This window comes from Kosakonia sp. H02, assembly GCA_030704225.1.
In the GTDB taxonomy this organism is placed as follows: Bacteria; Pseudomonadota; Gammaproteobacteria; order Enterobacterales; family Enterobacteriaceae; genus Kosakonia.
The window spans coordinates 2647842-2763184 of sequence record CP131915.1; the positions used below are offsets into that span (position 1 = coordinate 2647842).

At 55.3% G+C, this 115343-nt stretch carries 97 protein-coding genes and 1 riboswitch (1 of these 98 only partly in view); of the genes, 43 read left to right on the forward strand and 54 right to left on the reverse strand.

Going from position 1 to position 115343, the window contains the following annotated elements; all coding sequences use genetic code 11:
* Positions 1 to 792: the 5' portion of a dGTPase gene (gene dgt / locus Q5705_12455; protein ID WLI75411.1), read on the reverse strand. Its footprint begins 723 nt before the window's first position; only the first 792 of its 1515 coding nucleotides appear in the window; the start codon lies at positions 790 to 792; its stop codon lies beyond the left edge, outside the window.
* Between the two features lie 106 nt (positions 793 to 898).
* Here dgt and mtnN point away from each other — a divergent pair, with 106 nt between their 5' ends.
* From mtnN to Q5705_12470, 3 genes are read left to right on the forward strand one after another with little or no spacing between them, the layout of a single operon-like run.
* Positions 899 to 1597, forward strand: a complete 699-nt coding sequence (gene mtnN, locus Q5705_12460) for a 5'-methylthioadenosine/S-adenosylhomocysteine nucleosidase (protein WLI75412.1) — start codon at positions 899 to 901, stop codon at positions 1595 to 1597.
* On the forward strand, positions 1590 to 2390 hold the full coding sequence (gene btuF, locus Q5705_12465; GenBank protein ID WLI75413.1) for a vitamin B12 ABC transporter substrate-binding protein BtuF: 801 nt from the start codon (positions 1590 to 1592) through the stop codon (positions 2388 to 2390). The genes mtnN and btuF overlap by 8 nt, the downstream gene beginning before the upstream one ends.
* 14 nt (positions 2391 to 2404) lie before the next feature.
* Entirely contained in the window at positions 2405 to 3028 is a 624-nt protein-coding gene (locus tag Q5705_12470) for a TRIC cation channel family protein (GenBank protein ID WLI75414.1), read from the forward strand.
* 51 nt (positions 3029 to 3079) lie between these two features.
* On the opposite strand, the gene erpA is transcribed toward Q5705_12470, so the two are convergent.
* Positions 3080 to 3424, reverse strand: coding sequence for an iron-sulfur cluster insertion protein ErpA (gene erpA, locus Q5705_12475; GenBank protein WLI75415.1), 345 nt, complete (start codon positions 3422 to 3424; stop codon positions 3080 to 3082).
* Positions 3425 to 3505: 81 nt separating this feature from the next.
* Positions 3506 to 4912 carry a H(+)/Cl(-) exchange transporter ClcA gene (clcA, locus tag Q5705_12480; protein WLI75416.1) on the reverse strand — a complete coding sequence of 469 codons (1407 nt, stop codon included), beginning with the start codon at positions 4910 to 4912 and terminating at the stop codon, positions 3506 to 3508.
* Between the two features lie 146 nt (positions 4913 to 5058).
* Here clcA and hemL point away from each other — a divergent pair, with 146 nt between their 5' ends.
* The gene (gene hemL / locus Q5705_12485; GenBank protein ID WLI75417.1) at positions 5059 to 6339 is read left to right on the forward strand and encodes a glutamate-1-semialdehyde 2,1-aminomutase; all 1281 of its coding nucleotides are present in this window, start codon (positions 5059 to 5061) and stop codon (positions 6337 to 6339) included.
* A 105-nt stretch (positions 6340 to 6444) separates the two neighbouring features.
* Here the strand turns inward: hemL and fhuB are convergent, their stop codons facing one another.
* From fhuB to hrpB, 6 genes are all read right to left on the reverse strand, one after another.
* Positions 6445 to 8427 (reverse strand): Fe(3+)-hydroxamate ABC transporter permease FhuB, encoded by a 1983-nt coding sequence (fhuB, locus tag Q5705_12490; protein ID WLI75418.1) that lies wholly within the window; start codon positions 8425 to 8427, stop codon positions 6445 to 6447.
* Positions 8424 to 9314: a Fe(3+)-hydroxamate ABC transporter substrate-binding protein FhuD gene (fhuD, locus tag Q5705_12495; protein ID WLI75419.1), complete on the reverse strand. Its 891-nt coding sequence runs from the start codon at positions 9312 to 9314 to the stop codon at positions 8424 to 8426. The genes fhuB and fhuD overlap by 4 nt, the downstream gene beginning before the upstream one ends.
* Positions 9314 to 10111 carry a Fe3+-hydroxamate ABC transporter ATP-binding protein FhuC gene (gene fhuC, locus Q5705_12500; GenBank protein WLI75420.1) on the reverse strand — a complete coding sequence of 266 codons (798 nt, stop codon included), beginning with the start codon at positions 10109 to 10111 and terminating at the stop codon, positions 9314 to 9316. Before fhuC ends, fhuD begins: the two co-directional genes overlap by 1 nt.
* A gap of 47 nt (positions 10112 to 10158) precedes the next feature.
* Positions 10159 to 12375 (reverse strand): ferrichrome porin FhuA, encoded by a 2217-nt coding sequence (fhuA, locus tag Q5705_12505; protein ID WLI75421.1) that lies wholly within the window; start codon positions 12373 to 12375, stop codon positions 10159 to 10161.
* A 253-nt stretch (positions 12376 to 12628) separates the two neighbouring features.
* Positions 12629 to 15154 carry a bifunctional glycosyl transferase/transpeptidase gene (gene mrcB, locus Q5705_12510; protein WLI75422.1) on the reverse strand — a complete coding sequence of 842 codons (2526 nt, stop codon included), beginning with the start codon at positions 15152 to 15154 and terminating at the stop codon, positions 12629 to 12631.
* A gap of 117 nt (positions 15155 to 15271) precedes the next feature.
* A complete protein-coding gene (gene hrpB, locus Q5705_12515; protein ID WLI75423.1) occupies positions 15272 to 17701 on the reverse strand; it encodes an ATP-dependent helicase HrpB in 2430 nt (809 codons plus the stop codon).
* A 71-nt stretch (positions 17702 to 17772) separates the two neighbouring features.
* Between hrpB and thpR the strand changes: the two genes are divergently transcribed.
* The 9 genes from thpR (at position 17773) to panD (ending at position 24828) form a co-directional block, all read left to right on the forward strand.
* Complete coding sequence (gene thpR, locus Q5705_12520; protein ID WLI75424.1) at positions 17773 to 18303, forward strand: RNA 2',3'-cyclic phosphodiesterase; 531 nt, start codon at positions 17773 to 17775, stop codon at positions 18301 to 18303.
* 9 nt (positions 18304 to 18312) lie between these two features.
* Entirely contained in the window at positions 18313 to 19017 is a 705-nt protein-coding gene (gene sfsA / locus Q5705_12525; GenBank protein ID WLI75425.1) for a DNA/RNA nuclease SfsA, read from the forward strand.
* Between the two features lie 173 nt (positions 19018 to 19190).
* Positions 19191 to 19646, forward strand: coding sequence for an RNA polymerase-binding protein DksA (gene dksA, locus Q5705_12530; protein ID WLI75426.1), 456 nt, complete (start codon positions 19191 to 19193; stop codon positions 19644 to 19646).
* A gap of 91 nt (positions 19647 to 19737) precedes the next feature.
* A complete protein-coding gene (gluQRS, locus tag Q5705_12535; GenBank protein ID WLI75427.1) occupies positions 19738 to 20634 on the forward strand; it encodes a tRNA glutamyl-Q(34) synthetase GluQRS in 897 nt (298 codons plus the stop codon).
* Positions 20635 to 20690: 56 nt separating this feature from the next.
* Positions 20691 to 22088, forward strand: a complete 1398-nt coding sequence (gene pcnB, locus Q5705_12540; protein WLI79023.1) for a polynucleotide adenylyltransferase PcnB — start codon at positions 20691 to 20693, stop codon at positions 22086 to 22088.
* Complete coding sequence (folK, locus tag Q5705_12545; protein ID WLI75428.1) at positions 22085 to 22564, forward strand: 2-amino-4-hydroxy-6-hydroxymethyldihydropteridine diphosphokinase; 480 nt, start codon at positions 22085 to 22087, stop codon at positions 22562 to 22564. Before pcnB ends, folK begins: the two co-directional genes overlap by 4 nt.
* A 106-nt stretch (positions 22565 to 22670) precedes the next feature.
* Positions 22671 to 23462, forward strand: coding sequence for a 3-methyl-2-oxobutanoate hydroxymethyltransferase (panB, locus tag Q5705_12550; protein WLI75429.1), 792 nt, complete (start codon positions 22671 to 22673; stop codon positions 23460 to 23462).
* Positions 23463 to 23473: 11 nt separating this feature from the next.
* Positions 23474 to 24343 (forward strand): pantoate--beta-alanine ligase, encoded by an 870-nt coding sequence (panC, locus tag Q5705_12555; protein WLI75430.1) that lies wholly within the window; start codon positions 23474 to 23476, stop codon positions 24341 to 24343.
* 104 nt (positions 24344 to 24447) lie between these two features.
* Complete coding sequence (gene panD / locus Q5705_12560; GenBank protein ID WLI75431.1) at positions 24448 to 24828, forward strand: aspartate 1-decarboxylase; 381 nt, start codon at positions 24448 to 24450, stop codon at positions 24826 to 24828.
* A 4-nt stretch (positions 24829 to 24832) separates the two neighbouring features.
* Here the strand turns inward: panD and Q5705_12565 are convergent, their stop codons facing one another.
* From Q5705_12565 to Q5705_12575, 3 genes are all read right to left on the reverse strand, one after another.
* Entirely contained in the window at positions 24833 to 26077 is a 1245-nt protein-coding gene (locus Q5705_12565; protein WLI75432.1) for a polysaccharide deacetylase family protein, read from the reverse strand.
* A 224-nt stretch (positions 26078 to 26301) separates the two neighbouring features.
* The gene (locus Q5705_12570) at positions 26302 to 27072 is read right to left on the reverse strand and encodes an ABC transporter permease (protein ID WLI75433.1); all 771 of its coding nucleotides are present in this window, start codon (positions 27070 to 27072) and stop codon (positions 26302 to 26304) included.
* Positions 27069 to 27995 carry an ABC transporter ATP-binding protein gene (locus tag Q5705_12575; GenBank protein ID WLI75434.1) on the reverse strand — a complete coding sequence of 309 codons (927 nt, stop codon included), beginning with the start codon at positions 27993 to 27995 and terminating at the stop codon, positions 27069 to 27071. Before Q5705_12575 ends, Q5705_12570 begins: the two co-directional genes overlap by 4 nt.
* A 107-nt stretch (positions 27996 to 28102) precedes the next feature.
* Here Q5705_12575 and can point away from each other — a divergent pair, with 107 nt between their 5' ends.
* Complete coding sequence (gene can, locus Q5705_12580; protein ID WLI75435.1) at positions 28103 to 28765, forward strand: carbonate dehydratase; 663 nt, start codon at positions 28103 to 28105, stop codon at positions 28763 to 28765.
* A gap of 27 nt (positions 28766 to 28792) precedes the next feature.
* Here the strand turns inward: can and hpt are convergent, their stop codons facing one another.
* On the reverse strand, positions 28793 to 29329 hold the full coding sequence (hpt, locus tag Q5705_12585; GenBank protein ID WLI75436.1) for a hypoxanthine phosphoribosyltransferase: 537 nt from the start codon (positions 29327 to 29329) through the stop codon (positions 28793 to 28795).
* A gap of 206 nt (positions 29330 to 29535) precedes the next feature.
* Between hpt and Q5705_12590 the strand changes: the two genes are divergently transcribed.
* Positions 29536 to 31926 (forward strand): glucose/quinate/shikimate family membrane-bound PQQ-dependent dehydrogenase, encoded by a 2391-nt coding sequence (locus Q5705_12590; protein ID WLI75437.1) that lies wholly within the window; start codon positions 29536 to 29538, stop codon positions 31924 to 31926.
* A gap of 118 nt (positions 31927 to 32044) precedes the next feature.
* Here the strand turns inward: Q5705_12590 and cueO are convergent, their stop codons facing one another.
* A complete protein-coding gene (gene cueO / locus Q5705_12595) occupies positions 32045 to 33598 on the reverse strand; it encodes a multicopper oxidase CueO (protein ID WLI75438.1) in 1554 nt (517 codons plus the stop codon).
* 144 nt (positions 33599 to 33742) lie between these two features.
* Here cueO and Q5705_12600 point away from each other — a divergent pair, with 144 nt between their 5' ends.
* The 3 genes from Q5705_12600 (at position 33743) to speD (ending at position 35852) form a co-directional block, all read left to right on the forward strand.
* The gene (locus tag Q5705_12600) at positions 33743 to 34090 is read left to right on the forward strand and encodes a YacC family pilotin-like protein (GenBank protein WLI75439.1); all 348 of its coding nucleotides are present in this window, start codon (positions 33743 to 33745) and stop codon (positions 34088 to 34090) included.
* Positions 34091 to 34176: 86 nt separating this feature from the next.
* Positions 34177 to 35037, forward strand: a complete 861-nt coding sequence (gene speE / locus Q5705_12605) for a polyamine aminopropyltransferase (GenBank protein ID WLI75440.1) — start codon at positions 34177 to 34179, stop codon at positions 35035 to 35037.
* 20 nt (positions 35038 to 35057) lie between these two features.
* A complete protein-coding gene (speD, locus tag Q5705_12610; protein WLI75441.1) occupies positions 35058 to 35852 on the forward strand; it encodes an adenosylmethionine decarboxylase in 795 nt (264 codons plus the stop codon).
* Between the two features lie 29 nt (positions 35853 to 35881).
* Here speD and yacL read toward each other — a convergent pair whose 3' ends face one another.
* From yacL to traT, 6 genes are all read right to left on the reverse strand, one after another.
* Positions 35882 to 36244, reverse strand: a complete 363-nt coding sequence (gene yacL / locus Q5705_12615) for a protein YacL (GenBank protein WLI75442.1) — start codon at positions 36242 to 36244, stop codon at positions 35882 to 35884.
* Between the two features lie 209 nt (positions 36245 to 36453).
* Complete coding sequence (locus Q5705_12620) at positions 36454 to 36918, reverse strand: DUF943 family protein (GenBank protein ID WLI75443.1); 465 nt, start codon at positions 36916 to 36918, stop codon at positions 36454 to 36456.
* Positions 36908 to 37753: a DUF3289 family protein gene (locus Q5705_12625; protein WLI75444.1), complete on the reverse strand. Its 846-nt coding sequence runs from the start codon at positions 37751 to 37753 to the stop codon at positions 36908 to 36910. The genes Q5705_12620 and Q5705_12625 overlap by 11 nt, the downstream gene beginning before the upstream one ends.
* Before the next feature lie 167 nt (positions 37754 to 37920).
* Positions 37921 to 40518 carry a bifunctional aconitate hydratase 2/2-methylisocitrate dehydratase gene (acnB, locus tag Q5705_12630; protein ID WLI75445.1) on the reverse strand — a complete coding sequence of 866 codons (2598 nt, stop codon included), beginning with the start codon at positions 40516 to 40518 and terminating at the stop codon, positions 37921 to 37923.
* A gap of 273 nt (positions 40519 to 40791) precedes the next feature.
* Complete coding sequence (locus tag Q5705_12635) at positions 40792 to 42213, reverse strand: hypothetical protein (protein ID WLI75446.1); 1422 nt, start codon at positions 42211 to 42213, stop codon at positions 40792 to 40794.
* A 163-nt stretch (positions 42214 to 42376) separates the two neighbouring features.
* Positions 42377 to 43108 carry a complement resistance protein TraT gene (traT, locus tag Q5705_12640; protein WLI75447.1) on the reverse strand — a complete coding sequence of 244 codons (732 nt, stop codon included), beginning with the start codon at positions 43106 to 43108 and terminating at the stop codon, positions 42377 to 42379.
* A gap of 336 nt (positions 43109 to 43444) precedes the next feature.
* On the opposite strand from traT, the gene Q5705_12645 reads away from it, so the two are divergent.
* A complete protein-coding gene (locus Q5705_12645; GenBank protein ID WLI75448.1) occupies positions 43445 to 43657 on the forward strand; it encodes a hypothetical protein in 213 nt (70 codons plus the stop codon).
* Between the two features lie 48 nt (positions 43658 to 43705).
* Here Q5705_12645 and lpdA read toward each other — a convergent pair whose 3' ends face one another.
* The 4 genes from lpdA to pdhR form a co-directional block, all read right to left on the reverse strand.
* The gene (lpdA, locus tag Q5705_12650; protein ID WLI79024.1) at positions 43706 to 45130 is read right to left on the reverse strand and encodes a dihydrolipoyl dehydrogenase; all 1425 of its coding nucleotides are present in this window, start codon (positions 45128 to 45130) and stop codon (positions 43706 to 43708) included.
* A 202-nt stretch (positions 45131 to 45332) separates the two neighbouring features.
* Positions 45333 to 47222, reverse strand: coding sequence for a pyruvate dehydrogenase complex dihydrolipoyllysine-residue acetyltransferase (gene aceF, locus Q5705_12655; GenBank protein ID WLI75449.1), 1890 nt, complete (start codon positions 47220 to 47222; stop codon positions 45333 to 45335).
* A 14-nt stretch (positions 47223 to 47236) separates the two neighbouring features.
* Positions 47237 to 49900 carry a pyruvate dehydrogenase (acetyl-transferring), homodimeric type gene (gene aceE / locus Q5705_12660; GenBank protein WLI75450.1) on the reverse strand — a complete coding sequence of 888 codons (2664 nt, stop codon included), beginning with the start codon at positions 49898 to 49900 and terminating at the stop codon, positions 47237 to 47239.
* Between the two features lie 160 nt (positions 49901 to 50060).
* Positions 50061 to 50825, reverse strand: coding sequence for a pyruvate dehydrogenase complex transcriptional repressor PdhR (gene pdhR, locus Q5705_12665; protein ID WLI75451.1), 765 nt, complete (start codon positions 50823 to 50825; stop codon positions 50061 to 50063).
* Positions 50826 to 51360: 535 nt separating this feature from the next.
* Here pdhR and aroP point away from each other — a divergent pair.
* The 3 genes from aroP (at position 51361) to Q5705_12680 (ending at position 55263) form a co-directional block, all read left to right on the forward strand.
* Positions 51361 to 52734, forward strand: a complete 1374-nt coding sequence (aroP, locus tag Q5705_12670) for an aromatic amino acid transporter AroP (GenBank protein ID WLI75452.1) — start codon at positions 51361 to 51363, stop codon at positions 52732 to 52734.
* 172 nt (positions 52735 to 52906) lie between these two features.
* The gene (locus Q5705_12675; protein ID WLI75453.1) at positions 52907 to 54313 is read left to right on the forward strand and encodes an MFS transporter; all 1407 of its coding nucleotides are present in this window, start codon (positions 52907 to 52909) and stop codon (positions 54311 to 54313) included.
* On the forward strand, positions 54313 to 55263 hold the full coding sequence (locus tag Q5705_12680; GenBank protein WLI75454.1) for a family 43 glycosylhydrolase: 951 nt from the start codon (positions 54313 to 54315) through the stop codon (positions 55261 to 55263). Before Q5705_12675 ends, Q5705_12680 begins: the two co-directional genes overlap by 1 nt.
* Positions 55264 to 55278: 15 nt before the next feature.
* Here Q5705_12680 and ampE read toward each other — a convergent pair whose 3' ends face one another.
* Both ampE and ampD read right to left on the reverse strand, forming a co-directional pair.
* Positions 55279 to 56133 (reverse strand): beta-lactamase regulator AmpE, encoded by an 855-nt coding sequence (gene ampE, locus Q5705_12685; GenBank protein WLI75455.1) that lies wholly within the window; start codon positions 56131 to 56133, stop codon positions 55279 to 55281.
* Complete coding sequence (gene ampD / locus Q5705_12690) at positions 56130 to 56693, reverse strand: 1,6-anhydro-N-acetylmuramyl-L-alanine amidase AmpD (GenBank protein ID WLI75456.1); 564 nt, start codon at positions 56691 to 56693, stop codon at positions 56130 to 56132. The genes ampE and ampD overlap by 4 nt, the downstream gene beginning before the upstream one ends.
* Positions 56694 to 56822: 129 nt before the next feature.
* Here ampD and nadC point away from each other — a divergent pair, with 129 nt between their 5' ends.
* The 4 genes from nadC (at position 56823) to hofC (ending at position 60911) form a co-directional block, all read left to right on the forward strand.
* Complete coding sequence (nadC, locus tag Q5705_12695) at positions 56823 to 57716, forward strand: carboxylating nicotinate-nucleotide diphosphorylase (protein WLI75457.1); 894 nt, start codon at positions 56823 to 56825, stop codon at positions 57714 to 57716.
* 167 nt (positions 57717 to 57883) lie between these two features.
* Entirely contained in the window at positions 57884 to 58318 is a 435-nt protein-coding gene (gene ppdD / locus Q5705_12700) for a prepilin peptidase-dependent pilin (protein ID WLI75458.1), read from the forward strand.
* Positions 58319 to 58327: 9 nt separating this feature from the next.
* Entirely contained in the window at positions 58328 to 59719 is a 1392-nt protein-coding gene (gene gspE, locus Q5705_12705; protein WLI75459.1) for a type II secretion system protein GspE, read from the forward strand.
* A complete protein-coding gene (gene hofC / locus Q5705_12710) occupies positions 59709 to 60911 on the forward strand; it encodes a protein transport protein HofC (GenBank protein ID WLI75460.1) in 1203 nt (400 codons plus the stop codon). The genes gspE and hofC overlap by 11 nt, the downstream gene beginning before the upstream one ends.
* A 31-nt stretch (positions 60912 to 60942) precedes the next feature.
* On the opposite strand, the gene Q5705_12715 is transcribed toward hofC, so the two are convergent.
* On the reverse strand, positions 60943 to 61986 hold the full coding sequence (locus Q5705_12715) for a GMP reductase (GenBank protein ID WLI75461.1): 1044 nt from the start codon (positions 61984 to 61986) through the stop codon (positions 60943 to 60945).
* Positions 61987 to 62305: 319 nt separating this feature from the next.
* Here Q5705_12715 and coaE point away from each other — a divergent pair, with 319 nt between their 5' ends.
* Genes coaE through yacG form a run of 3 tightly spaced genes read left to right on the forward strand, consistent with a single transcriptional unit; the run spans position 62306 to position 63873 of the window.
* Positions 62306 to 62926, forward strand: a complete 621-nt coding sequence (coaE, locus tag Q5705_12720; GenBank protein ID WLI75462.1) for a dephospho-CoA kinase — start codon at positions 62306 to 62308, stop codon at positions 62924 to 62926.
* Positions 62926 to 63669, forward strand: coding sequence for a cell division protein ZapD (gene zapD, locus Q5705_12725; protein ID WLI75463.1), 744 nt, complete (start codon positions 62926 to 62928; stop codon positions 63667 to 63669). The genes coaE and zapD overlap by 1 nt, the downstream gene beginning before the upstream one ends.
* Positions 63670 to 63678: 9 nt before the next feature.
* Positions 63679 to 63873 carry a DNA gyrase inhibitor YacG gene (yacG, locus tag Q5705_12730; GenBank protein WLI75464.1) on the forward strand — a complete coding sequence of 65 codons (195 nt, stop codon included), beginning with the start codon at positions 63679 to 63681 and terminating at the stop codon, positions 63871 to 63873.
* A gap of 28 nt (positions 63874 to 63901) precedes the next feature.
* On the opposite strand, the gene mutT is transcribed toward yacG, so the two are convergent.
* The 24 genes from mutT to Q5705_12850 all read right to left on the reverse strand — a co-directional run bounded on the left by mutT (position 63902) and on the right by Q5705_12850 (position 91631).
* Positions 63902 to 64303: an 8-oxo-dGTP diphosphatase MutT gene (gene mutT, locus Q5705_12735; GenBank protein ID WLI75465.1), complete on the reverse strand. Its 402-nt coding sequence runs from the start codon at positions 64301 to 64303 to the stop codon at positions 63902 to 63904.
* 58 nt (positions 64304 to 64361) lie between these two features.
* Positions 64362 to 67067 (reverse strand): preprotein translocase subunit SecA, encoded by a 2706-nt coding sequence (gene secA / locus Q5705_12740; protein WLI75466.1) that lies wholly within the window; start codon positions 67065 to 67067, stop codon positions 64362 to 64364.
* Between the two features lie 61 nt (positions 67068 to 67128).
* Entirely contained in the window at positions 67129 to 67635 is a 507-nt protein-coding gene (secM, locus tag Q5705_12745; GenBank protein WLI75467.1) for a secA translation cis-regulator SecM, read from the reverse strand.
* Positions 67636 to 67914: 279 nt separating this feature from the next.
* Positions 67915 to 68832, reverse strand: coding sequence for a UDP-3-O-acyl-N-acetylglucosamine deacetylase (lpxC, locus tag Q5705_12750; GenBank protein ID WLI75468.1), 918 nt, complete (start codon positions 68830 to 68832; stop codon positions 67915 to 67917).
* Positions 68833 to 68932: 100 nt separating this feature from the next.
* Positions 68933 to 70081, reverse strand: coding sequence for a cell division protein FtsZ (gene ftsZ, locus Q5705_12755; GenBank protein WLI75469.1), 1149 nt, complete (start codon positions 70079 to 70081; stop codon positions 68933 to 68935).
* A gap of 61 nt (positions 70082 to 70142) precedes the next feature.
* A complete protein-coding gene (gene ftsA, locus Q5705_12760) occupies positions 70143 to 71399 on the reverse strand; it encodes a cell division protein FtsA (GenBank protein WLI75470.1) in 1257 nt (418 codons plus the stop codon).
* On the reverse strand, positions 71396 to 72244 hold the full coding sequence (gene ftsQ / locus Q5705_12765) for a cell division protein FtsQ (protein WLI75471.1): 849 nt from the start codon (positions 72242 to 72244) through the stop codon (positions 71396 to 71398). The genes ftsA and ftsQ overlap by 4 nt, the downstream gene beginning before the upstream one ends.
* A 1-nt stretch (position 72245) precedes the next feature.
* On the reverse strand, positions 72246 to 73166 hold the full coding sequence (locus Q5705_12770; GenBank protein WLI75472.1) for a D-alanine--D-alanine ligase: 921 nt from the start codon (positions 73164 to 73166) through the stop codon (positions 72246 to 72248).
* Positions 73159 to 74634, reverse strand: a complete 1476-nt coding sequence (gene murC, locus Q5705_12775; GenBank protein WLI75473.1) for a UDP-N-acetylmuramate--L-alanine ligase — start codon at positions 74632 to 74634, stop codon at positions 73159 to 73161. The genes Q5705_12770 and murC overlap by 8 nt, the downstream gene beginning before the upstream one ends.
* A 57-nt stretch (positions 74635 to 74691) precedes the next feature.
* Positions 74692 to 75759: an undecaprenyldiphospho-muramoylpentapeptide beta-N-acetylglucosaminyltransferase gene (gene murG, locus Q5705_12780; protein WLI75474.1), complete on the reverse strand. Its 1068-nt coding sequence runs from the start codon at positions 75757 to 75759 to the stop codon at positions 74692 to 74694.
* Positions 75759 to 77000 (reverse strand): cell division protein FtsW, encoded by a 1242-nt coding sequence (gene ftsW, locus Q5705_12785; GenBank protein WLI75475.1) that lies wholly within the window; start codon positions 76998 to 77000, stop codon positions 75759 to 75761. Before ftsW ends, murG begins: the two co-directional genes overlap by 1 nt.
* Entirely contained in the window at positions 77000 to 78316 is a 1317-nt protein-coding gene (gene murD, locus Q5705_12790; protein WLI75476.1) for a UDP-N-acetylmuramoyl-L-alanine--D-glutamate ligase, read from the reverse strand. The genes ftsW and murD overlap by 1 nt, the downstream gene beginning before the upstream one ends.
* 2 nt (positions 78317 to 78318) lie before the next feature.
* Positions 78319 to 79401, reverse strand: coding sequence for a phospho-N-acetylmuramoyl-pentapeptide-transferase (gene mraY, locus Q5705_12795; GenBank protein WLI75477.1), 1083 nt, complete (start codon positions 79399 to 79401; stop codon positions 78319 to 78321).
* Positions 79395 to 80753, reverse strand: a complete 1359-nt coding sequence (murF, locus tag Q5705_12800) for a UDP-N-acetylmuramoyl-tripeptide--D-alanyl-D-alanine ligase (protein ID WLI75478.1) — start codon at positions 80751 to 80753, stop codon at positions 79395 to 79397. Before murF ends, mraY begins: the two co-directional genes overlap by 7 nt.
* Entirely contained in the window at positions 80750 to 82237 is a 1488-nt protein-coding gene (gene murE / locus Q5705_12805; GenBank protein WLI75479.1) for a UDP-N-acetylmuramoyl-L-alanyl-D-glutamate--2,6-diaminopimelate ligase, read from the reverse strand. Before murE ends, murF begins: the two co-directional genes overlap by 4 nt.
* Positions 82224 to 83990: a peptidoglycan glycosyltransferase FtsI gene (locus tag Q5705_12810; protein WLI75480.1), complete on the reverse strand. Its 1767-nt coding sequence runs from the start codon at positions 83988 to 83990 to the stop codon at positions 82224 to 82226. Before Q5705_12810 ends, murE begins: the two co-directional genes overlap by 14 nt.
* A 25-nt stretch (positions 83991 to 84015) precedes the next feature.
* Entirely contained in the window at positions 84016 to 84381 is a 366-nt protein-coding gene (gene ftsL / locus Q5705_12815; protein WLI75481.1) for a cell division protein FtsL, read from the reverse strand.
* A complete protein-coding gene (rsmH, locus tag Q5705_12820; protein WLI79025.1) occupies positions 84378 to 85319 on the reverse strand; it encodes a 16S rRNA (cytosine(1402)-N(4))-methyltransferase RsmH in 942 nt (313 codons plus the stop codon). The genes ftsL and rsmH overlap by 4 nt, the downstream gene beginning before the upstream one ends.
* A gap of 2 nt (positions 85320 to 85321) precedes the next feature.
* Positions 85322 to 85780, reverse strand: coding sequence for a division/cell wall cluster transcriptional repressor MraZ (mraZ, locus tag Q5705_12825; protein ID WLI75482.1), 459 nt, complete (start codon positions 85778 to 85780; stop codon positions 85322 to 85324).
* Between the two features lie 620 nt (positions 85781 to 86400).
* Positions 86401 to 87405 (reverse strand): catabolite repressor/activator, encoded by a 1005-nt coding sequence (cra, locus tag Q5705_12830; protein WLI75483.1) that lies wholly within the window; start codon positions 87403 to 87405, stop codon positions 86401 to 86403.
* A 177-nt stretch (positions 87406 to 87582) separates the two neighbouring features.
* Positions 87583 to 88074, reverse strand: coding sequence for an acetolactate synthase small subunit (gene ilvN / locus Q5705_12835; GenBank protein ID WLI75484.1), 492 nt, complete (start codon positions 88072 to 88074; stop codon positions 87583 to 87585).
* A gap of 2 nt (positions 88075 to 88076) precedes the next feature.
* Positions 88077 to 89801, reverse strand: a complete 1725-nt coding sequence (ilvI, locus tag Q5705_12840; protein ID WLI75485.1) for an acetolactate synthase 3 large subunit — start codon at positions 89799 to 89801, stop codon at positions 88077 to 88079.
* Positions 89802 to 90188: 387 nt separating this feature from the next.
* Positions 90189 to 91151 carry a transcriptional regulator LeuO gene (leuO, locus tag Q5705_12845; GenBank protein ID WLI75486.1) on the reverse strand — a complete coding sequence of 321 codons (963 nt, stop codon included), beginning with the start codon at positions 91149 to 91151 and terminating at the stop codon, positions 90189 to 90191.
* 258 nt (positions 91152 to 91409) lie between these two features.
* Positions 91410 to 91631: a hypothetical protein gene (locus Q5705_12850; GenBank protein WLI75487.1), complete on the reverse strand. Its 222-nt coding sequence runs from the start codon at positions 91629 to 91631 to the stop codon at positions 91410 to 91412.
* Between the two features lie 176 nt (positions 91632 to 91807).
* Here Q5705_12850 and leuA point away from each other — a divergent pair, with 176 nt between their 5' ends.
* The 4 genes from leuA to leuD are packed head-to-tail and all read left to right on the forward strand — an operon-like array spanning position 91808 to position 96495.
* Positions 91808 to 93382 (forward strand): 2-isopropylmalate synthase, encoded by a 1575-nt coding sequence (leuA, locus tag Q5705_12855; protein WLI75488.1) that lies wholly within the window; start codon positions 91808 to 91810, stop codon positions 93380 to 93382.
* Positions 93382 to 94473 (forward strand): 3-isopropylmalate dehydrogenase, encoded by a 1092-nt coding sequence (gene leuB / locus Q5705_12860; protein ID WLI75489.1) that lies wholly within the window; start codon positions 93382 to 93384, stop codon positions 94471 to 94473. The genes leuA and leuB overlap by 1 nt, the downstream gene beginning before the upstream one ends.
* A gap of 2 nt (positions 94474 to 94475) precedes the next feature.
* A complete protein-coding gene (gene leuC, locus Q5705_12865; GenBank protein WLI75490.1) occupies positions 94476 to 95879 on the forward strand; it encodes a 3-isopropylmalate dehydratase large subunit in 1404 nt (467 codons plus the stop codon).
* Positions 95880 to 95889: 10 nt separating this feature from the next.
* Positions 95890 to 96495: a 3-isopropylmalate dehydratase small subunit gene (gene leuD / locus Q5705_12870; protein ID WLI75491.1), complete on the forward strand. Its 606-nt coding sequence runs from the start codon at positions 95890 to 95892 to the stop codon at positions 96493 to 96495.
* Positions 96496 to 96628: 133 nt separating this feature from the next.
* On the opposite strand, the gene Q5705_12875 is transcribed toward leuD, so the two are convergent.
* Complete coding sequence (locus Q5705_12875) at positions 96629 to 97807, reverse strand: sugar efflux transporter (protein ID WLI75492.1); 1179 nt, start codon at positions 97805 to 97807, stop codon at positions 96629 to 96631.
* A gap of 248 nt (positions 97808 to 98055) precedes the next feature.
* Here Q5705_12875 and sgrR point away from each other — a divergent pair, with 248 nt between their 5' ends.
* The 4 genes from sgrR to thiQ all read left to right on the forward strand — a co-directional run bounded on the left by sgrR (position 98056) and on the right by thiQ (position 103133).
* Positions 98056 to 99711 (forward strand): HTH-type transcriptional regulator SgrR, encoded by a 1656-nt coding sequence (gene sgrR / locus Q5705_12880; GenBank protein WLI75493.1) that lies wholly within the window; start codon positions 98056 to 98058, stop codon positions 99709 to 99711.
* Between the two features lie 35 nt (positions 99712 to 99746).
* Positions 99747 to 99847, forward strand: a riboswitch (TPP riboswitch).
* Between the two features lie 31 nt (positions 99848 to 99878).
* Positions 99879 to 100862, forward strand: coding sequence for a thiamine ABC transporter substrate binding subunit (gene thiB, locus Q5705_12885; GenBank protein ID WLI75494.1), 984 nt, complete (start codon positions 99879 to 99881; stop codon positions 100860 to 100862).
* Positions 100838 to 102448, forward strand: a complete 1611-nt coding sequence (gene thiP / locus Q5705_12890; GenBank protein WLI75495.1) for a thiamine/thiamine pyrophosphate ABC transporter permease ThiP — start codon at positions 100838 to 100840, stop codon at positions 102446 to 102448. Before thiB ends, thiP begins: the two co-directional genes overlap by 25 nt.
* A complete protein-coding gene (gene thiQ / locus Q5705_12895) occupies positions 102432 to 103133 on the forward strand; it encodes a thiamine ABC transporter ATP-binding protein ThiQ (GenBank protein ID WLI75496.1) in 702 nt (233 codons plus the stop codon). The genes thiP and thiQ overlap by 17 nt, the downstream gene beginning before the upstream one ends.
* Here thiQ and Q5705_12900 read toward each other — a convergent pair.
* Positions 103127 to 103897, reverse strand: coding sequence for a DedA family protein (locus Q5705_12900; protein WLI75497.1), 771 nt, complete (start codon positions 103895 to 103897; stop codon positions 103127 to 103129). The genes thiQ and Q5705_12900 overlap by 7 nt on opposite strands.
* Positions 103898 to 104023: 126 nt before the next feature.
* A complete protein-coding gene (araC, locus tag Q5705_12905) occupies positions 104024 to 104869 on the reverse strand; it encodes an arabinose operon transcriptional regulator AraC (protein WLI75498.1) in 846 nt (281 codons plus the stop codon).
* Positions 104870 to 105205: 336 nt separating this feature from the next.
* Between araC and araB the strand changes: the two genes are divergently transcribed.
* The 6 genes from araB (at position 105206) to rluA (ending at position 115343) form a co-directional block, all read left to right on the forward strand.
* Positions 105206 to 106897, forward strand: coding sequence for a ribulokinase (araB, locus tag Q5705_12910; protein ID WLI75499.1), 1692 nt, complete (start codon positions 105206 to 105208; stop codon positions 106895 to 106897).
* 10 nt (positions 106898 to 106907) lie between these two features.
* Complete coding sequence (araA, locus tag Q5705_12915; protein ID WLI75500.1) at positions 106908 to 108410, forward strand: L-arabinose isomerase; 1503 nt, start codon at positions 106908 to 106910, stop codon at positions 108408 to 108410.
* Between the two features lie 69 nt (positions 108411 to 108479).
* The gene (gene araD, locus Q5705_12920; protein WLI75501.1) at positions 108480 to 109175 is read left to right on the forward strand and encodes an L-ribulose-5-phosphate 4-epimerase; all 696 of its coding nucleotides are present in this window, start codon (positions 108480 to 108482) and stop codon (positions 109173 to 109175) included.
* 73 nt (positions 109176 to 109248) lie between these two features.
* The gene (polB, locus tag Q5705_12925; protein ID WLI75502.1) at positions 109249 to 111606 is read left to right on the forward strand and encodes a DNA polymerase II; all 2358 of its coding nucleotides are present in this window, start codon (positions 109249 to 109251) and stop codon (positions 111604 to 111606) included.
* Between the two features lie 155 nt (positions 111607 to 111761).
* Positions 111762 to 114668: an RNA polymerase-associated protein RapA gene (rapA, locus tag Q5705_12930; protein WLI75503.1), complete on the forward strand. Its 2907-nt coding sequence runs from the start codon at positions 111762 to 111764 to the stop codon at positions 114666 to 114668.
* Between the two features lie 15 nt (positions 114669 to 114683).
* Positions 114684 to 115343 carry a bifunctional tRNA pseudouridine(32) synthase/23S rRNA pseudouridine(746) synthase RluA gene (gene rluA / locus Q5705_12935; GenBank protein WLI75504.1) on the forward strand — a complete coding sequence of 220 codons (660 nt, stop codon included), beginning with the start codon at positions 114684 to 114686 and terminating at the stop codon, positions 115341 to 115343.

Consider the following 115343-nt stretch of genomic DNA (forward strand, 5'->3'; position numbering starts at 1 on the left):
CATTATCCACGTCAATGGAAAGCGGCTATATGTACCGAGATTTAATTCTTTACGTAACCGTTCAACGTAGGCTTCTTCAGAAAAATAATAGCCCGGCTTTTTCATTAAATAATTGTGTGAAGCCGGCGGTTCGCCCACCCACCATGCCGGGCGCGTATATTTTAAAATACAGCCGACCTGCGCCCAGGTGAGATTCATGCGCATTAAGGTGTGTACCATACGAATGCCCTGGGCATTGCCTTCAAAATGGCTTAAATCATGACGCACCTTGCGGCGCAGCGCATTGAGGCTCTCTTCCCCTTCGCTCAGGCGTAAAGCAATCACCTCACACCGATCGTCAGAGAGCGGCTGGCTAACCGCATCATCCGGTGCCAGGCGCTGGCGAAACCAGTCGTTAATCGCCGCTTCGCCAAAGTGACCGAACGGCGGGTTACCAATGTCGTGCATCAGGCAGGCCATTTCGACAATGCTTTCAAACGGCCCGGTCAGTTCGTCCAGACCGTACGTTTCCAGCAGGCGCTGCTCTTTCAGGCGGCTTAAAATCTCTTTCGCGATATAACGCCCAACTTGCTGAACCTCCAGAGAGTGCGTCAGGCGCGTGCGCACCGCAGCATTGCGCTCCAGTGGAAAGACCTGCGTTTTTTGCTGCAAACGTCGAATGGCGGGGGAATTGATAATGCGTCCGCGATCGCTTTCGAAGATACGCAGGATTTCATGTTCGGTTTTCACGCCCTGCGGCGAGCGATAACGGCGATGCCAGTTTATCTTGTTGCGAAAGTCGATCTCGGCCATTTCCTCTCCTGTGCACAGCCTCGCGGGATATCATGCAATTGTGTATGCCATGATAGACTATGCCCTGTAAACGTAATCCTGTCTTATCACATTAGCGAGTATCTCCATGAAAATTGGCATTATTGGTGCAATGGAAGAAGAAGTTACGCTGCTGCGTGACAAAATCGAGAACCGTCAGACCTTCAATATTGGCGGGAGCGAAATCTACACCGGTACGCTGAATGGTACAGAGGTTGCGCTGCTGAAATCAGGCATTGGTAAAGTTGCCGCCGCCATGGGCGCGACCTTGCTGCTGGAACATTGCAAACCGGATGCGATTATCAACACCGGCTCTGCGGGCGGCCTGGCGCCGACGCTGAAAGTGGGTGATATTGTGGTTTCCGACGAAGCGCGTTATCACGATGCCGACGTCACGGCGTTTGGTTATGAATATGGTCAGTTGCCGGGCTGCCCGGCCGGTTTTAAAGCTGACGGGAAGTTAGTGGCGGCGGCAGAAGCCTGTATCGGTGAACTGAAATTAAATGCCGTGCGCGGATTGATCGTCAGCGGTGATGCGTTTATTAACGGTTCTGTGAGCCTGGCGAAAATTCGTCACAACTTCCCGCAGGCGATTGCCGTTGAAATGGAAGCCACTGCGATTGCTCACGTCTGCCATAACTTTGGCGTACCATTTGTTGTCGTTCGCGCTATTTCCGATGTGGCGGATCAGCAATCTCACCTGAGCTTTGATGAGTTCCTGGTGGTGGCGGCAAAACAGTCCAGCCTGATGGTTGAAACCCTGGTGCAGAAACTGGCGCGTGGCTAATCGTCTCTTCAGGGCGTTTATCGCCCTGCTTATTTTTCTGCCGGCGTGGATCTTCGCCGCGCCGCGCGTGATTTCACTCTCTCCGGCCAATACCGAACTGGCGTTCGCCGCCGGGATCACCCCCGTTGGCGTCAGCAGCTATTCTGATTATCCGCCTGAAGCGGCGCGTATTGAGCAAGTTGCCAGTTGGCAAGGCATGAATCTCGAACGCATTGTCGCGCTCAAGCCCGATCTGGTGCTGGCCTGGCGCGGTGGCAATACCGAACGCCAGGTGAATCAACTAAAGCAGTTTGGTATCACCGTAATGTGGATTGATTCGATTACCATCGAACAAGTGGCGGATACGCTGCGTAAGCTGGCGGCTTTCAGCCCGCATCCACAGCAGGCTGAACGGGCGGCGCAGCAGTTGCTGGCTCAGTACCACGAACTGAAATCCCGTTACGCCAGCCAACCGAAAAAACGCGTGTTTATGCAATTTGGCGCACAACCCCTGTTTACCAGCGGGAAAGGTTCGATTCAGAACCAGGTGCTGGAGCTGTGCGGGGGCGAAAATATCTTTGCCGCCAGCCGCGTGCCGTGGCCGCAGGTCAGCCGTGAACAAGTGCTGGCGCGTCAACCGCAGGCGATTGTTTTCGCGGGCGAGACAAACGCGATCCCGAAAATCCAGCAATACTGGCGTAATCAGCTTGATGTACCGATTATTTCTCTGCACGGCGACTGGTTTGAACGGGCAAGCCCGCGTATTATCCTCGCCGCTCAACAACTCTGCTCTGCCCTTGCGCAGGTGAAATAACCGGGGAATTAACCATGCTGGTCTACTGGCTGGATATTATCGGCACCGCTGTTTTCGCTATCTCAGGCGTTCTGCTTGCCGGAAAATTGCGGATGGATCCGTTCGGCGTGCTGGTGCTGGGTGTGGTGACGGCGGTCGGTGGCGGCACAATCCGCGATATGGCGCTGGCGCACGGGCCGGTTTTCTGGGTGAAAGATCCCACCGACCTGGTGGTCGCCATGGTGACCTGCATGTTGACTATCATGCTGGTGCGCCAGCCGCGTCGTCTGCCGAAATGGGTGCTGCCGGTGCTGGATGCCGTCGGCCTGGCGGTGTTTGTCGGTATTGGCGTGAATAAAGCGTTTATTGCTGAAACCGGCCCGCTGGTCGCCATTTGCATGGGGGTGGTAACTGGCGTGGGCGGCGGGATCATACGCGATGTGCTGGCGCGTGAAATCCCGATGATCCTGCGCACCGAAATTTACGCCACGGCCTGTATTGCGGGTGGGATCGTACATGCAACGGCATTCTACTTCTTTGCCGTACCGCTGGAGACAGCCAGTATGTTGGGAATGGGGGTTACGCTGGTGATTCGCCTGGCGGCGATCCGCTGGCATTTAAAGCTGCCGACGTTTGCACTGGATGACTCGGGGCGTTGAAGATGTTTTGTCAGCCCGGTAAGCAGAGCGCCACCGGGCGTAAAACCGTGATCAGATGCTGAACGAGGAACCGCAGCCGCAGGTACTGGTTGCATTCGGGTTAGTCACCACAAAGCGGGAACCTTCCAGACCTTCGGTATAATCCACCGAACCGCCCACCAGATATTGCAGGCTCATCGGGTCAACCACCAGGCCAACGCCCTGTTTCTCAATGGTCATATCACCATCGTTGATCTGGTCATCAAAGGTAAAACCATACTGGAAGCCGCTGCAACCACCACCGGTGATGTAAACACGCAGTTTCAGATTCGGGTTCTCTTCGTCCGCGATCAGGCTTTTTACTTTATTGGCTGCTGCGTCGGTAAATTGCAGCGGCAGCGCTACGTCATCACTCATGTCTTGCTCCCATTGATACTTCGATCTGGGCAAATATTAACCCGATCATTGCGGCTATTATCCAATACGGTATTAAATCGTTCAAGTATTCTCCCGCCGCTGCTCACTGTCACTGGCCGCTTCCTGCCTGGCAAGCGTTCGTGCCAGGATGGCGGAATAGAGCGGTTTGCCGCCCAAAAACTGCGCTAACAGTGTCGCACCAAGACAGGTAATGATCATTGGCAAAATAAGCTGATAATTGTCAGTCATTTCCAAAACTAGCACAATTCCGGTCAAAGGTGCGCGCAGCGAAGCCGCCAGCAAGGCACCCATTCCGGCGATGGCAAAGGTCGCGGCATCAAGCGGGTAATGGGGAAAAATCGCCACGCTCGCGGAACCAAACGCCATGCCCAGCACCGTACCTAACGACAGCATCGGCGCGAAAATCCCGCCCGGCGCGCCGGAACTGAAGCAAAGTAATGTCATCGCCACGCGGATAAGAAAAATAAACAGCAGTACACCAACGGTGTAATTCCCGCCAGATGCGATGGGGATCAGCGCAAAACCGCCGCCGGAGAGCGCCGGAGCCATCAAACCCAGTACGCCGCAGGTCCCGCCAATCAACCCGCCGATCAGCACCCATTTTCCGGTATGCCCGCCGTGCAGACGCTGAAACAGATCCTGCGTACGCAATACCAGCGCATTAAATAACGGCCCGATACAGCCAAACACCATGCCCAACAGCAGATAGAGCCACAGCGTGTTGACGGGCGCATTACTCAGTTTGCCCACATCGATAACCGCCGCTTCACCATTAAACAGGCGAAAGACAATGCTCGACATAATCACGCCGGTGAAGACCGCTTTAATGGAAATAAGATTGTAGTGAAATTGCGAGCGCATCTCTTCAATGATGAACAGAATGCCTGCCAGCGGCGCGTTAAAGGCCGCAGAAAGTCCCGCAGCCGCGCCGGTTGCCAGCAACGTATGGCGCGCTTCGCCGCTGCGCAGGCGGAAAAGATCGCCGACCATCCGCCCGACATTGCCGCCAATCTGCACCGTTGGCCCTTCCCGCCCGAGCACCATGCCAGCACCCAGCGTGCCCATACCGCCGAAAAATTTAACCGGTAATACGCGCCACCAGCGCACCGGGCGCAACTCTTCCAGCGCGCCTTCAATTTCCGGGATGCCAGAACCCCCCGCTTCCGGCGCGAATCGCCGCACCAGAAAATAGCCAATCATCGCCAGCAAAGCTGAACCCAAAAAGGCCAGCGGCCAGACAATCGCGCTATTCGCCACCTGCGCCAGCGCACCGATGCGCATGTTTAAAACGGTATTGACCGCCTTTTCAAAGGCGACACCCACAAGGCCCGTGAGCGTGCCAACCACGGCAGCCACCACAAGGATTACCAGCGGTGTTTTATCGCGTTGCAGCATCTGGCGCAGAATATTTCTGCGTCGTCGCCGCTCAACCTGTTGCTGTTCAAATGAAGGAGTTTTATCGGACATGGTTTTCGATACGTCATACAAAGGGAGTATTGTAGCCAGCCATCGCCGCTGCGTCGCGGGGAAATTCCCGGGCAAAACTTTCATAACATTCCCCTAATCACATAGAATGACCGGCAACGTTTTTTCCACGAACCAGGAATGAAAGCATGAGTAAGTCTGAAAACCTCTATAACGCAGCGCGCCAGCTTATCCCGGGCGGTGTCAATTCACCGGTACGCGCCTTCACCGGCGTTGGCGGTACGCCGCTGTTTATCGAGCGTGCTGACGGTGCTTATTTATACGATGCCGACGGCAAAGCCTATATCGATTATGTCGGCTCCTGGGGGCCAATGGTGCTGGGCCACAACCACCCGGCCATTCGTAATGCGGTGATTGAAGCCGCCAGCCGCGGCCTGAGCTTTGGCGCACCGACCGAAATGGAAGTCAAAATGGCGCAACTGGTGACCGAGCTGGTGCCGACCATGGATATGGTTCGCATGGTGAACTCCGGTACCGAAGCAACCATGAGCGCCATCCGCCTGGCGCGCGGTTTCACCGGCCGCGACAAAATCATTAAATTTGAAGGCTGCTACCACGGCCACGCCGACTGCCTGCTGGTGAAAGCCGGTTCCGGCGCGTTGACCTTAGGCCAGCCGAACTCACCCGGCGTACCGGCAGATTTCGCTAAACACACCCTGACCTGCACCTATAACGATCTCGACTCCGTGCGCACGGCGTTTGAGCAGTTCCCGCAGGATATCGCCTGTATCATCGTTGAACCGGTCGCGGGCAACATGAACTGTGTGCCGCCGCTGCCAGAGTTCCTGCCGGGCCTGCGTGCCCTGTGCGATGAGTTTGGCGCGCTGCTGATTATTGATGAAGTGATGACCGGTTTTCGCGTCGCGCTCGCGGGGGCGCAGGCTTATTACGATGTGGTGCCGGATCTCACCTGTCTGGGCAAAATCATCGGCGGCGGGATGCCGGTGGGTGCATTCGGCGGTCGTCGCGATGTGATGGAGGCGCTGGCGCCGACCGGGCCGGTTTACCAGGCGGGAACACTCTCCGGTAATCCGATTGCGATGGCGGCGGGCTACGCCTGTTTAACGGAAGTCGCGCAGCCGGGCATCCATTCGACGCTGAACGAGCTGACCACGCAGCTGGCGAATGGCCTGCTGGACGCTGCGCAACAAAACGGTATTGGGCTGGTGGTCAACCACGTTGGCGGCATGTTTGGCCTGTTCTTTACGGATGCACAGAGCGTGACCTGCTATCAGGACGTGGTGAAGTGTGATGTGGAACGCTTTAAGCGTTTCTTCCACCTGATGCTGGAAGAAGGCGTTTACCTTGCGCCGTCAGCGTTTGAAGCGGGCTTTATGTCCGTGGCGCACAGCACCGATGATATCGACAAGACCATCGATGCCGCTAAGCGCGTGTTCGCGAAGTTGTAAGGGTTTTGCCGAAATACTGTAGGCCCGGTAAGCGCTAGCGCCACCGGGCAACTCGCCGGATGGCACTGCGTTTATCCGGCCTACAATTCGCCACCCGGCATTTTCTTATCGGCTCTGCTTACGCAACAGATAGATAAAATACGGCGCGCCGATAAAGGTCGACAGCAACCCCGCCGGGATCTGGAACGGAAACAGCAGCATCCGACCGCACCAGTCGGCGAACACCAGCAGCACTCCTCCCACCAGCGCCGACATCACCATATGCGGCATCGTTCGACGAAACCCCATCATACGGGCGATATGCGGTGCCATCAGGCCGACAAAACTCAGCGGGCCGATAGTCATGGTCGCCGTCGCCGTTAGCGCGGCTGCTAACAGCAGCAGGACGATGCGCGACGGCGTTAAGGCCATCCCCACCGAACGGGAGGTTTCCCCCCCGAGCGGCAGGATCATCAGCCAGCGGCGACACAGCGGCGTCAGCGCCAGCAGGATAACCATCATCACACTGCCGAGCAGCACTTGCTCGCCAGAGACGTTATAGGTACTGCCGGAGATCCACGTCAGGATCTCTGCCATTCTGGGATCGCCGCTCGCCTGCAACATCATCAACAGCATGGTAAACGCCGTGCTTAGCGCCATCCCCGCCAGCAGCATCCGGTGCGGCGAAAACCCGCCGCGCCCGGCGGCGAGCATGATTATCAGCAACGTTGCCGCTGCGCCGAGACTCCCGGCGGGCATCAGCCAGCCGAAGGCATTGCCCGGCACGAAGAACAGCATCAGAACCACACCAAACGCGGCACCAGAGCTAATCCCCAACACTTCCGGGCTGGCCATCGGGTTGCCGGTGAGGCGCTGAATAATACAGCCCGCCACCGCCAGCATCACCCCGGCGGTCAGGGCGGCAATAATGCGCGGCCAGCGCCACGGCATTAACTCCTCAAGCAGCGTACCGCTGGCCCAGTGCCAGCCTTGCGCATCGCGCCCAAAGCTCAGCGCCACCCACATCGCCAGCAGCAGTAACACCAAACCGCCCAGCGCAAACCCCTGCACGTGATGGCGCTCCGGGGAAACCTTGTCCCCGGCGTCCATCGCTGGCGCGCTCATACTGCGCAGACGCGGCAACAGCCACAGCAGCAGCGGCGCACCAATCAGCGCGGTGATCGACCCGGTGGACACTTCCATCCACACGCGCGTCAGCCACCAGATAACCTGATCGGAAAGCCAGAGGATCAACGCGCCAATCAGCGGAGCGAGGATCAGACGCGCCAGCAGGCGACGCGCACCGAGCATTTTCGCCAGCAGCGGCGCGAACAGGCCGATAAAACCAATAATGCCCACGGCGTTAACCAGTAACGCGCTCAGGGCGATCGCCAACGCCAGCGCCGCCAGCCGCGCCATCGACAACGCCAGCCCAAGATTGCGGGCAACGCCATCATCCAGCCCCATTAATGTCAGCGGGCGCAACAGCAAAAGCGTTAATACCGCGCCGCCGAGCAGTTGCGGCCACAAACGCTGAGCGATGCTCCAGTCGGTCTGCGTCAGCGTCCCGGTGCTCCACAAAAACATGCTTTGCAGCTGATCGTGGTGGAACAGCACCAGTAATTGATTGACCGCGCCGCAATAGAGGCTGACCACCAGCCCCGCGAGGATCAGCGTCACTGGCGATAAACGCTTACCCCAGGCGACGCCAAACACCAGCGCGCCGACGGCGCAGGCTCCGATCAACGCCGCAAACTGCGAAGCCATCACGCCAGGAATAGCCCACAGCGTGGTGATGGTGACGCCCAGTTGCGCCCCGGTCGACACACCCAAAGTCGTGGGTTCCGCCAGCGGGTTACGCAGCACCTGCTGGAACAGCACACCGACCAGGCCAAGCCCGGCGCCGACCAGCAGCGATACCGACAACCGTGGCAGCAGGCTGTAGTGAAACAGCATCTGATTGATGAGATCGATGTCCGGCGCACGCAGCGCCTGTCCCCACTGCCCGCGCGGCAAGGCGACATTCAGATTGAACCAGGTTAACCAGGTCGCGGCGATAAACAGCACCGCCAGCAGCAGCGCCGGGAAAAGGGAAATACGTCGGCTCATGCCCGGCCTCCCAGCGCATTGTCCAGCACGCGGGTAAAGTGCATCGCCGAAAGCGTCGCGCCATAGAACCAGACGGCAGGCACGCGCTGGAAGCGACCGGCACGCACAAACGGCATCGCCTGCCACAACGGTGTCGCCATCAGCTTACGCATATCCTGCTCGTTGTTATGATCAAAGCAGATAACATCGACATCTTTGTATGCAGCAAGCCGGTCGATACCTACCGCCACGCTGCCCCAGAAGGTCTGCTCGCCCTGCCAGGCATTGCGCACACCTAAACTGTCGAGCACTTCCTGGAACAGGCAGTTCGGACCAAACACCAGCGCATGGCGCGGATCGAGCAATGTGATCATTAACAATGGGCGATCGCCCCGCTGGGCGAAACGCGGTTTGGTTGCCTCCACCAGCGCATCAAACGCTGCAAGATGTTTTTTCGCCGCCGCGTCCATATTGAGCAGTTGCGCCATCTCATTCAAAGAGCGCCTCGCCATAGTGAGCGGTTTTTTGCCGTCGCTAAAGGTGAAGCCGCGCCCCGGTGCGATGGTTGCCAGTTTAGCTTCCGCAGGGCCATAGCCTGCCGACCATACCAGCAAAGAGGGTTTCATTTGCGTCAGCAATTCAAGGTTCGGTTCGGTACGTAACCCAACATCAATGACCGATTCCGGCAGCGAAGGCTCGTTGACCCAGATGTTGTAATCATGCACATCGGCAACGCCATACGGCATCACACCGAGCGCCAGCAGCAACTCCACCGGCAGCCATTCGAGCGCCACAATACGCTGCGGATCGACCGTGGCGGCTTGCGCACCGCGCATCTGCCACAGCAAGGGAGAGAGGGCCATCGCCGTCAGTAAACGACGACGGCTAATTCCATGTAAACCGGCCATCAGTAGACAAAACTCACCGGTGCGGCGCCCGCCGGGTGCGGCAGGATCCCCATCGGGATACCGTAAATGAGTTCCAGCGTTTCGGCACACATTAACGCATCCGGCGTGCCTTCAGCGATCATCTCACCGCCGCGCAGCGCCACCAGATAGTCGCAATAACGCGCTGCCATATTGATATCGTGCAATACCGCAATTACCGTCAACCCGCGTTGCTGGCTAAGGCGGTGCACCAGCGCCAGCACATCGACCTGATGGGCGATATCGAGCGCAGAGGTGGGTTCATCTAACAGCAAGCAGCGGCTGTCTTGTGCCACCAGCATGGCAATCCATGCGCGCTGGCGTTCACCGCCGGAAAGGCTATCCACCAGGCGATGCGCCAGCGGTTTCAGCCCAACCAGCGCAATCGCTTCATCCACTTTTTCTCTGTCAGCAACGCCAAAACGCCCCAGCGCCCCGTGCCACGGATAACGCCCAATCGCCACCAGTTCACGCACCGTCATCCCTTCCGCCTGCGGCAACTGCTGCGGCAGATAGGCCACTTTGCGGGCAAAGGCTTTGCTGTTCCAGCTCTCCAGCGGTTGTCCGTCGAGGAGAATATCCCCGTCAGAAGGCGCCTGATGGCGGCCAAGCATTTTCAGCAGTGTGGATTTTCCTGAGCCGTTATGGCCAATCAGGCCCGTCACTTTCCCCACCGGAAAGGTCAACGACAGCGGGTGGAGCAGCGTGCGTCCCGGCACGCGAAAGGTGACATCGGTCAACTGGAAAGTGGTATCGGGAAGCGTGTTGTTTTCCTGCATGGTTGCCAACTTATCAGAGGGCACGGCGAACCGTGCCCGAAGAGAGATTAGAAGCGGAAGGTTGCGGTCGCCACCACCTGACGTTCTGCGCCCCAGAAGCAGCCGTACGTGTTAAAGCAGCTGGCGACGTATTCGCGATCAAGCAGGTTGTTGACGTTCAGCGCAATGCTGGAGCCAGCCATACCAAGACGCGCCAGGTCATACTTAACCACAGCATCCATTACCGTCGCGCTTGCCACTTTGAAGGAGTTCGCCGGATCGCCATAGCTTGAGCCAATGAAACGACCACCAGTGCCTAATGTCAGGCCAGAGAGCGGACCGTTATTAAAGGTGTAATCCCCCCACAGCGAGCCCATATTACGTGGAACCTGCTCAACGTGGTTGCCTTTAAGGTTGGTGTCTTTGGTGTATTCAGCATCAATATAGGTATACGACGCCGTCAGGTTGATGTTTGCATTAACAGCCGCTTTCGCTTCCAGTTCAACACCACGAGAACGCACTTCCCCTGACGGAACTTGCAAGTTGGCGTTGTTCGGATCGGTGGTAAGCGTATTGGTCTTCGTCAACTGATAAACCGCAGCGCTAAGAACGATTGGCTTATCTTTCGGTACGTAGCGAACACCCGCTTCATACTGTTCACCTTTAGACGGTGCGAAAGCCATACGCGGTGTACTGTAGAGATCGAATGCGTTTGGTTCGAAAGACTGGCTATAACTGACGTATGGCGCAATACCATTATCGAACACATAGTTCACACCACCACGCCAGGTAAATTTATGGTCATCACGCTCAATGGAACCACCGTCGTCTCGCACAGTCGTTTGCTGATTTGACCAGTCATAACGACCGCCCAGTGTGAAGACCCATTTATCCCATTCGGCCTGGTTTTGCGCGTAAATACCGGTCTGTTTCGTTTCGTTCAGTTGATACGGTGCCGCGCTGTCAAAATCAAAATCATCCAGCGGCTGTGGGTTGTAAAGATCAACCACCGGAGCGGTACCAAAAGTAGCGTTGATATCGTTGCGCATGCGCATGTAATCGATACCGGTCAGCAGGGTGTGTTCAACGTCGCCCGTTGCAAATTTGCTCTGCAATTGGGTATCGACACTGAAGTTCTGCAAACGCTCATTATCAACAACCGTTCCGCGGCCTAAATAGTGGCTACGATCGCCTACGGGAAGTGCCTGGCAAGGGGCATTAAAAGTATTCGCTGAGCAGATACCGGTACCGTAAACACTTTGCTGTGCGGTTTTCATCTCCGCGAAGCGCAGATTCTGACGCACGGTAAAGGTGTCATCGAAACCATGCTCAACGCTATAGCCGACCATTTTCTGGTTGCGGGAATAAGAATTGTTCTTTGCACCTTCATTGAAATCTGTACCGATACGGGAACCGTTCGGTAAAGGCTGAACAGTGCCTTCCTTAGGCAACCAGCCGTAATAGCCTGTTTGCGGTTCATTTTGGAAGTAAGACAGAAATGTGAAATTGGTTTTATCGTCAGGGCGCCAGGTGAAAGAAGGCGCGATGGCATAACGTTTTTGCTTCGCATTAACCTGCTGCTGGTCGTTAGAGCGTGCAACTCCCGTCAAGCGGTAAGAGAACTCACCGTCGTCATCCAGCGCATCGCTGAAATCAAAACCGGTTTGGTACAAATTGTCTGTACCCATTTTGAACTGAACTTCATGCAGCGGCACAGTGGTCGGACGCTTGCTGACCATAGAGATAATACCGCCAGGATTACTCTTTCCGTACAGCACCGACGTCGGACCGCGCATCAACTCAACGCGCTCCAGCATATAAGGATCAATAACTGCGTCGTTGTAGAAGTTGCCCTGTAATTTCAGCCCGTCCAGGTAGTTGTTTTGGCTCAAGCCGACGGAAGTGAAGCCACGGATACTGACAAAGTCATAAGTGTTTGATGCACCACGGTTGCTGACAACCACGCCCGGTGTATAGCCCAACGCTTCTTTTACAGACGCTGGCTGACGAATTTGCATCTCTTCGCTGGTCACCACAGAGATAGACTGCGGGGTCTTTTCAATTGGGGTATCGGTTTTGGTAGCCGTTGCGGAATGTTTTGCCGCAATAGTAGCCGCCGGGCCCCACGCACTCTCTTGCGGAGCCGCGCTGGTAACAGTGATGGTTTCTTCGTTTTGGGTGGTTGCAGCCTGTGCGTGAACAGACATGCTGCTAATCGCTGTGGCTACTACGACTGCAATTTTACGCAGCGAAATGACTGGCTGGGCAGTTTTTGGACGCGCCATGGGTTTATCTCTGAATCAATGAGTGAACAATAACGTAAACGAGAATTATTATTATGACCGCAGAATAATATGCGAAGCGCCGTATGCATAGCAAGCGCATTGCCTTCTGGCGCGGCTAAGGGACGAAGAAATAACCAGCCTAAAAGAAGGGCGTTAATCAGGTATTAAGGGGGATTTAATACGGCGTTATTTGAATGTATCGGGAAGGCCAACATAAAAAACCCCCGGCTTTGCGGACCGGGGGTTTTTGCTATCAGTTACTGCCGAACATATCCTTTATCCAACCGGCCACGCCATCGCTTTTCTGCTCCTGCTGCGGTGGCTGTTGCTGAGGTTGCTGCTGTTGCGGCGGCGCTGATTGATCAAACGGGTTGCCGGTTTGCGGCTGCATCATCTGGTTTTGCTGACACAGCGCGTCCGGGTTGGTGGTCCACACCGGCAGCTGGCGCATACCGCCCCCGCCACAGATGAAGTTACCCATATCGTCAACGCCCATCGTGGCAATGTCTTCCGGCGGCGTCAGATCGAGTGGGATCGGCGACTGGTTTTGCAGATAGCGCTGGTAAATCGCCATCGCACCGCTGGCTCCGTACAGCTTGGTTGGCTGGTTATTATCGCGGCCTACCCAGGTAATGGTCACTTCACGCCCGTCAATCCCGGCGAACCAGGTATCAACGTTATTGTTGGTGGTCCCGGTTTTACCCGCCAGATGCAGACCCGGATATTTCGCACCAAGCTGGCGGCCAGTACCGCGCTGGATAACCTGCTGCATCGTCCACAGCGTCATATACGCCGCCTGCGCCGGTACGGCACGCTCAGCCTGCGGGAAGCTCTGATAAAGCACCGAACCGTCTTCAGCAATCACCGAACGCAGCGCGGAAAGCGGCGCGCGGTTACCGCCGCTGGCAATGGTCTGGAACGCCTGCGCCACTTCAATCGGCGTCAGGTTCAGCGCGCCGAGCAGCATAGACGGCATACCGGTGAGCTGGTTTTTCGGCGCACCCAGTTTCTGCCAGGTATCCGTAACCGCCGGTAAACCGACCGCCATACCGAGGTTAACGGTCGGCACGTTCATGGAGCGCGTCAGCGCATCCACCAGCATCACCTGGCCGCTGAAACGGTGGTCATCGTTCTGCGGTGACCACATCTGGCCGTTGGGTTGACGCAGCGAAATTGGCGCATCAGCAATCCAGGTATTCAGACGATAGGTGTTAGGCTGGCTCAACGCCGTCAGGTAGGTTGCCGGTTTCGCCAGCGAACCAATCGAACGACGCGCCTGCATCGCGCGGTTATAACCCGCGAACTGCGGCGTTGCGCCGCCGACCATCGCCCGCACTTCGCCGGTGTAGCGGTCAACAACGACCATCGCCGTTTCCAGATCCGTCAGTTTGCGCTGTTTGATCAGCGCCGGAATACCTTCCACAGCGGCTTTTTCAGCGGCGTCCTGCGCCACAGAATCAAAGGTGGTGAAGATCTTCACGCCGGAGAGATCTTTGACTTTATCGCCGAGCTTGGCCTGCAACTCCTGGCGCACCATCTGCATAAACGCCGGCTGTGGTGAAATCACTCCACCGCGCGGCTGCACACCCAGCGGGCGGGCGCTCAGCATGTCATACAGTTCCTGATCGATAACGCTCTGCTGTTGCAGCAAACGCAGCACCAGGTTGCGGCGCTCAAGAGCCAGTTTCGGGTTACGCCACGGGTTGTAAATCGACGCCCCTTTGACCATCCCCACCAGCAAAGCCTGCTGATCCAGGCTCAGCTCTTCAACCGGGCGACCAAAATAGTAGAGGCTCGCCAGCGGGAAACCACGAATTTCGTTATCACCGCTCTGACCGAGGTAAACCTCGTTCATATACAGCTCAAGAATGCGATCCTTGCTGTAGCGGGCATCGACAATCAGCGCCATATAGGCTTCGTTGGCTTTACGCCAGTAAGAGCGCTCGCTGCTGAGGAACAGGTTTTTTACCAATTGCTGCGTCAGCGTACTTGCGCCCTGCACCGTGCGTCCTGCGGTCAGGTTCGCCAGCACCGCGCGGCCAATGGAGTAGAAACTGATGCCGTCATGCTCATAGAAATGGCGGTCTTCGGTCGCCAGCAGCGTATCGACCAGAAGATCCGGAAAGCCATTACGCGCCACAAACAGGCGCTGCTCGCCGTTGGGCGAAGAGAGCATGGTGATCAGGCGCGGATCGAGACGGAAGAAACCGAACTGGCGGTTACTGTCCATATTCTCGATGGTTTCCAGCCGATCGCCATCAAAGGTCAGACGCGCGCGCACCTGCCCCTCTTTGCTGTCCGGGAAATCAAACGGACGGCGGATCATCTCAATGCTTTGCGCCTGCACGGTAAATTCGCCAGGACGCGTCATCTTCGTCACCTGGCGGTACTGTGTGGCTTCCAGCAGTTTCACCATCTCGTTTTTGCCGATAGCCATATCCGGTTCGAGGTTGACCATACGGCCATACACTGCGGCAGGCAGTTGCCAGACTTTACCGTCGATACGGGCGCGGATTTTTTGATCCAGATAGACGCCATAAATGGCGATCAGCACCGCGAAAACGATGAAAATTTTCAACAGCAGCCAGAACCAGCCGCGTTTACCGCGTGGCGTCTTGCCTTTGCCTCTGCCCTTTTTCGGCACGCTTCTTCCCTCTTCATCGTCATCTTCGTAATCGTCATACTCCTCTTCCCGGAGTCGACGACGACTGATTTTCTCTTTTGCCGGACGCGCTGGTCTACCTTTGCGTCCAATTGGCTCGCGGTCATTCCCCGCCATGCTTTACTCTCCGCAACGTTCAGGCGCAAGGGCCTGATTCTCAGTTCTTCTGCTTACTTGCAGAAGAAGAAATCTCTCAATTTATAGCATTGATGAATGACGCTACATGCGTCAGCGCTATGAATACTTTTTAGTACGCCGCGTAGGCGCGGTATTTGCCGGGTCGTCCGGCCAGACGTGTTTTGGATAACGCCCTTTCATCTCTTTTTGCACTTCGCGATAGGTTCCGGCCCAAAAGGCGCTTAAATCCCGCGTGATTTGTAATGGCCGCAGCGCAGGTGAAAGCAGTTCCAGCACCAGCGCCACGCGGCCTTGCGCGATGGTCGGCGTTGAGGCTTCGCCGAACATCTCCTGCATCCGCACCGCCAGCGCAGGCGGGTTATCTTCATGATAGCGAATGGCTATCCGGCTGCCGGTCGGCACAGTGTAATGCCCAGGCAGCTCACTATCCAGCCGTTGACGTAATGACCACGGCATCATGTTTTGTAACGCCTGCGTAACATCAAGCGCCTTTAAATCGCGCAGTGAGCGGATGCCGCCCATTTGCGGCAGCAGCCACTGCTCAAGATTTTCCAGCAGCGACGCATCATCCACCGCAGGCCAGCCGTGCTCCGGCAACCATTTCGCTGCACAGTGTAGCCGTAAACGAAACTGTTCAGCCTCTGGCGTCCAGTTCAGCACGTGCAGGCCTTTATCGCGAATGCCATTCAGCATCGCCTGATGCAGCTCCTCTTCCGACGGTTTCGCCAGCGGCTGCGTGTTAAGGATCAGTTGCCCTATCTGGCGGCGGCGAAACGCTTTCAGCGTACCTTGCGCGTCGTCCCATTCCACACTGTCCGACTGCTGAATCAACTGCGGGCAGCGGGCTGCCAGCGCGTCAATATCAACGGGCAGCGCCAGTAAAATGCGCGCATCCGGCGACTGGCTGCCCTGCAATAATAGCGGCGTTATCAGCCATTCGTGGCGGTTGAGGGCATCATCGGCATCCAGCGTCGCGCCCATCCCGTTCGCCAGTTGATAACGCCCCTGCTGGCCGCGCCGACGCGCAATGCGATCGGCAAAGGCGCGGGCCAGAAGTGGTGCCAGCATCGCGCTGTCCGCCTCACCGCCGCTGCTTTTCAACCGCCGGGCAAGCAGGCGCGCACGCTGCTGCCAGTTCGCCTGGTTGCGGGAAAAAGCCGCACTTAAATCGCTGTTTGCGCCGCGCGGTGGCTCTTCAAGAATGGCGGCAAGCTTCGCGGCGCTGGCAATTTCGTCATCATTTTGCGCACTCGCCAGCATCGCCGCGAGGCGCGGATCGTTACCGAGTGCGGCCATTTTCATGCCGAACGGCGTTAATCTCTCTTCTTCCAGCGCTCCTAGCTGGACCAGCAATTTACGCGCCGCCGCCAGATTCGCCGCCGGAGGGAGATCCAGCCAGCGCAACTGTGCGGGGTCGTGGCAGCCCCACTGCAATAATTCCATCAACAGGCCGGATAAATCGCTGTTCAGTATTTCCGGGCTGCTTTGCGCCGCCGCACGTTCCGCCTGCTCTTTGCCAATCAAATGTAAGCAAATCCCCGGCTCCAGACGACCGGCACGCCCGGCGCGCTGGGTCATCGACGCCACGCTGATGCGCTGCGTGACCAGCCGCGTTAACCCGCTGCGGGCATCAAAACGGGCGACGCGCTCCTGTGCGCTATCTACCACCAGGCGAATGCCTTCAATGGTCAGGCTGGTTTCGGCAATATTGGTCGCCAGCACCACTTTTCGCTGCCCGGCGGGGGCGGGCAAAATCGCCTTGCGCTGCTCGCTTAACGGCAATGCGCCATACAGCGGGCACAGCAGAACATCGCTGCCAATACGCGAAGCAAGCTGCTCCTGCACACGCTGGATCTCGCCGACGCCCGGCAAAAAGAGTAATAGCGAACCGGATTCATGGCACAGTAGCTCGGCGGTGGCCTGCGCGACGGCTTCATCAAAACGTTGGTGAGCAGGCAAAGATTGATAGCGTTGTTCAACCGCAAAGGCGCGGCCTGCGGAAGCAATTGTGGGGGCATCCGGCAACAACGCCTGCAAACGGTCGTTATCAAGCGTTGCAGACATCACCAGTAATTTCAGGTCATCGCGCAGACCTTGCTGAACATCAAGCAGCAGCGCCAGCGCGAGATCCGCCTGCACGCTGCGTTCGTGAAATTCATCAAGAATAACCAGCCCGACGCCGCTCAGCTCAGGATCGTTTTGAATAAGGCGAGTGAGGATCCCTTCGGTCACCACTTCAAGGCGCGTATTCGGCCCAACGCAGGTTTCTGCGCGCATGCGGTAACCAACCGTTTCGCCAGGCTGTTCATTGAGCAGTTCCGCCAGCCGCTGCGCCACGTTTCGCGCCGCCAGACGACGCGGTTCAAGCAGTAAAATACGCCCATTGATGTTGCCGTGTTGCAACAGTTGCAGCGGCAGCCAGGTCGATTTCCCGGCACCGGTCGGGGCGCTTAACAGCACCTGCGGCGCACTTTGCAGCGCAGAAAGAATGTCGGACAGAACAGCGGCAACGGGCAGTGAGGACACAACAGCTCCAGGGGTTAACAGAAGACGGCCAGCAGTATACCATCCCCGTAAACCATTAACCCGAGCACGCCATGTCTGAACCCAAAAGGCTCTTTTTTGCCATCGAACTGCCCGCCGATATCCAGACGCAGGTCGTTAACTGGCGCGCGCAGCATTTTCCACCCGAGGCCGGACGCCCAATTGCCGCCGCGAATTTGCATCTGACACTGGCGTTTCTTGGCGATATCAGTGCCGAAAAACAGCGGGCGCTGGAGACCCTTGCCGGGCGGATCCGCCAGCCGGGTTTCACGCTCAATCTGGATGATGCCGGGCAGTGGCTGCGCTCGCGCGTGCTGTGGCTTGGTTCCCGCCAGCCGCCGCGCGGATTGCTGCAACTGGCCGATATGCTGCGCGCGCAGGCGTCCCGCAGCGGTTGTTACCAAAGCCCAAAACCGTTTCACCCGCATATTACGTTGCTGCGTGATGCCAGCCACGCGGTGGCCATTCCGCCGCCGGGTTTTTGCTGGTCTTTCCCGGTCAGCGAATTTGTATTATATGAATCGCAATTTATCCGAGGGCGCACCCGCTATACGCCGCTGAATCGCTGGACATTAAAAATATAAGGAAGCCGAATGCAGTTCGTCCCGCCGCTTAAATCTGCCACGCTTATTTTGCGTTATAAGCGCTTTCTCGCGGATGTCATTACACCTGAAGGGGAAACGCTGACATTACATTGCCCAAATACCGGCGCAATGACCGGTTGCGCGACGCCAGGCGATACGGTCTGGTATTCCACTTCGAATAATCTGAAGCGCAAATATGCCCACACCTGGGAATTGACTGAAACTCAGCAGGGGGCATTTATCTGCGTTAATACTCAGCGGGCAAATATGTTGACAAAAGAGGCTATTCTCGCTGACCGTCTGCCTGAGCTAACGGGCTATAGCTCACTGAAAAGCGAAGTAAAATATGGTGCGGAGCGTAGCAGAATTGATTTTCTGTTGCAGGCGGACGACAGGCGCAACTGCTATATTGAAGTCAAATCGGTCACGCTCGCCGAGCAGCAGTCAGGCTATTTCCCGGATGCGGTCACACTGCGTGGGCAAAAGCATCTGCGGGAATTAATGAGCGTAGCGGCCAATGGCGACCGTGCAGTGATTCTTTTTGCCGTACTGCACTCCGCCGTTGAACATTTCTCACCCGCACGCCATATTGACGGGGAATACGCACGATTATTGAGTGAAGCACATCGCCGGGGGGTAGAAGTTATCGCTTATAAAGCGGAACTTTCTGCCGATAATATTACTCTTAGCTTGCCGCTACCGTTTTCGCTCTAAAGGCAAGCAATTGACGAATAAGTGATTTGGTCGCGTGCGCAAATACGCTTTTCTTCACAGGGTTGTCAAGTGTTACGTTTGGATATTTGCCATCCGTAAAAGCATCTGCTATTTATAGCGGCCTGATTTTTCCCCCACACGGGGATCGATAGTGCGTGTTAAGGAGAAGCAACATGCAAGAAGGGCAAAACCGTAAAACATCGTCCCTGAGTATTCTCGCCATCGCTGGGGTGGAGCCGTATCAAGAGAAGCCGGGCGAAGAGTATATGAACGAAGCCCAGCTGGCACACTTCAAGCGAATCCTTGAAGCATGGCGTAATCAACTTAGGGATGAAGTCGATCGCACCGTTACGCATATGCAGGACGAAGCAGCTAACTTCCCGGATCCGGTTGACCGTGCCGCTCAGGAAGAAGAGTTCAGCCTCGAACTGCGTAACCGTGATCGCGAGCGCAAGCTGATTAAAAAGATCGAGAAAACGCTGAAAAAAGTAGAAGACGAAGATTTCGGCTTCTGCGAATCCTGTGGCGTTGAAATCGGTATCCGTCGTCTGGAAGCGCGTCCGACTGCCGATCTGTGCATCGACTGCAAAACCCTGGCGGAAATCCGCGAAAAACAGATGGCGGGTTAATCCACCGACATCTTTGATGACGCTCCGCTAAAGCGTGGCGTCTCTTATACGGCGGGAGTGATTCCCGCCCTATATTTTCTTGCCTGTCGATATGCCTGACTCACACTATATCGGGCGCTTTGCGCCGTCCCCATCCGGTGAACTGCATTTTGGTTCGTTAATTGCCGCTCTCGGCAGCTATCTGCAAGCCCGTGCGCATCACGGTGTCTGGCGGGTACGCATCGAAGATATCGATCCCCCTCGCGAAGTCCCCGGCGCGGCCAACATTATTTTACGCCAGCTTGAACAGTATGGTTTGCACTGGGACGGTGACGTGCTGTGGCAATCTCAACGCCATGACGCTTACCGCGAGGTGCTGGAACGCCTTCATCGTGAAGGGCTAAGTTATTTTTGCACCTGTACGCGGGCGCGTATCCAGAGCGTTGGCGGCACGTACGACGGCCATTGCCGCACGCTGAATAATGGCGCGGAAAATGCCGCGGTGCGCCTGCTGCAACGCCATCCGGTGCTGGAATTTACTGACAGCCTACGCGGTCGGATCGTGGCCGATGAGAGACTGGCACGCGAAGATTTTATTATTCACCGCCGTGATGGACTATTTGCTTACAATTTGGCGGTGGTCGTCGATGACCACTTTCAGGGTGTGACGGAGATCGTACGCGGCGCAGATTTAATTGAGCCAACGGTACGGCAAATTTCGCTCTATCAGCAGCTTGGCTGGCCGGTGCCAGGGTATATTCATCTGCCGCTCGCCCTTAATGAACAGGGCAATAAGCTCTCTAAGCAGAACCATGCGCCCGCCTTACCCGGCGGCGATCCGCGCCCTATGATAATCAGGGCTTTACAATTTTTGAACCAGGATGTAACAAAAGAGTGGCAGGATCTGCCCATCGATACGTTGCTGGAAAAGGCAGTGGCAAACTGGTCGATTTCCCGTGTTCCTGTAACACAGGATGCGAATACGGCATTCTCAAATGCCTTTCGCTGAGCTATGATTAGCCGCTATTTTTTTGTCCTGACGTCTTGACACTACCGAGGTGTACTATTTTTACCCGAGTCGCTAATTTTTGCCGCAAGGTGCTAAGCCGCGAAGAGAGCATGGCCGTTGAGGCTTTGGCCCAACCGCAGATGACGGTTATTCCGCGTGAACAGCACGCTATTTCCCGCAAAGATATCAGTGAAAATGCGCTCAAAGTGCTCTATCGGCTGAATAAAGCGGGCTATGACGCTTACCTGGTAGGCGGCGGTGTGCGCGATTTATTGCTGGGCAAAAAACCAAAAGATTTTGACGTGACCACCAGCGCGACGCCGGATCAGGTACGTAAACTGTTTCGCAACTGCCGTCTGGTTGGCCGCCGTTTCCGCCTGGCGCATGTCATGTTTGGGCCGGAAATCATCGAAGTGGCCACTTTCCGTGGTCATCACGACGATCAACAAACCGATCGCACTATCTCCCAACGCGGGCAGAACGGCATGTTGCTGCGTGACAACATCTTCGGTTCGATCGAAGAAGATGCCCAGCGTCGCGATTTCACCATCAACAGCCTCTATTACAGCGTGTCCGATTTTACCGTTCGTGATTACGTCGGCGGCATGCGCGACCTCGAAGAAGGCATTATTCGTCTGATCGGCAACCCGGAAACCCGCTACCGCGAAGATCCGGTGCGCATGTTGCGCGCGGTGCGTTTCGCCGCCAAGCTCGGTATGCGCATCAGCGAAGAGACCGCCGAACCTATTCCGCGTCTGGCGACCTTAATTAACGATGTGCCTCCGGCGCGTCTGTTTGAGGAATCGCTCAAGCTAATGCAAGCGGGCTACGGTTACGACACTTACCAGCTCCTGCGTGAATATGGCCTCTTTCAACCTCTTTTCCCGACCATCACCCGCTATTTCACCGAACAAGGTGATAGCCCGATGGAGCGCATCATTGCGCAGGTGCTGAAAAACACCGATAACCGCATTCATAATGATATGCGCGTAAACCCGGCATTTCTGTTTGCCGCCATGTTCTGGTATCCGCTGCTGGAAAACGCGCAGCGTATTACCCAGGAAGGCGGGCTGGCCTATTACGATGCATTTGCGCTGGCAATGAATGACGTACTCGACGAAGCGTGCCGCTCGCTGGCCATTCCGAAACGTATTACGACGCTTATTCGCGATATCTGGCAGTTGCAACTGCGGATGTCGCGCCGTCAGGGCAAACGTGCGTGGAAACTGATGGAGCATCCGAAATTCCGTGCCTCTTATGATTTGCTGGCGCTGCGTGCCGAAGCGGAAAATAACAGCGAACTGCAACGCCTGACAAAATGGTGGGGCGAGTTCCAGGTTTCCGCACCGCCGACCCAAAAACATATGCTTGATGATTTAGGCGAAGAACCGGCAGAGCGCCGTCGCCACCGCCGCCCGCGTAAACGCGCCCCGCGCCGTGAGGGCAGTGCGTGACCGTCGCGTATATCGCGCTGGGCAGCAATCTCTCTTCGCCGCTCGACCAGGTTAACGCCGCGATTGCCGCTATCGGGGAGATCCCGCAAAGCCGTATCGTGGCGGTTTCCTCGCTCTATCGCACGCCCCCGCTCGGTCCGCCTGATCAGCCCGATTACCTCAACGCCGCCGTTGCGCTGGAGACCTCTCTTTCGCCAGAAATGCTGCTTGAGAATACCCAACGCATTGAGCTGCAACAGGGACGCGTGCGCAAAGCAGAGCGCTGGGGGCCGCGCACACTCGATCTCGACATTATGTTATTCGGCAATGAGACGCTGAACACAGAGCGGCTCACCCTTCCCCATTACGACATGAAAAACCGTGGGTTTATGCTGTGGCCGCTGTTTGAAATCGCGCCGGATCTGCACTTCCCGGATGGCGAATCGTTACAGGCCACTCTTGCGCGTCTGAACGCGCCGAAACCCGCTGCCTGGTAATCGCCCTTTCTTTGTGACCCGCGCCAATGGGTTGCCTAAAATCATTGCCCGTCTGAATGTTGCTGATAGAATGCGCCAGAATCGCTTTCGACTATCAGGAAACGCTATGAAACCCACCACCCTTTCGTGGCTGCTTAAATGCAAGCAAGAGAAAAAACGCTTCGCCACTATCACCGCATACGACTACAGCTTCGCGAAACTGTTTGCCGAAGAAGGAATTAACGTGATGCTGGTGGGTGACTCGTTAGGGATGACGGTACAAGGTCATGACTCTACCCTGCCGGTGACGGTTGCCGATATCGCCTATCACACGCAGGCCGTGCGCCGTGGTGCGCCCGCGTGTTTGCTGCTTGCCGACTTGCCATTTATGGCTTACGCCACGCCTGAGCAGGCGTTTGAACATTCCGCCGTGGTGATGCGTGCCGGTGCCAATATGGTGAAAATAGAAGGTGGCCGCTGGCTGGCCCCGACGGTGAAAATGCTCACCGAACGCGCCGTACCGGTGTGTGGTCATCTCGGTTTAACCCCGCAATCCGTGAACATTTTCGGCGGTTACAAAGTCCAGGGGCGCGGCGACGCCGCACAGGGACTGTATGAAGATGCACTGGCGCTGGAAGCCGCGGGCGCGCAGTTGCTGGTGCTGGAGTGCGTGCCGGTTGAACTGGCGCAGCGTATTACCGACGCGTTGACCATTCCGGTTATCGGTATTGGCGCGGGCAATGTCACCGACGGCCAGATCCTCGTAATGCATGACGCGTTTGGCATTACCGGCGGACATATTCCAAAATTTGCCAAGAATTTCCTCAATGAAGCAGGCGACATGCGCGCGGCCGTCAGGCAGTATGTGGCTGAAGTCGAGTCCGGGGTTTATCCGGGCGAAGAACACAGTTTCCATTAAGGAGCTAAGTTGTGTTGATTATTGAAACCCTCCCGCTGCTGCGTCAGCATATCCGCCGACTACGCCAGGAAGGAAAACGCATTGCGCTGGTCCCGACGATGGGCAACCTGCACCATGGTCATATGAAACTGGTCGATGAAGCCAAAGCCCGCGCCGATGCGGTGGTGGTGAGCATTTTCGTCAACCCGATGCAGTTTGACCGACCAGACGATCTGGTGCGCTACCCGCGCACGTTGCAGGAAGATTGCGAGAAACTGAACAAACGCAAAGTTGATTTCGTCTTTGCGCCTGCACCGGCGGATATCTACCCGCAGGGCACCGACAGCCAGACTTACGTTGACGTGCCGGGCATTTCTACGATGCTGGAAGGCGCAAGCCGCCCCGGCCATTTCCGCGGCGTGTCGACCATCGTCAGCAAGCTGTTTAACCTGGTTCAGCCGGATATCGCCTGCTTCGGCGAGAAGGATTACCAGCAGCTACAGCTGATCCGCAAAATGGTCGCCGATATGGGCTACGATATTGAGATTGTCGGCGTGCCGACCGTGCGGGCAAAAGATGGCCTGGCGCTCAGTTCCCGCAACGGTTATCTCAGTGCCGAACAGCGCAAAATTGCCCCGGCATTAAGCAAAGTGATGAACGCCACCGCAGAAAAATTGCAGGTGGGCGAGCGTAATGTGGAAGAGCTGGTGGCGATTGCAGAGCAGGAGATCAACGACGCTGGCTTACGCGCCGATGATATCCAAATCCGCGACGCGGATACTTTGCAAGCGCTGTCAGAGAGCAGCGAGCGGGCGGTGATTTTGATGGCGGCATGGCTCGGCCAGGCGCGGCTTATCGACAATAAAGTGGTTGAATTCGCCCCTCAGACAGGACAGAAATAATCTGGCACTACGCCATGCCGGTTTGAGCGTGGCGAAAACAGACGGGGAATACGCAGGGAGCCGCCCCGTTTTCGGCTTAATTATCAGTAACAAAGGTTTAACTTATGATTCGCACTATGCTGCAAGGCAAGCTCCACCGCGTCAAAGTGACTCAGGCCGACCTGCATTACGAAGGCTCCTGCGCCATTGACCAGGATTTCCTTGAGGCGGCCGGTATTCTGGAATACGAAGCCATTGATATTTATAACGTGACCAACGGTAAACGCTTTTCGACCTATGCGATTGCCGGTGAGCGCGGCTCCCGCATTATTTCCGTTAACGGCGCGGCTGCGCACTGCGCGGACGTGGGCGATATCCTGATTATCGCCAGTTACGTCACCATGCCGGACGAGGTTGCCCGTAGCTGGCAGCCGAAAGTGGCCTATTTTGATGGCGACAACGAGATGAAACGCACCGCGAAAGCCGTGCCGGTTCAGGTTGCCTGATGTCCTACCCCTGCGGCTGGTTGCTTACCAGCCGCGACAGGGTTTCCAGCGAATCCGTCCTTAATACATACAGCCGCTTCAGTAAAAACGGGTTATCTCCCGGTTTCACCTTCCCGCGCACCGTGGTCACCGCCATATGAAAACCGGCATCATTCGCCGCTTTCACCGCTTTATCGTCATAGCCACCAAACGGGTACGACAGGTAGAGCACATGCGGGTTGAACTGCGCCAGCGCGCGGCGCGAACGCTTAAAATCAAACAAAATGTTGTGATAGTTACGGCTCAGCAAAATCGGGTGCATTGACGCATCCACCCGGTGCAGAAAATGGGTATGCGACTGCACATCAAACACGTCCCGAATGCGGTTAAGTTCCGCGACGCTCATAAACTGTAATGACTTCGGATCCCACTTTTGCGGCTTGCGTTTGATGCGCGACGAAATAATAAACGCCGTCGCTTTGAAGCCATATTGATGCAGGATCGGATACGCGTAGCGGCTTACGGATTTCAGCCCGTCGTCAAAGGTAATCACCACCGAACGCGCAGGTAAATTGATGCGGTTACGCACATACCCTTCCAGTTGATACATCGACAGCGTGGCGTAACCCTGGTCGCGCAGCCAGGTCATTTGATTGGTAAAGGCGCGTACCGAAGTGGTGGTGGAGGTGTGGCGAAAACGCGTGTTCTCTTCATCGCGCAAGATGTGATGGTACGTGAGCACCGGCAGGCCGTTATCTTCCTGCGCATCAAGGCTGCTGACCCACGCCAGCCGGTTGCCAATGCGGATCTGAAACCAGGTCTGGTTCAGCCGGTCTTTTAGTTTATCGATAATCGGGTAACGCAGGTTTTCCGCCAGCGTACCGAACTGCGGGCTGGTTTTATCCGGCGCGTTGTAGAGCGGCGTGTCCTGCCAGGTGACCAGATTCTGGTTACTGAGCGGTTTATTCAAATCGCCCAGGCTATCTTCCACGCGTTTGTCGCCCGACACCGCCCCCAGATGCCCTTTGTCGATAAACCCGCTGCCAAAGCCGAAGCGAAAGGCGTAATAATCCTCCGCACCCGGCACCACGGCGAGGATTTGCCCGGCGCGGATATTGCCCACGGTGATAACTCTGTCACCCACCTGCGCCCAGATAGCGGCATCTTCGGTAGTTTGCATATAACGGGCGGGAATACGCTGTTCACTGACAATACTGGCAGAGGCGCTGTACGCGACGAGCAGCAACAGAAGGGTAATCAAACGAGACATGAGACGAACCGGGTTGAGAAACTGCCCTAATTGTAACAAAAGCCTGAGGGATTCAATGGCTCGGTTTAGGTTAAAAAACGGATTAACTCTGCGAATGACTGCTAAACCCTTTGCCGGATGGCGGCTACCGCCTTATCCGGCCTACAGATCGGGCATGGGTGCTGGGTTTGTAGGCCGGATAAGCGCAGCGCCATCCGGCGAACAAATGGCCAGCAAAACGTAAATTAACTGCGCAGCCCGCGACCGCGGTTAATCAAATACCAGCACAGCAGATAGAAAGCGAGGATAAACACCACCAGCACGCCGACCGTGGTAAACAGCGGCACATCAGTGATGCCGAGGAAACCAAAGCGGAAGCCGCTGATCATATACACAATCGGGTTCAGGTGCGACAGCGCCTGCCAGAACGGCGGCAGCAGCGTCAGCGAATAGAACACGCCGCCCAGATAAGTCAGCGGAGTCAGCACAAACGTCGGGATCAGGCTGATGTCATCAAACGTTTTGGCAAATACCGCATTCAGCAGACCCGCCAGCGAAAACAGTACCGCAGTCAGCAGCAGCGTCAGCCCGACAAATAACCATGAATGCACCTGGAATGGCACGAAAAACAGCGAAACCGCCGTCACCAGAATGCCCACGCACAGCCCGCGCGCGACACCGCCACCGACGTAGCCAACGATAATGACATGCGTGGGCACCGGCGCGACCAACAGTTCTTCAATGTTGCGCTGGAACTTGGCGCTGAAGAACGACGACGCCACGTTGGCGTAGGCATTGGTGATCACCGCCATCATGATCAAGCCCGGCACGATAAACTGCATGTAGGTAAAGCCGTGCATTTCACCGATACGCGAACCAATCAGGTTGCCGAAAATAATAAAGTAGAGCGTCATGGTGATGACCGGTGGCACCAGGGTTTGCACCCAGATGCGCATAAAACGTTGGATCTCTTTGTACCAGATACTCTTCAGCGCCACCCAAAACAGCTGCATCATGCGCTTTCTCCTTTCCTGTCATGCACCAGCGTAACGAACAGCTCCTCAAGGCGGTTGGCTTTATTACGCATACTCAATACCTGAATCCCCTGCGCGCTTAACTGGCTGAACACGCTGTTCACCCCTTGTTCGCGCAGCACTTCCACTTCCAGCGTGGAGGTGTCCACCAGCCGGTATTGATAACCTTCCAGCTTCGGCAGCGGGCTTTTCGGCGCTAAATCGAGGATAAAGGTTTCCGATTTCAGCTTAGAAAGCAGCGATTTCATCGAGGTGTTTTCAATCAGATCGCCGCGCTGGATGATGCCGATATTGCGACACAGCATCTCCGCCTCTTCCAGATAGTGGGTGGTGAGAATAATGGTGGTGCCTTTGTCGTTCAGATCCTTCAAAAAGCCCCACATGGAGCGGCGCAGCTCAATATCGACGCCCGCCGTCGGCTCATCAAGGATCAGCAGTTTCGGCTCGTGCATCAGGGCACGGGCAATCATCAAACGACGTTTCATACCGCCGGAGAGCATCCGTGCACGTTCGTTGCGTTTTCCCCATAAATCGAGCTGGTTGAGGTATTTTTCGCTACGTACCATCGCTTCTTTACGATCGACACCGTAATAGCCCGCCTGGTTGACCACGATCTGTTGCACGGTTTCAAACGGGTTAAAGTTGAACTCTTGCGGCACCAGACCCAGCTGACGTTTCGCATTCACCACGTCTTTTTCCAGGTCGTAGCCAAAGACACTGACGCGCCCGGAACTTTTATTTACCAACGAACTGATGATGCCGATGGTGGTGGATTTCCCCGCGCCGTTTGGCCCAAGAAGGGCATAAAAATCGCCGGCTTCTACTTTTAAATCAATACCGCGCAGCGCCTGAACGCCGCCCGGATAGGTTTTTTTAAGCTGCTCAAGCTCCAGTGCAATGGTCATGAATTATCTCTTACCTGTTTTCTTACACTCGATGTGTGGTTTAAAAAGCGTGAGAGTTGACCTATATTAGCGCCACGCACTAATTTGGTTACAGGTCGTTAACCTCCATGAAAGACATAGATACACTCATCAGCAACAACGCACTATGGTCAAAAATGCTGGTAGAGGAAGACCCAGGATTTTTCGAAACGCTGGCGCAGGCTCAAAAACCGCGCTTTCTCTGGATTGGATGCTCCGACTCCCGCGTTCCTGCTGAGCGCCTTACCGGCCTCGAACCCGGTGAACTGTTTGTTCACCGCAATGTTGCCAACCTGGTTATCCATACCGATCTGAACTGCCTCTCGGTGGTGCAGTATGCCGTTGATGTGCTTGAAGTTGAACACATCATTATTTGCGGTCACTACGGTTGCGGCGGCGTTCAGGCTGCGGTTGAGAACCCGGAGCTGGGTCTTATCGACAACTGGCTGCTGCATATTCGCGATATCTGGTTTAAACATAGCTCGCTGCTCGGCGAAATGCCGCCAGAACGTCGTCTCGATACCCTTTGCGAATTGAACGTGATGGAGCAGGTCTACAACCTGGGCCATTCAACAATCATGCAATCAGCGTGGAAACGCGGCCAGAAAGTGACAATTCACGGCTGGGCCTACGGTATCCACGATGGTTTGCTGCGCAACCTGGATGTGACCGCCACTAACCGCGAAACGCTGGAACAGCGCTATCGCCAGGGCGTCTCAAACCTGAGCCAGAAGCACGTTAACCACAAATAACAATCGGGGCCATCGGCCCCGATTTTCTTATTCGTCCAGCATCACCACTTTGCCGACATAGGGCAGATGGCGATAGCGCTGCGCGTAATCAATGCCGTAACCCACCACAAACTCATCGGGAATGGAAAAGCCAACGTATTCGACGGTGACATCCACTTCACGGCGGGACGGTTTATCCAGCAAGGTGCAAATCGCCAGCGATTTTGGCTCGCGCAGGCGAAGGATCTCACGCACTTTCGACAGGGTATTGCCGGAGTCGATAATGTCTTCAACGATCAGCACGTCTTTGCCACGGATATCTTCATCCAGATCTTTGAGGATTTTCACATCGCGGGTAGAGGACATGCCGCTGCCGTAGCTGGAGGCGGTCATAAAATCGACTTCGTGAGACACCTGCACTTCGCGGCACAGGTCGGCCATAAACATAAACGACCCGCGCAACAGCCCCACCAGCACCATTTCGCTGCCGCTATCTTTATAACGCTCAGTGATTTGACGACCCAACTCGGCAACGCGCGCTTTGATCTCCGCTTCTGGGATCATCACTTCAACTTTGTGTTTCATCTTAACTAACCATATGGTTTTAAAGGTAAATCATTCAATACCGCATGTTGAAAACGGTGATTGAAACGCAAGGCGTGCAGTATACCAGCAAAACCTTTTCGGGTGGGCACTGAACAATAAAGCTCTATTTGTGATGACGATCACAGTTGTTAACACCTATACTTAGTTGCTATCAAAAATTTAACAAACTGGTGAGTCTCTTTTTTATGGCAGAAACTAAAACGCAACGGTCGCGGCTTCTTGTCACGCTGACGACGATCTTTGCAGCCTTCTGCGGGCTGTATCTTTTAATCGGTGGAGTCTGGCTGGTCTCAATTGGCGGCTCCTGGTACTACCCCATCGCCGGCCTGGTGATGCTGGGTGTCACCTGGCTACTCTGGAAAGGTAAGCGTTCGGCGCTGTGGCTCTATGCCGCGCTGCTGCTCGCCACCATGATCTGGGGCGTTTGGGAAGTCGGCTTCGACTTCTGGGCACTGACGCCACGTAGCGATATCCTCGTCTTCTTCGGTATCTGGCTGATCCTGCCGTTTGTCTGGCGGCGGCTGATTGTTCCGTCCAGCGGCGCAGTGGCGGCACTGGTTGTTGCTCTGCTGATTAGCGGCGGCATTCTGACCTGGGCCGGCTTTAACGATCCGCAAGAAATCAACGGTACCCTGAGCACCGATGCCACCGCAGCCGCGCCGATCTCGCAGGTCGCCGACAGTGACTGGCCTGCGTACGGTCGTAACCAGGAAGGCCAGCGTTACTCGCCGCTGAAGCAGATTAACGCCGATAACGTGAAGAACCTGAAGGAAGCCTGGGTATTCCGCACCGGCGATCTGAAGCTACCGAACGATCCGGGTGAAATCACCAACGAAGTGACGCCAATTAAAGTCGGCGACACCTTGTTCCTGTGTACGGCGCACCAGCGTCTGTTCGCCCTGGATGCGGCGACCGGTAAAGAGAAGTGGCATTTCGATCCGCAACTCAATGCCGACCCGACCTTCCAGCACGTGACCTGCCGTGGTGTTTCTTACCATGAAGCGACCGCAGAGAACGCCAGCCCGGACGTGGTAGCAAACTGCCCGCGCCGCATTATTCTGCCGGTGAACGACGGTCGCCTGTTTGCGGTGAACGCCGATAACGGCCAGTTGTGTGAATCCTTCGCCAACAAAGGCATTCTGAACCTGCAAACCAACATGCCGGTGACCACGCCGGGGATGTATGAGCCGACGTCGCCGCCGATTGTCACCGATAAAGTGATTATCATTGCGGGCGCAGTAACGGATAACTTCTCCACGCGCGAGCCGTCTGGTGTGATTCGTGGTTTTGATATCAACACGGGTGAACTGCTGTGGGCCTTCGATCCGGGCGCGAAAGATCCGAACGCGATCCCATCGGATGAGCACCACTTCACCATTAACTCGCCAAACTCCTGGGCACCGGCTGCCTATGATGCGAAGCTGGATATCGTCTATCTGCCGATGGGCGTGACCACGCCGGATATCTGGGGCGGTCACCGTACGCCGGAGCAGGAGCGTTACGCCAGCTCTATTCTTGCGCTGAATGCCACCACCGGTAAGCTGGTGTGGAATTATCAAACCGTGCACCACGATCTGTGGGACATGGATATGCCGTCGCAGCCAACGCTGGCGGATATCAACGTTAATGGTAAAACCGTACCGGTGATTTATGCCCCGGCGAAAACCGGTAACATCTTCGTGCTGGATCGCCGTAACGGTGAGCTGGTCGTGCCTGCGCCGGAAAAACCGGTACCGCAGGGTGCCGCGAAAGGCGATTACGTCACCAAAACGCAGCCGTTCTCTGATTTGAGCTTCCGTCCGAAGAAAGATCTGAGCGGTGCGGATATGTGGGGCGCAACCATGTTTGACCAACTGGTGTGCCGCGTGATGTTCCATCAGTTGCGTTATGAAGGCATTTTCACGCCGCCGTCAGAGCAAGGCACGCTGGTGTTCCCGGGTAACCTCGGCATGTTCGAATGGGGCGGTATCTCCGTTGATCCGAACCGCCAGGTGGCGATTGCTAACCCGATGGCGCTGCCGTTTGTTTCCAAACTGATCCCACGTGGTCCAGGCAACCCGATGGAGCCGCCGAAAGATGCGAAAGGCACCGGTTCGGAATCCGGTATTCAGCCGCAGTACGGCGTGCCGTATGGCGTGACGCTAAACCCATTCCTCTCTCCGTTTGGCCTGCCGTGTAAACAGCCTGCGTGGGGTTACATTTCCGGACTGGATCTGAAAACCAACCAGGTCGCGTGGAAAAAACGTATTGGTACGCCGCAGGATAGCCTGCCGTTCCCGATGCCGTTTAAAGTGCCGTTTACGCTGGGTATGCCAATGCTGGGTGGCCCGATTTCCACTGCCGGAAACGTGCTGTTTATCGCCGGCACAGCGGATAACTACCTGCGCGCATACAACATGACCAACGGTGAAAAACTGTGGGAAGGTCGTCTGCCCGCAGGCGGTCAGGCAACACCGATGACCTATGAGGTGAATGGCAAGCAGTACGTGGTCATTTCCGCAGGCGGTCACGGTTCGTTCGGTACGAAGATGGGCGATTACATTGTCGCCTTTGCCCTGCCGGATGAGGCGAAGTAAACACGACTCGTAGGCCGGATAAGGCATTAGCCGCCATCCGGCAATAACGCCTGATGGCGCTTCGCTTATCAGGCCTACAGATCGAGCATGCCCGGTGGTCTTGCGCTATCGGGCTTTTTTATACCGTAAACCCTAACATCATCCCGGTATCTTCATGTTCCAGCAGATGGCAGTGCGCCATATAGGCATACTCTTTTGGCGCGTCATGCTGAAAACGCACTAACACTTCGCTGCGCGCACCGTACACATTCACCGTATCTTTCCAGCCTGCACGATGCGCCGCTGGCGGTTTGCCATTCTCGGACAAAATGCGGAACTGCGTACCGTGGATATGGAACGGATGCAGCATCATGTCGCCTTCCCCGGAAATCACCCAGCGCTCATACTGCCCTTTTTGCGCGGCAAATTGCGGTGTCGCCATATCGAAAGCTTTGCCGTTAATACGGTTGGCATTGTGGAAATCGAATCCCTGGTTGCCGTGGCCCATATGCCCATGGTCCATCTGCATATTGCCCATATCGCCGTGATGCATCGACATTCCGGCCATTGCGCCCTCGCCGTACTTCTGCTGTAGCGCCTGCATCCCCATCATGTCGAGCATCGGATCCATGGATAACTGCAACGTCCGCTGCGTTAATCCTTCGAAGTTCGGCAACGCGGGCAAAGACGCCAGCGTATCGGGTAAATCACCCGACGCAGTGACCTGCAACGGCTGAATACGCAACACCGGATGCGGCTTATTAAATGGCGCAACGGTCATTCCCATCTGCTTGACAGGCAGCGTGACAATATCAAACGCTTTGCCATCGCTAATATCCACCAGCACTTCGAAGCGCTCGCCCATTAACATCGGCAACTCGCTGACTTTTACCGGTTCACTTAACAAACCACCGTCGCTCGCTATTACGTAAAACGGGCGTTTATCGCTGGTGGCAAAATTAAGCGAGCGCGCGTTACAGCCGTTGAGCAAACGCAGGCGTAACCAACCGCGCGGCGCGGCATGCTGCGGGTAAATCGCGCCGTTGGTGAGCAACGTATCGCCAAACCAGCCGACAGCTGCGCTCATCACATCCAGTTGATAATCAATTTGCCCCTGCGCGGTAAACTTTTTGTCCTGCACAATCACCGGCACATCATCAATGCCCCACTGCTGCGGCAGGCGCAGCTTGCGGCTATTTTCATCTTCAATCAGCACCAGTCCCGCCAGGCCCATCGCCACCTGATGCCCCGTTTTTCCGTGTTGATGCGGATGGAACCAGCAGGTCGCGGCTTGCTGCGTCGGGGTGAATGTCACCGAACGGCTGTCGCCCGGCTTAATAATTCCCTGCGGGCCGCCATCGACTTCACCGGGCACTTCCACACCGTGCCAGTGCACGGTGGTCTCTTCCGCAAGGGTGTTACGAACATTTATGGTGACCTCTTTTCCCTGGCGAAGTTGCAGCGCCGGCCCCAGCAATGCGCCGTTATATCCCCATGTGGTCGCCGTTTTATCGCCAAAGCGGCTTGCGCCCGCCTGCACCGTCAATTGAATGCGGCTTTGCGCATCGGCGGTGAGTAACGGCGGGATCGGCAGCGCAGGTTGCCCGGCGGCAAACAACGGACGGCTCCACAGCGGCAGCGCGCTGGCGGCTCCGAGGAGGGCGGAATATTTCAAAAAATCTCGGCGTTGCATGAGTATATCCTTATCAGGTGTCGGCGATGTTTTGAGCTTAAACCCTTCCCCTGCCGGAAGGTCAAGCCAGCGAGAAATAATAAATATCGTCGGCTTAACGGGACTGTGCTAACGTTTAATTTCCGTTACGCCGTGGTAGAAAGAATGAAGACGTTTCTCAGAACTGTAATCTTTGGCAGCCTGCTCGCTGTCTCCGCTAATAGCTATGCCCTGAGTGAATCCGAAGCCGAAGACATGGCCGATCTCACGGCAGTGTTTGTATTTCTGAAAAACGATTGCGGTTATAACAACTTACCTAACGGGCAGATCCGCCGTGCGCTGGTGTTTTTCGCCCAGCAAAACCAGTGGGATCTCAGCAACTACGATACCTGGGATATGAAGTCGCTCGGCGAAGAGAGCTACCGCGATCTGAGCGGCATCGGCATTCCGACCGCCAAAAAATGTAAAGCCCTGGCCCGCGACTCCCTGAGCCTTCTCGCTTACGTCAAATAATGCTTATCTTTTGACCGTGCATCGTTCGCCAGAGTTGGCTATCATGTTGCGCCCGTTTTTCACGGACGTTAACAAAGGAGCGACCTATGGCCGAAAACAACGTATGGCAAGAAACGCTGCACGACCACTTTGGTCAATACTTTGCTGTTGATAAGGTGCTGTACCACGAGAAGACCGACCATCAGGATCTGATAATCTTCGAAAACGCCGCCTTTGGCCGCGTTATGGCGCTGGACGGCGTGGTGCAAACCACCGAGCGTGATGAGTTTATCTATCACGAAATGATGACCCATGTTCCGCTGCTGGCGCACGGCCATGCAAAACATGTGCTGATTATCGGCGGTGGCGACGGCGCGATGCTGCGCGAAGTCTCACGTCACAAAAATATTGAAACCATCACCATGGTGGAAATTGACGCAGGCGTCGTCTCTTTTTGCCGCCAGTACCTGCCAAAACACAACGCCGGGGCGTACGACGATCCACGCTTTGAACTTGTAATAGACGACGGCGTGAACTTCGTTAACCACACGCAGAAAACCTTTGATGTGATCATCTCTGACTGCACCGATCCTGTCGGTCCGGGCGAGAGCCTGTTCACTTCTGAGTTTTATGCAGGGTGCAAACGTTGCCTGAACCCCGGCGGGATTTTTGTCGCGCAGAACGGCGTCAGCTTCTTGCAGCAGGATGAAGCCGTCGGCAGCCATCGCAAGCTCGGCCACTATTTTGCCGATGTGAGCTTCTATCAGGCGGCTGTTCCAACCTATTACGGCGGCATCATGACCTTCGCCTGGGCGACGGATAATGAAGCCCTGCGCACGCTTTCAAGCGAGATCATCGCAGCCCGCTTCCATAACGCCGCGCTCACCTGCCGCTATTACAATCCGGCAATCCATACGGCAGCGTTTGCTCTGCCACAATATCTACAGGACGCACTGTCTGCACAGTGACGCTAAGGGGGTGATAAAAATTGAAAAAGCTTAAACTACATGGCTTTAACAACCTGACCAAAAGCCTGAGTTTTTGTATCTACGACATCTGCTACGCCAACACCGCAGAAGAGCGTGACGGCTATATTGCCTACATTGATGAACTCTATAACGCCAACCGTTTGACGGAGATCCTCACGGAAACCTGCAACATTATTGGCGCAAACATTCTGAACGTTGCCCGCCAGGATTACGAGCCGCAAGGCGCGAGCGTGACGATTCTGGTGAGCGAAGAGCCGGTTGATCCGCATCTTATCGACAAAACCGAGCACCCAGGCCCGCTGCCGGAAGCGGTTGTGGCGCATCTCGATAAAAGCCATATCTGCGTGCATACCTACCCGGAAAGCCACCCAGAAGGCGGGCTTTGCACCTTCCGCGCGGATATTGAAGTCTCAACCTGCGGCGTGATTTCGCCGTTGAAGGCCCTGAATTACCTGATTCACCAGCTTGAGTCCGATATCGTGACCGTTGATTATCGCGTACGCGGCTTTACCCGCGACGTCAATGGCATGAAACATTTTATCGATCATGAGATTAATTCGATTCAGAACTTTATGTCCGAGGACATGAAATCCCTGTACGACATGGTGGATGTGAACGTTTATCAGGAAAACATCTTCCATACCAAGATGTTGCTTAAAGAGTTCGACCTTAAGCACTACATGTTCCATACCAAACCGGAAGATTTAACGACGCAGGAGCGTAAAGAGATCACCGAAGCGCTGTGGAAAGAAATGCGCGAGATTTACTACGGCCGCAATATTCCGGCCGTGTAATGCGCAAAGGGAGCAAGGAGGCTCCCTGATTAACGCTGTTTGAGGAATTCGCGATAGGCGGTCACCACCTGAAGAAAATCCTCAATGCCGCACAGCGACAGGCTCTCTTCGTCGTAGTAACTCATGCCCTCTTCCATTTCATCGCCGGTAAACTCCAGCTGGTTCGCGCGGATCATCACTTCTTCGCCATCCAGCCACAGCGTATATTCATGCCCGGCACGCTGCCAGGAACGCTCACTGCCTTTCACTGTTCTTGCCGCCTGCTCCACTTCATCCAGCAGCGCCAGGTTCTCTTTCACTTCTTCATTAAACCAGTGACCGACCACTTCGTGGCCCATCGACATACGCACTTTTACCACACCGGTAACATCGCGCAAAAATTCGTGATCCATAATCGCTTCCTCATGCAGGCCAGATAGCCGCCAATGCATTAATTATCGCAGCACAATACAGGAAAAACAGCGCGCAGGCGGGAAGCGTGGGAAAAATTTCTGATAAACGAGCAGGAACTATCCATTAGACATCCTGTCATTCTCACACCTCGCTGATTATCTGGTTCGTCAGGTTGTGCTTATTAATTGATTACATTCAAAATGCGACTTTACTCACCTTTGAGTCGTGTTAATTCTCCATTATCTTCCAGGCGATATCGTCCATCTTCCACCGTAAATACGATCTTGCCGTTCCTGTCATTCCCGACGGTAAAGACTTTATTTTTATCGATACAGTTCTTTTCCGTTTTCATCTCTGTAAAACACAACCGATCATATTTCCCCTCTTCCTGATAGCCATCGCCAAAAATCCAGAACATAACGCTGAAGTGTCCCCATGAAGAGGGTTTTGGAATGCCATATTTTTGTTTTAGCATTCCTTTATTTTGTAGCCACCAATTTATTTTCCCTTTATCGGTGATAGGGAACTGCTTCACCAAAACAGAGCTGTAATGACTATCTTCATGAACTGCAACAATTTCAACCGGACGAATAGATAACCAGAACGCATACCCCAGGCTTATTGACATTAATAATACCAGCGCACTCACCATTCTTTTTCTTTTAATGTCCATTACGATCACCAGTAATCTCGATCATTGTTTCCAAATTAGTGATAAAAGGCTTAAAGCCAAATTGTTCGTACCGCTGGAGCATAAACCAGATCCGAAAGAAACGGAACTGATGAAATTTAAAATTAGAAATATCTGCACTATCAAGACCGAAATGATCCTGTACTTTGTAATGTACCACCGCACGGTAACGCTCATCGTCAATATGTAATGATTTTATGGTGATATCCGTTGCCCAGGTATCATGAACCGTAATTCCCATACCGTTAAAGCTATCCTGAAATCTGTCAAACTTAGGTAATCGACCAATTAATATGGCCTGAGTTAATTCGCTCGCTCTGCCTGCCGGATAATATTTTCTTAGCCAATTTATATTTCTATTAAATGTATCTTTTAATAATAACAAGGTACTGTTATCTGGTGAATTATCCTTCATTATTTGTTCTTTCAATGCTCTATCCAAAAATATATCCCGAAAGGGCATGCCATTCCCATTTCGCATATGCGCAACCATTTTTTGCATCGTATATTGCCAGGGACCATAAAAAGAAAAAGCGCGAGATAAATGGCGAAATTCGTCAAATAAAATATCAGCACATTCACAGATTGTAATTTTATCCCCCTCCCCGCGAGAACCATAAAACATTGATTGAGGCTGATTAAAAGGCGTTATTTTCGTTAATGCATACGGATTTACCCGGGCAGAAACATCCACAAGATGAAAATTATTTTTTAATTGATATTCGGATAGATCACCATAACGCATATCAGTGGCACTATAATCATCCATTCTTTTTTGGGTTTTGAATATGGTTCTGGGAAATGTTAATGCAGCCATTAAGAAACACTCCTTGTATTATTTTCCATTGCGGCCTTTGCGCAGGGATAATAATTCTTCAAAGACGGGAGTGTAAGTCTGCTGCTAATTACCTGAGTGGAATTCGGATTTCAACCCGGTTTCAGGCTGATACGGAAAAAAGCCACCCCGAAGGGTGGCTTTCTCATTTAGACGGCGGTCTGGAAAATCACGCCTTCAGCTTTATCGGTGTATTGATTTAGCTGGTCAAAGTTGAGGTAGCGGTAAGTATCCACGGCGGTTTTATCCACCTGATCCATAAAGGTCAAATACTCTTGCGGCGTCGGCAGTTTACCGATCAGCGCCGAAACGGCCGCCAGTTCCGCAGAGGCCAGGAAAACATTGGCGCCGGTACCTAAACGGTTCGGGAAGTTACGGGTTGAGGTCGAAACAACTGTCGCACCGTCCGCTACGCGCGCCTGGTTACCCATGCACAGCGAGCAGCCTGGGATCTCGATACGCGCACCGCTCTTACCGAACACGCTGTAGTAGCCCTCTTCGGTCAACTGAGCGGCATCCATACGGGTCGGCGGCGCAACCCACAGGCGGGTTGGCAGCTGGCCTTTGTGGCTGTCCAGCAGTTTACCGGCGGCGCGGAAGTGGCCGATGTTGGTCATACAGGAACCAATGAACACCTCGTCAATGCTCTCGCCCTGCACATCGGAGAGCAGACGCGCATCATCCGGGTCGTTCGGTGCACACAGGATCGGCTCTTTGATTTCCGCCAGATCGATATCAATCACCGCTGCGTATTCGGCATCGGCATCCGCTTCCAGCAGTTCAGGTTCCGCCAGCCATTTTTCCATGCCCTGGATACGGCGCTCCAGCGTACGGCGATCGCCGTAACCTTCGGCAATCATCCACTTCAGCAGCACGATGTTGGAGTTCAGATACTCGATGATCGGCTCTTTGTTCAGCTTGATGGTGCAACCGGCAGCGGAACGTTCAGCGGAGGCATCGGTCAGTTCAAATGCCTGCTCAACTTTCAGATCCGGCAGACCTTCAATCTCCAGAATGCGGCCAGAGAAGATGTTTTTCTTCCCTTTCTTCTCAACGGTCAGCAGACCCTGCTTGATCGCGTACAGCGGAATGGCATGAACCAGATCGCGCAGGGTGATGCCAGGCTGCATTTTGCCTTTAAAGCGCACCAGCACAGATTCCGGCATATCCAGCGGCATCACGCCAGTCGCCGCGGCAAACGCCACCAGACCAGACCCTGCCGGGAAGGAGATACCAATCGGGAAACGGGTATGGGAGTCACCGCCTGTACCAACGGTATCCGGCAGCAGCATACGGTTCAGCCAGGAGTGGATCACGCCATCGCCAGGGCGCAGCGACACACCGCCACGGTTCATAATGAAGTCCGGCAGCGTATGGTGCGTGGTCACGTCCACCGGCTTCGGATAAGCCGCCGTGTGGCAGAAAGACTGCATCACCAGATCCGCAGAGAAGCCCAGGCACGCCAGGTCTTTCAGCTCATCACGGGTCATCGGGCCGGTGGTGTCCTGCGAGCCAACGGAGGTCATCTTCGGTTCGCAATATGCGCCCGGACGCACACCGTCCACGCCGCACGCACGGCCAACCATTTTTTGTGCCAGCGAGTAACCACGGCTGCTTTCCGCCACGTCTTTCGCCTGGCGGAACACGTCACTGTGCGGCAGACCCAGCGCTTCACGCGCTTTGGTGGTCAGGCCACGGCCGATAATCAGCGGAATACGGCCACCGGCGCGCACTTCGTCAATCAGCACATCGGTTTTCAGTTCAAAGTTCGCCAGCAGCTCGCCGGTTTCGTGGTTGCGCACTTCCCCTTTGAACGGGTAAACGTCAATCACATCGCCCATATTCAGGTTATTAACGTCCACTTCGATCGGCAGCGCGCCCGCATCTTCCATGGTGTTAAAGAAGATTGGCGCGATTTTGCCGCCGAGCACCAGCCCGCCGCCGCGTTTGTTCGGCACGTTCGGAATATCGTCGCCCATAAACCACAGCACCGAGTTGGTGGCGGATTTGCGCGAAGAACCGGTACCGACAACATCGCCGACGTAAGCCAGCGGGAAGCCTTTTTGCGCAAGTGCTTCAATCTGTTTGATCGGACCGACGCTGCCCGGTTGATCCGGTTCAATACCTTCACGGGCGTTTTTCAACATTGCCAGCGCGTGCAGCGGAATATCCGGGCGCGACCAGGCATCCGGTGCCGGAGAGAGATCGTCGGTGTTGGTTTCACCGGTCACTTTGAACACCGTAACGGTGATTTTTTCCGCCAGCGGCGGACGGCTCTGGAACCACTCAGCATCGGCCCAGGATTGCATCACCTGCTTCGCGTAGGCATTGCCCGCTTTGGCTTTCTCTTCCACATCGTAGAAGTTATCGAACATCAGCAGGGTATGAGACAGCGCTTTGGCCGCGATTGGCGCGAGCGTGTCGTTATCCAGCGCGTCAATCAGCGGGTGAATGTTATAACCGCCCTGCATAGTGCCCAGCAGTTCGATGGCTTTTTCAGGCGTAACCAGCGGAGAGGTCGCTTCGCCTTTGGCGATAGCAGCAAGGAAACCCGCTTTCACATAAGCGGCTTCGTCAACGCCTGGCGGGACACGGTTGGTCAGCAGATCTAACAGGAATTCTTCTTCGCCAGCAGGCGGGTTCTTCAGCAGCTCGACTAACGCTGCCATTTGGGTTGCATCTAATGGTTTTGGCGCAATCCCCTCAGCGGCACGTTCAGCTACGTGCTTACGGTATTCTTCTAGCACGACGGTTCTCCTCGCTCTCATTGTCATAATGCGGCAGGCGTTTCTCTTCACGCTCCTGTGAGACAGCAGTTTGTAGGGTAAATCCGCGAACCGCGTCGGGCAGCATAGCAGGATTTTCAGGGGGTGTTAATCCGTTTACAAAAAAGCAACATTAAATACTTGCTGAATCGTTAAAGACGGCATAAAGCAGGCGGGAGAGGGTTTTTACAGGGGAGAATCCTCGCCTGTGCCCCAACAAAAATGACCCCGTAGGGCCATTTCGTTATCGTGATGTTACAGCGAACGCAGAATTACCATCTTCCGGTTATTGGCGTACTGCTCCGGCCTCATGGTCTGATCAACCAGCTTGCCCAGCACATATTTTTTCACCGTTTCACGGTTATTTACCTGCTCGTTGTAGCCCACATCGGCAAGCTGCCCGCGGCCGTTATAATTGAGCGTAGTAGTGCTCGTTTCGTCATTTTCCAGCAGGTGATAAGTGTAGTTCTGCGACGATTTCATGGCATTGAGCGCCAGCGGAATCGACGGATCGAGCGCCTGGTGCCAGGCCGCGCTGAGATGGCTGCGTGCTGTCTGTATCACCGTTTTTGAACCGTTACTGTGCAGGCCCTCTTCGGTTGACTGCGAGGCAGAATAAGCAAAGCGATCCTTCTCTTCCGTGTGTGCCGGGTTGCTCGCTTTCTCTCGCTGGGTCAGGGAGAGCGAGAAATCGTTCAGGCCGCTTAATTGGGACGCGCCATTATCGCCAATTCGGATCGCCTGCCCTACGGTGATTATCTTCGTTGCTTCAGCACTGGCGGTGCTATTTAACGCACGGAATACGGATTTGAGCGCTGCCATTTGGTCGCGGTCGCCCTGCCCGGCAATACGCGCTTTATCGAACTTGTCGTCATAGGCTCTTAATGCCGACTGTTGCTGCGCATAGTTACCGGAAAACACGGCATGGGAACTGTCGCTGCTCATTTTCAGGGAGAAGTTCCCATCTTCATAGGCAACCGATCGGGTTTTATCATCGGCATGGAAATTGAGCGATTGCAGCGTCTCGCCGTTGTTGCGCACGTCTGTTTTCAGGTCAACAGACTTGAGCATCCGGCTGTCAAAGTTGGTCAAACCGCTGATATCGAGTTGCGGCGGCTCCTGCCCCAGCCCGTTCAACGTTTTTTCCAGCGCTTCGCTTAAATTCGCCACCGCCGCCGCTTCATCATCATTCAGCGCTTCGCCGTCGGTTTTCAGCTGTACGGTCAGGCCGTCGTCCTGCTGGGACATGACCAGATGCACCGTTGACCCCGATTGCGTGACGATATCCAGCGTCACCGCCGAGTTATTCGGTGCTCGCGTTGTACCCAGTGCCGCGCCGCTTAATACCTGCGTGACATCGTCGCGGCTCTCTGTCAGGTTGCTGAGCAATGTGCTGCCGAGGCTGGCGAAAGCCGATACCGAGGCGCTTCCGGCGGCGACTTTCATCAGCCCCTGGAGTTGGGTGTTTTGTTGCAGCACCCCGCTGGCACTTATTTTTTTAGCCGACAGGTTATAAACCGCAGCAATCTCCTGCGTCTGGCTGCCGAACATCACTTTCGCCGAGGCGTTGTCACTGTTTGATGCGGCGTTATTACCGGTGGCGCGCGCAGACTGCGCGGATGGACTGACCCGCGCCGGGGATGTCAGCAGCGTCGTAAAGTTAAGCCCGTTAATCATGGCGATGAAACTCCCTCTCACCGTTAGTCGTAGACCATTAACATCGGCAGCGATTGGGTAATGTTTATCCTTTTTGGCCGAAAACACTCAATTCATCACGCTATGAAATAAAAAAAGCGGGCCAGTTGCCTGGTCCGCTTTTTTTCATCTATGCGTATACGCATTACATAATGTTAGCGACGGATTTCGCCAGTTGCGCTTCGAGAGCCGGTTTCGCTTCTTCGAACTTCAGGTTTACTTTGTTGGCATTAGAAACAACACGCGTCTGGTACTTCGCACGGTTGCCCTCTTCGCTGCTGGTTTGCAGCTTGATGCCGGAGGTGCCCTGGCGCAGCGCGGCCACGTTATCGGTGGTCACTTTCGCTTTGCTACGTTCGGAGATTTGCAGGTCGGTGATCATGGTGTAGTTCACATCTTCCACCATCGCGTCAGCCGCCAGACCGATCAGGCCAGCCGCCAGACCTACGCCCAGCGCCGCGCCGGAAGAGTTGCTGTTATATGCCGTGATACCAGCCCCCAGCCCTGCGCCAATAGCCGCGCCTTCGTAACCGCTTTTCAGGTAGCCCTGGGTTTCACGCAGATCCATTTTATCTGCTTTCAGCACGTTTGCCTGGATCCAGTAATACGCAGTATCCGGGGAAGACGTGACTTTATAGCCTTTGTCGGTGAGCTCTTTAGAGAGCAGGGTTTGCAGATTGCTCATGTCTTTATCAGAGGTATTTTTCACCTGGATATAGACGCTTTTCTCAGAGGAAGGCTCCAGCCAGATGGTCTGGCTCATCTGGGTTTTGACTTCCAGATTGCGTTTTTTCACTGCTGTAGTCATCGCGCCGCAACCGGACAACGCAAAGGCTGCCAATACCACACCAACGACAGCGATTTTTTTAATAGACATAATGGTTCCTTTTTTATTTCCATGACCAGAAGAAGAACAAATAAGGCAAAGACAGGACGGGAGCGATGAAACGGGGAAAAGTCACAAAGTCCATGTCATGACGACGCCTGAGTCGCAGACCTGAAGCCTACGGCTAACAGCTTTATTAGATGAGTTATCGGCATTTTAATGAACAATTTGAGTAAAAAATGCCTACCAATAGTTGTAGTTTTGAAATTCAGAAAAAATTAAAGCGGCCAAAACGCATTTCGCACCGTTATATAAAAATGATGCAAATCACATAATAAACTTATTCAATTACTTACAGTAAGGTGGATTTAATTTAAGGGGACATAAATGAAATTAATAAAACGAATCCTTTATCAGGCCGTGTATCTGCTGCTTTTTATTATTGGATTTTCATTACTCGATAGCACTCATATTCTTGATACTGATACAACCTCAAGAAGCGAAGCCGCAGCAAAGTTTATTGTGATGATCATTGTGCTCGCTGCTATCACTCACTGGGGCATGAAATTTTATACGTGGCTTACCGGCTATAAGAAATAAAAAAAGCCGCCTTCAAAGGCGGCTTTTTCATATATACACAAAAGAAATTTATTTTTTCTTCGCTTTCGGGTTCGGCAGGTCGGTGATGCTACCTTCGAACACTTCTGCCGCCAGACCGACGGATTCGTGCAGAGTCGGGTGCGCGTGAATGGTCAGCGCGATGTCTTCTGCGTCGCAGCCCATTTCGATAGCCAGACCGATTTCACCCAGCAGCTCACCGCCATTGGTGCCAACAATCGCGCCACCGATAACACGGTGCGTCTCTTTGTCGAAAATCAGTTTGGTCATACCGTCAGCGCAATCGGAAGCGATAGCACGGCCAGAAGCAGCCCACGGGAAGGTGGCGGTTTCATAGCTGATGCCTTTCTCTTTCGCTTCTTTCTCGGTCAGACCCACCCATGCCACTTCTGGCTCGGTGTAGGCGATGGACGGAATCACTTTCGGATCGAAGTAGTGTTTCTTACCGGCGATAACTTCTGCGGCAACGTGGCCTTCATGCACGCCTTTGTGCGCCAGCATCGGCTGACCGACGATATCGCCGATAGCAAAGATGTGCGGCACGTTGGTGCGCAGTTGTTTATCAACACGGATAAAGCCACGGTCGTCCACTTCCACGCCCGCTTTGCCTGCGTCGAGATTTTTACCGTTCGGCACACGGCCGATAGCCACCAGCACGGCGTCGTAACGCTGCGGTTCTGCCGGGGCTTTTTTGCCTTCCATGGAAACGTAAATACCGTCTTCTTTCGCTTCAACGGCAGTCACTTTGGTTTCCAGCATCAGGTTGAATTTCTTGCTGATGCGTTTGGTGAAGACTTTAACGATGTCTTTGTCAGCCGCCGGGATAACCTGGTCGAACATTTCAACCACGTCAATCTGGGAGCCCAGTGCGTCATACACGGTCCCCATTTCCAGACCGATGATACCGCCACCCATCACCAGCAGGCGTTCCGGGACGGATTTCAGTTCCAGTGCGTCGGTGGAATCCCACACGCGCGGGTCATCATGCGGAATGAACGGCAGTTGAATCGGACGGGAACCCGCCGCGATGATCGCGTTGTCGAAGTTGATCACGGTTTTGCCGTTTTCACCTTCAACTTCCAGGGTGTTCGCCCCGGTGAATTTACCCAGACCGTTAACCACTTTGACTTTACGGCCTTTCGCCATACCCGCCAGACCACCGGTCAACTGCGTGATCACTTTCTCTTTCCAGGTACGGATTTTATTGATATCGGTTTGCGGTTCGCCGAAGACGATACCGTGTTCAGCCAGCGCTTTGGCTTCTTCAATCACTTTTGCAACGTGCAGCAGCGCTTTAGACGGGATACAACCCACATTCAGACAAACACCGCCGAGGGTGTTGTAACGTTCAACGATGACGGTTTCCAGACCTAAATCAGCGCAACGGAAGGCAGCAGAGTAACCTGCCGGGCCTGCCCCAAGTACCACGACCTGAGTTTTGATTTCAGTACTCATCATGACCTCTTATTGATTTCCGGCGGTCAGGGGTACTTCATGTCGCCCTTCATCCACCGGGACGTTCTATCCGCCCGCAGTTTACAAAATTGTTAACATTTTTGAAACAACAAACGGCTAACGATTTGTCCTTTGCCCCTGATAACCCCAAAAGCAGAATGAGATTAGCAGAAAAAAGCCGGCCGTTTGGCCGGCTTTCCGATTACATCACCAGACGGCGAATGTCAGACAGCATGTTGTTGATGATAGTGATAAAGCGCGCACCATCAGCACCGTCAATCACACGGTGGTCGAAGGAGAGCGAAATCGGCATCATCAGGCGCGGAACGAACTCTTTACCGTTCCACACCGGTTCCATCGCTGACTTAGAGACACCCAGAATTGCCACTTCCGGCGCGTTAACAATCGGCGCGAAGTGGGTGGTCCCCAGGCCGCCGATGCTGGAGATGGTAAAGCAGCCGCCCTGCATTTCGCCAGCGGTCAGCTTGCCATCACGCGCTTTTTTGGAGATGACGGTCAGTTCGCGAGACAGTTCGGTAACGCTCTTCTTGTTCACGTCTTTAAAGACCGGAACCACCAGGCCATTCGGGGTATCAACCGCCACACCGATGTTGATGTATTTTTTCAGCGTCAGACGCTGGCCATCTTCAGACAGAGAACTGTTGAAACGTGGCATCTGCTCAAGGGCCGCAGCAACGGCTTTCATGATGAAGACCACCGGCGTGAATTTCACGTCCAGTTTACGTTTCTCAGCTTCGGCGTTCTGCTGTTTACGGAACGCTTCCAGATCGGTGATATCGGTTTTGTCGAAGTGCGTAACGTGCGGGATCATCACCCAGTTACGGCTCAGGTTCGCACCGGAGATTTTCTGGATACGACCCAGTTCCACTTCTTCAATTTCACCAAACTTGCTGAAGTCCACTTTCGGCCACGGCAGCATGCCTGGCAGACCACCACCGGCGGCGGCAGGTGCAGATTCAGCGCGTTTCACCGCGTCTTTCACGTAAGCCTGAACGTCTTCGCGCAGGATACGGCCTTTACGGCCGGTGCCTTTCACTTTCGCCAGGTTAACGCCGAATTCGCGCGCCAGGCGGCGGATCAGCGGTGTTGCATGGACGTAAGCGTCGTTTTCTGCAAAGTCAGATTTACCTTCTGCTTTGGCCGGAGCCGCCGCCGCTTTTTCTGCTTTTGCAGCCGGTGCCGGTGCCGCTTCCTGTTTCGCTGCCGGAGCAGCCGCAGGCGCAGCGCCTTCCACTTCGAACACCATAATCAGCGAGCCGGTGGAGACTTTGTCGCCCACGTTCACTTTCAGTTCTTTCACCGTACCGGCGAACGGAGCCGGGACTTCCATTGAGGCTTTGTCACCTTCAACGGTAATCAGAGACTGTTCAGCGGAGACTTTGTCGCCCACTTTGACCATCACTTCGGTCACTTCAACTTCGTCACCGCCGATATCCGGCACGTTAACGTCTTTCGCGCCAACCGTTGCCGCCGGAGCAGAAGCCGCTTGCTCTTTCACCTGCGGTTTCGCCTCAGAGGCAGCCGGTGCAGCACCCGCCACTTCGAAGACCATAATCAGTGAACCGGTGGAGACTTTGTCGCCGGTATTCACTTTGATCTCTTTCACGGTACCGGCAAACGGCGCCGGAACTTCCATAGAGGCTTTGTCACCTTCTACGGTGATCAGCGACTGCTCAGCGGTCACGCTGTCGCCCACTTTCACCAGGATTTCGGTGACTTCAACTTCGTCGCCGCCGATATCCGGAACATTAACGTCTTTCGCTGCCGCAGCGGCGGGAGCCGCCGGAGCCGCTTCTTTCTTCTCTTCTGCCTGAGCTGGTGCAGCGTCTGCTGCACCGTCGGCGGAATCGAAAATCATGATCAATTTACCGGTCTCGGTTTTGTCGCCGACAGAGACTTTGATCTCTTTTACGACGCCAGCCTGCGGAGACGGAACTTCCATAGAGGCTTTGTCGCCTTCTACGGTGATCAGCGACTGTTCAGCTTCAACTTTGTCGCCCACTTTGACCAGAATTTCGGTGATTTCTACTTCATCAGACCCGATGTCCGGTACGTTGATTTCGATAGCCATTGTCTCTTTACCTCTTACGCCAGACGCGGGTTAACTTTATCTGCATCGATGTTGAATCTGGTGATTGCTTCCGCCACCACTTTCTTGTCGATTTCGCCACGTTTAGCCAGTTCGCCCAGTGCTGCTACAACCACATAAGAAGCATCAACTTCGAAGTGGTGACGCAGGTTTTCACGGCTGTCGGAGCGACCAAAGCCGTCGGTACCCAGTACGCGGTAATCATCAGCCGGTACATAAGTACGAACCTGCTCGGCGAACAGTTTCATATAGTCAGTCGATGCTACAGCCGGTGCGTCGTTCATCACCTGAGCGATGTACGGAACGCGCGGGGTTTCCAGCGGGTGCAGCATGTTCCAGCGTTCACAATCCTGGCCATCACGCGCAAGCTCGGTGAAGGACGTCACGCTATACACGTCAGAACCCACGCCGTAGTCTTTCGCCAGGATCTGCGCCGCTTCACGCACGTGACGCAGAATAGAACCGGAGCCCAGCAGCTGAACTTTACCTTTGCTACCTTCAACGGTTTCGAGTTTGTAGATACCTTTACGGATACCTTCCTCGGCACCTTCCGGCATCGCCGGCATGTGGTAGTTTTCGTTCAGCGTGGTGATGTAGTAGTAAACGTTCTCTTGTTTTTCACCGTACATACGTTGCAGGCCGTCATGCATGATGACAGCCACTTCGTACGCGTAAGACGGGTCGTAAGAGATACAGTTCGGGATAGTCAGCGACTGAATGTGGCTATGACCATCTTCGTGTTGCAGACCTTCACCGTTCAGGGTCGTACGACCGGAAGTCCCGCCTACCAGGAAGCCGCGAGCCTGCTGGTCGCCAGCCTGCCAGCACAGGTCACCGATACGCTGGAAACCGAACATGGAGTAGTAAATGTAGAACGGGATCATCGGCAGGTTGTTGGTGCTGTAAGAAGTCGCAGCCGCCAGCCAGGATGCGCCAGCACCCAGTTCGTTGATACCTTCCTGGAGGATCTGGCCTTTCTCGTCTTCTTTGTAGTAAGCAACCTGCTCACGGTCCTGCGGGGTGTACTGCTGGCCGTTCGGGCTGTAAATACCAATCTGACGGAACAGACCTTCCATACCGAAGGTACGCGCTTCGTCGGCAATGATCGGAACCAGACGATCTTTAATCGACTTGTTCTTCAGCATCACGTTCAGGGCACGCACGAAAGCGATAGTGGTGGAGATCTCTTTGTTCTGCTCTTCCAGCAGCTGAGAGAAGTCTTCCAGCGCCGGCAGATCCAGTTTTTCAGTGAATTTCGGCTGACGAGATGGCAGGTAGCCTTTCAGCGCCTGGCGACGTTCGTGCAGGTACTTGTGCTCTTCAGAACCTTCATCGAAAGTCAGGTAAGCGAGTTTTTCAACCTGCTCATCAGTGACAGGAACATTGAAACGGTCGCGGATGTAACGTACGCCGTCCATGTTCATTTTCTTCACCTGGTGAGCGATGTTTTTACCTTCGGCGGTGTCGCCCATGCCGTAACCTTTAATGGTGTGGGCCAGGATGACAGTTGCTTTGCCTTTGGTTTCCTGCGCTTTTTTCAGTGCAGCGTAGATTTTCTTCGGATCGTGACCGCCACGGTTCAGGGCCCAGATCTGCTCATCAGTCCAGTCTGCAACCAGCGCGGCGGTTTCCGGGTATTTACCGAAGAAGTGCTCGCGAACGTACGCACCATCTTTGGATTTGAAGGTCTGGTAATCGCCGTCGACGGTTTCGTTCATCAGCTGGATCAGTTTACCGCTGGTGTCTTTACGCAGCAGTTCGTCCCAACGAGAACCCCACATCACCTTGATAACGTTCCAGCCAGCACCTGCGAAGATGCCTTCCAGTTCGTTGATGATTTTGCCGTTACCGGTGACCGGGCCATCCAGACGTTGCAGGTTACAGTTGATGATGAAGCACAGGTTGTCCAGTTTTTCACGGGTGGCGATAGTGATCGCACCTTTGGATTCCGGCTCATCCATCTCACCGTCGCCCAGGAAAGCGTAAACGGTTTGTTCAGAGGTATCTTTCAGACCGCGGTGTTCCAGGTATTTCAGGAACTTCGCCTGATAGATAGCACCAATCGGGCCCAGACCCATGGATACGGTCGGGAACTGCCAGAATTCCGGCATCAGTTTCGGGTGCGGGTAAGAAGAGAGACCTTTACCGTGAACTTCCTGACGGAAGTTGTTCATTTGCTCTTCAGTCAGACGACCTTCAACAAATGCACGTGCATAGACGCCCGGAGAGATGTGGCCCTGGAAGTAAACCAGGTCGCCACCGTCTTTCTCGTTGCGGGCGCGGAAGAAGTGGTTGAAGCAAACTTCGTAAATGGTCGCAGAAGACTGGAAGGAAGCCATGTGGCCGCCCAGCTCGAGGTCTTTTTTGGACGCGCGCAGAACGGTCATGATGGCGTTCCAGCGGATAGCTGAACGGATACGGCGTTCCAGTTCCAGATTGCCCGGGTATTCCGGCTCATCTTCAACGGCAATAGTGTTTACGTAGTTGCTCGCCCCTGTGCCAGCTGCCACTTTCACACCGCCTTTGCGGGCTTCAGAAAGGAGCTGGTCAATCAGATACTGAGCACGCTCAACACCTTCTTCACGGATGACCGATTCGATCGCCTGTTGCCAGTCGCGAGTTTCGATCGGATCCACGTCATTTTGTAAACGTTCTGACATGGGGGGTATTCCTTATCTATCTAATCGTTGATTTGTCTGGAACCTGTCCCATTGCATCCTTGAGAAAGACGCAATAAGACAGGTTCTGCGTTTAGTTGCCGCGCTCTACAGTTTGGCGCTGGTGTTACAACTCTTCCGGCACAAAAAGCACCAGAAAATCCTAATTCTTGCGCTGCTCCAGCCGACGAAGCGAGCGTTCACGACGGCTCTGCTCACGGCTGCGATCCAGCAAAATCTCTTCGATAAACGCCAGGTGACGGTGCGACGCTTCGCGCGCCTCTTCCGGCTTCCCGGCCATGATCGCCGCGAAAATACTCGCTCGATGGTTGCTGACAAGCGGGAGCATTTCCCGGCGCGCGTACAGCAATTCGAAGTTTTGACGAACGTTTTGCGCCAACATCGGCTCCATGCAGCGTAGCAGATGAAGGAGAACGACATTATGTGCCGCTTCCGTTACGGCGATTTGATACTGCACGACAGCGTCCGATTCCGCGTCCAGATCGCCCGATTGCTGCGCCAGTTCGATAGCCCGATGCAGCTCGCCAATGCGCACTTTGTCTTCCTCGGTGCTGCGTAGCGCTGCGTAATAGGCGGCAATGCCTTCCAGCGCGTGGCGCGTTTCAAGAAGGTCAAACTGGGATTCGGGGTGATCGGTCAGAAGTTCTACCAGCGGGTCGCTGAAGCTCTGCCACAGACTGCTTTGGACAAAGGTACCACCGCCCTGGCGACGAAGGAGCAGGCCTTTCGCTTCGAGGCGCTGAATGGCCTCGCGCAGTGAAGGACGAGAAACATCGAACTGTTTGGCCAGTTCGCGTTCTGGAGGAAGTTTTTCACCGGGACGTAATGTCCCTTCGAGAATCAAAAACTCCAGTTGCTGCTCAATCACATCGGATAGTTTCGGTTGGCGGATTTTGCTGTAGGCCATTGTTCCCTGTCTCTGCCATTCGCCCGGAGTAAATTGGTCTTACCAATTTCATATTCGTGACGCTAAAGTAACAAAGTATTCACCTTCTGTCCATACAGGTTTTGATTGAAATCAGTAAACCACGCACATTTTAACAATCGAACAGAAATAGCGTTTCAAAGATGTAACCTTGCACAAATGACTCGTTTACCACGAAAGAGGGAGTTTTAACTTTCCTGAAACGGCAATTAAGGCAAATGAACCGATTCAGTTAATGAATAAATGATTATTTATGCTTTATAAATGCATAAAAAATAAATTCATAATCATGCGAGGGGTAAAAGGGGTATTTACAAATGGTTTCTTTTTCGCCAGCTCGTCATCTGAGATTCATAAAGCAGATGCATTCCCGCGCACTTATCACTATTCTGAGCGCTGTGAAAGGGTCTGGCATAAAATCGTGCTGCCATTTCGTAAAGCAAAAAATACAAACAACTGGAAGTTATTCCTTACACGCAAAAGCTAGCGTACATAAAATAATCACTCACGAGGTTTCATGATGGAAGGTCAACAGCACGGCGATCAGCTAAAGCGCGGCCTTAAGAACCGCCATATTCAGCTTATCGCGCTGGGCGGGGCTATTGGGACTGGCCTGTTTCTGGGCAGCGCTTCAGTTATTCAATCTGCCGGCCCCGGCATTATCCTGGGCTACGCCATTGCCGGTTTTATTGCGTTTTTGATCATGCGCCAGCTCGGCGAAATGGTCGTCGAAGAGCCAGTGGCAGGGTCGTTCAGCCACTTCGCTTATAAATACTGGGGCAGCTTCGCCGGTTTTGCTTCCGGCTGGAACTACTGGGTGCTGTATGTTCTGGTCGCGATGGCAGAACTGACGGCGGTCGGTAAATATGTTCAGTTCTGGTGGCCGGAAATCCCCACCTGGGTTTCTGCGGCCGCCTTCTTTGTCATCATCAACGCCATCAACCTGACCAACGTTAAAGTGTTTGGTGAGATGGAGTTCTGGTTCGCCATTATTAAAGTCTTCGCCGTGGTGGCGATGATCATCTTTGGCGGCTGGCTACTGTTTAGCGACAGCGCAGGTCCGCAGGCGACCGTGCGTAACCTGTGGGAACAGGGCGGCTTCTTGCCGCACGGCATCGGCGGGCTGGTGATGATGATGGCTATCATCATGTTCTCGTTCGGTGGGCTGGAGCTGGTCGGTATTACCGCCGCCGAAGCCGACAACCCGGAGCAAAGCATTCCGAAAGCGACCAACCAGGTTATTTACCGCATCCTGATCTTTTATGTCGGTTCACTGGCCGTGCTGCTCTCTTTGCTGCCATGGACACGCGTCACCGCCGACACCAGCCCGTTTGTACTGATCTTTCACGAACTGGGCGACTCTTTCGTTGCCAACGCGTTGAATATCGTGGTGCTGACCGCAGCGCTCTCCGTTTACAACAGCTGCGTTTACTGCAACAGCCGCATGCTGTTTGGCCTGGCAAAACAGGGTAACGCGCCGAAAATGCTGCAAAAAACAGATAAACGCGGCGTGCCGGTCAATACCATTCTGGTCTCTGCCCTTTTCACCGCCTTGTGCGTACTGATCAACTATTTGGCACCGGACTCGGCGTTCGGCCTGTTGATGGCGCTGGTGGTTTCCGCGCTGGTAATTAACTGGGCGATGATCAGCCTGGCGCATATGCGTTTTCGCCGGGCTAAACAGCAGCAAGGCGTCACGCCGCGCTTCCCGGCGCTGCTCTACCCGCTCGGTAACTGGATCTGCCTGCTGTTTATGGCGGGTGTGCTGGTTATCATGCTGATGACGCCTGGCATGGCGATCTCGGTGTGGCTGATCCCGGTGTGGATTGCCATTCTGGCTGTTGGCTACCTGTTCCGACAGAAAAATGCAAAAGCGGTGAAAGCGCAATAATCCCCGCCCGCCCTTCCCTCTCCCGCCCGGGAGAGGGTTGTTATACCTTTGTTACCTTCCTCACACTTTCCTTTACATAGCCATTTTGTCCATCTCTCCGGCCTGATCCTGCTACGCAAACAAAAATTTGCAGGCGAATAATTCATGCCATACCTCAGAGGGAGAACCGACAATGGACAACAACAAACTGTCTGTTAAAGAAAAGATTGGCTATGGCATGGGTGACGCCGGATGCAACATCATCTTTGGCGCTATCATGTTGTTTGTTAACTATTTTTACACAGATATCTTCGGCCTCGCGCCTGCGCTGGTCGGCGTGTTACTGCTGTCGATTCGCGTTATTGACGCGATTACTGACCCGCTGATGGGCGCGCTGGCTGACCGTACACAAAGCAAATATGGCCGTTTCCGCCCGTGGCTGCTGTGGATAGCGGTGCCTTACGCCGTGTTCAGCGTGCTGATGTTCACCACGCCGGCGTGGAGCTACAGCAGCAAAGTTATCTATGCCTTTGTCACCTACTTCCTGCTGTCGCTGACCTATACCGCCATCAATATTCCCTACTGCTCGCTGGGTGGCGTGATTACTAACGATCCGAAAGAGCGTGTTGCCTGCCAGTCGTATCGCTTTGTGATGGTGGGTATCGCCACGCTGCTGCTGTCGCTGACCCTGCTGCCGATGGCGGAATGGTTTGGCGGCGCGGATAAAGCCAAAGGCTACCAGATGGCAATGGCGGTGCTGGCGTTTATCGGCATGTGTATGTTTCTGTTCTGTTTTGCCACCGTGCGCGAGCGCATTCGCCCGGCGGTACCGACCAATGACGATCTGAAGAAAGATTTTAAAGACGTATGGAAGAACGACCAGTGGGTACGCATTCTGCTGCTGACGCTGTGCAACGTCTGCCCCGGTTTTATCCGCATGGCCGCCACGATGTATTACGTCACCTGGGTTATGCAGGAGAGCACCCATTTCGCCACGCTGTTTATCAGCCTTGGCGTGGTGGGCATGATGATCGGCAGTATGCTGGCAAAAGTGCTGACCGACCGCTGGTGCAAACTGAAAGTCTTCTTCTGGACCAACATCGCGCTGGCAATTTTTTCCTGCGCCTTTTACTTCTTCGACCCGCACGCCACGGTGATGATTGTGGTGCTCTACTTCCTGCTTAACATCCTGCATCAAATCCCTTCCCCGCTGCACTGGTCGCTGATGGCGGACGTGGATGATTACGGCGAGTGGAAAACCGGCAAACGCATTACCGGGATCAGCTTTTCCGGCAACCTCTTCTTCCTGAAAGTGGGTCTCGCCGTGGCGGGCGCAATGGTCGGCTTCCTGCTCTCCTGGTATGGTTACGATGCCGGAGCCAAACAGCAGAGCGCCAGCGCTATCAACGGCATCATGCTGCTGTTTACGGTGATCCCGGGCGTTGGTTACCTGATTACCGCAGGCGTGGTGCGCCTGCTGAAAGTCGACCGTGAATTAATGAAACAGATCCAGGCGGATCTGGAAAAACGCCGCGTCAACTACCACGAACTGAGCGAACGCCAGCCGGTCCCCGCAGGCGAAAACGTAAGGAACGCATAATGAGTGACTGGCCAAACCCGTTTATTGAGCAGCGCGCAGACCCTTTTATTCTGCGCCACGAAGGCAACTATTACTTTGTCGCCTCGGTGCCGGAGTATGACCGACTGGAGATCCGCCGCGCGACCACACTGGAGGGGCTACGCCGCGCCGAAGGCGTAGTGGTCTGGCGCAAGCCGCAAAGCGGGCCGATGAGTGAGCTTATCTGGGCGCCGGAGCTGCATCATATTGATGGCAAATGGTATTTATATTTTGCCGCCACCTGGACGAAGGCGCTGGATGCACTGAATATGTTCCAGCACCGCATGTTCGTGCTGGAGTGCGCCGATGCCGATCCGCTCACCGGCCGCTGGGTGGAAAAAGGCCAGGTCCAGACACCGTTTGATACCTTCGCCCTCGATGCCACAACCTTTGTCCATCAAGGCAAACGCTGGTATCTGTGGGCGCAGAAAGCGCCAGATATTGCGGGCAACTCCAACCTCTATCTGGCGGAAATGGAAAACCCGTGGACGCTGAAAGGCGAGCCGGTAATGTTAAGCCAACCGGAGTTTGACTGGGAGTGCCGGGGCTTTCGGGTGAACGAAGGGCCTGCGGTGCTGTTTCACGGCGACAAGCTGTTTATCAGCTACTCTGCCAGCGCCACCGATGAAAACTACTGCATGGGTCTGCTGTGGATCGATATCCACGCGAATCCGCAGGATCCGGCGAACTGGCAGAAAACGCCGCAGCCAGTGTTTAAAACCAGTTATGAAAATCGCCAGTATGGCCCAGGCCACAACAGCTTTACGCAAACGCCGGACGGGGAAGATGTGCTGGTGTATCACGCGCGTAACTACACCGAAATAGAAGGCGATCCGCTGTACGATCCCAATCGCCACACCCGCCTGAAAACGATCCGCTGGCAGGAAAACGGGATGCCTGATTTTGGCATCCCGGCAGCGGATAATCGCTAAACGAGCGGCACGCGGTTACATCAGCGTGCCGTAAATCGTTAACAGCGCCACCACAACCACCAGCACCAGCGACGTTTTTTTCGCCATCGACACTGCCGCTTTCGGTGTGGCGACCTTATCCATATGCGGCTCGCGCGCCAGCGAGAACTGGGCAAGACGCGTCAGCACGTGATACTGCGAGGTATGGGCATCACCCAGCGAGGCAAACCAGGCCGGTAGCGCTTTCTCGCCATGCCCAACCAGCGCATACACCACGCCCGCCAGGCGCACCGGCACCCAGTCCAGCAGATGCAAAATGGCATCGATGCCGGATTGCTGGCGCTCGTTTGGCGTTTGATAGCGCGCCAGCCACGACTGCCAGGCACGTAAGAATGCATAACCCACCAGCAGCACCGGCCCCCAGGGGCCACCGACGATAAACCAGAACAGCGGCGCGAGATAAAAACGGAAGTTAATCCACAGCAACGCGTTTTGCAGTTCGCGCAAGAACTCGCGCTCACTACAGCCAGGCGGCACACCGTGGATCAGCGTCAACTCATTGGCCATCGCCATATGCGCATGGCTGTCGTTGCGCGCCGCCGCTTTCAGGTAAGCATGGTAGTGCAACCGCACTTTACCTGCGCCGATACACAGCACGCCAATCAGGATCCACACCACCAGCAGCGGCACATTAAAAAATAACCCGAGCAGCGCGCGCAAAATCAAAAACGTCACCAGCATCGCCAGCGCCGTCATCAGCAACGTTCTGAACATGGAGTAGTGTTTTACGCGCCGGAACAGCACCTCTACCCGGTGATCCAGTTGCCAGTGTTCTCCCAGTTTAAATAGCCGTTCTGCTGCCAGTACCAGCAGCATGGTGAATAATGTCATGGCATCTCCTTTTCTGACAAACCAGCAACCAGGGCGCGAAACCTCGCCCAGTCAAACGCCGGGCCGGGATCGGTCTTGCGCTCAGGGGCGATATCGCTATGTCCGGTCATATTGTCGGCAATCGACGGGTAAAGCTTAATGACCGTTCGCGTTACTGCCGCCAGTTGAAGGTACTGCGCGTCGGTATACGCCAGTTGGTCCGTTCCCTCAAGCTCAATACCAATCGAAAAATCATTACAGCGCTCCCGTCCCTTATACGACGACACGCCCGCATGCCAGGCGCGCTTATCGAACGGCACATATTGCACAATCTCGCCGTCGCGGCGGATCAGGCAGTGGGCAGAAACGCGCAAATGAGCAATCTCAGCGAAGAAGGGATCGGCGCTTGCATCCAGCGTCCCGGTAAAGAGCGCGTCAATCCACGGTCCGCCGAACTTGCCAGGCGGCAGGCTAATATTATGTACCACCAGCAGTAAAGGCTGCTCATCGTCCGGGCGGCAATCGAAATGGGGAGACGGCACGTGCCGCGCCTCCACCAGCCAACCCTTGCGTAACTGCATAAGGAACTCCTTATAGAGGATGGTGCTGAAACACGCTTCAGAGTAGCATGCTTAGGCGGCGTCCCATAATGCCAGACCCGCACAACCAACCGCTAACATTGTGATTCGTTACCCTTTTTGGAGTTTATCATGCCGCCTCGCCGCTATAACCCCGACCTTCGACGTGACGCGCTACTCAAACGCATTGAATTGGATATTCCTGCCGCTGTTGCCCAGGCGCTGCGCGAAGATTTGGGGGGTGAAGTCGATGCGAATAACGACATTACCGCTCAATTGTTACCGCCAGAGAACCGTTCTCATGCGGTCGTCATTACCCGCGAAGTGGGCATTTTCTGTGGTAAACGCTGGGTTGAAGAGGTGTTTATCCAACTGGCAGGCGATGACGTAACACTGACCTGGCACGTGGACGATGGCGATGCCGTGCGCGCCGACCAACCTTTATTCGAGCTTGATGGCCCCTCACGCGTGCTGCTCACTGGTGAGCGAACCGCCCTTAATTTCGTGCAAACGTTATCCGGCGTGGCAAGCGAAGTACACCGCTACGTTGAATTGCTGAGTGGTACTAAAACGCAATTACTCGATACGCGTAAAACGCTGCCGGGGCTGCGCACAGCGCTGAAATATGCCGTGCTGTGCGGCGGCGGCGCTAACCATCGGCTGGGGCTTTCCGATGCGTTTCTGATCAAAGAGAACCACATTATCGCTGCGGGCTCCGTTCGCCAGGCGGTGGAAAAAGCCTTCTGGCTACGCCCGGATGTGCCGGTGGAAGTTGAAGTTGAAACGCTGGAAGAACTCGACGACGCGCTGAAAGCCGGTGCCGACATCATCATGCTGGACAACTTCGCCACCGAACAAATGCGTGAAGCGGTAAAACGCACCAACGGCCAGGCAAAACTGGAAGTCTCCGGCAATGTCACGCAAGAAACCCTGCGTGAATTCGCCGAAACCGGCGTCGATTACATCTCCGTCGGTGCGCTGACGAAACACGTCCGCGCCCTCGATCTGTCAATGCGCTTTCGCTAACTTTATTGCGGCTAAGCGGGCCATTTTTGCGGCCCGCCTCGCAGATAATATGTCGCATTGTGCAAACTGCGCAATAAAACCGGAAGCGCTTTTCCTGACCTCATTTTTACTCCTCGCCCCGCATTTATCGAACTGACACAGTAGCGGCTCTGCACAAGGAGCCGTTTATGAACAAAGAACACGGATTTACCCTCATCGAACTCATGGTGGTGATCGGCATCGTCGCCATACTGAGCGCCATCGGCATTCCCGCCTACCAGAACTATCTGCGCAAAGCGGCATTAACCGACATGTTGCAAACCTTCGTCCCTTACCGCACCGCCGTGGAGCTTTGCGCGCTGGAGCGCGGCGGTGTCGATAACTGCGATGCCAGCAGCAACGGCATTCCTGCGCCCACTACCACCCGCTATGTCTCCGCGCTCAGCGTCACCAAAGGCGTGGTCTCGCTGACCGGCCAGGAGAGCCTGAACGGACTCAGCGTGGTGATGACACCGCAGTGGAGCAATGCCGATGGCATCCAGGGCTGGGCGCGGGCCTGTAACACGCAAGCGGACAGCGCACTGCAACAAGCCTGCGAAGACGTTTTTCGTACCGGACGTTAAGGAGCCATGATGAAAGAGGACAAACTGGCCGCGCTGTGCCAGCGCCATAAAGCGCTGTTACTCAGCCGTGACGACGAACAGGTCACCATCGCCGTGCTGGAAAAACCCAGCACGGAATTTATGGAATCACTCAGTTTCGCTGTCCGACAGCGCGTTGATATTCGTTGCTGGACACCGGAGCAAATGGACAAGCATCAACAACTGGCAGCGCAAGCAGCGTCGTCTGCGGTAGCTGACGTTGAAGAAAGCGGTTCAGCAGTGGAAATAATCAACCATACGCTGCAACAGGCGCTGGTGCTGCGCGCATCGGATATCCATTTCGAACCTGCCGAAACAGAGTACGCCATTCGTCTGCGTGTCGACGGCGTGCTTCATCCCCTGTCACCCCTGCCCTGTTCGCTCGCCAGCACCCTGACCGCAAGGCTAAAAGTCCTCGGCAATCTTGATATCGCCGAGCGACGACTGCCGCAGGATGGGCAATTCAACGTCGATCTTTACGGGCAATCCGTTTCCTTTCGCATTGCGACGTTGCCCTGTCGCCACGGCGAAAAAGTGGTGCTGCGCCTGCTGCATCAGGTAAATCAGGCGCTGGAACTGACCGCGCTCGGCATGACCGAAACTCAACAGGCGCTGTTTAAAATCGCGCTGGCGCAACCGCAAGGATTATTATTGGTCACCGGCCCGACAGGCAGCGGTAAAACAGTGACGCTCTATAGCGCGCTACAGGCGCGCAACAAGCCAGAGGTCAATATTTGCAGCGTTGAAGACCCGATAGAAATCCCGCTCGCTGGCTTAAACCAGACGCAGATTACGCCACGAACCGGACTCACTTTTCAAAGTGTATTGCGCGCTCTGCTGCGCCAGGATCCGGACATCATCATGGTGGGAGAGATTCGCGATGGCGAAACGGCAGAAATTGCCATCAAAGCCGCGCAAACCGGGCATCTGGTGCTATCAACACTGCATACCAACTCCACCAGTGAAACCCTGGTGCGCATCCAGCAGATGGGCGTCGCGCGCTGGATGATCTCTTCGGCACTCTCGCTGGTGGTGGCTCAGCGGCTGGTGCGCAAGCTTTGCCCCCACTGCCGCAAGCTGGCGGCGGACTATACCCATCTTCCTGAGAAAGTATGGTCACGGCCGCTGCCCCGCTGGCGCGCCGAAGGGTGTGAACAGTGCTATCACGGCTTTTATGGCCGGGTGGCGCTATTTGAAATCCTCGCCGTCACCCCGCCCATACGCCAGGCTATTGCCAGCGGGATGAGCGCAAACGACATCGAACAGTGCGCCCATAAAGAGGGTATGACGTCACTGTTTCAACATGGTTGCCAGGCCGTGGAACAAGGACTTACCACCTTTGAAGAGCTGGTGCGCATATTGGGTTTCCCGGATGGCGAGTAAACAACTCTGGCAATGGTCCGGGCTGAATGAACACGGCGAACTGCAAAGCGGCCTGCACTGGAGCGAAAACCGTACTGCGGCGATAGTGCGGTTGCAGCAACAGCAGCGCCATCTGTTAACGCTCAAACGCCGCCCGGTGCGCCGTGCGCTCTGGCGGATTGAACACAGCACGCCGCTACTCAACCAACTCGCAACGCTGCTCCAGGCCGGGCTTACGCTGCCAGAAGGATTGCAGCTTATGGCCGAGCAACACCCCGCCAGACAGTGGCAGGCGCTGTTACGCCATCTGGCAGAGTCGCTGGAACAAGGCGAAACCTTCTCGGCGGCGCTACGCCAATGGCCGGATGTGTTTCCGCCGCTGTGGCAGGCGATGATCCGCACCGGCGAGCTAACCGGCAAGCTTGATGAGTGCTGCTTCCGGCTGGCCAGCCAGCAAAAAGCGCAGCATGAGCTCACACTGAAGGTGAAAAAAGCGCTGCGTTATCCGTTGATCATTTTGTCGCTGACGGCGGCAGTGGTGCTGGCGATGGTCTATCTGGTATTGCCGGAGTTTTCCGCCATTTACCAGACGTTCAATACGCCACTCCCGGCATTAACGCGCGGCGTCATTGCCGCAGCCACCATGGTACAGCAAGGCGCACTGCCTTTTATGGTATGTGCCGGGCTTGTGAGCGCCGCGTTGCTCAAGGTACGTAACCATGCCGGATGGCTGCGCTACAGGCAGCGGGGGTTACTTGCAAGCCCGATAATCGGGCCGCTGGTGCGCGGACAACGGCTGAGTCAGATTTTTACCGTTCTGTCGCTGACGCAGCGCTCCGGTATCTCATTTTTACAGGGGCTGGAAAGTGTTACCGACACCGTAACCTGCCCGTACTGGCGTGAGCTGTTACAACGTGCGCACCAGGAGATAACAGAGGGCACATCAATTTCCGCTGCGTTAAAAGCAAACGGCGAATTCCCGCCGCTGTGCATTCAACTGATTCGTACGGGGGAAGTTTCCGGGGCGCTGGATAACATGCTCGACAATCTGGCGCAACATCATAGTGAGCAGACGCAGCGTCAGGCCGATGGGCTGGCGGCGGTGTTAGAGCCGCTGCTGCTGGTTGTGACGGGAGTGATCATTGGCGTACTGGTGGTGGCCATGTATCTGCCCATCTTTCATCTGGGCGATGCGATGGGCGGTACAGGATAATCAGGCGCAGCGCCGTGCGCCTGTAAGCCAATTAGAGGCTGTTAAACACGCGGTTTTCCTGCTCCTGAACGCGGATAAAGGTCGTGCGTTTGGTCAGCTCTTTCAGGCGAGAAGCGCCGACATATGTACAGGCTGAACGCAAGCCGCCCAGGATATCGCGCGCGGTATTTTCAACCGGGCCGCGCAGTGGAATTTTCACGGTTTTGCCTTCTGCGGCGCGGTAACCGGCAACGCCGCCAACGTGGCGATTCATCGCGGATTCAGAGCTCATGCCATAGAACTGCATGAATTTCTCGCCGTTTTCTTCAACGATGGAGCCGCCGCTCTCTTCATGACCGGCCAACATACCGCCGAGCATCACGAAGTCTGCGCCGCCGCCAAAGGCTTTTGCCACATCACCGGGTACGGTGCAGCCGCCATCGCTGACAATCTGCCCGCCGAGACCGTGCGCCGCATCAGCACATTCGATAACCGCAGAAAGCTGCGGGTAGCCAACGCCAGTTTTCACGCGCGTAGTGCAAACAGAGCCAGGGCCAATGCCCACTTTCACAATATCGGCCCCGGAGAGGATCAGCTCTTCGCACATTTCGCCGGTAACGACGTTACCCGCGCAGATAGTTTTGTCCGGCCAGGCTTCACGTGCTTTCGCTAAAAACTGCACGAAGTGCTCGGAGTAGCCATTCGCCACGTCGATGCAGACAAAATTCAGCGATGGGTGCAAAGCGAGGATCTGTTTGGTTTTTTCGAAGTCCGTATCGGATGTGCCGGTAGAGACCATCACATGGCGCAGCACATTTTCAGATTCAGACTGCACAAAGCCTTTCCACTCTTCAACGGAATAGTGTTTATGTACGGCGGTGAGAATATCGAAGGATGCCAGCGCTTTCGCCATGGCGAATGTGCCCACGGTATCCATATTGGCGGCAATAACCGGTACGCCAGACCAGCGCATTCCAGAATGTTTGAACGTAAACTCGCGCTCCAGTTCGACATCGGAACGGCTTTTAAGGGTAGAACGTTTAGGGCGGATAAGGACGTCTTTGAAACCTAACTTCAGATCTTCTTCGATACGCATGTGGGGATTCCTGGGGTTAATGGCGACAATACAAACTCACAACTCCAGTGACGCTATCATACGCACTAATAAGGGTCGCGCAAGACTGCGAAAATCTCTTTTTTTACGCTACAATCCTATAAATTTATCTGGTGAATGAGCCAGTTTCGGTTAATTGATTTCATTGTTACTTGATTAATTTACAATCCATTGATTTTTATCATAAATATATTTCCGCTTTTGCGTTTTTCCTCGCTCCGGACAACGGTATTTGTTGGTAATGAGTGGGGAAAATCTCAACAGATTGTGATGTCGGGCTAACTTTTTAGGGTTGAGCGTTATGAGGTATACGGTCGCGTTAACCGGCGGCATTGGCAGCGGAAAAAGCACCGTGGCGGATGCCTTCGCGAAACTTGGCGTTAACGTTGTCGACGCGGATATTATTGCCCGCCAGGTTGTGGAACCTGGCTCTCCTGCGTTAAGCGCCATTGCCGGGCGATTTGGCGCAGAAATGTTCCTCGCAGACGGTTCGCTCAATCGCCGTTTACTGCGCGAACGCATTTTTGCTTCTCCGGGCGATAAAAGCTGGCTCAACGGCCTACTCCACCCGCTGATTCAGCAACAGACTCAGCGCCAGATTGCCGAGGCGACATCGCCTTATGTATTGTGGGTTGTTCCGTTGCTGGTGGAAAACGGGCTTTATCGCAAAGCCGATCGGGTGTTGGTGATTGACGTCCCGGTTGAGACGCAAATTTTACGCACCATGCAGCGTGATGGTGTAACCCGCGAACATGCGGAAAACATTCTCGCGGCTCAGGCCACACGCGAAGCGCGACTTGCCGTCGCAGATGATGTTATTGACAATAATGGCGCACCAGATGCGATAGCATCGGATGTTGCCCGCCTGCATGCAGACTATCTAAAGTATGCTTCGCAGGTCGTATCACAGGAAAAACCGTAATGCACACCCACATCCTTTTTGAACATCCACTTAACGAAAAGATGCGCACCTGGCTGCGCGTTGAATTTTTACTGCAACAACTCTCCACCCATTTGCCGCTCAGCGGCCATGCCGACGCGTTGCACTTTTTCCGTAACGTGGGCGATTTGCTGGATGTGTTCGAACGCGGTGATACCCGGACTGAATTACTGAAAGAGCTGGAGCGCCAGCAACGTAAACTGCGCGCCTGGAGTGAAGTGCCGGGTGTTGATCTCAACCGCATTGAAGAGATTCGCCAGCAGTTGAAAGAGAGCGGAAGCGTGCTGATGACCGCGCCGCGCATTGGTCAGGTATTACGTGAGGATCGCCTGATAGGCCTGGTGCGCCAGCGCTTAAGCATTCCTGGCGGCTGCTGTAGTTTCGATCTGCCGACGCTGCATATGTGGCTACACTTATCGCAGGCGCAGCGCGACGCGCAGGTTTCATTCTGGCTGGAAAGCCTTGAGCCATTGCGTGCGACGCTGACGCTGATCCTCGATCTTATTCGCAATGCCGCGCCGTTTCGCCGCCAGACCAGCCTGAATGGCTTTTACCAGGATAATGGTGATGATGCCGATTTGCTACGTCTGCAACTGCCGCTTCAGGAGAAGCTTTACCCGCAAATCTCCGGGCATAAGAGCCGTTTTGCCATTCGTTTTTTACCCTTCGACAGCGAAAACGGCGTCGTGCCGGAGCGGCTGGATTTTGAACTGGCCTGCTGTTAAGGAGCCGTAATGACTGAAGAAACTATTGTTAACTGCCCGACCTGCGGGAAATCTGTGGTATGGGACGAAAAAAGCCCGTTTCGCCCCTTCTGTTCCAAACGTTGCCAGCTGATTGATTTAGGCGAATGGGCAGCGGAAGAGAAACGCATCGCCAGCTCCGGCGATCTGTCAGACAGTGATGACTGGAGTGAACAACAGCACTGATCCCGCGAGTTGCCTGCTGGCACGTTGCTTAGCAGGCCTGGCTGCCTCTTACTAACTTATTGATAATGGGTTCGTTGGCGGGTGGGAAATCTTCTGCATTAAGCGCGCTTTGCGCGATCCACTCGCCCGGCTGGCCTTCTTTACCCCACGGTTCGCCCTGCCAGTTTTCCACCAGCCAGAACCACAGCGTGATATGGCGATCGGGAAACTGATATTCCAGCTTCTCAAACAACGTTGCGCCCAGCGCGGTGATACCCACTTCTTCGTGTAGCTCGCGGATCATTGCCTGCTCAGGCGTTTCACCCGCTTCAATTTTCCCGCCCGGAAACTCAAGTTTATTAGCCATGTGTGCATCGGCAGCGCGTCGGGTGATAAAGATTTCACCCTGCGGATTACGGATAATGCCAACAGCGATGTTGAGTATTTTCATTATGCAGACTCCATAAAAAAGGCGCAGATATCTGCGCCTTTCCTTTTTTATCAGCGCATTACGCCAGACGGCCGTGACACTGTTTGTATTTTTTACCGGAACCGCAAGGGCAAGGATCGTTACGACCGACCTTGCGTTCACCGGTTTGTGCCGCAAGCGCGGCTGCCGCTTCAGATTCGTCGTTCTGGTGGCTCAGTTGCTGCATCTGTGCCAGACGCTCAGCTTCTTCGCGACGCTGTTGCTCCATCGCTTCCACTTCTTCCGGCATACGCACCTGCACCTTGCTCAGCGTGCTGATCACTTCATACTTCAGAGATTCCAGCATCGCAGCGAACATGGCAAAGGATTCGCGTTTGTACTCCTGCTTCGGATCTTTTTGCGCATAGCCACGCAGATGGATCCCCTGACGCAGGTAGTCCATTGCCGCCAGGTGCTCTTTCCACAGGGAATCCAGCGTTTGCAGCATGACGCCTTTTTCAAAGTGACGCATCATCTCCGCGCCAACCACCTCTTCTTTGCGCTGGTACGTTTCCACCGCGCTTTGCAGGATACGCTCACGCAGCGTTTCTTCATGCAGGTCCGGCTCTTTATCCAGCCATTCGGCGATCGGCAGATCGAGATCGAAATCGTTTTTCAGACGTTCCTGTAAGCCTGGAATATCCCACATCTCTTCCAGCGACTGCGGCGGAATATGTCCATCAATCGTCGCTTTGAAGACATCTTCGCGGATGCTGTTAATGGTTTCGCTTACATCGGAAACATCCAGCAGTTCGTTACGCTGAGTGTAGATTGCACGACGCTGATCGTTAGCCACATCATCATATTCCAGCAGTTGCTTACGAATATCGAAGTTACGGCTTTCCACTTTGCGCTGTGCGTTGGCGATAGCTTTGGTGACCCACGGGTGCTCGATGGCTTCGCCCGGTTTCATCCCCAGCTTACGCATCATGCCGGAAACGCGATCGGAGGCGAAAATGCGCATCAGAGCATCTTCCATGGAGAGGTAGAAACGTGAAGAACCCGCATCGCCCTGACGACCGGAACGACCACGCAGCTGGTTATCGATACGGCGCGATTCATGGCGTTCAGTACCGATAATATGCAGACCACCCGACGCCAGCACCGCATCATGGCGCTTCTGCCACTCCGCTTTCACCTGCGCGATTTGCTCGGGCGTTGGATCGTCGATCTCCGCCAGTTCAGCCTGCCAGCTACCGCCCAGCACGATATCCGTACCGCGACCAGCCATGTTGGTCGCGATGGTTACCGCGCCCGGATAACCCGCCTGCGCCACAATATCGGCTTCTTTGGCGTGGAATTTGGCGTTCAGGACGTTGTGCTTAATGCCCGCTTTAGTCAGCTCATTCGAGACAACTTCTGATTTTTCGATAGAGATCGTACCTACCAGCACCGGCTGGCCATTGGCGGTACGCTCTTTGATATCTTCAATAATCGCCTGAATTTTTTCCGCTTCGGTCATATACACCAGATCCGCCATATCTTTACGGATCATTGGGCGGTTTGTCGGCACAACCACAGTATCAAGCTTGTAGATCGAGCTAAATTCGAAGGCTTCGGTATCCGCTGTACCGGTCATACCGGCCAGCTTTTCATACAGACGGAAGTAGTTCTGGAAGGTGATGGAGGCGAGCGTCTGGTTTTCGTTCTGGATTTCTACGCCTTCTTTCGCTTCAACGGCCTGGTGCAAACCATCGGACCAGCGACGACCTTGCATGGTACGACCGGTGTGTTCATCGACGATAATCACTTCGCCATCTTTCACGATGTAATCGACATCGCGGGTGAACAGCGCATGCGCGCGAAGTGCAGCGGTGACGTGGTGCATCAGCATGATGTTAGCCGGAGAGTACAAAGACTCGCCCTCTTCCATGATGCCTTCTTTCACCAGCAGTTCTTCAATTAACACCAGACCGCGTTCGGTCAGGGTCACCTGACGCGCTTTTTCATCCACTGAGAAGTGGCCTTCACCCTGGAAGGTGTCGGAATCTTCCTTCTCCTGGCGAACCAGATACGGAATGATTTTGTTCACTTTCTTGTAGAGATCGGAGCTGTCTTCCGCCGGACCGGAAATGATCAGCGGAGTACGCGCTTCATCGATCAGGATGGAATCCACCTCATCCACCAGCGCATAGTGCAATTTACGTTGCACACGCTCTTCAGGGCTGAATGCCATGTTATCGCGCAGGTAGTCGAAGCCATATTCATTGTTGGTACCGTAGGTAATATCGGCAGCGTAGGCTTCGCGTTTAGCAACGGAAGGCATGCCCGGAAGGTTGATGCCGACGCTCATGCCGAGGAATTCAAACAGCGGACGGTTGTTTTCGGCGTCACGTTGCGCCAGGTAGTCGTTGACGGTAACAACGTGCACGCCTTTACCGCTTAGCGCATTCAGATAAGCCGGTAGCGTTGCGGTCAGGGTTTTACCTTCACCGGTACGCATTTCGGCGATGCAGCGATCGTTCAGCACCATCCCGCCCAGCAACTGCACATCAAAGTGGCGCATACCGAACACGCGCTTACTTGCTTCACGCACAACGGCGAATGCTTCTGGCAGCAGGTCTTCAACGCTTTCGCCTTTTTCCAGACGCGCGCGAAACTCAGCGGTTTTGCCTTTCAGCTCTTCATCGCTGAGTTGCTCCATGGCAGGTTCCATGGCATTGATCTGGGTAACAGTTTTACGCATGCGACGCAGCGTACGATCGTTACGGCTACCGAATACTTTAGTTAACAAATTGATTAGCATAATAAAAATCTCAAATGCTCCGCTCGGCGAAGCTAAAAAAATGGATGAATCACTCTATTTTTTAGCTGAGAAATCGTGGGCCGGCGCGTATGCCCTGCACCTGGCTTATCCAGGCAGAGACACTAAATGAAGCATGCGGAGTAAATGAGGTTTGCGCCACCAGACGCACGATGGCTGGCGGCTTGCTTTCCAGCGTCAGCAATGCGCTGAGCGTATCCAGCAAAACAAGATGATGCGCCTGAATGGGCAAAGGTTCTTCCGTTGCAACCGGCAGTGCCTGCGGTGCCATGGCGAACGAAAGATGACGAATAACGGTGCGGATGGCATGCTGATGCCAGTAATCGACGGTGAAGTTCGGGCGGCGTTTCGCTTCCAGCAAGGCGAGACTGGTGAAATTAACCGTACTGGCGCTGTCGTGATTGCGGGTGGTTTCGCGCGCGGGATGAGCAGTTTCGGTATTACTGGCGAGTGCAGGCAAGCCAAAACTCGCCGCGACCATCCCTAATAAGAGATGCGGCCAGAAATAGCGTCTACCAAATTGTCGCCAACGCGTAAGAATTCCGCTCACTTGCTCCACCAAAAAAGACGCTTCCCTGAAGCTGCGTCTGTGTATGTCGTTTGCGCCCAAATCTTACCACTAAAGCCGCCTGCACACAGCAGTATTCAGGACTTATGCGGGATAAAACTGACCAGGAAAGCAGCAATCAAACGCGCAAAAGGGTCGGAGGCGTGATTATGAAAAGAACAGGGGTAAATTGAGATAGCCAACTAACGGGCAAAGAAAAACGACTGGTTTCCCTGACCGGAGAGAGTGCCAGGTTAACCAGTCGATTTTTAGGTTATGGCGTTATGCCAGAACCATAGTAGGTGCTTTGAATGCCAGCGGCAGTTCAGCTTCGTCTTCGAAAGTCACATATTCCCAGGCTTCCTGTTTTGCCAGAACAGCCTGCAACAATTTGTTGTTCAAAGCATGACCGGATTTGTACGCGGTAAATGCGCCGATGATGTTGTGACCGCACATGAACAGATCGCCGATTGCATCCAGCATTTTGTGACGAACAAATTCATCTTCGAAACGCAGGCCGTCTTCGTTCAGTACGCGATAATCGTCAACTACGATGGCACAATCGAAGCTACCGCCCAGGCACAATCCGCGCGACTGGAGGTATTCGATATCACGCATGAAACCGAAGGTGCGCGCGCGACTAATCTGGCGCATAAATGCATCGGCAGAGAAGTTCATCGCGTAGCGTTGCGTGCTGGCATCAATCGCCGGGTGGTTGAAGTCGATAGTGAAATCGAGCGTAAAACCGTTATGCGGTTTGAACTCTGCCCACTTATCGCCATCTTCAACACGCACCGTTTCTTTGATGCGAACGAATTTCTTGGCGCTGTTCAGCTCTTCGATCCCTGCATCCAGCAACAGGTAAACGAACGGTGCTGCACTGCCATCCATAATAGGAATTTCCGGTGCATCGACTTCGACAATGATGTTGTCGATACCCAGCCCCGCCAGAGCCGCATTTAAGTGCTCGACGGTTGAAATCCGCACGTCATGCTCGTTGACCAGACAAGTACAGAGCATAGTATCACGCACAGATTTAGCATCAGCCGGAAAGTCTACCGGTGGATTTAAGTCAGTGCGACGATAGATGACCCCGGTATTTGCCGGCGCAGGGCGCAACGTCAGTGTGACTTTTTTGCCGGTATGTAAACCGACACCAGTCGCCTGAACGATACGTTTAAGTGTCCTTTGTTTGATCATCGTATAATCTCGCCTAATTACCAATCCAACCAAATTGTATAACACAATGGGTGGGCCAGTTTAGCACAAAGAGCGAAGAAGCCCAACTTCCAGTCAATTCTTAATCCGCTTGTTTACGCAGGAACGCCGGAATATCCAGGTAATCGGGCTCTTTTGTGGTCTGCGGCGTATTGTCGTTGACCACTTTCGCCGGTTTCTGCTCCTGCTGCATCGGCTGCATGCCGTGCTGCTGGTAGCGATCCATCACTGGCTGCTGCGCCTGTTTGTTGGTTACCAGCGTAATCTCAGGACGCTTGTCCATGCCGATACCGGTAGCAACAACTGTTACGCGCAGTTCGTCATTCATATCCGGATCGAGCGACGTACCGATAACCACAGTCGCGTTATCTGACGCGAACGCACGAATGGTGTTACCGACAGTTTCAAACTCGTCCAGGCGCAGGTCAAAGCCCGCCGTGATGTTAACCAGCACACCACGCGCGCCGGACAGGTCGATATCTTCCAGCAGCGGGCTGGAAATCGCCATTTCGGCCGCTTCTTCTGCACGATCCTCACCGCTTGCCACGCCGGAGCCCATCATCGCGTAGCCCATTTCGGACATCACGGTGCGCACGTCAGCGAAGTCGACGTTCATCAGGCCAGGACGGGTGATCAATTCCGCGATACCCTGCACTGCACCTTTCAGCACGTCGTTTGCTGCGCCAAAAGCATCCAGCAGAGAGATGCCGCGACCCAGCACTTTCAGCAGCTTGTCGTTCGGAATGGTAATCAGCGAGTCCACATGCTTGGACAGTTCGGTGATCCCCTGCTCCGCAAATGCCATGCGCTTCTTGCCTTCAAAATTGAATGGCTTCGTCACAACAGCAACGGTCAGGATACCCAGATCTTTTGCTACTTCAGCCACGACAGGCGCAGCACCAGTACCGGTACCGCCGCCCATACCCGCTGCGATAAAGACCATGTCAGCGCCTTCCAGCGCAGCGCGCAGCGCTTCACGATCTTCTTCTGCCGCGTTACGGCCGACTTCAGGGTTAGCCCCTGCGCCCAGACCTTTGGTGATACCACCGCCGATCTGAATGGTTTGACCCACCGCCGTTTTACGTAACGCCTGCGCGTCGGTATTCACGGCGAAGAATTCAACCCCCTCGATGCGCTCGCGCACCATATGCTCTACGGCATTACCGCCGCCGCCACCGACGCCGATGACTTTAATCACCGCGTCGTTGGTTAATTCCATCGGTTCAAACATAATCTCTCTCCGTTGTGCCTGTCGCCTGAGACCGCTAATTCTCTACGGTCTCTGAAAAAAATTAAAACTCTTTTCGCAGCCAGCTGTTGATTCGTTTGAACCACGAGCCGACTGACGTACGCTTTTCTACTTCCGCTTCACCACTTAAATGGGTCTCTTTCCCGTAGTGCAGCAGCCCCACCGCCGTAGAATAATACGGCTCCTGGGCGTAATCAGTTAAGCCAGTAATATTAAGAGGCGCACCAATACGCACCTGCGTATGGAATACACGCTGTGCGCAGGCCGCCAGGCCTTCCATTTGCGCCGCGCCTCCTGTCAACACAATCCCCGCCGCGAGGTGATGTTTCACGCCCTGCTGGCGAAGCTGCTCCTGCAACTGCAAAATCTCGTCATTCACCAGATTGAGTAACTCCGCGTAGCGCGGCTCAATCACATCTGCAAGCGTCTGGCGTTGCAGACTACGCGGCGGACGGCCGCCCACGCTCGGTACTTCGACGCTTTCGTCTTTGCCGACCAGGGAACCCAGCGCGCAACCGTGGCGAACTTTAATCGCCTCTGCATCGCTCGGCGGCGTCCCGAAAGCGTAAGCGATATCGCTGGTCACCACATTCCCCGCATACGGGATAACTTTGGTGTGACGCAGCGCGCCGCCGGTGTAAACCGCCATGTCCATTGTACCACCGCCGATATCGACGACGCAGACACCCAATTCGCGCTCATCTTCCGTCAATACGGAGTAGCTGGACGCCAGTCCGGCGAAAATAAGTTGGTCAACTTTCAAACCACATCGTTCAACGGCTTTAACGATGTTTTTCGCCATATCGTTATGGCAGGTAATCAGGTGAACCTTCGCCTGCATACGTACGCCGGACAGACCTACCGGGTTTTTAATCCCCTCCTGGTAGTCAATGGCGTACTCCTGCGGAATAACATGCAAAACGCGGTGTTCATCACGTACACGCACCGATTTGGCGGTATGCACTACGTTCTCCACATCTTCCTGCGTCACTTCTTCTTCTGAAATCGGCACCATACCAATTTCGTTTTGGCAACTAATATGTTTCCCCGAGAGCGCAAGGTAGACCGAGGAGATCTGGCAATCGGCCATCAGTTCGGCCTGATCGATGGCGCGCTGTACGCATTTCACCACCGACTCCAGATCGTTCACTCCGCCTTTGTCCATCCCGCGGGATGGGCAACTGCCTACGCCAATGATATTCACAATACCGTCGGGCAGAACTTCCCCTACTAAAGCGGCGACCTTCGCGGTGCCAATCTCCAGCCCTACTACCAGTTTTCTGTCCGTCGCCTTGATCATTGTTGCTCTGCCTGTGCCTGATTCTGTTGTGCCTGATTTTGCTGCTGATTCGGTTCCTGAACAGGGGCTGCTTTCCAGCCTACAGCCGCACCTGAGTCATAGCGTAAATCCACGTAGCTAATCGCTTTGCCATCCGTCTGCGCCTGCTGCTGCAAAACCGGGTAAAGTTCTACAAAGCGCGAAAGACGTTTCATCGTATCGCCACGGCCCAGGTTGAGCTTGATGTCATTGCTCAACGTTAATTGCCAGGAGCGCCGCGCGGTCATCGCCGCTTCTTTTAACGTGAACTTATCCTTTGCCAGCACCTGCCCCATGTCGCGGTATCCCTGCAAAACTTCGCTTTCGCTGCCTTCAGGGCCGTACAGCATCGGTAAAATCTGGTTACTGGTTCGCTCCGCCGGTACGCTAAAGGCATTGCCATCCGCATCAACCATGTGCTGGTCATTCCACCGCGCAATGGGCACATATTCAACCAGATGAATCTTCAATTCGTCTGGCCACTGCTTTCTGACGCTCGCCTGCTTGATCCACGGCAGACGTTCAATCTGGCTCTGAATAATGTTGACGTCCTGGGTCATAAAGGTGCCAGGCGCGCCCAATGCCAGTATCGACTGACGAATATCGTCGTTACGGGTGTAATGACGCTCGCCGGTTAATACCAGCTTCGACAACGGCAAACGTTGCGCATCATCCATCCAACCTAACACCACCCAGCCGCTCACTAACACGGTGCACAACACCGTCAACAGGAACAGAATGCCTGCAAGGCGCGTTCCATTGTTGCGGCGGGAGGTCGTTACGGCCTCCGCTTCGCGATTTCGTGTATTCAGCGCAGCCTGAGACATATCACTCCGCCAGATCCAAAATACGAACAACCAGTTGCGAGAAGCTCAGGCCCGCCTGACGCGCTGCCATCGGCACCAGGCTGTGGCTGGTCATGCCCGGCGACGTATTCGCTTCCAGCAAATAAAATTGACCGTCGCTATCCAGCATGGCATCAATGCGCCCCCAACCACGGCAACCTAAAACCTGCCACGCTTTAAACACCAGGGACTGCAATGCAGCCTCACGTTCTGCTTCCAGACCTGATGGACAGAAATACTTCGTCTCATCAGAGAGATACTTCGCCTCATAATCATAGAAGATTCCCGCCGGTTGGATGCGAATCGACGGTAAAATTTCATTTCCAAGCAGCGCGACGGTAAATTCCGGGCCACTGAGCCATTTTTCAATCAGAACTTCATCATCATGTTGAAATGCAAGCGCTAAAGCCGCATGCAGATCGCTATTTTTGTCAACTTTTGACATACCCACACTGGAGCCTTCACGGCTGGGCTTGACAATAACAGGTAACCCCAGCCCATCAATCCGTTGAATATCATCGTCTTTTAGGCCTGATTCAAATTCACTACGCGTTACGGCAACCCACGGCGCAACTGGCAACCCGGCGCCTTGCCACAGCAGCTTGCTGCGCAATTTGTCCATCGAAATGGCGGAGGCCATCACACCGCTACCGGTGTAAGGCACGCCAGTCAGTTCCAGCAGCCCCTGCAATGTGCCATCTTCGCCACCGCGACCATGCAGAGCGATAAACGCTTTGCTAAAGCCCATCTCTTTGAGGCGGGTGACATCAACCTCGCGCGGATCCACACCGTGCGCATCCACACCGCCTTCGCGCAAACCTGCCAGCACCGCTGCACCAGAATTGAGCGAAACATCACGCTCGGCGGACGTGCCGCCCAGCAAAACAGCGACTTTCTCAGCCACGATGCTCCTCCTCCTGGGTCTGCGGTACCAGTTTGCTCTGCGCGAGGCTGCGGGCTATTTTGCCGATATTCCCCGCCCCCTGAATCAGAATCAAATCATTACCGGTCAGCACCGGCGCCAGCATTGCTGCCACCTGCGCCGGATCGGGAACCAGAATCGGGTCAATTTTCCCGCGACCGCGAATAGTGCGGCACAGCGAACGGCTGTCTGCGCCCGGAATGGCCGCTTCGCCCGCCGGGTAAACCTCCAGCATCAACAGCGAATCAACCTGCGTCAGCACATTGGCAAAATCGTCGTACAGATCGCGGGTACGCGTGTAACGATGCGGCTGGAACAGCATGACCAGGTTTTTATCCGGCCAGCCTGCGCGAGCGGCTTTGATCGTTGCGTCCACTTCCGTCGGGTGATGGCCATAATCATCCACCAGCATCGCCGTACCGCTTTTGCCGTTTACCGCATCCAGCGGGAACTCGCCGAGGAAGTCGAAACGACGGCCAGTGCCCTGGAAACTTTCCAGCGCGCGCAGAATGGCGTCGTCGTCAATGCCCTCTTCCGTCGCCACGGCTACCGCGGCCGCCGCGTTCAGCGCGTTATGGCGACCGGGCGCATTCAGCGTTACGCGCAGTTCCGGCTTATCCTGACGCACCAGCGTGAAGTGTCCCTGCGGCCCCTGCTGGCGGTAATTTTCAACACGCACATCCGCATCGTCGCTAAATCCGTAAGTCGTAATTTGACGGCCCACACGCGGCAGCAACTCGCGAATCACCGGGTCGTCGACACACATCACTGCACGGCCATAAAACGGCAAATTGTGCAGAAAATTAATAAACGTCGTTTTTAAATTTTCGAAGTCGCCCTGGTAGGTATCCATATGATCGGCTTCGATATTGGTCACAATCGCCACCATCGGTTGCAGATGCAGGAAAGAGGCGTCGCTCTCATCCGCTTCGGCAATCAGGTAACGGCTATGGCCCAGGCGCGCATGCACCCCGGCAGCTTTAACCAGCCCACCGTTAACAAAAGTCGGGTCAAGCCCGGCTTCTGCATAAATACTGGACACCATCGCGGTGGTGGTGGTTTTCCCGTGCGTACCGGCAATAGCGATGCCATGGCGGAAACGCATTAACTCAGCCAGCATCTCCGCGCGGCGGATCACCGGGATACGCGCTTCCTGCGCTGCAACAATTTCCGGGTTGTCGGCAGCGATGGCGCTGGAGACGACCACGACGCTGGCATCGCTGACGTTTTCCGGGCGATGGTTAAAATAAATCGTGGCACCAAGGGACGTTAACTGCTGCGTCACCGGGTTCGGAGCCAAATCGGAACCGCTAATCTGGTAGCCTTCGTTGGCCAGCACTTCGGCAATACCGCCCATGCCGGCACCGCCGATGCCAACGAAGTGAATGTGCCGGACGCGACGCATCTCGGGCACGATTAAACGCAGTTTCGCCAGTTCTTGTGTATTCATTCTCTAAACGCCATCGACATCAAAAAGTAGCGCGACGCAAAAAGGCGTCGCCAGTATTTATGCCTGAGCTGCCAGGCTGACTTCATGTGCCACCCGCTCGGTGGCATCCGGGATCGCCGCCGCGCGAGCGCGTTCAGCCATCTCCACTAATACGTCGCGGTTCCAGCCAGCAAGCGTTGCCGCGACCGTCTCAGCGGTAAATTGCGGCTGCTCCAGAATCTTCGCCGCGCCGACTTTTTCCAGCGGCAGGGCATTCCAGTACTGCTGTCTGTCTTTGTGCTGGAACGGCACGAACAGCGCCGGTAAACCCGCAGCGGCAATCTCACTGACCGTTAACGCACCGGAGCGGCAGACAACCACATCGGCCCACGCATAGGCCTGAGCCATATCGTCAATAAATTCGGTAACTTTATGCTGCGCTGCACACACCGCCGCATAAGCCTGTTCAACATCCTGCTGCGCGCCTTTGCCGCTCTGATGCCAGATGGTCACCGCCGCGCCCAGTTTTGCCGCCACTTGCGGCATGGTCTGGTTCAGCACGCGCGCGCCTTGCGAGCCGCCGACAACCAGCACGCGAATGGGACCTTCACGCCCTGGCAGACGCGTCTGCGGCAGCGGCAGCGCCAGCACATCCACACGCACCGGGTTACCCACCACTTCCGCTTTCGGGAATGCACCGGGAAACGCCTGCATCACTTTGGTGGCGATTTTCGCCAGCCATTTGTTTGTCAGACCGGCAATCCCGTTTTGTTCATGCAACACCACGGGAATGCCAAGAGACCAGGCGGCAAGCCCGCCGGGGCCGGAAACATAACCGCCCATTCCCAGCACCACGTCCGGCTTAAAGCGGCGCATAATCGCGCGCGCCTGACGCCAGGCGTTGAAAATCCGTACCGGCGCTAACAGCTGTGCCTTGAGGCCTTTGCCACGCAGGCCGGAGATGCGAATGAAGTCAATCTCAATACCGTTTTTTGGTACCAGGTCAGCCTCCATGCGATCGGCGGTTCCGAGCCAGCGCACTTGCCAGCCCTGATCCATCAAATGGTGCGCGACCGCGAGACCGGGGAAAACATGCCCGCCGGTACCGCCCGCCATCACCATTAACCGCTTCGGTTGACCACTCATCACACACCTCGTGTAAACGCCTGGGCTTTCTCCAGACGCGTTTCATAATCTATGCGCAGCAACAGCGTTATCGCCGTTGACATAATCAATAAACTGGAACCGCCGTAACTGATAAGCGGCAAGGTTAACCCCTTGGTTGGCAGCATACCGGCTGCCGCACCGACGTTAACCAGCGCCTGGAAGCTAAACCAGATACCTATCGAACAGGCAAGGAAACCGGAGAAACGGTGGTCAATCTCCAGCGCTTTTCGGCCAATGGACATGGCGCGGAAAGCGACGAAGAATACCATTAAAAGCGCGGCTACCACACCGATATAACCGAGTTCCTCGCCGATAATGGAGAAGATGAAGTCGGTATGCGCTTCCGGCAGATACTCCAGCTTCTGAATCGAGTTACCGAGCCCCTGCCCCCACAGTTCGCCGCGACCAAACGCCATCAGCGACTGCGTTAACTGATAACCGCTACCAAAGGGATCTTCCCACGGGTTCCAGAATGAGGTCACGCGGCGAATACGGTACGGTTCGGCCAGAATCAACAGCACCACCGCCGAAATGCCCATACCGATAATCGCGATAAACTGCCACAGCTTCGCGCCCGCCAGGAACAGCATCGCCAGCGTGGTGATAAACAGCACGACCACCGTACCGAGGTCCGGCTGTGCCAGCAGCAAAATCGCCAGCACCAGGATAACCCCCATCGGTTTCAGGAAGCCGCGCAGGTTATTACGCACTTCGTCCACCTTGCGTACGAGGTAGTTCGCCAGGTAGCAAAACAGCGACAGCTTGGTAAATTCCGCCGGCTGAAAACGCATCACGCCGAGATCGATCCAGCGCGATGCCCCGTTGATCGAACTCCCGACCACCAGCACCACTAACAACATAATGATCGACGCGATCAGCATGACAGAGCTGTATCTTTGCCAAAAATCCATCGGCAGGCGCAGGGTCACCATCGCCATACAAAACGACAGGAACAGATACAAGGCGTGGCGTTTAGCGAAGAAGAAAGGATCGTCCGTCAGGCGCTGTCCTACCGGCATTGACGCCGAGGTCACCATAATGAAGCCGATCGCCGCCAGGCCCAGTGTTAACCACAGCAGCGTGCGGTCATACATCACCAGACTGTCGCTATCTTTCTGTCGCGAGCCCATTACCCAGCCTTTTAATGCCGCAAACAGCCACGCCAGGAGACTATATCCTGGCAGGCGCGGCATTCTCGGGCGGGGAAGCGTTAAACGCATTAGCCTAACTCCTGCGCCAGACGGGTAAACTCATCACCCCGTTGTTCGAAATTCTTAAACTGATCGAGGCTGGCGCAGGCGGGTGATAACAACACCATATCGCCCGGCTGCACGCGTGTGGCAATCAGCCGCATCGCCTGATCCATCGTGTCTGTTTGTTCGGCTACGTCAGGGCGCAGCGCAGCCAGTTCCGCGCCATCGCGTCCGAAGCAGTACAACCGAACGTTATCGCCGCTGAGATAGCGTTTCAGCGGCGTGAAATCTGCCGACTTACCGTCGCCGCCCAATAACAGATGCAGCGTGCCATCGACCTGCAAACCATTAAGCGCCGCTTCGGTGCTGCCGACGTTGGTAGCTTTTGAGTCGTTAACCCAGCGCACACCGTTGTGCTCCAGCGCCAGCTGAAAGCGGTGCGCCAACCCGCTAAAGGTGGTTAGCGCTTTCAGGCTGCTGGCGCGCGGTAAACCGGCCGCATCTGCCAGCGCCAGCGCCGCCAGCGCATTGGTGTAGTTGTGCTGGCCGCTCAGCTTCATCTCTTTGACATTCAGCACTTTCTCGCCTTTAACACGCAGCCAGGTTTCGCCCTGCTGGCGGTTCAGGTGATAGTCGCCAACGTCAACGCCAAAACTGACGCAGCGCTCATCGGCACCGCGTACCGGCATGGTTAATGCGTCATCGGCATTCACCACGCACACTTTCGCGTTTTCATAGATACGCAGTTTGGCGGCGCGATACTGCTGCAAGCCAAACGGATAGCGATCCATATGATCTTCGGTCACGTTAAGGATAGTTGCCGCCACGGCCTGCAAGCTGGAGGTGGTTTCCAGTTGGAAGCTTGAAAGCTCCAGCACATACAGCTCGCGCTCGTCATCGAGCAGCATCAGCGCGGGAAGACCGATATTGCCCCCCACGCCCACATTCTTACCGGCGGCTTCGGCCATTTCACCGACCAGTTTAGTGACGGTGCTTTTACCGTTCGAACCGGTAATGGCGATAACCGGCGCTTGCGCTTCACGGCAGAACAGTTCGATATCACCGACGATCTCGACGCCTGCATCCGCCGCTGCGCTCAGGGAGGGATGCGCCAGTGCGATGCCAGGGCTTGCAACAATCAGATCAGCGGCCAGCAGCCAGTCGTCGTTGAGACTACCAAGATGGCGCTCCACCTCCTCCGGCAACTTGTCCAGCCCCGGCGGTGCAATGCGCGTGTCCATCACGCGCGGCGTCACGCCGCGCGCAAGGAAAAAGTCCACGCAGGAAAGGCCTGTCAGGCCTAAACCGATAATGACGACTTTTTTACCCTGGTAATCCGTCATGATTAACGCACCTTCAGCGTTGCCAGGCCAATCAGCACCAGCATCAGCGAAATAATCCAGAAGCGCACAATGACGCGCGGTTCCGGCCAGCCTTTCAATTCATAGTGGTGGTGAATCGGTGCCATGCGAAAAATGCGCTGGCCGCGCAGTTTGAACGAGCCAACCTGCAAAATCACCGACAGGGTTTCCACCACAAAGACGCCACCCATAATCACCAGCAGGAACTCCTGGCGCAGCAGCACGGCAATAATGCCCAGCGCGCCGCCCAGCGCCAGCGACCCGACATCACCCATAAAGACCTGTGCCGGATAGGTGTTGAACCACAGGAAACCCAGCCCGGCACCGACAATCGCCGTACAGACAATGACCAGCTCACCAGCGTGACGCAGATACGGAATGTGCAGGTAGTTGGCGAAATTCATGTTACCGGTCGCCCAGGCTACCAGCGCGAAACCGCCTGCGACAAACACCGTGGGCATGATAGCCAGCCCATCAAGGCCATCCGTCAGGTTGACGGCGTTGCCGGTACCGACAATTACAAAGTAAGCCAGCAGGATGTAGAACAGCCCCAGTTGCGGCATCACATCTTTAAAGAACGGCACCACCAGCTCTGTAGCTGGCGTATCTTTCCCGGCGAGATAAAGCGCGAAGGCGACGCCCAGCGCAATCACCGACATCCAAAAATATTTCCAGCGGGCAATCAGCCCTTTGGTGTCTTTGCGCACCACTTTGCGGTAATCATCGACAAAGCCAATCACGCCGTAACCCACCAGCACCACCAGTACGCACCAGACATACGGGTTTGACGGGTAAGCCCACAACAGTACGGAAACCACAATGGCGGTGAGGATCATGATCCCGCCCATCGTTGGGGTGCCGCGTTTGCTGAAGTGCGATTCCGGGCCGTCGTTACGCACAACCTGGCCAAAAGAGAGTTTCTGTAAGCGGGCAATCATGCGCGGCCCCATCCACAATGAGATGAAGAGCGCGGTCAGCAGGCTGACAATGGCGCGAAACGTCAAATAGGAAAAGACGTTAAAGCCGGAATAATATTTGACCAAATGTTCGGCCAGCCAAACTAACATGTCCCGTTCTCCTGTAATTCGCGTACCACCTCTTCCATGGCGGAACTACGTGAACCTTTCACCAAAATGGTAATAATTGACTGCTCAGCAATCAGCGCTTTTAAGCGCGCCGTTACTGCCGCCTTGTCATTAAAATGCTCGCCAACACCGCTGGCGTCGCTCAGGGCTTTACTTAACGTGCCGACACTCAGCACTTTATCGATACCGACGGCTTTCGCCGCTTCACCCACCTGAATGTGGCAAGCTTCGCTCTCATCACCCAGCTCGGCCATATCGCCCACCACCATGACCCGGTAGCCCGGCATTTCAGACAGCACATTCGCTGCGGCGGTCATTGAACCCACGTTCGCGTTGTAGGTGTCATCCAACAGCAGTTGGTTTTCACCCAATTGCACCGGGAACAAACGCCCCGGCACAGCTTTCAGCTTCGCCAGCCCCTGTTTGACTGTCTCCAGGCTTGCTCCCACCGCCATTGCCAGCGCGGTTGCGGCCAGCGCATTGGCGATGTTATGACGGCCCGGTAACGGCAGCGTCACGTCTACATTGCCGGTCGGCGTTTGCAGGGTGAATTCAGTGCCGTGGGAAGTCACATGGACATTGGTGGCGGTAAAATCGCTGTTCGCCGCGTTCGGCGAGAAGCGCCACACCTTGCGATCGCCAATAATGCTCTGCCAGTTCAGCCAGTCATTGTTATCGGCATTCATAATAGCGATGCCGTTGGCTGGCAGGCCGGTGTAAATTTCACCTTTCGCTTTCGCCACACCCGCCAGAGAACCAAAACCCTCCAGATGCGCCGCCGCCAGGTTGTTCACCAGCGCCGCTTCCGGGCGGGTCAGCCCAACGGTCCAGGCGATTTCGCCCTGGTGGTTAGCACCGAGTTCTATCACCGCGTATTGATGTTCTTTGGTGAGACGCAACAGTGTCATCGGCACGCCGATGTCATTATTGAGATTACCTGCGGTATAGAGCGTATTGCCGCACTCGCCAAGAATGGCGGCGGTCATCTCTTTGACCGAGGTTTTGCCGGAAGAACCGGTCAGCGCAACCACGCGCGCCGGCACCTGCTGGCGAACCCATGCCGCCAGTTCGCCAAAGGCCTGGCGGGTATCTTTCACCACCAGTTGCGGCAAGTCGGTAGCCAGTTTGCGGCTGACCAGCAGCGCGCCCGCGCCGCCCTCTTTTGCTTTATCGGCGAAGTCGTGGGCATCAAAGCGCTCGCCTTTCAACGCCACAAACAGGCAACCCGGCGTCAGCTTGCGGGTGTCGCTGGTTACGTCATCAATAGTGGCGTCCTGGCCATGTATTTCACCGTGCAGAATGCCGGCGAGCTGGCTGAGCGTTACGCTAATCATGCCACTACCCCCAGCAAACGCGCTGCCGTTACGCGGTCGGAGTAATCCAGACGATGCGTGCCGACAATTTGATAATCTTCATGGCCTTTACCGGCCAGTAAGACAACATCGTTCTCTTTGGCCTGCATAATGGCGTTGGTTACCGCTTCCGCGCGGCCTTCGACCACGCGAGCCCGACCCGCATCAAGCATGCCAGCCAGAATGTCATTGATAATGGCGCGCGGCTCTTCGGTTCGCGGGTTGTCGTCAGTGACAACCGGTACATCGGAGAACTCTTCGGCAATCGCGCCCATTAACGGACGTTTGCCTTTGTCGCGATCGCCGCCGCAGCCAAACACGCACCACAGTTTGCCGGTGCAGTGCAGGCGCGCGGCCTGCAACGCTTTTTCCAGCGCATCTGGCGTGTGGGCATAATCGACTACCACCGTCGGTTTGCCCGGCGCACTAAATACTTCCATGCGACCGCAAACCGGTTGCAGGCGGGACGCCGTTTTCAGCAGTTCATTTAACGGATAACCGAGCGCAAGGAGCGTGGCGAGTGCCAGCAGTAGATTGCTGACGTTAAACGCGCCCATCAGACGGCTTTCGATTTCGCCTTCGCCCCAGGTGGAGCCGAAACGGATCGTCGCGCCGCTGTCGTGGTAATCCACGCTCAGGGTTTTCAACCAGCGGCCGTGGCAGTCCGGGTTAATGTTGTTTTCCATTGATACCGCAACTGCATCTGGCAGTTTTGCCAGCCAGCGACGGCCCACTTCGTCATCAGCATTGATGATCGCCTGGCCGTAATGGTGCGAGGAGAACAGCAGCCATTTCGCCGCTTCGTAGCGGGTCATATCGCCGTGATAATCGAGGTGATCGCGGCTTAAATTGGTAAACACCGAGGCGGCGAATTTCAATGCCGCAACGCGATGCTGAACTAAACCGTGGGAAGAGACTTCCATCGCCGCGAAGGTTGCGCCCTGCTCTGCCAGGCCAGCAATCACATGCTGAACATCCACCGCAGAGCCGGTGGTGTTTTCTGTCGGCGCGACTTTGCCCAGCAGACCGTTACCAACGGTGCCCATCACCGCGCTGGTTTCGCCCAGCAACTGGCTCCACTGCGCCAGCAGTTGCGTGGTGGTGGTTTTGCCGTTGGTGCCGGTGACGCCAATCAGACGCAGTTGTTCAGACGGCTCGCCGTAGAAACGGCCCGCCAGCGCGGAAAGGCGCTCATTCAACTGGCTCAGGTAAATGACCGGAACCCCGTGCATTTCACGAATTTCACCGTCATTTGCTTCGTCTTTCGCTTCAGCAATAATGGCAGCAACACCTTGCGCAATCGCCTGCGGGATATACCGACGCCCGTCCGCCTGATGACCGACCACCGCCACAAAGAGATCGCCCGATGCAGCCACACGGCTGTCGAGTGTCATCTCCCGCAGTGCTCGCTCCGGTGCCGATGGCACCCACGGAGCGAGAAGGTCGCGCAAATTACGATCTGCCACCTGTTCCCTCGCCTTGATTAATTACAAACTCGCTTTTTTCGCCCGTGGTCAACGCATCCGGCTCAATGTTCATGGTGCGCAGAACGCCGCCCATGATGGCACCGAAGACCGGCGCAGAGACCGCGCCACCGTAATATTTACCCGCTTGCGGATCGTTAATGACCACCACCAGCGCAAAGCGCGGGCGGCTGGCAGGCGCGACGCCAGCGGTGTAAGCAATGTATTTGTTGATGTAGCGGCCATCCGGCCCGACTTTTTTCGCCGTACCGGTTTTGATCGCGATGCGATAGCCTTTGATTGCCGCTTTCACCCCACCGCCGCCCGGCAACGCTACGCTCTCCATCATGTGCACCACGGTGCGCACAATGGATTCGTTAAAGATGCGTTCGCCCGGCACCGGCGGGTCAACTTTGGTTATCGACAGCGGGCGATAAATGCCATAGCTGCCAATCGTTGCGTAGACTCGCGCTAACTGTAACGGCGTTACCATTAGCCCGTAGCCGAAAGAGAAGGTGGCCCTCTCTATGTCAGACCACCGTTGTTTTTGAGGAAATAAGCCACTGCGTTCCCCGACCATCCCCAAATTGGTCGTTTTTCCCAGTCCAAAACGTGAGTAAGTATCTACTAACGCTGAGGAGGGCATCGCTAACGCCAGCTTCGAAACGCCGACGTTACTCGACTTCTGGAGCACCCCGGTAAGGGTCAATTCGCTGTATCGCGCCACGTCTTTGATTTCGTGGCCGTTAATCCGGTACGGCACGGTGTTGAGCACCGTGTTAGGCGTGACAACGCCGCGCTGTAACGCGGTCATCACCACCATCGGCTTGACCGTCGAGCCCGGCTCAAAGACGTCGGTTATCGCGCGGTTACGCATCGCGTCTTTCGCCGTGCCGGAGAAATTATTGGGGTTATAAGAGGGGCTATTCGCCATCGCCAGCACTTCGCCGGTGTTGACATCCACCAGCACGGCGCTACCGGACTCCGCTTTGTTAAACGCCACGGCGTTATTCAGCTCGCGATAGACCAGGGCTTGCAGACGTTCATCAATGCTGAGCGCCAGGTTGTGCGCGGCCTGGCTGTCCGTTGAGGAGATATCTTCAATGACCCGACCATAGCGGTCTTTACGCACAATACGCTCTCCGGGCTGGCCGGTGAGCCATTTATCAAAGCTTTTTTCGACCCCTTCGATCCCCTGGCTATCAACGTTGGTGAAACCAATGAGGTGAGCGGTGACTTCCCCGGAAGGATAATAGCGGCGGGATTCTTCACGCAGATGAATGCCCGGCAGCTTGAGTTTTTTGATGTAATCGCCCAGATCCGGGTTCACCTGACGCGCCAGATAGATAAAGCGCATCTTCGGGTTGGTGTTAATGCGGGTGGCAAGCTGGTCGAGCGGCATATTTAGCGCATCGGCGAGCGCTTTCCAGCGGTTATCCAGCGTTACACCGCCCGCATCGTGCAGCTCTTTCGGGTCTGCCCAGATAGCTTTTACCGGCACGCTGACCGCCAGCGGGCGTCCGGAGCGGTCAGTTATCATGCCGCGCGAGGTCGCCACTTCTTGCACGCGCAGGGATCGCATGTCCCCTTCGCGAACCAGCATGTCCGGGTTAATAATTTGCAGATACGCCACGCGGCCAATGAGGAACCCCAGCGCCAGCAGGATACAACCGCAAAGCAACGCAAAACGCCAACTTATAAAGTTGGCCTGTTCTTCCTGGCGTTTCGGTTTAATCGTCTTCGCCACTGCTTTCATGCGTCGGGTTGTTCCTTATTCATCTCTATTTCTGCACGACTATATTTTCCTGAGAGGGATCGACGTGCTGCATTTGCAGCTTCTCCGTGGCGATCCGTTCAACCCGGCTGTGATCGCCGAGCGCGTTCTCTTCAAGAATCAGGTTGCGCCATTCGATATCCAGCGCATCGCGCTCGATGACCAATTGTTCACGCTGTGCGGTTAACAAGCGTGTGTGGTGCGCGGTGGTAACCACCGTTATCGCCGTCATGATGATGCAAATGAACAAGCAGAGTGGCAGTTTCCCGAACCGCAATAGATCGTCGCCGATCACGCCAGGCAAGGCATGGCGCTCGTTGCTTCCTAACGATCCTTTTACTTTGCTGAGGGTCTCTGTCACTCTGCCGATCATGCGTTCGTCCTCTCTGCAATACGCAGAACTGAACTACGGGCACGTGGGTTTTCAGCCACTTCTTCTTCGCCCGGCATCAATTTTCCTAAGGCTCGCAATTGACGGCCACCCAGTTTACTGAGTTGCGCTTCGGTCATCGGCAGCCCGGCAGGAACCTGCGGACCCCGGCTTTGCTCACGCATAAAGCGTTTTACAATGCGGTCTTCCAGTGAATGGAAGCTGATAACCGAAAGCCGGCCTCCCGGGGCCAGCACGCCGAGCGAGTTTTTTAGCGCCTGCTCTATCTCCTCCAGTTCACTGTTCACCCAAATGCGCACCGCCTGGAAGGTACGGGTCGCGGGATGTTTGAATTTGTCTTTTACCGGCGTCGCCGCCGCCACAACTTCAGCCAGCTCTTTAGTGCGAGTCATCGGATCCACGCGATTGCGCTCAGCAATGGCGCGGGCGATACGTTTGGCGAAGCGCTCCTCGCCAAAGGTTTTTAGCACCCAGGCAATATCGGCTTCCTCTGCGGTTTGCAGCCATTCGGCGGCAGATTGCCCGCGAGTGGGATCCATACGCATGTCCAGCGGACCATCGCGCATAAAGGAGAAGCCGCGTTCGGGATCGTCAAGTTGCGGTGATGAGACGCCAAGATCGAGAAGAATACCGTCGATCTTGCCGACAAGTTCGCGCTCGCTAACGTAATCAGCCAGCGCAGAGAAAGGTCCATGAATGATGGAGAAGCGGGGATCATCAATAGTGTTAGCGACGGCAATCGCCTGCGGGTCGCGATCGATCGCCAGCAAGCGGCCTTCCGCTCCCAAATGGGAGAGGATCAGGCGCGAGTGACCACCGCGACCAAAAGTGCCATCAATGTAAATGCCGTCCGGACGAATATTCAGGCCGTTAACGGCCTCATCCAGCAGCACCGTCGTGTGTTTAAAATTTTCCATCATCATTACAGAGACAAATCCTGCAACCGATCCGAAAGCCCTTCGGAACCGGATTGCTCAGCGTCGATATCTTCCTTGACCTGTTGATACCAGGTCGTTTCGTCCCACAGCTCAAATTTATTGAACTGCCCGACCAGCATCACTTCTTTGGTTAGCCCGGCGTGCTGCCGTAAAACAGGCGCAATCAATATGCGACCGGCGCTATCCATTTGGCACTCGCTGGCATGCCCCAGCAATAAACGTTGCACTCGCCGCTCGAGCGGATTCATGCTCGACAGACGCGACAGTTTTTGCTCGATAATTTCCCATTCGGGCAAGGGGTAAAGCAGCAGGCATGTGTGACGGATGTCAATGGTACACACCATTTGACCGGAGGCATTCTCCTGTAGCAAATCCCGATAACGGGTCGGAACGGATAACCGCCCTTTGCTGTCGAGATTAACCAACGTCGCGCCACGGAACATATCCGGTTCACCCCCAGGTGATCGTTTTCACCACTTTATCCCACAAATCCCCACTGAGGGAGTTTACGGAGCGGAGGAAAAGCTTGTCAAGCCAGCACAAAGGCCAACCAGAACAAAAGATCCCTTATTTGCAGCGAATATCTGCGTCGGTGAAATAGTGCTCAGCTTACGAGGCAAATTAACGTCATGAATATTTGCAAGAAAAAAAACGAAATATACGCCCAGGCGTTTCAGACCATTCCATTTCCACGCGCTAAATATAAAGTGTCAGTTTGCGACGCGGGCGGCATTTTAAGGCATATTGGCGCGACTTAACAGCACCAGATGCATTGGTGCATTCTAAGCCCGGCGCTATTTTTGCCGACAAAAATCCGTTGGCTGAGAACTGGTTGTTAATTCATCGAAAGTTTCTTTTAGATGTAACAATTCAATACAGACATCATGTTCAGTAACTTCTCAATCAGGCTTATGAAATTGGCGTTAAACAACCTCAGAGAAATAATATTTGCGCAGCCATTCAGAAATTAAGGATTTATCTTAGGTGGCATAAGACAATAATTTGATTAAGGGTATGGCGTGAATACTAAAAAGGCAGCTAAAGCTGCCTTTAATGTATATGTTTATACCCGACTTAATATGCCACGCCGATAGAGATTGCGCCGAATACGGCTGAGACCGGGTTTCGGCTTACGCGGTTCATCAAGACTCGCCAGTACAATTTCCAGCACCCGCTCGGCAACATCGCGATGGCGTTGCGCCACCGCCAGCACCGGGCATTGCAGGAAATCCAGCAGTTCGTGATCGCCGAACGTCGCGATTGCCAGATCCGAAGGCAATTTACCATCGCGGCGTAATGTCACATCCAGCACGCCCTGCAATAATGCAAATGAGGTGATGAACATGGCTTCCGGCATTGGGTTGGTTTCCAGCCATTTCTCGAATAACTGCGCAGCGGCCTCGCGCTCGTAGCTGTTCGCATAGAGGTACTGAACCTCGCGTGGATCGTCCTTCCATGCGGTGCGAAAACCCTGTTCACGCAGGAAACTCACCGACAATTCCGGTAGTGCGCCTAAATAGAGCACGCGCTCTGCCGGGAATTTGCGTAGCTCTCCCGCCAGCATCTCCGAATCATCCTGGTCGGCACCGACCACACTGGTGAAGTGCTCACGATCTAATGCCCGGTCCAGTGCAACGATGGGGAAAGAGTCATTGGCCCAGCGCTGATAAAACGGATGCTCCGGCGGTAATGAAGTCGACACAATAATGGCATCGACCTGACGCTGTAATAAATGTTCAATACAGCGCATTTCGTTATCAGGTTGATCTTCCGAGCAGGCGATCAGCAACTGATACCCGCGCTGGCGCGCCTGGCGTTCCAGATAGTTGGCAATGCGCGTGTAGCTCGTATTTTCAAGATCGGGAATAACCAGCCCGATCGATCGTGTGCGTCCTGCGCGTAACCCAGCAGCCACCGCGTTCGGGTGGTAGTTATGCTCGCGAACCACCGCCATAACTTTCTCAACAGTTTTATCGCTGACACGATATTGCTTCGCCTTACCATTGATGACATAGCTTGCCGTTGTTCGTGAGACGCCGGCTAGCCGGGCGATTTCATCCAGTTTCACAATTGCCCCTTAAAATGACGTACTCCATAACCTTTTTAGGGATATAGGATAATTTCCTTAACATCTAAGCGCAGAAAGGTGACTCCGGCAACCGCTTTCGTGTCTGCTTCCGCGCGATTTCGCAAAAAAAAGCCCGGCATAATCAGCCGGGACTTAAAATGTGGAACATTTCTCGCATTAACGCATGATTTTATCGCCGCGCGACAACCCCACCACGCCCGAGCGCGCCACTTCAACAATTTTTGCGACATCGCGGATGGTCGCCAGAAAAGCGTCCAGCTTATCGCTGGTTCCGGCGAGCTGAACCGTGTAAATCGACGGCGTGACATCAATAATCTGCCCGCGGAATATTTCCGCATTGCGTTTAACCTCTTCACGCCCGTACCCGCTGGCCTGGATTTTCACCAGCATAATCTCGCGCTCAACATACGCGCCCTGCCCAAGTTCGTTCACGCGCAGTACGTCAACCAGCTTGTGCAGTTGCTTTTCGATCTGCTCGAGAACTTTTTGATCGCCCACGGTTTGGATAGTCATACGCGACAGCGTGGGATCGTCAGTTGGCGCAACCGTCAGGCTTTCAATGTTGTAGCCGCGCTGGGAGAACAGGCCAATCACGCGCGATAACGCGCCCGATTCGTTTTCCAGTAACACAGACAGTATCCGGCGCATAATCAGGTTCTCTCCGTTTTGCTTAACCACATCTCATCCATGCCGCCACCGCGGATCTGCATCGGATAAACGTGTTCACTACCATCAACGGTAACGTCAACAAACACCAGGCGATTATTTTTCACCTGCTCCAGTGCTTCCGCCAGCTTCGTTTCCAGCTCTTCCGGACGCGTAATATTAATACCTACGTGACCATACGCTTCGGCGAGGCGGGCAAAATCAGGCAGCGACTGCATATAGGATTGCGAGTGGCGGCCGGAATAGATCATGTCCTGCCACTGTTTCACCATCCCCAGATAACGGTTATTCAGATTGAGCACCAGCACCGGCAGCTCATATTGCAGCGCCGTGGAAAGCTCCTGAATATTCATCTGGATACTGCCATCGCCGGTCACGCAAATGACCGTTTCGCCCGGCAACGCCATCTTCACACCCAGCGCGGCTGGCAATCCAAAACCCATCGTGCCAAGCCCGCCAGAGTTGATCCAGCGTCGCGGTTTATCAAAGCGGTAGTAGAGCGCGGCGAACATCTGGTGCTGGCCGACATCGGAGGTGACGTAAGCATCGCCGTTGGTTAAACGCCAGACCGCCTCGATCACCGCCTGCGGTTTGATGCTCTCGCTCTGGGTGTCATATTTCAGGCACTGGCGCGCGCGCCACTGATCAATGCGCGACCACCAGTCACGAATATCATCCAGCGGTTGCGGGTACGTTTCTTGCTCCAACAGTTCAAGCATCTGTTCGAGAACCCGCCGTGCATCACCAACAATCGGCACATCGGCCTGCACAGTTTTGGAAATCGAGGTGGGATCAATATCAATATGCAACACCGTGGCGTCAGGACAGTATTTCGCCAGACTATTCGTGGTGCGATCGTCAAAGCGCACACCAACGGCAAAGATAACGTCAGAATTATGCATCGTCATATTGGCTTCGTAGGTGCCGTGCATGCCCAGCATACCCAGCGCCTGACGATGCGAGGCTGGAAAGGCTCCCAGTCCCATTAAAGAAGAAACCACCGGCGCATTCAGCTTTTCCGCCAACTGACGCAATGGATTTTCACAGGCGGAGTTGATTGCACCACCGCCGACATAGAAAACCGGTCTTTTGGCGGCGGTCAGGGTTTGCAATGCCCGTTTGATCTGCCCCTTGTGCCCCTGCGTGGTGGGGTTGTAGGAGCGCATGCTGACCGATTCCGGCCAGACGTAGGGTAATTTATTGGCCGGGTTCATGATGTCTTTCGGCAAATCCACTACCACCGGACCCGGACGCCCGCTAGCGGCCAACCAGAACGCTTTCTTTATTACGCCAGGAATATCTTCGGCCTGTTTCACGAGGAAGCTGTGTTTTACTACCGGGCGGGAGATCCCCACCATGTCGCACTCCTGGAAGGCGTCATAACCAATCAGCGAGGTGGCAACCTGGCCGGAAAGCACCACCAGCGGAATGGAGTCCATATAGGCTGTTGCAATACCGGTAATGGCATTCGTCGCACCGGGACCTGATGTCACCAGCACCACGCCCACTTCACCCGTCGCCCGCGCCAGCCCGTCGGCCATATGCACCGCCGCCTGTTCGTGGCGCACCAGTACATGCTCAATACCGCCGACGGTATGCAGGGCATCGTAGATATCAAGAACTGCGCCTCCGGGATAGCCGAATACTTTCTTTACGCCTTGATCGATAAGCGATCGGACGACCATCTCGGCTCCAGACAACATCTCCATGCTTTGCCTCCAGGCTTACGTTTGTCGACTGACGGCAGAAATCATTTCCGCGCTGTCGCTCTGTTCAGAGCAGGAGAACCCTGCGTTCTGATTATGAATGGCAGTTACCATAACCGCTCAAAATCTGGCAGGCAATGAGCAACCCGTTGATGTAAAGCTCGGTCAAAAGTGAAATAGCAATGTCAAAAACGAAGTTATGGTGAAAACATCTGTGATAAGGAGAGACGATGACCATAGATCATCCGAATGGCGTCCTGGTCAGTAATTCATGCATTTTTAACGTAGCGCTGGCGAGCCCGGCGCTTGCAAAACAGAACAAAATAGTACCGAGAAATAAAAACACAGAATAAACCGGGCGATTCCTGCCCGGTCTATTCTGCCCATAATTTAGCGGCTACAGACCGATACTAATAGCTCTTCCATCCACTGATGGCCTTTATCGCGACCGGCAGATTCATGCCAGGAGAGAGAACAGGTACGGCTATTAAGCGTTAACGGTAACGGCAAAGCCTTCAGCGCCAACCCTTCGGCAAAACGCTCAACCAGCCAGCGCGGCGCAATGGATACAAAATGTGTCTGCGACACCACATTCAATACGCTGGTCAATGCCATACCCTGGTAGGCAATACGGTTTCGCTTCTCAACCGTGTCGTACCATGGCTGGCTAAAGGAGGCATAGCGCTCCAGCGAGACAACGGCGTGCTGTTCGTTAAACAACGCCGTTTCAGAAGTCAATTCGCTAATGCGAGGATGTTTCTGGCTGGCAACCAGCACCATTTCGTCTTTAAAGAGTGGTACGCATGAAAATTCAGGGCGACGAAACTCTTCATAGCCAATCACAAATTCAATTTCCTGATACCGTAACTGGTGTTCAGTACTGTGACTGAGATCAGACTTAAATATCAGATTAATATTTGGCGCGACGGTTTTTACATTGCTGTAAATAACAGACGTCAGGAAATTATCAAGTGGGCTACAAACACAAAGATTAAAAATACGCTCACTGCTTAGCGGATCAAAACCGGAGCCTGGCAGCTCATTTTGCACCAACTGTAATGCCTGACGGATGGCGCCAAAAAGTTGATAAGAGCGTGCAGTCGGTTGAATACCGCGACCATAACGGACAAAAAGTTCATCGTTAAACATCACTTTAAGCCGCGCAACCGCGTTACTGACCGCAGGCTGAGACATGCCCAGCGCCTGGGCCGCGCGGGTGATGTTTTGCTCCTGCATTACCGCATCGAAAACGGTCAGTAAATTGAGATCAACAGAACGTAATTGAGGTTTTTCAGAATCACTAACTTGCTGATTATAAAGGATTTCCCCTGGAACATTGCAATCCGTCGTCATGATAAACTCCCTTGACCTATGTAATAATAATATTCAGGAAGATGATTTATCACGCATATAGCATTATTAGAAGCACAGCAGGAAAAATTAGGAATATATAAAGCTTCATTTTATTCCGAAGAGAAAATTCGAAAAAACAATAATCATCAATCAAATAAAACCTCCTATTAAATATTTTTACTTTATTGAACATTTTGCAACGTAAACAATAAGAAGTTCTCGCTGCTCACTAATTTTATTAACAAAAATAAATAAAGATTATTTATTAACACCCCATTTAATAAGCAATTCCACCGTTAACGTTCTTACCCCTTCCATGAGCACGAAAACCGCAATCTTGTCGTTGATGCAGAATATTAAACTAAAAGCGGACAATGCAATTGGCGATCTCCGCAGGCTGTTTTCACGACAGGGGTTGACATCAAAAGGCGTATCCAGTACCACTAAAAGCATATCGGTTTTCACTGGAGCAAGATTCATGATTCACCACGTCGGTTTCACTGGTCTACTACTACTAAACGCATCAATTGTGCGCGGTAGACCGGTGGACGACACTCAGAACTGAATCGTCTTCCCGTTAAGACTAAGAACCCGCGCCTTGGCGCGGGTTTTTTTATGCTCGTAGCGAGGCGACCTAAGAGAAAAGGAACTAAACCATGAGCCAGCAGCAAGTCGTTATTTTCGATACCACATTACGTGATGGTGAACAGGCGTTACAGGCTAGCCTGAGCGTGAAAGAGAAGCTGCAAATCGCCCTCGCGCTGGAACGTATGGGCGTTGACGTAATGGAAGTCGGCTTTCCGGTTTCTTCCCCGGGTGATTTCGAGTCAGTACAAACCATCGCGCGCCAGGTCAAAAACAGCCGTGTTTGCGCCCTCGCCCGCTGCGTCGAGAAAGATATTGATGTTGCGGCGGAATCATTAAAAGTCGCGGAAGCCTTCCGCATCCACACCTTTATCGCCACCTCGCCCATGCATATCGCCACCAAGCTGCGCAGTACGCTGGATGAAGTGATCGAACGCGCGGTGTATATGGTGAAACGCGCACGCAACTACACCGACGATGTTGAGTTTTCTTGTGAAGACGCCGGTCGCACCCCTATTGCCGACCTGGCACGCGTCGTCGAAGCCGCCATCAATGCCGGTGCCAAAACCATTAATATCCCGGATACCGTGGGCTACACCATGCCCTTTGAGTTCGCCAATATCATTACCGGGCTGTATGAACGCGTTCCAAATATTGATAAAGCCATTATCTCTGTTCACACCCATGATGATTTAGGCCTGGCCGTCGGCAACGCCATTGCAGCGGTCCATGCTGGCGCACGCCAGGTTGAAGGTGCGATGAACGGTATCGGCGAACGCGCCGGAAACTGTTCGCTGGAAGAGGTCATCATGGCGATTAAAGTGCGCAAAGACATTATGAACGTGCACACCCGCATCAATCACCACGAAATCTGGCGCACCAGCCAGACCGTCAGCCAGATCTGCAATATGCCTGTTCCGGCGAACAAAGCGATTGTCGGCACCGGCGCTTTTGCCCACTCCTCCGGTATCCACCAGGACGGCGTACTGAAAAACCGCGAAAACTACGAAATCATGACGCCGGAATCCATCGGCCTGAATCAAGTGCAACTGAATCTGACGTCGCGCTCTGGCCGTGCGGCGGTTAAGCACCGCATGGAGGAAATGGGTTATCAGGAAGCCGATTACAACCTGGATAACCTGTACGACGCCTTCCTGAAGCTGGCGGATAAAAAAGGTCAGGTCTTTGATTACGATCTGGAAGCGCTGGCCTTCATCAACAAACAACAGGAAGAGCCGGAGCATTTCCGCCTGGATTACTTCAGTGTGCAATCCGGCTCTAACGATATCGCGACCGCCTCGGTCAAACTGGTCTGCGGCGAGGAAATTAAAGCCGAAGCCGCCAACGGCAACGGCCCGGTTGATGCGGTCTATCAGGCGATTAACCGCGTGACGGAATATGACATTGAGCTGGTGAAATATGACCTGAGCGCCAAAGGCCAGGGCAAAGATGCGCTGGGCCAGGTCGATATCGTAGTCAATTACAACGGCCGCCGCTTCCACGGTGTGGGTCTGGCGACCGATATCGTTGAATCCTCCGCCAAAGCGATGGTGCATGTGCTGAACAATATCTGGCGCGCCGCCGAAGTCGAAAAAGAGTTGCAACGCAAAGCGCAGAACAAAGAAAACAACAAGGAAACCGTGTGATGTCGAAGAATTACCATATTGCTGTGTTACCGGGTGACGGAATTGGCCCGGAAGTAATGGCACAAGCCCTGAAAGTACTGGAAGCCGTGCGCAGCCGTTTCGGTATGCACATTACCACCAGCCATTATGATGCCGGCGGTATCGCTATCGATCGCCACGGCAATCCGCTGCCACAGGCCACGGTAGAGGGCTGCGAGCAGGCTGACGCTATTCTGTTTGGCTCCGTCGGCGGGCCGAAATGGGAAAACCTGCCGCCAGCCCAGCAGCCAGAGCGCGGCGCACTGCTGCCGCTGCGTAAGCACTTCAAATTGTTCAGTAACCTGCGTCCGGCGAAACTCTATCCGGGCCTGGAAGCGTTCTGCCCACTGCGTGAAGATATTGCCGCCAACGGTTTCGATATCCTGTGCGTGCGCGAATTAACCGGCGGCATTTACTTCGGTCAACCGAAAGGCCGCGAAGGCAGCGGCCAGCATGAGAAAGCCTTCGATACTGAGGTTTATCACCGCTTTGAAATCGAGCGTATTGCGCGTATCGCGTTTGAATCTGCGCGTATACGCGGCAAAAAAGTGCACTCCATCGACAAAGCCAACGTGCTGCAAACCTCTCTGCTGTGGCGTGAAATCGTCAACGAAATCGCCGTTGAATACCCGGATGTTGAGCTGGCGCATATGTACATTGATAACGCCACCATGCAGCTGATTAAAGATCCGTCCCAGTTCGACGTGCTGCTGTGCTCCAACCTGTTCGGCGACATCCTCTCGGATGAGTGCGCGATGATCACAGGCTCGATGGGTATGCTGCCGTCTGCCAGCCTGAATGAACAGGGCTTTGGTCTGTACGAACCCGCTGGCGGCTCCGCACCAGATATCGCGGGCAAAAACATTGCCAATCCAATTGCGCAAATTCTCTCGCTGGCGCTGCTGCTGCGCTACAGCCTGGACGCGGACGATGCGGCAACGGCTATCGAAAACGCAATCAATCGTGCATTAGAAGAGGGCGTGCGCACCGGCGATTTAGCACGCGGCGCAGCGGCTGTCAGTACCGATGAGATGGGCGACATCATTGCCCGTTATGTCGCAGAAGGGGTTTAACCATGGCTAAGAGTTTGTACGAAAAGTTATTTGACGCGCATGTGGTGTACGAAGCGCCAAACGAGACCCCGCTGCTGTATATCGACCGCCATCTGGTGCACGAAGTGACGTCACCGCAGGCGTTTGACGGCCTGCGCGCGCATCATCGCCCGGTGCGTCAGCCGGGTAAAACCTTTGCGACGATGGATCATAACGTCTCGACGCAGACCAAAGATATCAACGCCTCCGGCGAGATGGCGCGCATTCAGATGCAGGAGCTGATTAAAAACTGCAACGAATTCGGCGTTGAACTGTATGACCTGAACCACCCGTATCAGGGCATCGTGCATGTGATGGGGCCGGAACAGGGCATTACCCTGCCGGGCATGACGATTGTTTGTGGCGATTCCCATACTGCGACCCACGGCGCGTTCGGCGCGCTGGCCTTTGGTATCGGCACTTCAGAAGTGGAACATGTGCTGGCAACGCAAACCCTGAAACAGGGCCGCGCCAAAACCATGAAGATTGAAGTGAAAGGCACCGCCGCACCGGGGATCACCGCGAAAGATATCGTGCTGGCGATCATCGGTAAAACCGGCAGCGCAGGCGGCACCGGCCATGTGGTGGAGTTCTGCGGTGATGCTATCCGTGCCCTGAGCATGGAAGGCCGTATGACCCTGTGCAATATGGCGATCGAGATGGGCGCAAAAGCCGGTCTGGTCGCACCGGATGAAACCACGTTCAACTATGTGCAGGGGCGTCTGCACGCGCCGAAAGGCAAAGATTTTGATGACGCAGTGGCGTACTGGAAAACGCTGCACACCGATGATGGCGCGCATTTCGACACCGTGGTGACATTGCAGGCGGAAGACATTGCCCCGCAGGTGACCTGGGGAACCAACCCCGGCCAGGTGATTTCCGTCACTGAAATCATTCCCGACCCGGCCTCTTTCGCCGATCCGGTTGAGCGCGCGTCGGCGGAAAAAGCGCTGGCCTATATGGGCCTGAAACCGGGCGTGCCGCTGACCGAAGTGGCGATCGATAAAGTCTTTATCGGCTCCTGCACCAATTCGCGTATTGAAGATTTGCGCGCGGCGGCAGAGATAGCCAAAGGCCGCAAAGTAGCGCCGGGCGTACAGGCGCTGGTAGTACCAGGCTCCGGCCCGGTCAAAGCGCAGGCGGAAGCCGAAGGTCTGGACAAGATCTTTATCGAAGCCGGTTTTGAGTGGCGTTTGCCAGGTTGCTCTATGTGTCTGGCAATGAATAACGACCGCCTTAACCCGGGCGAGCGTTGCGCCTCGACCAGTAACCGTAATTTTGAAGGCCGTCAGGGCCGCGGTGGACGCACTCATCTGGTCAGCCCGGCAATGGCCGCTGCGGCGGCGGTGACCGGCCACTTCGCTGATATTCGTACTTTGCAGTCTTAAGGAGACCACCATGGCAGAGAAATTTACCCAACATACCGGCCTGGTGGTTCCGCTGGACGCCGCCAATGTCGATACCGACGCGATTATCCCTAAGCAGTTTTTGCAGAAGGTGACGCGCACCGGTTTTGGCGCTCATCTGTTTAACGACTGGCGTTTTCTCGATGATAAGGGCGAGCAGCCGAACCCGGAGTTCGTGCTGAATTTCCCGCAGTACAAAGGCGCGTCGATTTTGCTGGCGCGGGAGAACTTTGGCTGTGGCTCATCCCGTGAACATGCTCCGTGGGCGCTGACGGATTACGGTTTTAAAGTGGTGATTGCGCCAGGCTTCGCCGATATCTTCTACGGCAACAGCTTTAACAATCAGTTGCTGCCGGTGACCCTGAGCGACGAAGAGGTGGATGAACTGTTTGCGCTGGTGCAGAGCCAGCCGGGCATTACTTTCGAAGTGGATCTGCAAGCGCAGGTAGTGAATGCGGGCGGGAAATCCTACCGCTTCAATATTGATGCTTTCCGCCGCCACTGCATGCTAAATGGCCTGGACAGCATCGGCCTGACGCTGCAAAACGAAGACGCCATCGCCGCGTATGAGCACAAACAACCCGCGTTTATGAGTTAACTGCACTATGCGGATCGCCGGATGGCGGCTCCGCCTTATCCGGCCTACAAACCGAATCGACACCTCTTGAATCCAGGGTTTTGTAGGCCGGATAAGCGCTAGCGCCATCCGGCGATAATCCAGTAATGAAAACTCACACATCCTTCACACGGCTGGTCAGCAGCAGCGTCACCAGCGAAATCCCCGCAATTCCCCAGTACACCGCGCCATGCCCAAAGCTTTGCGCCAGCGCGCCCTGGATAACTCCGGCCAGAATCACCCCGGTGGAGATGCTATTAGTAAACAGCGTGGTGGCAGAACCCGCGCGCCCCGGCATCAGATCCTGGAACCACAACATGCCAATCCCGGCAACAATACCGATAAACACCGCATTAAAAATCTGCAACAGCAGCAGCGACGTCTGGCTATGGAAAAAGAGCAGGCCGCTATAAAACAGCACACCGGCGGTAACGGCGATCAGCATCATCAGCCGCTTACCAAAACGCTTCACAAAATAGCCCGCAAGGATCATCGCCGGGATCTCCAGCCCCGCCGCCGTGCCCATTAAAATCCCCGCCAGCTTATCCGGCAGGCCAAGCTCGAGGCTTATCCACAGCGGCATGTCGATGATGTACATGGTGTTGCAGGTCCACATCAGCGTCGAGGCAATAAACAGCATGCGCACGTTCTTATCGCGCCAGCCGCTCACCTGCGTTACCGCTACGTCGGCAGGCTGCTCAATGCGCTTAACAGAGGGCAGCCAGAAGGCAATCAGCACCAGACTAATGACAAACAGCCCGGCGGCGATAGAGAACATGGCGACAAAGCCATAATTGAGCGCCAGCATAAAGGCCAGCGGCGGGCCAATCACCCACGCCAGAGAAAGCTGCGCGCGCATCACCGAGCTAAACATCACCACTTCCCGCGCGGAGCTATCGGCATATTCACGCGCCAGCGCGAACAGCTGTGGCATGGCGGTATTAGCAAGTGACGCCAGCAGCACACCGCAGGTGATTAACGTCAGGTAGTGACGATTAAAGGCAAACAACAGCGCGTTGCCCACCGCCATCAGGCAACAAAAGAGGATAAGTTTGCGGCGATCGCCCTGGCTATCGGATCGCTTTGCCAGCGCCAGGCTGACAAGGATCCCGGCAATGGCGTTGACGGTATAAAACAGTCCAATCCAGAACGGCTCTGCGCCCACTTCACGGCTGAGAAACAAGCTTAGCGTCGGGGCCTGAACCGCGCCGGCAACGCCCATCATAAAGGCGACGATCATAAACGCGATGTAAACACCGTTCAGGCGGCGTCCCATCGTCATTAACCAGAGCATGGTATTTCCTTGTTAAAAGCGGCAAAAAGCGTTGAAAGCATAAACGAAAAAAGCCAGCAAAAACATTTTGCTGGCGGGTGCATTCGCACTTAATACTCAGTCACACATGATGGCCGCGATTAAGCCTTTAAAGCAGGCGTTGTCATTTCCCCACTTCGCCCGGCACTTCCTCGCTTTCATCGAAGAGAATTATTGGCTTAATATAGGGAAAAATAAATTGCTGAGTTTTTCTCGGGAGTTCCCCTTTTATGTCGACCGGCCGTCTACAACAACAGTTCATCCGTCTGTGGCAATGCTGCGATGGAAAGTCTCAGGAAACCACGCTTAATGAACTGGCGGAGCTACTGAATTGCTCGCGCCGCCATATGCGCACACTGCTGAACACCATGCAGGAACGCGGCTGGCTGACGTGGGAAGCCGAAGCCGGTCGCGGCAAACGCTCGCGTCTCAGTTTTCTTTATACCGGCCTTGCACTCCAGCAACAGCGCGCGGAAGACCTGCTGGAGCAGGATCGCATCGATCAACTGGTGCAACTGGTGGGAGACAAAACCGCCGTGCGCCAGATGCTGGTTTCGCATCTCGGGCGAAGCTTTCGCCAGGGGCGGCACATCCTGCGCGTACTCTATTACCGTCCGCTGCGCAACCTGCTTCCCGGTACACCGCTGCGGCGTTCCGAAACCCACATTGCGCGGCAAATCTTCAGTACCTTAACGCGTATAAATGAGGAAAACGGGGAACTGGAAGCCGATATCGCCCATCACTGGAAAGCGATTTCCCCTTTACACTGGCGTTTTTATTTACGTCCCGGCATCCATTTTCACCACGGACGCGAGCTGGAAATGAGCGATGTGATTGCGTCATTGCAACGCGCCAGCGCCCTGCCGCTCTATTCGCATATTCGAGAAGTGGTCTCCCCTACGCCGTGGACGCTGGATATCCATCTTTCGCAGCCGGATAACTGGCTACCGTGGCTGATGGGCCATGTGCCGTCGATGATTTTGCCCCACGACTGGAGCACGCTGCCTAATTTTGCCAGCCAGCCGATTGGCACCGGTCCTTATGCCGTGACGCGCAATACCAGCAACCAGCTTAAAATCCACGCCTTTGAGGATTACTTCGGTTTTCGGGCGCTGATTGATGAAGTCAACGTCTGGGTGCTGACCGATCTGGCTGACGAACCGGCCTGCGGCCTGACGCTGGAAGGCCCAACCGAGGGCGAAAAAGCGGTGGAAAGCCGCCTGGAAGAGGGTTGTTACTATCTGCTGTTTGACGCGCGATCCAGCCGGGGTGCGAATCCGGCGGTCAGAGAGTGGGTCAGCCATATCCTCTCGCCGACCAATTTGCTGTGGCATGCCAGCGAGCATAACCAGCGTTACTGGTTCCCGGCCTATGGTTTATTGCCACGCTGGCACCACGCCCGCCCCGGCAGCGGTGAAAAGCCCGCCGGGCTGGAAACACTCACGCTCACGTTTTATCGCGAGCACAACGAGCACGAAGCGATTGCCCAAACCATGAGCACGCTGCTCGCGGAGCACGGCGTAAAACTGATTACGCAGGACGTGGATTACGACGAGTGGCATCGCGGCGAAACCCACAGCGATATCTGGCTCAATAGCGCCAATTTCACCCTGCCGCTCGATTTCTCGGTCTTCGCCAATCTGTATGAAGTGCCATTGTTGCAGCACTGCATTCCCCTCGACTGGCAGGCGGACGCCGCCCGCTGGCGCGCCGGGGAGATGAACCTTGCCGTCTGGTCGCAACAGTTGCTGGCAAGCAAAGCGATTGTGCCGCTAATCCACCACTGGCTCAGGATCCAGGGCCAGCGCACCATGCGCGGTCTGCGTATGAACACCCTCGGCTGGTTTGATTTTAAATCCGCCTGGTTTGCGCCGCCGGATCCGTAAGGCTTTCGCATTTTTTACCAAATCATTACAATACGGCGTTCTCAACGGGGTGCTGCGCGTTGCGCGTGTGCTGAGAAAATACCCGTCGAACCTGATCCGGATAACGCCGGCGAAGGGATTTGAGGCTCCTTCTCAAAATCCTTTGCCACCCATTTTTGAGGTGCAAAGTGTTAAAAAAATCTCTGCTATGCCTGCTGTTTCTTGCCGCGCCCGTTTTCGCTAAACCTGTGCTGACGGTTTATACCTACGACTCCTTCGCCGCCGACTGGGGGCCAGGCCCGGCGGTGAAAAAAGCCTTTGAAGCCGACTGCAACTGCGAACTGAAATTCGTGGCGCTGGAAGATGGCGTTTCGCTGCTCAACCGCCTGCGCATGGAAGGCAAAAACAGCAAAGCCGATGTGGTGCTTGGGCTGGATAACAACCTGCTGGAAGCGGCAACGCAAACCAAACTGTTCGCCAAAAGCAATGTGCCAACCGATGCGGTCAACGTGCCTGGCGGCTGGAAGAACGACACCTTTGTCCCGTTCGATTACGGCTGGTTCGCCTTTGTCTACGATAAAAATAAACTGAAAAACCCGCCGACAAGCCTGAAAGAGCTGGTCGAGAGCGAGCAGAAATGGCGCGTTATTTACGAAGACCCGCGCACCAGCACGCCAGGGCTTGGCCTGCTGTTGTGGGTGCAAAAAGTCTACGGCGATAAAGCGCCGCAGGCCTGGCAGAAGCTGGCGGCCAAAACCGTCACCGTCACCAAAGGCTGGAGCGAAGCCTACGGCCTGTTCCTGAAAGGGGAAAGCGACCTGGTGCTGAGCTACACCACATCTCCGGCGTACCACATTATCGAAGAGAAAAAAGAGAACTACGCGGCGGCGAATTTCAGCGAAGGCCACTATTTGCAGGTCGAAGTCGCTGCCCGCACCGCCGCCAGCAAGCAGCCCGAGCTTGCAGAAAAATTCCTTAAGTTTATGGTTTCACCCGCGTTCCAGAACACCATTCCTGGCGGTAACTGGATGTACCCGGTCAGCAATGTGGCGCTGCCTGCGGGCTTTGACCAACTGGCAAAACCGCAAACCTCCCTTGAATTTACGCCGCAGGACGTCGCCACCCAGCGCGCTAACTGGATCAATGCATGGCAACGCGCCGTCAGCCGCTGATCGCCGGCTGGCTGCTTCCCGGCCTCACCGCTGCCACCTTGATGGTGGCGGTGGCGCTGGCGGCCTTTCTCGCGCTGTGGCAAAACGCGCCCACCAGCGGGTTGTCTGACTTTTTACAGGACAGCTACCTGTGGCATGTGGTGCGCTTCTCGTTCTGGCAGGCGTTTCTCTCTGCCCTGCTCTCCGTGGTTCCGGCGATCTTTCTTGCCCGTGCGCTCTACCGACGGCGTTTTCCCGGCCGCCTGATGCTGCTGCGCCTGTGCGCGATGACGCTGATCCTGCCGGTGCTGGTGGCAGTGTTTGGCATTCTCAGCGTTTATGGTCGCCAGGGTTGGCTGGCGTCGCTCAGCCAGGCTTTCGGGCTGGAGTGGACCTTTTCGCCCTACGGCTTACAGGGCATTTTGCTGGCGCACATCTTTTTTAACCTGCCGATGGCCTCGCGCCTGCTGTTGCAACAACTGGAACTTATTCCCGGCGAGCAGCGCCAGTTAGCGGCACAACTGGGAATGCGCGGCTGGGCATTCTTCCGTTTCGTTGAATGGCCGTGGCTGCGCCGCCAGATCCCGCCGGTTGCGGCACTCATCTTTATGCTCTGCTTCGCCAGTTTCGCCACTGTTTTGTCGCTGGGCGGCGGGCCGCAGGCCACCACCATTGAATTAGCCATTTATCAGGCCCTGAGTTTTGATTACGATCCGGCCCGCGCGGCAATGCTGGCGCTGATCCAGATGATCTGCTGCCTGGGGCTGGTGCTGCTCAGCCAGCGCCTGAGCAAAGCCATTGCCGTTGGTAGCCATCAAATTCAGGGCTGGCGCAACCCGGAACAGACGCGCGTTAGCCGCATTACGGATATCACGCTGATCGTACTGGCGCTGTTGTTACTGCTGCCGCCGCTGCTGGCGGTAATGGTTGATGGCCTCAATCTCAGTTTGCTGAAGGTACTCGCACAACCGGTGCTGTGGCAGGCGGTATGGACATCGCTGCGCATCGCGCTGGCCGCCGGATTACTGTGCGTGGTGCTCACCATGATGTTGCTCTGGAGCAGCCGTGAGCTACGCGCCCGCCAGCGGGTAATGGCCGGGCAAACGCTGGAACTCAGCGGCATGCTGATCCTGGCGATGCCGGGCATTGTACTGGCGACCGGATTCTTTTTGCTGCTCAATAACACGGTCGGCCTGCCGACCTCCGCCGACGGCATCGTGATTTTCACCAACGCCTTAATGGCTATCCCCTACGCGCTAAAAGTGCTGGAAAACCCGATGCGCGATATTACCGCGCGTTACTCGATGCTTTGCCAGTCGCTGGATATCCAGGGCTTTCGCCGCCTGCGGGTGGTGGAACTGCGCGCGCTGAAACGCCCACTGGCGCAGGCGCTGGCCTTTGCCTGTGTGCTGTCGATTGGCGATTTCGGCGTGGTGGCGCTGTTTGGCAATGACGAGTTCCGTACGCTACCGTTTTATCTCTATCAGCAAATTGGCTCGTATCGCAGCCAGGACGGCGCGGTCACTGCGCTTATCCTCCTGCTGCTGTGCTTTTTATTATTCACTGTGATTGAAAAACTACCGGGCCGCGATGCTAAAACTGATTGATGTCACCTGGCTTTACCAGCACCTGCCAATGCGCTTTACCCTTTCTGTTGAACAGGGTGAGCAAATTGCCGTTCTCGGCCCCAGCGGCGCGGGCAAAAGCACGCTGCTGAACCTGATCGCTGGCTTTCTCACCCCGGCCAGCGGTGCGATTATGATTGGCGGCGAGGATCACACCCGCACACCGCCATCGCGCCGCCCGGTATCGATGCTGTTTCAGGAAAATAATCTTTTTACCCACCTGACGGTGCGCCAGAACATTGGCCTGGGGCTGAACCCTGGGCTGAAGCTGAATGCAGAGCAGCAAAGCAAACTCAACGAGATTGCCGCCACCATGGGGCTGGATGAATTGCTGGACCGCCTGCCGGAGCAGCTTTCCGGCGGCCAGCGTCAACGCGTAGCGCTGGCCCGCTGCCTGGTGCGTGAACAGCCGGTACTGCTGCTGGATGAGCCTTTTTCGGCGCTCGATCCCGCCCTGCGCCAGGAGATGCTCGCGCTGGTGCAGTCGGTGTGTCGTCGTCAGCAATTAACGCTATTGATGGTGTCGCACAGCGTGGAAGATGCCGCCCGCATCGCCGCGCGTGCGCTGGTGATTGCCGATGGGCGCATCGCCTGGGATGGTTCAACCGAGGAACTGCTGAGCGGCAAATCATCGGTCTCTGAATTGCTGGGTATTCGCGGTCAGTGACCGCGCACTACGTTGCCAAGAATATCAAGGTAGATTGGCATCAGCGGGTGTTGCGCCAGCGCGACTATCGCCGCGATGGCAATCACCATCATGCCCGGAGCCAGCCACAGCAAGCGCTGGCGTGGCAGATAAGCCGTTAAGCGATCCCTGCCCGATTTCCCCGTGCGCCACAAACGCCAGCCCAGCCAACAGGCCAGCCACAGCACGATTGCCGTCAGCAACAGCAGCCATTTGAAGTTGCCGCTTTGCATATCGGCAGGAATGTCGATTGCCGCACCGGCCAGAATGCCGGGCAGAAAGTAGAATGGCGGCCAAAACAGGCAGCCAATAATATTAGGCGGCAGAAATTTGCTGACCGGCAAATCCAGCATCCCCGCCACCATCGGCACCAGCGGGCGCGTTGGCCCGACGAAACGCCCCACCAGAATGGTAAACAGGCTGTGCTGATGCAGCGCATGTTCGGTTTTATCCAGCAGCGCTTTGTTCTTTTTCAGAAACGACCAGCGGTGCAGCGGTTTTTTGAAGCGCCAGCCCAGCCAGAACGAGATCCAGTCCCCGAGCAGACAGCCAACAATACCCGCTAACCACGCCTGCCAGAAATTCACTTCGCCGCTGCCAATCAGCGCGCCCAGCCCCGCCATCATTACCGTGCCGGGCAGAATAAGCCCGACCAGCGCCAGAGATTCGAAAAACGCCACCAGCGCGATAGCCACCAGCGAGTAAGGGGCAGATTGGGTAACAAAGTGTTCCAGCAAGGCTTGCATAAGCGGTCCTGTTCAGCATGAAGGCTGGATTCTCCGGAGGTCGTCCGCGAGCGTCAAGCTTTCAATTATCTGAATCTTTACTACTTATGTCAGATTGCAGAACAGATTATTGCCATTCTTTACGCTTCATTCACATCCGGCACGGAATTCGCTCGGGCTGGCTCCGGTGCATTTTTTAAACACCCGCGAAAAGTAGAGTTGATCGTCAAAGCCGACATTGCGCCCGACGCTGGCAATCGGCATGCGCGTGGTGCTTAGCAACAGTTTTGCCTGGCTGATGCGCTGATCCTCACGCCAGCTCAGCACGCTCACGCCCAGTTGCTGGCGAAACAGGTGCGATAAGCGCGACGGCGACAGGCACACATGCTGCGCGACGCTGGCAATGTCGAAATGGTTATCCGCCAGATGGTCGCTGATGTACTGGCAGGCGTCGCGCACGCGGTTATCCAGCGGCGGATTGAGTGACTCATTAATCGCCTCCATGCGCCGCAGGAGCAGTTGTTCCAGCAGATTAATGGCAAGATGTTCGGCATAGCGCCCGCCGCTTTGGCCTGCATCGATAATTTGCGCGAACAGGTCGCGAAAACGCTGCATATGGGCATCATCAGGACGATAAAACCCGGTTTGCGCAAACAGCGTCGGCCAGTTTAACCATTCATGCCAGTAGGCGCGCGGGCGGAAATAGACCCACTGGTGATACCACGCCGAGGCGTCCGGGTGGCGGCCATAGTGGTGAATCTCCCCCGGCGGGAACAACAAAATATCGCCTGGACGGCAGATAAACTGTTTGCCCTGGTTTATCACTACCCCTTCACCGCGCACGGTCAGGTTGAGGATATAGCCCTTCATCCCCAGCGGCCGGTCGATAAAAAAGTCGAGATAGCTTTCAGATTCAATGGGTGTCAGCCCCGCCACCAGGTGCGCATTAAACGAGTACCCCGGCAGCAGTGGATCATTTTGTGATTCGGCCATAAACGCAATACTCCTGTCCCCGGTGAGGAAACCAATTGTCCATATTGTGAGTTCCGTCATTTCGCTGCCACTGGCGGGCAAGCCGCGTAAACACTGGCGTTACTTAATCCCGCCAGATAAAAGCGATTACGCCTTTTTAATGCCTTCAGACAGGGCGAAAACGGATAACGAAAGTGTCTATAAAGGTGGCAGAAATGTCCACATCGAATTTTTGCACGGCGTCACACTTTGCCATGGCATAGCAATTTCATCCATAAGATTAGCGGATCCTGCCTGACGGTTTTTGCCCCCGCTCACTATCGTTTTTCTAACGGTTATTCTTATGGAGCAACAAGCATGGCAATCACAATTGGCCTCGATTTCGGCAGCGATTCAGTACGTGCGCTGGCGGTAGACTGCACATCCGGGGCGGAGATCGCCACCAGCGTTGAGTGGTATCCGCGCTGGCAGGAGGGCCGTTATTGCGACGCGCCGCATAACCAGTTTCGTCACCATCCACGCGATTACATTGAATCGATGGAAGCGGCACTGAAAAATGTGCTGGCCGAATTAAGCGCGGCGCAACGCGCGGAAATTAAAGGCATTGGCGTCGACAGCACCGGCTCTACCCCGGCACCGATTGATGCCGAAGGTCGCGTGCTGGCGCTGCGCCCGGAGTTCGCCGACAACCCGAACGCCATGTTCGTGTTGTGGAAAGATCACACCGCCGTTGAAGAAGCGGAAACCATCACCCGTTTGTGCCACCAACCCGGAAAAACCGATTACTCGCGATATATCGGCGGGATTTATTCCAGCGAATGGTTCTGGGCGAAAATTTTACACGTCACCCGCGCCGACAGCGCCGTGGCGCAGGCCGCCGCGTCATGGATTGAATTGTGCGATTGGGTGCCCGCTCTGCTTTCCGGCACCACCAGCCCGCAAGCCATTCGCCGTGGGCGCTGTAGCGCCGGGCATAAATCCTTGTGGCATGAAAGCTGGGGCGGCCTGCCGCCTGCGCCGTTCTTTGACGAGCTCGATCCGATTATCAACAAACACTTAAGCTGGCCGCTGTTTACCGACACATACACCGCCGATATTCCGGTGGGTACGTTGACTGCCGAATGGGCGCAACGTCTTGGTTTGCCGGAATCGGTGGTGATTTCCGGCGGCGCATTCGACTGCCATATGGGCGCAGTCGGCGCGGGCGCACAGCCCAACACGCTGGTGAAAGTGATTGGTACTTCCACCTGCGACATTCTGATTGCCGATAAACAGAGCGTAGGCGAACGCGCGGTGAAAGGTATTTGCGGCCAGGTTGATGGCAGCGTGGTGCCGGATTTTATCGGCCTTGAAGCCGGGCAATCCGCCTTCGGCGATATCTACGCCTGGTTTGGCCGCATTCTCGGCTGGCCGCTGGAACAACTGGCGCAGCATCACCCGGAATTGAAAACGCAGATCAAAGCCAGCCAGAAACAGCTTCTTCCCGCGCTCACCGAGGCGTGGGTGAAAAATCCCTCACTCGATCATTTGCCCGTTGTGCTGGACTGGTTTAACGGCCGCCGCACACCGAATGCGAACCAGCGCCTGAAAGGGGTGATTACCGATCTCAATCTCGCCACCGATGCGCCTGCGCTGTTCGGCGGGCTGATTGCGGCGACCGCTTTTGGTGCCCGCGCCATTATGGAGTGTTTCACCGAACAGGGCATTGCAGTGGACAACGTGATGGCACTCGGCGGTATCGCGCGCAAAAACCTCGGCGTGATGCAGGCCTGCTGTGATGTGCTTAACCGCCCGTTACAGGTTGTCGCGTCCGAACAGTGCTGCGCGCTGGGCGCGGCGATTTTTGCCGCCGTCGCCGCTCAAGTGCATACCGATATTCCGGCCGCGCAGATGAAGATGGCCAGCGCCATTGAAAAAACGCTGCAACCCTCTTCCCAGGCACAACAGTTTGAACGGCTCTACCGTCGCTATCAGCAGTGGGCGACCAGCGCCGAGCAGCACTATCTCCCTTCAGCCGCGACAGTTTCGCAGGCCGCGTTAACCCATTAAGGACACGATCATGACTATTTTCGACAAGTATGAAATTTGGTTCGTCATTGGCAGCCAGCATCTGTATGGCCCTGAAGCGCTGAAACAGGTGACCCACCATGCCGAACAGGTGGTCAACGCCCTCAATGCAGAAGCGAAACTTCCCTGCAAACTGGTGCTGAAACCGCTGGGCACTTCGCCAGATGAAATCACCGCGATTTGCCGCGATGCCAACTACGACGATAAATGCGCCGGGATCGTGGTCTGGCTGCACACCTTTTCGCCGGCAAAAATGTGGATCAACGGCCTGGCTATTCTCAACAAGCCGCTGTTGCAGTTCCATACCCAGTTCAATGCTTCCCTGCCGTGGGACAGCATTGATATGGACTTTATGAACCTCAATCAAACCGCGCACGGCGGCCGCGAGTTTGGCTTTATCGGCGCACGCATGCGCCAGCAGCACAGCGTGGTAACTGGCCACTGGCAGGATCAACGTGCGCACAGCCGTATTGGCGCGTGGATGCGCCAGGCGGTGTCTAAGCAGGATACCCGCCATCTGAAAGTGGTGCGCTTTGGCGACAACATGCGTGAAGTGGCGGTGACCGACGGCGATAAAGTGGCGGCACAAATCAAATTCGGCTTCTCGGTGAACACCTGGGGCGTTGGCGATCTGGTGCAGGTGGTGAATGCGGTCAGCGACGGCGATGTCAACGCGCTGGTCGACGAATATGAAAGCAGCTATCGCCTGACCGCAGCCGCGCAGGTTCACGGCGAGAAACGCCAGAACGTTATTGATGCCGCGCGTATCGAACTGGGCATGAAACGCTTTTTAGAGGACGGCGGTTTCCAGGCTTTCACTACCACCTTTGAAGATTTACATGGTCTGAAACAACTGCCAGGTCTGGCAGTACAGCGCCTGATGCAGCAGGGCTACGGCTTTGCGGGCGAAGGCGACTGGAAGACCGCTGCGCTGCTGCGCATCATGAAAGTGATGTCCGGCGGGCTGAACGGCGGCACCTCCTTTATGGAGGATTACACCTACCACTTTGAGAACGGCAACGATCTGGTGCTCGGCTCCCACATGCTGGAAGTTTGCCCGTCGATCGCCCTTGATGAAAAACCGACGCTGGATGTGCAGTTCCTCGGCATCGGTGGCAAAGCCGATCCGGCGCGCCTGATCTTCTCCACCAAAACCGGCCCGGCCATTAACGCCAGCCTGATTGATCTTGGCGATCGTTTCCGCCTGCTGGTGAACTGTGTTGATGCGGTGAAAACCCCGCACGACCTGCCGAAACTGCCGGTGGCGAACGCGCTCTGGAAAGCGCAGCCGGATCTGCCGACCGCGTCCGAAGCGTGGATCCTCGCGGGTGGCGCGCACCATACGGTCTTCAGCCAGGCCCTGACGCTGGAGGATATGCGCCAGTTCAGCGAGCTGCACGATATTGAGCTGACGGTTATCGATAACGACACTCGCCTGCCCGCGTTTAAAGACACGCTGCGCTGGAACGAGGTGTATTACGGTTCGAAACGTTAAGACGTATCGGATGGCGGTTTTCGTAGGCCGGATACGCGTTAGCGCCATCCGGCATTACAGGAGATTCACATGCTCGACGATCTCAAACGGCAAGTGCTGGAAGCCAACCTGGCGCTGCCAAAACATAATCTGGTCACCCTGACGTGGGGCAACGTCAGCGCCGTTGACCGCACGCGCGGCGTACTGGTTATCAAACCCTCCGGCGTCGATTACAGCGTCATGACCGCCGACGATATGGTGGTGGTCAATCTCACCACCGGCGAAGTGGTTGAAGGGAATAAAAAACCGTCGTCGGATACCCCAACGCACCGCTTGTTGTATCAGGCATTCCCGACCATTGGCGGCATTGTGCATACCCACTCCCGCCACGCCACCATCTGGGCGCAGGCGGGGCAACCGATCCCGGCAACGGGCACCACACACGCTGACTACTTCTACGGTGAAATCCCCTGCACCCGCAAGATGACCGACGAGGAAATCAACGGTGAATATGAGTGGGAAACCGGCAACGTGATTGTCGAAACCTTCGACAGAAACGGCATCGATCCGGCGCAAATGCCCGGCGTACTGGTGCATTCCCATGGGCCGTTTGCCTGGGGGAAAAACGCCGATGACGCGGTGCATAACGCCATCGTGCTGGAAGAAGTGGCCTATATGGGCATCTTCTGCCGTCAGCTCGACCCGAAACTGCCCGCCATGCAACAAACGCTGCTGGATAAACACTATTTGCGTAAACACGGCGCGAAAGCCTACTACGGGCAATAACTGTATAAAACCACAGCACCCCACACGGAACCAGGCTATAATCTCGCCTGGTTTTGTTTAATGAGAGCACGCTGTGGCGCAGGCGCAAGAAGGCTTTATTTTAACCCGACACTGGCGGGATACCCCTGAAGGTACTGAGGTAGAGTTCTGGCTGGCGACGGATAACGGCCCGCTGCGCGTGGTTCTGCCGCCCCAGGAGTCGGTGGCGTTTATTCCTGCCAATCATGTGGAAAAAGCAAAACTGCTGTTGCGCAACGAGCACAACTGGCGCTTACCCCCCCTCTCTTTGCATGATTTTCACCGTCAGCCCGTGCATGGCCTTTATTGTCGCGCTCATCGCCAGTTAATGCGTTTTGAAAAGCTGCTGCGCGAAGGCGGCGTGACGGTGTATGAAGGCGATGTGCGCCCGCCAGAACGGTTTCTGATGGAGCGCTTTATTACCGCGCCCGTTTGGGTCGATGGCGAACCGCGCGGCGACGCGCTGGTCAATGCGCGCCTCAAACCCAGCCCTGACTATCGCCCGCCGCTGAAATGGGTGTCGCTGGATATCGAAACCACGCGTCATGGCGAGCTTTACTGTATTGGCCTTGAAGGCTGCGGCCAGCGCACGGTCTATATGCTGGGGCCAGAAAATGGCAACGCGCAGGATCTCGATTTCGATCTGGTGTATGTCGCCAGCCGCCCGCAATTGCTGGAAAAACTCAACGCCTGGTTTGCCGAGCACGATCCCGATGTGATCATCGGCTGGAACCTGGTGCAGTTCGATCTGCGCGTACTGCAAAAAAGCGCCGAACGTTACCGCGTGCCGCTGACGCTCGGGCGAAACGGCAGCGAACTGGAGTGGCGCGAGCACGGTTTTAAAAACGGCATATTCTTCGCCCAGGCCACCGGCAGGCTAATCATTGATGGCATCGAAGCGCTGAAATCGGCGTTCTGGAGCTTCTCCTCCTTTTCGCTGGAAGCGGTGTCGCAGGAGCTGCTGGGCGAAGGGAAAGCGATTGATAACCCGTGGGATCGGATGGATGAAATTAACCGCCGTTTCGCCGAAGATAAGCCCGCGCTTGCCACCTATAATCTGAAAGATTGCGAACTGGTGACGCGTATTTTCCACAAAACGGAAATTATGCCGTTTTTGCTGGAGCGTGCGACGGTCAACGGTTTGCCTGTTGACCGCCACGGCGGCTCGGTGGCCGCATTCAGCCATCTCTATTTTCCGCGTATGCACCGCGCCGGTTATGTCGCGCCGAATCTGGGCACTGTGCCGCCGCAGGCCAGCCCCGGCGGATATGTGATGGACTCCCGACCCGGCCTCTATGACTCTGTGCTGGTGCTGGATTACAAAAGCCTCTATCCGTCGATTATCCGCACCTTCCTTATCGATCCTGTGGGCCTGGTGGAAGGCATGGCGCAGCCCGATGCAGCGCACAGCACCGAAGGGTTTCTCGGCGCGTGGTTTTCACGCGAGAAACACTGCCTGCCGGAGATCGTCGGGCAAATCTGGCACGGGCGCGATGAAGCTAAACGCCAGGGGAATAAGCCGTTATCGCAGGCGCTGAAAATTATCATGAATGCCTTTTACGGCGTGCTGGGCACCAGCGCCTGTCGCTTCTTCGACCCCAGGCTGGCGTCGTCAATCACCATGCGCGGGCATGAGATCATGCTGCAAACCAAAGCGTTGATTGAAGCACAGGGCTACGACGTGATTTATGGCGATACGGACTCCACCTTTGTCTGGCTGAAACGCGCGCACAGTGAAGAGGAGGCAGCGCAGATAGGCCAGCGGCTGGTTGAGCAGGTTAACGGCTGGTGGGCCGCGCACCTGGAAAATCAGGGGCTGGAGAGCGCACTGGAGCTGGAGTTCGAAACCCATTTCTGCCGTTTTCTGATGCCGACCATTCGCGGCACCGATCAGGGCAGCAAAAAGCGCTACGCCGGGATGATCCAGGAAGGGGAAAGCCAGCGCATGGTGTTTAAAGGGCTGGAGACGGTGCGCACAGACTGGACGCCGCTGGCGCAGCAGTTCCAGCAGGCGCTCTATCTGCGGGTGTTTCGCAACGAGCCGTATCAGGATTATGTACGCGAAACCATCGCCAGCCTGATGGCGGGCGAGCTTGACGCGCAACTGGTTTATCGTAAGCGACTGCGTCGGCCGCTGGCGGAGTATGAGCGCAATGTGCCGCCGCATGTGCGTGCCGCGCGGCTTGCCGATGAAGAGAACCAGAAGCGCGGTCGCGCGCCGCAGTATCAGAATCGCGGCACCATCAAATATGTCTGGACCACCAGCGGGCCGGAACCGGTGGACTACCAGCGTTCACCGCTGGATTACGATCACTACCTGAGCAAACAGCTGCAACCGGTCGCCGATGGCATCCTGCCTTTCCTTGAGGACGACTTTGCTACACTCATTACAGGGCAACTGGGTTTGTTTTAAGGTTTTTAAGTTTCAACGCCACACGATTCAGTCTATACGAACGAAGTGGCATCCTTTACCATAGCGCCCTTCCTTTTTCTGGCCCCAATTTACCGCCCGCCTGCCTTCAGGCGGTGACAAACTATTGCCTGTAATTAGAGATATAGAGTTCATTTATGCCCTTTACACTTGGTCAACGCTGGATTAGCGATACGGAAAGCGAGCTCGGACTTGGAACCGTTGTCGCAATGGATGCGCGCACGGTCACTCTGCTTTTCCCCGCCACGGGTGAAAATCGCTTGTATGCCCGCAGCGACTCTCCGGTGACGCGCGTCATGTTCAACCCCGGTGATACGATAACCAGTCACGAAGGCTGGCAGTTAACCATCGAAGAGGTAAAAGAAGAAAACGGTCTGCTCGCCTACACCGGTACTCGTCTGGATACCGGGGAAAACAACGTCGTCCTGCGTGAAGTGCTGCTCGACAGCAAACTGGTGTTCAGTAAGCCGCAGGATCGCCTGTTCGCCGGGCAAATTGACCGAATGGACCGCTTCGCGCTGCGCTTTCGCGCACGTAAATACCAGAGCGAACAGTACCGCATGCCGTGGAGCGGCCTGCGCGGCCAGCGTACCAACCTGATCCCCCATCAATTGCATATCGCCCATGATGTTGGCCGTCGCCATGCGCCGCGCGTCCTGCTGGCCGATGAAGTGGGCTTAGGTAAAACCATCGAAGCCGGGATGATCCTGCATCAACAACTGCTCTCTGGCGCGGCTGAGCGTGTGCTGATCGTGGTGCCGGAAACCCTGCAACACCAGTGGCTGGTGGAGATGCTGCGCCGCTTTAACCTGCGTTTCGCCCTGTTTGACGATGAACGTTATGCCGAAGCCCAGCACGATGCCGACAACCCGTTCGAAACCGAGCAACTGGTGATTTGCTCCCTGGATTTCGTGCGCCGCAGCAAACAGCGCCTGGAGCATCTGTGCGATGCCGAATGGGATCTGCTGGTGGTCGACGAAGCGCACCATCTGGTGTGGAGCGAAAAAGAGGCAAGCCGCGAATATCTGGCCATTGAGCAACTGGCCGGGCGCGTACCGGGCATTCTGCTGCTGACCGCCACGCCGGAACAGCTGGGTATGGAGAGCCACTTTGCGCGTCTGCGCCTGCTCGATCCGAACCGCTTTCACGATTTCGCCCAGTTTGTTGAAGAGCAGAAAAACTATCGCCCGGTGGCAGATGCCGTTGCGCTGCTGCTGGCGGGCGAGCGCCTGAGCAATGACGACCTCAATATGCTGAGCGATCTGGTCGGCGAGCAGGATATCGAACCGCTGCTGCAAACCGCCAACAGCGATCGCGAAGGGGCAACTGCCGCACGCCAGGAGCTGGTCACCATGCTGATGGACCGCCACGGCACCAGCCGTGTGCTGTTTCGCAACACCCGTAACGGCGTGAAAGGTTTCCCGAAACGCGAACTGCACACGGTCAAACTGCCGCTGCCGACGCAATATCAAACGGCCATTAAAGTCTCCGGCATTATGGGCGCACGGAAAAGCGAGGAAGAGCGCGCCCGCGATATGCTCTACCCGGAGCAGATTTATCAGGAATTTGAAGGCGATAGCGGCACCTGGTGGAACTTCGATCCGCGCGTCGAGTGGCTAATGGGCTATCTCACCAGCCATCGTTCGCAGAAAGTGCTGGTGATCTGCGCCAAAGCCGCCACCGCGCTGCAACTGGAGCAAGTCCTGCGCGAGCGAGAAGGCATTCGCGCCGCGGTGTTCCATGAAGGCATGTCGATTATCGAACGCGACCGCGCGGCGGCCTGGTTTGGTGAAGAAGACAGCGGCGCCCAGGTGCTGCTGTGCTCGGAAATCGGCTCGGAAGGGCGTAACTTCCAGTTTGCCAGCCAGCTGGTGATGTTCGATCTGCCGTTCAACCCGGATCTGCTGGAGCAGCGCATCGGCCGTCTGGATCGTATTGGCCAGGCCCATGATATTCAGATCCATGTGCCTTATCTGGAAAAAACCGCGCAGTCCGTGCTGGTGCGCTGGTATCACGAAGGGCTGGACGCCTTCGAGCACACCTGCCCGACCGGGCGCGCGATTTATGACAGCGTGCACGGCGAGCTGATTACCTACCTGGCCGCGCCGGAAAACAGCGACGGTTTTGACGCGCTGATCAAAGCCTGCCGCGAGCAGCATGATGCGCTGAAAGCTCAACTGGAACAGGGGCGCGATCGCCTGCTGGAGCTTCACTCCAACGGCGGTGAAAAAGCGCAGGCGCTGGCAGACAGCATTGCCGAGCAGGACGACGACACCGGGCTTATCACCTTTGCCATGAACCTGTTCGATATTATCGGCATTAACCAGGACGATCGCGGTGAAAACATGATTGTGCTGACGCCGTCGGATCATATGCTGGTGCCGGATTTCCCCGGTCTGCCGGAAGATGGCTGCACCATCACCTTTGAGCGTGATGTGGCGCTGTCGCGTGAAGACGCGCAGTTTGTCACCTGGGAGCATCCGATCATTCGTAACGGTCTGGATCTTATTCTCTCTGGCGATACCGGCAGCAGCACCATTTCACTGCTGAAAAACAAAGCGTTACCGGTCGGCACGCTGCTGCTCGAACTTGTTTACGTGGTTGAAGCGCAGGCGCCGAAACAGTTGCAGCTTAGCCGCTTCCTGCCGCCAACGCCTGTCCGCCTGCTGGTGGATAAAAACGGTAATAACCTGGCCGGCCAGGTCGAGTTCGAAACCTTCAACCGCCAGTTGAGCGCGGTCAACCGCCACACCGGCAGTAAACTGGTGAACGCGGTGCAGCAAGAAGTGCATACCATTCTGCAAAAAGGCGAAGCGCAGGTGGAAGCCGCCGCACGGGAGCTGATTGACGCGGCGCGTAGCGAAGCCGATGAGAAGCTGTCGGCGGAACTGGCGCGTCTGGAAGCGCTGAAAGCGGTCAACCCGAACATTCGCGATGACGAACTGGCCGCCATTGAAAGCAACCGCCTGCACGTGTTGGAAAGCCTGGATCAGGCAGGCTGGCGACTGGACGCGCTGCGTCTGATTGTCGTGACGCACCAATAACCGGAGCACGCAAACGTGATGATGGAGCCCTACAATCCGCCGCAGGAACCCTGGCTGGTCATTCTGTATCAGGATGAACACATTATGGTGGTCAATAAACCCAGCGGTTTGTTGTCAGTGCCGGGACGCCTTGAAGAGCACAAAGACAGCGTGATGACGCGTATTCAGCGCGATTTTCCGCAGGCTGAATCCGTGCATCGCCTGGATATGGCGACCAGCGGTGTGATTGTGGTGGCACTCACCAAGCAGGCCGAGCGCGAATTAAAGCGGCAGTTTCGCGAGCGCGAGCCGAAAAAGCAGTATCTGGCGCGTGTCTGGGGTCACCCGGAAAACGAAGAAGGGCTGGTGGATTTACCGCTGATTTGCGACTGGCCGAATCGCCCGAAGCAGAAGGTGTGTTATGAAACCGGCAAGGCGGCGCAAACTGAATATCACGTGCTGGCGTTTGAAGAAGATGGCACCGCTCGCGTGCGGCTGAAGCCGATCACTGGCCGTTCACATCAGTTGCGGGTGCATATGCTGGCGCTGGGTCATCCGATTCTGGGGGATCGCTTTTACGCTCCGCCAGACGCGCTGGCGATGGCACCGCGTTTGCAGCTTCACGCCGAAACATTGACCATTACCCATCCGGTGTTCGGTAACAGCATGACGTTTAAAGCCCCGGTGGATTTTTGA

Bases quoted from the DNA above. Each gene is read 5' to 3' on its own strand.
- mtnN (WLI75412.1), top strand. From the start codon at position 899: ATGAAAATTGGCATTATTGGTGCAATGGAAGAAGAAGTTACGCTGCTG.
- Q5705_12470 (WLI75414.1), top strand. From the start codon at position 2,405: ATGCTGGTCTACTGGCTGGATATTATCGGCACCGCTGTTTTCGCTATC.
- erpA (WLI75415.1), bottom strand. From the start codon at position 3,424: ATGAGTGATGACGTAGCGCTGCCGCTGCAATTTACCGACGCAGCAGCC.
- clcA (WLI75416.1), bottom strand. From the start codon at position 4,912: ATGTCCGATAAAACTCCTTCATTTGAACAGCAACAGGTTGAGCGGCGA.
- hemL (WLI75417.1), top strand. From the start codon at position 5,059: ATGAGTAAGTCTGAAAACCTCTATAACGCAGCGCGCCAGCTTATCCCG.
- fhuB (WLI75418.1), bottom strand. From the start codon at position 8,427: ATGAGCCGACGTATTTCCCTTTTCCCGGCGCTGCTGCTGGCGGTGCTG.
- fhuD (WLI75419.1), bottom strand. From the start codon at position 9,314: ATGGCCGGTTTACATGGAATTAGCCGTCGTCGTTTACTGACGGCGATG.
- fhuC (WLI75420.1), bottom strand. From the start codon at position 10,111: ATGCAGGAAAACAACACGCTTCCCGATACCACTTTCCAGTTGACCGAT.
- fhuA (WLI75421.1), bottom strand. From the start codon at position 12,375: ATGGCGCGTCCAAAAACTGCCCAGCCAGTCATTTCGCTGCGTAAAATT.
- mrcB (WLI75422.1), bottom strand. From the start codon at position 15,154: ATGGCGGGGAATGACCGCGAGCCAATTGGACGCAAAGGTAGACCAGCG.
- thpR (WLI75424.1), top strand. From the start codon at position 17,773: ATGTCTGAACCCAAAAGGCTCTTTTTTGCCATCGAACTGCCCGCCGAT.
- sfsA (WLI75425.1), top strand. From the start codon at position 18,313: ATGCAGTTCGTCCCGCCGCTTAAATCTGCCACGCTTATTTTGCGTTAT.
- dksA (WLI75426.1), top strand. From the start codon at position 19,191: ATGCAAGAAGGGCAAAACCGTAAAACATCGTCCCTGAGTATTCTCGCC.
- gluQRS (WLI75427.1), top strand. From the start codon at position 19,738: ATGCCTGACTCACACTATATCGGGCGCTTTGCGCCGTCCCCATCCGGT.
- panB (WLI75429.1), top strand. From the start codon at position 22,671: ATGAAACCCACCACCCTTTCGTGGCTGCTTAAATGCAAGCAAGAGAAA.
- panD (WLI75431.1), top strand. From the start codon at position 24,448: ATGATTCGCACTATGCTGCAAGGCAAGCTCCACCGCGTCAAAGTGACT.
- Q5705_12565 (WLI75432.1), bottom strand. From the start codon at position 26,077: ATGTCTCGTTTGATTACCCTTCTGTTGCTGCTCGTCGCGTACAGCGCC.
- Q5705_12570 (WLI75433.1), bottom strand. From the start codon at position 27,072: ATGATGCAGCTGTTTTGGGTGGCGCTGAAGAGTATCTGGTACAAAGAG.
- Q5705_12575 (WLI75434.1), bottom strand. From the start codon at position 27,995: ATGACCATTGCACTGGAGCTTGAGCAGCTTAAAAAAACCTATCCGGGC.
- can (WLI75435.1), top strand. From the start codon at position 28,103: ATGAAAGACATAGATACACTCATCAGCAACAACGCACTATGGTCAAAA.
- hpt (WLI75436.1), bottom strand. From the start codon at position 29,329: ATGAAACACAAAGTTGAAGTGATGATCCCAGAAGCGGAGATCAAAGCG.
- Q5705_12590 (WLI75437.1), top strand. From the start codon at position 29,536: ATGGCAGAAACTAAAACGCAACGGTCGCGGCTTCTTGTCACGCTGACG.
- cueO (WLI75438.1), bottom strand. From the start codon at position 33,598: ATGCAACGCCGAGATTTTTTGAAATATTCCGCCCTCCTCGGAGCCGCC.
- Q5705_12600 (WLI75439.1), top strand. From the start codon at position 33,743: ATGAAGACGTTTCTCAGAACTGTAATCTTTGGCAGCCTGCTCGCTGTC.
- speE (WLI75440.1), top strand. From the start codon at position 34,177: ATGGCCGAAAACAACGTATGGCAAGAAACGCTGCACGACCACTTTGGT.
- yacL (WLI75442.1), bottom strand. From the start codon at position 36,244: ATGGATCACGAATTTTTGCGCGATGTTACCGGTGTGGTAAAAGTGCGT.
- Q5705_12620 (WLI75443.1), bottom strand. From the start codon at position 36,918: ATGGACATTAAAAGAAAAAGAATGGTGAGTGCGCTGGTATTATTAATG.
- Q5705_12625 (WLI75444.1), bottom strand. From the start codon at position 37,753: ATGGCTGCATTAACATTTCCCAGAACCATATTCAAAACCCAAAAAAGA.
- Q5705_12635 (WLI75446.1), bottom strand. From the start codon at position 42,213: ATGATTAACGGGCTTAACTTTACGACGCTGCTGACATCCCCGGCGCGG.
- traT (WLI75447.1), bottom strand. From the start codon at position 43,108: ATGTCTATTAAAAAAATCGCTGTCGTTGGTGTGGTATTGGCAGCCTTT.
- Q5705_12645 (WLI75448.1), top strand. From the start codon at position 43,445: ATGAAATTAATAAAACGAATCCTTTATCAGGCCGTGTATCTGCTGCTT.
- lpdA (WLI79024.1), bottom strand. From the start codon at position 45,130: ATGAGTACTGAAATCAAAACTCAGGTCGTGGTACTTGGGGCAGGCCCG.
- aceF (WLI75449.1), bottom strand. From the start codon at position 47,222: ATGGCTATCGAAATCAACGTACCGGACATCGGGTCTGATGAAGTAGAA.
- aceE (WLI75450.1), bottom strand. From the start codon at position 49,900: ATGTCAGAACGTTTACAAAATGACGTGGATCCGATCGAAACTCGCGAC.
- pdhR (WLI75451.1), bottom strand. From the start codon at position 50,825: ATGGCCTACAGCAAAATCCGCCAACCGAAACTATCCGATGTGATTGAG.
- aroP (WLI75452.1), top strand. From the start codon at position 51,361: ATGATGGAAGGTCAACAGCACGGCGATCAGCTAAAGCGCGGCCTTAAG.
- Q5705_12675 (WLI75453.1), top strand. From the start codon at position 52,907: ATGGACAACAACAAACTGTCTGTTAAAGAAAAGATTGGCTATGGCATG.
- Q5705_12680 (WLI75454.1), top strand. From the start codon at position 54,313: ATGAGTGACTGGCCAAACCCGTTTATTGAGCAGCGCGCAGACCCTTTT.
- ampE (WLI75455.1), bottom strand. From the start codon at position 56,133: ATGACATTATTCACCATGCTGCTGGTACTGGCAGCAGAACGGCTATTT.
- ampD (WLI75456.1), bottom strand. From the start codon at position 56,693: ATGCAGTTACGCAAGGGTTGGCTGGTGGAGGCGCGGCACGTGCCGTCT.
- nadC (WLI75457.1), top strand. From the start codon at position 56,823: ATGCCGCCTCGCCGCTATAACCCCGACCTTCGACGTGACGCGCTACTC.
- ppdD (WLI75458.1), top strand. From the start codon at position 57,884: ATGAACAAAGAACACGGATTTACCCTCATCGAACTCATGGTGGTGATC.
- gspE (WLI75459.1), top strand. From the start codon at position 58,328: ATGAAAGAGGACAAACTGGCCGCGCTGTGCCAGCGCCATAAAGCGCTG.
- hofC (WLI75460.1), top strand. From the start codon at position 59,709: ATGGCGAGTAAACAACTCTGGCAATGGTCCGGGCTGAATGAACACGGC.
- Q5705_12715 (WLI75461.1), bottom strand. From the start codon at position 61,986: ATGCGTATCGAAGAAGATCTGAAGTTAGGTTTCAAAGACGTCCTTATC.
- coaE (WLI75462.1), top strand. From the start codon at position 62,306: ATGAGGTATACGGTCGCGTTAACCGGCGGCATTGGCAGCGGAAAAAGC.
- zapD (WLI75463.1), top strand. From the start codon at position 62,926: ATGCACACCCACATCCTTTTTGAACATCCACTTAACGAAAAGATGCGC.
- yacG (WLI75464.1), top strand. From the start codon at position 63,679: ATGACTGAAGAAACTATTGTTAACTGCCCGACCTGCGGGAAATCTGTG.
- mutT (WLI75465.1), bottom strand. From the start codon at position 64,303: ATGAAAATACTCAACATCGCTGTTGGCATTATCCGTAATCCGCAGGGT.
- secA (WLI75466.1), bottom strand. From the start codon at position 67,067: ATGCTAATCAATTTGTTAACTAAAGTATTCGGTAGCCGTAACGATCGT.
- lpxC (WLI75468.1), bottom strand. From the start codon at position 68,832: ATGATCAAACAAAGGACACTTAAACGTATCGTTCAGGCGACTGGTGTC.
- ftsZ (WLI75469.1), bottom strand. From the start codon at position 70,081: ATGTTTGAACCGATGGAATTAACCAACGACGCGGTGATTAAAGTCATC.
- ftsA (WLI75470.1), bottom strand. From the start codon at position 71,399: ATGATCAAGGCGACGGACAGAAAACTGGTAGTAGGGCTGGAGATTGGC.
- ftsQ (WLI75471.1), bottom strand. From the start codon at position 72,244: ATGTCTCAGGCTGCGCTGAATACACGAAATCGCGAAGCGGAGGCCGTA.
- murC (WLI75473.1), bottom strand. From the start codon at position 74,634: ATGAATACACAAGAACTGGCGAAACTGCGTTTAATCGTGCCCGAGATG.
- murG (WLI75474.1), bottom strand. From the start codon at position 75,759: ATGAGTGGTCAACCGAAGCGGTTAATGGTGATGGCGGGCGGTACCGGC.
- ftsW (WLI75475.1), bottom strand. From the start codon at position 77,000: ATGCGTTTAACGCTTCCCCGCCCGAGAATGCCGCGCCTGCCAGGATAT.
- murD (WLI75476.1), bottom strand. From the start codon at position 78,316: ATGACGGATTACCAGGGTAAAAAAGTCGTCATTATCGGTTTAGGCCTG.
- mraY (WLI75477.1), bottom strand. From the start codon at position 79,401: ATGTTAGTTTGGCTGGCCGAACATTTGGTCAAATATTATTCCGGCTTT.
- murF (WLI75478.1), bottom strand. From the start codon at position 80,753: ATGATTAGCGTAACGCTCAGCCAGCTCGCCGGCATTCTGCACGGTGAA.
- Q5705_12810 (WLI75480.1), bottom strand. From the start codon at position 83,990: ATGAAAGCAGTGGCGAAGACGATTAAACCGAAACGCCAGGAAGAACAG.
- ftsL (WLI75481.1), bottom strand. From the start codon at position 84,381: ATGATCGGCAGAGTGACAGAGACCCTCAGCAAAGTAAAAGGATCGTTA.
- rsmH (WLI79025.1), bottom strand. From the start codon at position 85,319: ATGATGGAAAATTTTAAACACACGACGGTGCTGCTGGATGAGGCCGTT.
- mraZ (WLI75482.1), bottom strand. From the start codon at position 85,780: ATGTTCCGTGGCGCGACGTTGGTTAATCTCGACAGCAAAGGGCGGTTA.
- ilvN (WLI75484.1), bottom strand. From the start codon at position 88,074: ATGCGCCGGATACTGTCTGTGTTACTGGAAAACGAATCGGGCGCGTTA.
- ilvI (WLI75485.1), bottom strand. From the start codon at position 89,801: ATGGAGATGTTGTCTGGAGCCGAGATGGTCGTCCGATCGCTTATCGAT.
- leuO (WLI75486.1), bottom strand. From the start codon at position 91,151: ATGACGACGGATTGCAATGTTCCAGGGGAAATCCTTTATAATCAGCAA.
- Q5705_12850 (WLI75487.1), bottom strand. From the start codon at position 91,631: ATGAATCTTGCTCCAGTGAAAACCGATATGCTTTTAGTGGTACTGGAT.
- leuA (WLI75488.1), top strand. From the start codon at position 91,808: ATGAGCCAGCAGCAAGTCGTTATTTTCGATACCACATTACGTGATGGT.
- leuB (WLI75489.1), top strand. From the start codon at position 93,382: ATGTCGAAGAATTACCATATTGCTGTGTTACCGGGTGACGGAATTGGC.
- leuC (WLI75490.1), top strand. From the start codon at position 94,476: ATGGCTAAGAGTTTGTACGAAAAGTTATTTGACGCGCATGTGGTGTAC.
- leuD (WLI75491.1), top strand. From the start codon at position 95,890: ATGGCAGAGAAATTTACCCAACATACCGGCCTGGTGGTTCCGCTGGAC.
- Q5705_12875 (WLI75492.1), bottom strand. From the start codon at position 97,807: ATGCTCTGGTTAATGACGATGGGACGCCGCCTGAACGGTGTTTACATC.
- sgrR (WLI75493.1), top strand. From the start codon at position 98,056: ATGTCGACCGGCCGTCTACAACAACAGTTCATCCGTCTGTGGCAATGC.
- thiP (WLI75495.1), top strand. From the start codon at position 100,838: ATGGCAACGCGCCGTCAGCCGCTGATCGCCGGCTGGCTGCTTCCCGGC.
- thiQ (WLI75496.1), top strand. From the start codon at position 102,432: ATGCTAAAACTGATTGATGTCACCTGGCTTTACCAGCACCTGCCAATG.
- Q5705_12900 (WLI75497.1), bottom strand. From the start codon at position 103,897: ATGCAAGCCTTGCTGGAACACTTTGTTACCCAATCTGCCCCTTACTCG.
- araC (WLI75498.1), bottom strand. From the start codon at position 104,869: ATGGCCGAATCACAAAATGATCCACTGCTGCCGGGGTACTCGTTTAAT.
- araB (WLI75499.1), top strand. From the start codon at position 105,206: ATGGCAATCACAATTGGCCTCGATTTCGGCAGCGATTCAGTACGTGCG.
- araA (WLI75500.1), top strand. From the start codon at position 106,908: ATGACTATTTTCGACAAGTATGAAATTTGGTTCGTCATTGGCAGCCAG.
- araD (WLI75501.1), top strand. From the start codon at position 108,480: ATGCTCGACGATCTCAAACGGCAAGTGCTGGAAGCCAACCTGGCGCTG.
- rapA (WLI75503.1), top strand. From the start codon at position 111,762: ATGCCCTTTACACTTGGTCAACGCTGGATTAGCGATACGGAAAGCGAG.